Raw genomic sequence first — 115,343 nt, 5'->3', positions numbered from 1 at the left:
AGAACAAAGACTTCTCACTAACGCACGGCATGATCCCTCTGGGAAGCTGTACGATGAAGCTGAACGCTGCTGCTGAGATGATTCCAGTAACATGGCCTGAGTTTGGTTCAATTCACCCATTCGCACCTCTAGAGCAAGCAGCTGGTTACACAGCGCTAGCGAAAGATCTTAAAGAGAAGCTATGTGAAATCACTGGTTACGACGATTTCTCACTACAGCCTAACTCTGGTGCATCTGGCGAATACGCAGGTCTAATCGCAATTCAACGTTACCACGCAAGCCGCGGTGAAGGTCACCGTAACGTTTGTTTGATTCCAAGCTCTGCGCACGGTACTAACCCTGCAACGGCATCTATGGTTTCAATGAAGGTAGTGGTTGTTAAGTGTGATGAAGATGGCAACATCGACATGACAGACCTAGCAGCGAAAATCGAGAAGCACAAAGAAAACCTATCAAGCATCATGATCACTTACCCTTCTACGCACGGCGTATACGAAGAGCAAGTGAAAGAAGTGTGTGAACAAGTACACGCAGCGGGCGGTCAGGTTTACCTAGACGGCGCGAACATGAACGCTCAAGTAGGTCTAACTTCACCTGGCTTCATCGGTTCAGACGTATCTCACTTGAACCTACACAAAACATTCTGTATCCCACACGGTGGTGGCGGTCCGGGTATGGGTCCTATCGGCGTTAAATCGCACCTAGCACCTTTCCTACCAGGTCATATCGAAAACGGTGTACAAGGTTCTGACTACGCGGTATCAGCAGCAGATTTAGGTAGTGCTTCAATCCTACCTATCTCTTGGGCTTACATCGCAATGATGGGCGAACCTGGCCTAACAGACGCGACTAAAGTTGCGATCCTGAACGCGAACTACGTGATGGAAAAACTACGTCCTCACTACCCTGTTCTTTACCGTGGCACTAACGGCCGCGTAGCGCACGAATGTATTATCGATATTCGTCCACTTAAAGAGGACACAGGCATCAGCGAAGAAGATATTGCTAAGCGTCTAATGGACTTCGGTTTCCACGCGCCTACTATGTCTTTCCCAGTAGCTGGCACACTAATGGTTGAGCCAACTGAGTCTGAAGATTTAGAAGAGCTAGACCGTTTCTGTGAAGCGATGATCGCAATCCGTCACGAAATGGCAGCAGTGAAAGCGGGTGAATGGCCACTAGACAACAACCCTCTAGTGAACGCACCGCACACACAAGTTGACCTATCAGGCGCAGAATGGGATCGCCCTTACTCTCGCGAACTGGCTTGCTTCCCATCGAAAGCAACCAAGAACTCGAAGTACTGGCCAACAGTTAACCGTGTAGACAACGTATACGGCGACCGTAACCTAATCTGTTCTTGCCCAAGCATCGATAACTACGAAGACTAATTCGTAGCGGCACTAAGCAGCGAAACATAACAAAAGGCGAACCAAACGGTTCGCCTTTTTGTTTTCTGAAATCTAAGGCTAACAAATGCATTGACCTTACCGTAAGGGAAAGGTTTAAGGTGAAAGGAATCCAATGATGAATGAGGACACAATTATGGGATGTTGCAATAAAGCGCCAAAAGGTGGAGCCCCTCTTGGCTTGCTTCTAAAAGTCACGCTTGGGATTGGTTATGCTGGCTTTGTGGCAGTAAGAGGTTGTATTAAGCCTCACAAAACTCACAACTACGAACCTTTCTAGTTACACAAAAAATATAATGTGGCGTTGTAAACCTGTTATATACAATTATTAAGGCATATGACTAAGCTGCGTAGCAATATCAGCAGCTGTAGGTGCAGTAATAGCGTAATACAAACTTACCGCACCGATAACAAAACTTACAATTGTAATTAAATACGCGATGGTTGCCTGCTTCTTAGTTTTTCTCTGTTCCTCTAAAAGCTCTTGATACTTTGTTAAAAGGTTAGTGACTGGTGTTAAAAGATGCTTATCCGTTTCAGAAGTAGTGTTCGATGTTAATTCCAAAATTCTAGACAGTGACGGTTTGACTTCATCGGGCATAGTGTCAAAAGGTTCTTCCTTGTGTATCTCACTGACTAATTTCTTTAGCTTTTCGAAGCTACCGCTATCAGAGATGTCTTTGTAAACACGGTAAAGAGCAAGCCTCGAATTCGACGGTGATAAATTATGCGCTCTTCCGATCAACACAATATCCTGGGATGTTAAATTAAAACCACTTTCTAATTTAGACTTCAAATCTGCTTGCAGACGCTTTCTATTTTCTTCTTGTTTTCTTACGCTCCAAATTATCAATCCAAAGAACACGATTAATACAATTGCATAAAGACCAAATACCACATATTTAAAAACATCACTCATGTCTTTGATTCTCCTCCAAATCACACGTGTTCCAAAATCATTCTTGAGGCTTTCTATGTCCGTTCTCCATAGACCCACTGCTGTTTAATATCGTATATTTTCCCACAGAGACAATTTATATGAGAAGGATCTTTCAACTTTAAGTAATTAATAAATGTAGTGTGTCCGCAATCGCACGGAACCTTAACTTGAAGTGGCTCAAATCTGATCTGAGTTCCTTGAACCTCAGTTACTACATACAACATCCCACATACAGAACTCAGGCATCGAACATGCTTTCCAACTTCTAAATTATGTGTTCTATGATAAATAGCATCACCGCATGACTCACATTTAAAGTTAACGACCTGGCCAATGTTGGTATCAAAACTCGATTCAACAATAGGAGTTAAGTCTTCTATTATTTCTGATAAATCAGAAGCCAACCTGGCACTTTTCTTATTGAAATCAGTCTGCTGCAATAGCGTAGGGGTATGTAGATAACTGCCTAGCTTATTGTATGTTTTCTTTAAATGTTTGGAAGTAAGTGTTCTATGGTTACCTGAAAAAACAGTTTCTCCAAGACTACTGTCTGACTTCTGCTCGAAAATGTGGAACGTGTAATCCTTTACCGATTTTGGTTCGATTTCTTCCAAAAAGTCGAATACACGTTTTGGCTGCCAGCGTGAAAATTCACTCTCCGGAACAAATTTCTTATACATTTTTAGCTTGTCATAAGCGATCGACTCAATACACTGCCTTAATTCAAGACATGCATATCGAAGTGATGCATCATCAGCTTTTTCGACTAAAATCATTGCCCTTTGAAGGCATTCATTTTTGTGAAAGTTATACATGTAAACCGTTATCCAAAGTCACTAGGAGCTATTAGGCAGAAAAGGAGCCTAATCTGTTATGCTACCAATTGTACTAGCCCCTCCCTTTTCATAACAACCACCTATACCGTGGTCTTAGTGATAAGCGTAGCAAATATAGAAATTACCTAACCAATGTAATCCCAGTTAGATCATAAGCTTATGAGCTTTATAACTTTGTATTAATCATCAGAACCTATCCCTATCTCATAGTAAGTTAAACTCGATAAATCCAATGCTTGACCCTATACGGTAAGGTGTTTATATTGTCGCCCGCCCAGCGGGGCACATCCTAAAATGCACACCGGCCATCCTGCCATCATTCGTGTATTTATATTGGTGTTGTGAACTTCCATGCTAACGAAATTTCGTCCTTTTACTCGTGAATCGGGTGCGCTTATGCATCTTTCGATTCCAATCATTTTGACTCAAATAGCGACCCAAGCGATGGGATTTGTCGATACGACAATGGCTGGCCAAGTAAGCCCTGCCGATCTCGCCGCTATTGCACTTGGCACCAGCCTTTGGATTCCTGTGTTGCTGCTACTGCGTGGGGTGATTATGGCGTTAACGCCTGTTGTCGCTTACCACCGCGGCGCACGCGACTTTCAAAGTATCTCTGTCGAGTTCTTCCAGATGGTTTGGTTGGCATTAATTGCTAGCGTACTGCTTATCGCTTACTTGGTGAGTGCGAAACCGATTTTAGAATGGATTGGCGTAGCCGCTGAGATCATTCCAATTGGCAGTGACTATGCGTTTGCCCTAGCCTTTGGTGTACCGGGTATTGCCCTGTTCTACACCTTGAACGGCTTCTGTGAAGGTATGAACAACACCAAAGTACCGATGATCATTTCGGTAATAGGTTTGCTGATTAATATTCCAGTCAACTACGTGCTTATTTACGGTAAGTTTGGCTTCCCTGAAATGGGCGCTGTGGGTTGTGGCTGGGCAACAAGCTTAGTGTATTGGTTAATGTCGGGAATGCTCTATTCCTACATTAAAGGTCATCACCACTACAAAACCATTATTAGTTTTGCAGACGCTAAACCAAAAGCAAAAGAGATGCTTCACCTTCTAAGATTAGGTTTACCTATCGGGATGAACATCGCGGTATGTGGCAGTATCTTTGCGGTAATCGCGTTGATGATTGGCCGTATTGGTGCAGAGAACGTGGCAGCCGCGCAAATTGCACTTAACATCTCGAGCCTGACTTACGTGATTCCTATGAGTATCTCATTTGGCATTACGATTCGTGTTGGACATGCACTAGGCGAGAAGGACGAACTAGGCGCAATTGAACGCAGCAAAGTCGGCATCTTGGTTGCGGCGTTGATTTCATTACTTTCAGTTGCGATGTTCCTTCTGTTCCCTGAGTGGATCATTAGGCTTTACACCACCGACCCTGCGATAAGCGCAACGGCAGCGGTATTGTTGACCTTTACAGCTATGTATCAATTCAGCGATGCATTGCAAACGTCTGCTAACGGCGCACTGCGTGGCTATAAAGACGCTAAGATCCCGATGATCTTAGCTATCGCTTCATATTGGGGCTTGGCACTACCACTGGGCATGGTGTTGGGCTTAACAGACCACATTGTACCTGCAATGGGTGAAGAAGGCTTTTGGATTGGTATCCTAACGGGATTGAGCGTTTCAGCGACGCTGATGTTAATTCGCTTGCGATACGTGATTAAGAAGCGTGACTTGCCGCCAGCAGATGCAGCAATAGCAAACTAAGATAGCTCATTAAGCTAATACAAAAAAGCGCGTTATTGCTACTCGGCAATAACGCGCTTTTTTATTGAATTTCTATAAGTCAGTTAATGTATTTGGGTTAACATTCGTCATTCACTACACGAACGGTGCATTCACAACCACCAGCAGGACATTCATTTCCGGTTACTCGCCCACCAAAAGAATCGTAAAGAACATAACAACCTTGGCGCGTTTCTAGATCCGCGTCAGTTATGTTCGTACTATCTAATTCAGCTTGAGTAAAATCGTAGTCATACCCGACCACAGTGTGTCGATTACCAAAATCAGAAGTTAAGCTGTCATCATCTGACAAAGTCATAAAGTCGATCATCGTCAATTTGTCGCCCGACTCTCCCCGGCTCTCTGGGCAAAGCGTTCCCCAATCAACCTCAACGCTACCGATACCAAAATCGATTACATAGTTACTCTGATCACCTGGGTTTGTTGCGTCAGGGTTAAGCCCTACAATAATCGCTTTAGAAGTCACCTGCGTGATAACGCCTTCCATTGCACCAGCAACCCCCTCTAGTACCGCTTCTCTTGCTGACTCTTGAATATTGAGGAACCTCGGGGCAGCGGTAACGGCCAATACTCCGAGTATCACGATCACAATGATTAATTCCATTAAAGTAAATCCGTTTTTCTTCATAACACCCACATCAACTGACAACTACAGATACAATTACTGAATGAATTATCAATAACTATACATCGTGATGAGATGCGGAACACCTTATGTGTCGCGTCAGAGTTGTTGTTTAGTCGATTTTTAGACCTTGCGCATGGGAGGATAAAAATTAGCGCCTTGTTGTCGCTGTCTTATTTGATCGCGTTGTTTTGAATGAGCTAAATTGTCACGATATTACACTGCAGGCACATTCTTCATTTCTGTTGCGCTCTATCGGAGTATCTGTGTCGGCATATCGCAAAAAAAATAGCGCTCATGCAAGACATAAGCGCTATTCAATAACTGGAGACTCAACACATCTCTTAAAGAGATATGTTGAGAAGTCTAGATTTTAAATGAACCGACATAACGATCGAGAACTTGTGACAACTCTGCCAGCTGCTGGCTTGATTGCTCTAACTTCTCACTTGCGCTCAAACCGTTTTTGACTGAGCTACTAACCGTATCCATGTTCATATTAATTTCATTCGCTACCGCTGATTGCTGCTCCGTTGCCGTTGCGACTTGCGTGTTAATATCGAGAATAGCCAATACTTGCGTGGAAATTTTTTCCAAAGCTTGGCGAGCCATTTCAGTTTCAGTCGTACCCTCTTCAATTAAGCTCTTACTATTACTCATCGAGCTAACAGCGTTCTTAGCTTCGGTTTGAAGTTGGTTGATCATAGTGTCAATTTCATCGGTAGATTGTGCTGTTTTTGTCGCTAGGTTACGAACTTCATCAGCAACGACAGCAAAGCCTCGGCCAGCTTCACCAGCACGTGCAGCTTCAATTGCAGCATTAAGTGCCAGCAAGTTCGTTTGCTCAGAGATACCTCGAATAACATCAAGAATAGTACCGATCGACTGGGTATTATCAGCAAGGCTCACGATGATGTCAGAAGCACTATTCATTTCGGCTTCAAGGTTCGAAATTGAAGTCGTGGTCTTCTCAATCGTCTTATGACCTTCTTGAGTTTCACTCGCTGCCATGTTTGCCGCGCTTGCAGCACCAGCTGCGCTAGATGCAATTTCATTAACCGTGGCAATCATTTCATTCATAGACGTCACGACCAACATAGTTTGTTCGTTCTGTTCTTGCCCTCTTTGCAATGCTTGCTGCGACTGTTCACGAAGCCCAATAGCGGTCTTATTTAATTCGACACCCGTATTCACTGTTTGCGTAATTATCTCGTGCACCTTGCCAACGAACACATTGAAAGCCGATGAGATTTGAGCAACTTCGTCATTCCCTTTGATTGGCAAACGTACTGATAGATCACCATCGCCTTCAGAAATATCATGCAATGTATTTTTCAATACCAAGAGAGGTTGCATCAGTTTGCTAAGAAGAAGTGATAGAACAACGAGACAAACAACAAAAATGAAAACCATTGAAGCGAGCTGGTAGCTGATAATGCCATTCGTTGCTTGGCTAACCTCTGTGATCGGGATACCGATATCAAAAGTACCGTACAGCTCACCGTTGACGTAGATAGGTGCCATGATGTCAAACACCCACACTTGTTGAACATCAGCGTACCATTTCGAATACTGCTGTACGCCTTTGGTCGCACCTTTAACGGTATAGCTATCTTCATAAACTTTATTCAGTTTATTTTTGTCGCTGTGAGCAATAGCACTTACGTTACTATCAATAACAATGGCATAAGTGACATCAGATCGCTGTTTCAGCTCGCCCACCAGCTTTTGTAAATCTTGAACTGGATTGTCCGAATTCTCTAAGATATACCCAGCATTCCCAGCCAAAAATTCAGCTTGAACTTGAGATTTGTTCAATATTATCTCATCAATTTTTTCGCTTGAAATGAAATAAGTTGACGCCATACTCGCAGCGACGGCAATGCCAAACATAATAAAAACGGCAAATAGGATTGTTTTCTTCATTTAGGTTGTCTCGACGCAAGTTTGTTAAAAGTTCTCTAAAGGTTTCAAAAAGCGAAACCAAAGCTCGCACGTTTTATCTCGTGTTAGAGCTCCCCACTAGTCCTTTATCTGTAAAAATCTCGATAACTTTAGCTAAATCATACGAAAAACATATGTTAATCACACTTACCTAACATATGAGTACATTCAACGCGAAACGAGCACTTGGAAATCTGATTAACAAATAACAGCCCTGCTTAAGAGGTATAGGTGAATAGCGAGTAGAAAATAGAGGATAGAAAATAAAGAGTAGGTTTCGCGTATTGACCCGCAGAACCAGTACCTTGAGAAATGTTGGAGGCTTGATGCAACCGTTCACTTGTGAGTACTTAATATTCTCGCCTCTAGTTGATGCGACAACAAAAAAGCGAACCTTTGGATTCGCTTTTTTAGTTAAATTAAGTCGTGTTTATCTGTTTATCGCGAGATAAGATCCAGCTGCAATCATTATCCCACCAGCACTTTGATTTAATCTTCTATGTGCGCGTGGTGTTTTAAGTAATGCAGACATTCTGCCCGCACCCAAAGCAATCAGCATTAAACCAGACATCAACGCAACAGACGCTAAAACGGACACCAAGACGATATCTTGTGAACGTAAAACAGTCAGATCCACGAAAGTCGGTAAGAACGAAATATAAAACAGAATCACTTTAGGATTTGATGCGGAGATCAAAAAGCCTTGTGCGAAACTTGTGAGTGCCGATTTCTGACTTTGTTTGGCAGCGAGCTCCGCTGAACCTTGCACTTCAGGCAGACTCTTAAACATCTTGTAGCCCAAGTAAATCAAATAAGCGGCACCAACGTAGCGAATCACCTCAAACGCAAAAGACCAATTGTCAGCAATCGTCGCTAGACCAAAACAGGCTAAAACAAGATAAATAAGGTCACTGCATATCATTCCTAAAGAAAGAGTGATGCATTTTCGCCATCCCTGAACCATGCCACGAGCTAAAATGGCAAAGACTCCAGGTCCTGGAGTGATACCAAATATAAACATGGCAATAAAGAATGTAACTGCACCTTCCAATGACATCGGCTTGTCCTTACTTATAACTCAGCATAATTGATCCAGAACGTACCATGCAACCTTGATTCTGGTAAAGAACGTTTTTGACTAACAACGATTCGCGCTGCGCATGTTTTGAATAAGTGTCACACGTAATTTACCCGCTAAGCATGCCTAGTACGCAAGAACCAAGGTATTTTTCGTTAAGACATAAAAAAGGCGAACCTAGTGGCTCGCCTTTACAAAATATTGACTACAAATCAGTGCGACAAGATTAGTTCGCTATTGGTGACAGCAGTTTAGGGTTTACGACTATATTTCTCACACCGTGTGCATGGTCTTCGTTAAAATCGTTTCCTTCACACCAGTTACCAACCGTCGCGATATTCACTTTTGCCACTTGTGGACGCACGCTCCAAGTCACTTGGAATGGCGAACCTTGTTCATTGTAACCTGGGCCCGTTGTAGAACCTGCGTATTGAATCGCTGAGCCAGTATCTTGTGGGATATTTGGTGCTTGGTGCAAACCGTTGACTTTAGAGTGCTTAGCCAGTGCTTCAAAGTCGAGTGCTTTGTCGTCATTCACCAATACGTAAACTTGGGTTTCTACACGCAATTGCGGGTTGGTAATCGCATCGTTGAAGCAAGCGCCAAGCGTTTCACCCGGTTCGACTTGTGCGGTTGAATACACGTAATGCACCTCGATGGTGTCGCCCGAATGTAAAGAACCATGATCGCTCGGACAAACCTTGCCCTCAAATGGTTTCAGCTCAGCAGAACTTAGCTTGCCTGTGTATTTAAAGCCACTCTGGAAACCTTTGCCATCACCGTTACCAGCGTATTGAGTAAACTCACCACCTTTGTGCTCTGCGTTCTTATGGAAGTGAATATTACATAAGTTCATGGCTGTTGAATCTGGCGCATCCGAAAACAGGCGAGCATTAGTACCCTCAAGTGAACCCAAGTCACGAGGAGCTTGTGGGCCAAAACCTTTCCCTTGAGTATTTTCAGATAGATTCGCTCTTTGTTCAGCGATAACACTGTCTGCTACAGCCTCATGGTTCCCCTCAGATGCGTTCGCTTGAGCAGCTAACATAACCATCGCGACGCTTAAAAATGCACTCTTATTCTTCATATCTCTTCCCTAGAATATTGATAACAAAACCTAAATAACGGATTTAACCGCAAACATACTACTATGCTCACAAGTGAATATCAGACATTGTCTTTGTAAGATTAGATTTCACGGCTTACTTTTGGGAGAGTATTAAAACCCTTGATGCATATAACAAGTCAAACACGGTAAATACGGCGAGTCCATTCCAGAACGAACAAATACCTACTTCGCTGACAGTCTCTTGACTCAGCCGACAAACAAGCAAACGACACGCTCTAACCAGAACTACAACCAGAGGTAACAGTAAGTTTTTGATATAAAAAAGGCGAACCGTTTGGCCCGCCTTATTGACTGATTCGATGTTATTCGTTCTGAGTTCTTCACTCAACCATGACCTGTGGCAAATATTCCAAAGGTCAAGATGTTCAATGTGTCTGTCACACCCTCTAACGATTTAATGACTTTCTTAGTCGGCTCATTGTTAAGTAATAGGTAACTTCCAAGCCCTTTCTCATTGTCGGTCTCGACTTTATCTTCAGTCACTTGTTTAGCCGTTACTTTAGAAACATGTACTTGAGATGCACTTCCTTGAGTAGCATTAGCTTGAGAAGCTTCAACTGGTTCAGTTTGTGTCTTACCGTTTATATTGGATTCTTTAACTAAATCAGCATTTGTCTCATCAGTAGACTCAGCAATGACGTTTAGATTCGTCTCTTCTTCGATAGTGTTAGACAGAGTGTCTTCGTTGCTCGATGTTTTTTCACCGATTTGCTCATTACTCGTTGTGGAGCAAGCGGTTAAGAAAAACAGACTAAAGATGAATGTGACTAGGTTTCGCACCATGACGATAAGGCTCGAATTAATAAAACATTGTTCAATTGTAATTTATTTGTCTTGCTACATCTAGATCAAGCGGCTTTGAGTGCGAAGTTATTTACTCGTAAACAAGCCAAAAATGAAGTTTGACTCTGAAACCTAGTAATTCGAAATCTCAATCAGATTGCCATCAGGGTCTCGAACATAAACGGAGACAATTTTCCCCGTCGCACCTGTTCGTTGTACTGGCCCCTCTTCTATTGTGACCCCTTGAGCTTCAATATGTTCTATCGCCTTTGCCATTGGTGTATTGGTGATAAAACAAAGGTCAGCACTACCCGCTTGCACGTGCTGCGCTTTTGGTTCGAACTCATTACCTCGTTGATGAAGGTTTATCTTTTGGCTGCCAAATGATAACGCTAAGCGACCTTCTCCAAATTGGATAGGCTTCATACCTAACACGCTCTGATAGAAATCCACCGTCACGGTTAAGTCTTTAACGGTTAACACCAAGTGATCTAAATGACTGATTTCCAATTTATTCATCCTTGTTTCGTCGTTACTAGATATTGCATGCTGAATAAGCCTAAGGCACATATTCTAATGTTGGACGTGCTCACACAAGATCAGCATACATCTTCACCTCTCACTTTGAACGAATAAAGGGAGCACAGACTGTGCTCCCTTCTCATCGGTTTTAGCTCACTTAAATCACTTTATGTCGTTTTAACTAGTAACAAGAACCTTCAAATACCCAATACCAATAGTTATTGAACGGGTCTGCTCCCCAGTTATCCGCAGACGCTGAGAATCTGTTGCCATAGTATTGAACTGCCGTACCTGCTGGATAATAGTAGTTTGGGTTCCACTCTTGAAGATTATCGCACAAACCTTGTGGCTCAGGTTTAGGCGCTTCTAAGTCAGCACTGACCGCAACATACGCATCCATCGAGCCTTTAGAGCCAGAAGCCATCACATATATATCAGCACCCTGCACGCCATTTAGACCACAATATTCACGATTACCTTGATTGGTAGAGGCGCAATCGTAATCATTTAGTGATGCTGGTCGACCGACTGCAACGTACATGTCTACATCACCGTATCCATTGTAAGTTTGAACCCAAACTTCATCGGCCGGTGCGTTCTTAAGTACAAACTGTTGCTGATCATCACCTTCTGCCTGAATAGGTGTCGGCATGTTTATCTCTAGATCCACGACGCCAGGTGTTGGTGTTGGTGTTGGTGGATTAGGATTCGGGTTTGGCTGACCAGAACCACAGTTTTGTACATCAATGCCCACTTCGTTAAATGCAGACTTCACCGCAGAGGTCTCATAACCTAGCTTTTCTGCTGCTTTGCACACCCCATTGGCACCTTGTTGGAAATCCGAGTTTGGTGTCCAGTAAAGTTGGTTCGCGGTTGCGTAAGCCTTAAACGCTTTTTTGATGTCCCAACTGTTGCTTGTTGCTAGGTGGTAGAACGCTTTATTAAAGATCCCTGAACTATGGTGAACATCAATGCCATTGTAATACTGGTTGATGTGACCGATAGACATACCATCTTGGCTCGGCTTAATGAAATAACGCATTGCATCGCTATGCTTCATTACATGTTCACCCATCTTCCAATTGAAACTACCGTGCACATATTCACTTAACGCTGCTGCTGCCACGTCCGAGAAAGATTCATTCATTCCGCCCGACATGCCACGATATTCAAGACCCGAGTTTTGCTCAGTAAAGCCATGACTCACCTCATGAGCAATCACGTCCCACGTCGCTAATGGATACATGGATTGGTTGCCATCACCAAACGTCATTTGGCGACCATCCCAAAATGCGTTTCCATAGTTCGAGCCATAGTGAACACGCATCTTTAGCTTTTGTTGAATGGGACGAGTGTTCAACCAATCTTGGTACATGTCGAACACACGTTGACCAAAGTAATGTGCATCGTTCATTGGCGCATACGCACCGTTGACGGCACGATAATTATTAACGTTGCTCCCACCATTATCGTTACAACTAAATTGATGTACTTGACCTGAGCTCTGTTGGTTGTTCATGTTAAGCGTTATTACGTCTTGGCTGTCCATCTGGCAATACGAGTTGACTTTGAATCCGCCAAACTGTGTATTGGAGCCAAAATAATAACGGCCACTTTTCTGGTTTCCGCCCGGTCCTTCTGCCTCAATGAATGCAATCCCTTCCCACTGGTCGAGCAACTCGCCAGATTTCGCGTCAACGAGTGTAATCGGTCGTGACGGCGCCATACCTTTCGTTTGTAGGAAATCAATCTTATAAATAAGGCGTGCTTGTTGCTGTTCATCAAGCCAAATTCCAAGTTCAGTATTTGGACTGTGAATGGTCGCTGCCGCTACACCTTGATATTGTGATTTAGCAATAGCGAGTGCTTGCTGAGCGTTGATCATTGGCAATGTTGAGCCGATATCAGCTTCGATATCCGTTAACACTTGTCCATCTACTGCTTTAGCAATGCCCTTCTGGGAAAGATCAACCACTACCGATTGACCGTAAACCGGAATCCCATAGTGGAGTTGTTTCTTACGGAGGAGTGTTGTTGTACCAGTATCCACACGACTTGCATCTTGGTAAGCAAGTGGTTGGCTTACAGCGGTAAAACCCTGTGTTGTTTGATTGAGTACTGTAGATAAATCGACTTGCGAGTAGTCGACAACATTGGCAGCTTGAGAAGTAAACGCTATCGGAAATAGCATTAGTAAATGTGCACCACGCATACGTCACCTTTATAATTATGTTTTTATAAATTCACCCACCGGATGAGCGCGCATCTTAACGATAGAAACTCCATATAAGTTAATACACCTAATTGCATATGTGATATCGATTCAGAACATAACTCCTAGTACAATTAAAAATGAGAATGGCAGTCAAAAATCAATAATTTCTTATACTTATCAACAACTCAACAAATAAACCTAAAATATGAAGGGGTATCTGATTTTCGATGATATGCACAAATTTCATGCTTCAAATCGTTACGAGATTCAGTATCGATATCGATTGTTAAATAACAGCACCAACTCACCCTCACAAGGTTCAACTCCCGCAATTACACAAGATGGTATCGAGTAGAATAATGATGAGGGTGTGTTGGCGGTGGTTGGGACTTAGTGTTTGGTTTTGTTGAGCGTGTAAGTGACCAAGCTATCGTCCGCTATCTTAAACATCCAAGTATTATCGTTGTCGGTAAACAGATACTCATCCTTGGACGGGGTTTGCGTCAGCTTAGCGATGAACTCGGATAACTGAGGCTCGTATATACGAAAACTCCCCTCAGAGGTGTTGATATCTAAGTCGTTATTCACTTCAATTTGCAAAGTTGAGCTAGGCAAGATGTCGGGCAACCAACCTCTATCAAACAAACGATCTTGTTGAGCCAATTCGTAAGTTGCGTACTCGTCAGTGACCACGTCAGAACAGCCCGAGGCTAGAAGTAAGATTGGGAGTAATAATTTGGTTTTCATTTAGTTCCATCATTTGAAGAAAAGGCCTCGTTCACTCGCCCAGCCATAAAAGCATGAAAAAATCAGCAAGCGAGTGACAAGTGCCGTTACAAAAGCGATGTTATAAATTAATCATTATTCCCATTCAACGTAATTGACTTTATTTACATATAACCCACACTTAAACCATTGATAATATTAATGTTAGGCACCAGCATTTGTGTGCTATAAATAGCCTTGCAATCAGAGTATATTCAGCCCAAACACGCCCTTTACATCAAATAATACATTTGTTGTTCTTTCTCTCGATACCTGCGTGCCTTTGCGTAAGATATCAATGAGCTGAGCCTTGTCGTCTAACAGTTCAGTTCGGCGCTTTCTAATCGGTCGAATCATATCCTGTAGGCATTCTTCCAACACCTTCTTAGTTTGACCATCGCCCAGCCCACCTTTTTGATAATGCTCTTTTAGTTGACTGACATAATTAGCGTCTGCGTGAAAAGCATCAAGATAAGTGAACACGATATTCCCTTCTACCTTGCCAGGGTCTTCAATTCGTAGGTGATTTGGGTCGGTATACATGGATTTAACAGCAGCTCTGATCTCTTTCTCTGTCGCACCCAAATTAATGGCGTTGCCCATCGATTTAGACATCTTACTTTTTCCGTCAGTACTCGGAAGTCGTGAAGCATTGCTAAGCAGTGGTTTACACTCATTTAAGATGGGCTTGCCCGCGAGTGAGTTTACTTTTCTCACGATCTCGTTGGTCTGTTCTAGCATTGGCAATTGATCATCGCCAACAGGAATCAAGGTTGCGTTAAACGCCGTGATATCAGCCGCTTGTGAGATGGGGTAAGTCAGAAAGCCAGCCGGGATTGAGCGGCCAAATTCCTTGTTCTGAATTTCACTTTTGACCGTTGGATTGCGTTCCAAGCGAGCGATAGAAACAAGATTGCTGTAGAACATGGTGAGCTCAGCTAACACCGGCAACTGTGATTGCAGACAAATCGTGGTCTTGGTCGGGTCGATACCCACCGCAAGATAGTCAGCGACTACATTGAGAATGTTGGAAGAAACCTTCGAAGGATTATGGGCGTTGTCGGTAAGCCCTTGCATGTCGGCAACCAATATCGTTTGGTCGTGAATATGCTGCAAAGAGACTCTTTGTTTAAGTGAACCGACGTAATGACCCAAATGCAAAGGCCCAGTAGCTCTATCGCCAGTCAGAATGATTTCAGGTTTGTTGGTATTGTTCTTACTGCCAATATTATTGCTGTCGATATGGCTGTTTGAGTTGGTATTCATGGTGTATCTCCAAGTTAGAAAGGCTACTGGAGATAAAAAGAGGCGACATTTTTGATGACATTCTTAGCTACCGTCCAGCAGCTAAAGAATGTGAGTATTCCGTGCTGCTCTGTTAAGAGCACCACCAAAAGAAAATTGAAGTTGAAGCGGAAGTAAATTTCATCCTAAAAACGTATCAATAATGGCCGTGAGTCACAACCATTATTTACACATTGTCTTGCTACAGCCAAACAAAGCGTTGATATGACCCCCACTGTCAATTAAAACGTAGAAGTTTCTGCTCCCACATTTCAGAGCCTTTTGTTTATTTTGAGATAGTGTTAACGCATAGATGAAGCAAGTAATTTCGTCGGTTCTCATGCTGATATACGTGGATTACTCATCGCGAGATGAGCAGCGCCTACCTTACTTATTTCGTCGTGGCACCTGTCTTCAGTCTATGCTCGTGGTTCAATAAAGCGCGAGCTTTATTGCCATCCTAACGCCGTCGGTGTTTGTGCCACACCCGATGCTCTATCCAATGCGTTAACACTAATTCTTTTCTCATACAGGCAGCCTTGCAATCCGTGTTTTTGGTTCGACTGCGCTAACGACCACCTCTCTTGCGATAGCCCAGATATACGCGATCATTTCTCTTGCGATAGCGGCGACGACAACGTTTCGATGTTTGCCTTTTTGTAGTAATCGTTGATAGCGGCGACATAATCGTTGCTGAGCATGCCAAGCAATATCGACAATTTCTTTGGGCAGTCCTTCTTGTCGCAGTTGCAGTTCGACGGAGATATTAGCTTTGTGCTTATAAGTATGTGCGCCCTCAATAAGCAACCGTCGTGCTCGACTGTTTCCGCATTTGGTGAGGCTCCCTCGCTTCGTTTTACCGCCACTGGAGCTTTCAGTCGGTACGAGGCCAACATAAGCCATAAGTTTTCTGGGATGGTCGAAGCGACGTAGGTCGCCGAGCTCGGCAATGGTGCCGAGAGCAACAAGGAGTCGCACCCCCCGCATAGCTTGAATGGCTTTGACAACAGGGTAGTAACGCCAGTTTTTGACTTGGTGTAATAACTCGTTATCTAACCGTTGTAATCTTTGCATCCGCTCACTGATGGTGATGATCATTTCTTGCAATACAATCTGTTGGCTGTGATGGGGAAGAATGAGGTCGGTTAGCCACCGTAGATGCTTTTTAGACCAGTTATCATTCACCGTCGCTTGTACATTATTACGTAGAAGAAAGCCTTTGAGTTGGAATTTTGCATCTTTAAGATCTTTCATCGCGGTTTCTCGAGCCCTTGATAAATCTCTTATCGCCTCGTCTTCAGATTCAGGCACATAAATAGGCGTAAGCTCTTCAGCCTTAAAAAGCTTGGCAAGTTTTGCAGCATTCCTCTTATCTGTTTTGACTCTATCCCCTGATTTCTTTGGAATAAGGGAAGGAGCGATGACACAGCAGCAGTGGCCAAGGCTGATGAGCAATCGGTATGTCCAGTATCCACATGGCCCAGCCTCGTAGACAAAATGGAGGGTGGCTTTTGGATATTTAGATTGCAGTTGTTGTGTGAGTTTAATGAGGGCGGACTTGTTAGACTTTATCCGTCCCAAATGTTCAGGTGTAGCCCCGCGTTGCTCTTGCAAGACGGCGACTTGGATAAATGACTTATGCGTATCTAAGCCAATGAAAATTATGCTATCGTTATTCATGCTAGCCTCCAAATTTAGTTGTTTGAACACACTAATTATGGCTCTGGCTTTACGCTAACCCACGAAATTGGAGGCTAGCACCTCGTGGGGGTCATTATGTCTATTTACACAGAGTCGTAATTCTAGCGAACATGGCTTGGTTGATTGAAAAGTGCGTATTCAAAAACGCCAATTGCGCGAGTGCCGATTCAGCCGTTCTGTCATAGCCTTGTGTGAACGTTGGCAATAACTTAGCAAATTGAGGGAAACGCGCCTCTAGCCTTCTATCCGACATAAACTCATCAACGAATTCAGGCTCAGACTGTTCAGTTTGATCCACAAGATCAATCAAACGATCGAGTGCGTAAGATTGAACGAACCGACTGCCCGACAGCTTTTCGCCTCGGTTATAACGAGACATACCCACATAAAGATTGGTTAGAGCCTCACCAATGATCCACTCTTGGGAATTAGTGTCTGTCTCCCCTTTTATTGGTGGAACACAACACTGCGTATCAAATTCATGTTGCTGCCAAACAATACGCCCTTCAGCAAACGGAATGTGCGCTAACTCGTGGGGTTCAAACACTGCAAACTCACAAAAGATTCCGTCAGCGTACAGGACTTTATAGCCATCGACGTTGTTTCTCACCGCGTAGTCGATTGGGTGAATATCAGATAGCCAATGCAAACTGTCTAAGAAATACTGCTTGTGCCCTGTTTGCACTATTGCGAAAAAATCGACATCTGAGTACTCATCCAATCGCTCCGTTTCAATGCCAACAGAACCGAGCCCCAATAAGGCATGTGCCTTACCCGAAGCTTTCATAGATTCCCCAATGGCATCTAGGCGCTGTAAGAGTTTTTCTGGTGTATTTGACTGTTGTGCTTGCATCTCTCTATCCCTATCAAGTTGAATGCCACTCAACCTAACTGATAGTTAGAACATCTATGAAGCCTAATTTATAAAATATGTGTTTGGGATAACGATCTGCGCAACTTATTACTTCCGTTTAAACCCATAAATCATCAACCGGCGTCCGATTTTCTATCTGATTTACACCGAAGACTTAGCTAAATACGCGGCCATTTCTTGCTCTGGCACCATGCCGCCGCCTGTCGCCCACACAAGATGTGTCGCGTTGGTTAACGTAGAGTCATCAATGCCTAACCTTTCCAGAAACTCACTATTTTGCTCAACATGAATCGCACCCGGCATACCCGCTAGCGCTGAAGGCTCAAGTTTGATGGTGCCGTTTTCAAATCTAACCTTATTTACGATCACGGGTTGGCAATTAGCACTGTTAATGAACCTAATATTCCCAATATTAGCTTTGATGATCTGGTTGCCTAAAATCAGAAAACGCTCATCTTCAGCCAACAATAACAAGCAACAAGACAAACCTCTGCCGATGAAACAGATGATTAAAAGCGGCGTAGCGTGGCAAGTAACGTTAGCGCTTGGGCTTAACTCATTTACCTTCTACTCTTTGGCTGGCTGGTTGCCACAGATATTGAACGATCTTGGCTACAGCGAAATCGACGCGGGCTACATCTACGGTTTCCTTCAATTTTCGACTATGGTTCCGGGGCTGCTGTTACTGCCGTTATTAGCCAAAAGTGACAATCAACAATGGCTCATCACTCTGTGTGCATCGAGTGTATTTGTTGGATTGATTGGTCTTCTGTATTTGCCTGAGTTTGCGCTCTTTTGGGTGGGACTGTTTGGATTAACCAACTGCTCGACGTTTATTATCGCTCTCTCTTTTGTTGGCTTGCGTACATCGAATAGCAGCCAAGCCGCATCATTGTCGGGTATGGCTCAGGGAATCGGTTATGCATTGGCAGCCACTGGTCCTACGTTGGTGGGTAAGCTTCATGCTCAAACCGATTCTTGGAGTGTTCCTATTCTGTTGATCGCATCTGGTGCCTTTGCGTGCACGATTTTCGCGGCACTGGCAGCACGAGATAAGAAAGTGAGCGTTTAGGCAAACAGAATGATTATGGTATCGCGACTTTATTTGCTCTCGACTCTATGGCTGACGACGGTTTTGATGTATTCACTTGGCGACAAACCAAATTTGCCTTTAAAGCGCTGACTAAAACGCCCTTCCGATTGGTAACCGCAAGACTGAGCCAACATCGCCACGTTCTGTTGTCCGTTTTGCATCAGATAAAGCGCGTGACTCAAGCGAACTTCAGCCAGTACCTCTCGATATTGCATACCCTCAAGTTTGAGCTTTCGAATCAGTGTCGCTCGGCTCATCGCAAAACGCTCCGCAACCGACTCTAGCGGATGCTTCTCATCTGGTGAATGTGAAAGATAGTGGCTGAGCTTTTGGCTAAACGAGACGTTGGCACTGGCAAACAATTGATGCAACACCCCTTTTTCGGCCAATTGCTGGTACAAGCCCTGTAACCAAAACTGTTGAGTCTCTTTGCTCATGCTCTGTGTATCAAACGAAAACAGAGCATTGAGTGAGTCTTGTAAGTTTCGATCCGCTTTTACTGTAGGCAGTCCCAGATCATTCGAACGTTCCTCACTAAAATCAAGCATCGCCTGAGAAGGTTGGAATTGAAAGCTGAACACTCGCGACAAGAAGCGCCCTTTGTGGGGCATGTTCTCAAAGCTTAGTGAAGCTGATGCCTCACACAACAGCAGCTCAGAGTGTGAGAGTTCGGCCGCTGAACCTTTCCAAAACAGGCGCTTACTGCCTGTAATGATCTGAATGATACTAGGGGATAGAATCCTCACATTACGCAGCTTTTGTAACTGCTCTGCACGAAAGATCGTCACTTGATATTGATGATTCATCTCACCCCCCTTATTTACTTATTATGTACGTGTATAAGCTTTAACGTACATAAGCTATTAACGTGTATAAGTTGCGGTCAGTTTAGCTTTGTCTAAAGCCATGCTGTTCAACGTGAATCCAACCACAGCCGACGGCGTATTTTCGTCGAGGTTAAGTTTGTCCGTTGGTAATGCCCAAACCGTGAACTGGTAACGGTGCATACCATCTTTTTCTGGAGGACAAACGCCACCGTAGCCAACTGTACCGTAATCAATGCGACCTTCTTTGCCACCGACTTTAGAGATGTCGACACCACGAGGTAGCTCGCTCACTGTTGCTGGAATATCAAACGCGACCCAGTGCCAGAAACCACTTTCAGTTGGTGCATCTGGATCATAAGCCGTGATTGCAAAGCTTTTGGTTCCTGCTGGAGCATCTTTCCACATCAACTGCGGTGACAAGTTCTCGCCATCACAGCCCCAACTTGAATATTCAAACGTCTTCGCCATTGGGTGACCTTCTTGAATATCATTACTCGTTAATTCGAATGCCTGAGCCGAGCCCGCTGTTAAGATACTAAGTGCCAATACTGATTTAATGAGTGTTTTCATGGTGGTTCCTCTGATTAGGTATGAACCCAGTATAGTCCCCTCCATTCGTTCAATAATGACAATAAGTACACAATTATCTAGTTTAATCCATTCGAATGATACTTACTGTATTTTTGATTTATTATTTTAAAACATGACCCACTCGACAATTTGTTGTTAAAGGAACACTTGTTGACATTCAGGTTACAAATCACGTCCAAAACTCTTTAGACTCGCCCCACGACTTTTAACGAGAATGATTGGATGCGCAGGTTTACCTTAGCCCTTGGCTTGATCTTTTGGCTCCCAACTCTAGCCAATGCCCAAAGTTTGCAAGACAAGTGGCAAACCCTGTATCAACTGAGCTGGCAATCATCCCCAATCCTAGTATCTCAACAAGAGTTGGCTCAGTATCCGAAAGTTCTGCTTCATGAACGTAGCCGCTATCCTGATTTCAACCAATTCAGTTGGGACGACATCGCAGCGTTAGCGTCAATACAAGATCACTGCCGAGCGATTGAAAGCAATAACCCTTCATTACATAACGCCATCGAGTTTGAGCTCGCTTTGTGTCAGCAACAAGCATTGGATTCCATTTGGTTTGCTGCACACTCCAAACGACACCCTGCAGGTGGTAGTTTTGCTGATCGTTATTTGGCAGTTTACCCCGACGTAAGCGAGCAAATACGCCCGTTTTTGAGTATTACCAACCCACAGCACCCTCTATATACAAAGCTAGAAGCGCTAACTGTTCAAGGCAGAGAGGCATTGCTCAATGGATACCGCGCTTGGCAACAAGATGATGTGCTTTGGTTAAGTGGCGAACAAGGCTGGAAAGCCATTCCCTTAAATGTTTGGCAACCTATTGCAGAGCAGCAAGAGGTGTCTTTGACGGGTGAAACCTGCACTTTTCGTTACAGCAACGTGTGCTTAAGTGAGCCTAGCAATGACAACCTGATCATGAAAACCTTGATCTTTTTATTACTGTTTACGTTGCTTTCTGGGCTCGCTAGAGTCTTATATCTAAGAACAAAACAACGAAAAGAGAGGCAGTTCGTTTTACAGCTTCTTACTCATGAACTGCGCACGCCCATTACTAGCCTAGGCTTAACCGTCGAAATGTTTAGGAATCGCTACGATGACTTTTCTGATGAAACTCAAAGTGCGGTTTGGCGTTTAATATCTGACTATCAAAGGCTCTCTCAACTCACCGAAAACAGCAAAGTGTACCTAAGTTCGGATCAGTCAGAGCCTTTGTTGAAGCAAAACGCTTCATTAGAAGAGTGGCTCGATCATGTCTGTGAAAAGCACAATATTTCTTATCAATGTGAAGCGCGTGAAGTCGAACTTAACCTGCCTTATTACTGGCTAACCATCTGCTTGGATAATCTAATCAAGAATGCCAAACAACACGGTAAAGGTAAGGTTTTGGTAAAGGTCGAACTCGGAGACAAGCTGACGATTGAGGTACAAGACGAGGGGCACTTCCCTTCTTTTCTGCAACGGTTTGTATCTCGAGCAACACCGAATATCAATCACAGACAAGACAACATGGGCATTGGCCTCACTATTGTCGAACACTTGATGAAACAAGCGAATGGCCATCTCATTATTCTTCGTAACCCAACCCGATGTATTTTGGAAATAGCTTATGAACACCCTACTGCTGATTGAAGACGACCATCTACTTGGACAAGGCCTCGTCAGCTTCTTTGAGTCCAATGGTTACCCATGCCTTTGGGCGAAGGATTCAGAGAGTGCCAGTAAACAATGGTTCCGCGCCGATCTAGTGATACTGGATCGACAACTCGAAGACGGTGACAGCTTGCGACACCTGCCTAATTGGCTACTCCTCAAAGCGCTTCCTGTGATTGTGTTAACGGCTAAAGTGGAAGTCCAGCAACGCGTAGAAGGCTTAATGGCTGGTGCCAAAGATTACGTGACTAAACCATTTTCGAACGACGAATTGCTCGCTCGAGTCATTACCCAACTTCATCCGTTAGGGGTGAGCCAACTAAATTACGCCAACATTGAAGTCCGCTTGTCTGAACGAATCGCTTATTTGGATGAAAGCCCGATCACGTTAAAACCTAAAGAGTTCCAGTTATTGGTCTTGTTTGTTCAGAACCAAAGTCGTGTGTTTCACCGAGATGAGTTACTCAACAAAATTTGGGGTTATCAGGCTTTCCCTAGCACTCGAACTATTGATAATCACATACTGCGCTTACGCCAGAAGCTGCCCACATTGAATATAGAAACACATCGCGGCGTTGGTTACCGCTTGGCTGGGGAATCATAATGAAAGTTACTTCGTTAACCGCACTGCTCTGCACATTGCCGCTCGCAAGTCATGCGGCTTGGTTTACTGACACGCCATTGCAGCACACCTATCAATCGTTGCTTGATGGTCAACCTCAAGTTGCATGGCAAGAGCTACAAATCGCACTCGTTCAACAAACACTCGATAGTGAGCTTTGGCTGCCAGTCAAACAAGAGATATTAAGCCAGACTCAATGTGGCACCTCACTAAAACAAAGTGCTGAGCCAAAACACCACATTCAAGTCAGCTTCATTCGACGCTATGGCCTGTCATCGCACGGTTATCAAATTAAAGTCTCTGCCGAGCAACTCAACAAAGGCTTAGAAACCCAAACTCTTTCTTTGGTATCGCCTAAAGGTAAAATCCTTCTCGATGGGCAACTCACTTCCAACAATGAGTACCAGGAGATTGAAACCAATGAAATGTTCATCAAACCCGAATCTGGTGTTTATCAACTAAGGATAGGTTCAAACCACTACCCTATTATTGTCGCTTTAAATGACAGTAATCGATGGCTGACGCTCGAAAGTAAACTCAGCGAACCACATATCGTGCTCTCGCCTCCAAAGGTGATCGACAACTGCCCTGACGCTAATGTGAACTGGCAATGGTTTGATGAAAACTACAACCTGTTAGGTTACAAATTGCCAATCAAAACAGCGCAAGCACCCGTTCCCTCAGAAGGTCCACTTGGAACCAAAGCCAAGCACCTGAGTGCTTCGGTTGAAATGTTTGAATACCAAGGCGCTATTGAAGTCCAATATGTGCAACGCGTCGCCGTGCCTTTCTAATGGAACACCACTAAAGCCAAACAGAAAATAGAGACATATAGGTGACAAAGCACTAGCACTACTTAGGTGTAATAACCGTACTTACCCTTTTCGGAATCTAAATATGCTCAGCGTACGTCACCCACTCAATCTTTTTACTTTTGCCATTGTGGCTCTAACAACAGCTTGTCTGTTTTCATCCAATGCACAAGCGAGCCAAATAACGCTCACCAGTAACAACAATACCGTCTCTATTTCATCGAATACTTTAGAGATAGATTGGAACGGCTTAAGCGTTAACAGCGGCGTTCTCACTGTTGATAGCCAACCACAGAAAGCGACCAATCTGGTCATTGGCTTTTCCGATAAAGCTTACTCAGAAAAAATCGCCACTTGGACCTTAGTACCCAGTGGGATAAAAGTTGAGGCAGAACTAAATCAAGAACAACTCACTTTTCAGTTCAGTTTCCCTTCAAATATACAGGTGAAACGTAACCAGCCCGTAGAGTTGGCGTGGTTTGATCTAGCAGAACAACAAACTCAGACCCTATTTCTTCCTTTTAGCGAAGGCATGCGTGTACCTACAAATAACAAGCTTTGGGGTAGTTATCTAGTCGACAACCATTCTGGAAGCAACACCACTCAAGACCTAAAGATGCCTTTTTGGACAGCACAACAGAACGACCACTTCATTAGCTATCAGATGATTAATGCGACCAACAATCAACTGCTCTTTTCAGATGCATCCTCTAATGCCTCCTCAAATACAAAGACCAAAATTGATATGAAGGCATCACACCAATTTACGATGCTCAATCAGTCACAGCCTTTTATTGTTCGTATTACCCTCGGAGACTCGTGGTTAGATGGTGCCAAACAATACCGAGATTGGCGCATCAATAATGACCAGTCTGAAACACTTGTAGCAAAGCAAAAGCGCAATCCAGATGTAAGTAAGTTGATCGGCGCGAGCCACGTTTATTTGTTTGGCAAAGATCCACTAAGCGTCCAAGATGTAAGCGACTGGTGGGGATTGAAAAGCTGGTATCTAAAGGGCTCTAAACTCAACGTTTCCAAGGAAGCAAAAAGAGAGCTTTCATCACTCTCCAAGGGTAAAGATTGGTTCAGTCAGTACCACAAACAGTTATTGTTGGACTCTATTAGCCAGTCGTTGCAGGTGTTATTTCCAATCGGTAATCCGACACTCGAAAGCAATACGATCAAAGCTCAATACGTGGCAGCGCAGAACAAGAAAAATTGGTTGGTTGAACACGCCTCCCCCTACCTAAACTCGTCAGACACTTGGGGACAAGCGTTGTCTTCAGATATGGTCGCCAATCTAAATAAGGCAGGCTTAAGCAAACTTTGGCTCGGATTTGATAATTGGATGCCAGCATTCTATCAACCTAACGCTGTGAGTCTGGCAAAACAGTCAGGATATCTGGTCGGCACCTATGACTCCTACAACACAGCCATTCCTGCTAAGCTGAACGACAACTGGCTAACCGCTCAATTACCAGAGCCAATGCGTCAAAGTTGTGCCATTGAACTAGCGGATGGCAGCCTAAAAAAAGGGTTTCGAGGTAACGGATTCTATCTTAATCCGAATTGCCATTTAGATTACGTAAAGCAGCGCGCTCAAGACATTATGAAATTCGGCAACTTCAACAGCTTGTTCTTAGATGTTGATGCAACCGCCATGGCACGTGAAGATTACAGCGGCTCTATAAACAGTCATAGCAAGAGTCATAGCAACAGCAATGTCAATGGCGATACAAACGAATCGGATATGCTTTCTGCCTTCAACAACCGAATGCAGTGGCTAAGCGAGCAACCATCGTTAGTATTAGGGTCTGAAGACGGCAACAGCCTAACAACAAAAGGCATCGTGTTTGCACACGGCTTAGAAACGGTTGGTTTTGGTTGGACAGATAAAGACATGAAAGAGAATCGCCGATCTCCCTATTACTTAGGTCGTTGGTACCCAGACCACAAGCCTGACTTCTTCTTTAAACCCGCCGAGGTTAAAGAGCCCTACAAGTCGCTACTGTTTTCGCCACAATATCGAATTCCGTTATACCAAGCCGTTTTCCATGATGAAGTAATCAATACGCACCATTGGCACTCAGACAGCCTTAAGTTCACTAATGTACAAGCAGAACGTGACTTAACCGCGATGCTGTACAACACACCACCGATGGTTCACTTGACCAGAGATGAAGCTTTATCAAGTCCAAGGATCAAAGCACTCAAACGCTATCAAGATGGCTTTGAACCGATGCACGAACAGTTATGGGATAAAGAGTTGGTCGATTTCGACTGGTTAGATAAGAACGGCGATGTTCAACAAACCGAGTTCAGTGACGGGAGTAAGATCATAGCCAACTTCTCCAACAAGGCATTTCGTCACAACGGTATCGATATTGCAGCCCTGTCGGTCAAAGCTATATTAGTGAATGGACAAGTCGTCGACTGGCAGCCCAATCATAGTTAGCTTCAATACGGTTTAGACAAAAATGAATAATAGGAAGCTTAAGCACTTATTTAACCGCTAATGTTCAGCCCGTTACTTGTGCTTCCTATTTTGAAAGGCAGTCAGTAGATAGTCGATAAAGACCTTTTTACGTTTCGGCATCAACTGCCTGTCTGCATACACTAGGCTTACTGAAACTTCTGGCATCTCATACTCAGGTAACAAACGAATCAGCTTCCCTGTCTTGAAGTGCTCACGACAAATGAATTCAGGAAGCACCGCCAAGCCGAGCCCATCCACACACGCTGTTAGGCATGCCGTGATGGTATTCACTCGCAACTGACACGGCAGATCGATCAAAATCGACTCACCGCCTTCTAATTGCAAATGCCACTTAGGTAGACGTGCCGCCTTGTTCACCACTTCAATCATCCTAAATGGAGGCTTAAGGTCATCGGGTGAAGAGATTTCACCGAACTGTTCTAAATACTCAGAGCTGGCTACCAATACACGCTTCGATGTTGTGAGGTAACGAGAAACCAAGCTCGAGTCCACTAGCTCACTAATTTGTGCGTAAAGATCGATCCCCTCCGCAATGATGTCGACTTCTCGATTTGACAGTTCTAAGTTCAAAGTCACGTTTGGGTGCTCTTTTAGGAAACTGTGGATGTATGTGGCTAATACTTGATGTCCCAATTCGACAGGCAACACAACATTCAACTGCCCTCGGATCAAATCCTGATTGGCAGAAACCTCTAACTCAGCTTGGTTCATGATCTCTTGCATCTGCATGCTCGACTGATAAAAGCGCTCACCCTCTGGCGTTAAAACTAAACTTCGTGTCGAACGAGTGATCAACCTCACACCTAGGTGCTGCTCCAGCTCGTCAAGCTTTCGGCTGACGGTCGACTTGGTCATGTTCAATGCTTCAGCTGCGTGCGTGAAACTCCCACAATCAACAACTTGTGTAAAAACAGTCACAGCATTTAAGTCCATCGTACTTCTCCCAAAGCCCTATTAGTAAGATTATTGCAACAGTGTTTCCCTTTTTTCCTATCTTATCAATCAATCGAATTCATTTACAATTCGTTACATCTAAATAAAAACAAAATGAGAAATAAAAAATGACAGAGAACAACAACGCTTCGCAATCAGTAAGCACAAAAAAACGTAAAAAAGCCCCGCTTATTGCTACTGCGATCATGCTGTCATTAGGTCTAGCTGGCGCCGGATATTGGTACGGCTATGGCCAATACTTCGAATCTACCGACAATGCCTACCTACAAGGCGACATCACGAATATAAGCCCGAAGGTGTCGGGTTATATTGTTAAGTCTTACGTGAGTGATAACCAATCGGTTAAACAAGGTGACTTGTTGGTTCAAATCGATGATCGTGATTACCAATCTGCACTTGCTCAGGCGAATGCGCATTTAAGCGTCGTTCAATCAAGCGTACACAACCTGATCGCTCAACAAACGTTACAACGTAGCCAAATAAATCAAGCCGAGAGCCGTGTTGATTCCGCACAAGCTGAATACGAGCGTGCAATCCAACAAGTCGTGCGTTCTCGTAGCTTATTAAAGCGTAACTATGCTTCGCAAGATGAAGTAGACAGCATGGTCGCACAACAAAAAGTCACCCAAGCAGAACTTGAAGAAGCAAAAGCAAACCTCGTCGCAAGTAATGATCAACTAATCGTGATTGCGAGTGAAATCGAACAAGCAAACGCATCCGTGACTGAAGCTCAAGCACAAAGAGATCAAGCACAACTTAACCTTGATTACACCAAAGTTTACGCGCCAGCGGATGGCGTGATTGGTAAACGTAGCGTCCGTGAAGGCTTGCTGATTCAAGCTGGCGCACCACTTATGAGCTTGGTACCAAACAACCAAGTGTGGATTGAAGCCAACTTCAAAGAAACTCAATTAAGCGGCATTCACAAAGGCCAAACCGTAGAAGTCGAACTGGATGCCTTTCCGGGTCAGCCACTTGAAGGCGTGGTAGACAGTTTCTCCCCTGCAACTGGCGCCAAGTTTGCGCTCCTACCACCAGAAAACGCGACAGGTAACTTTACTAAAATCGTTCAACGTGTACCGGTGAAAATTACCATTCCAGATCAGCAAGAATTGAAAGGTAGACTGCTTCCTGGTTTGTCTGTGGTAGCGACCATCGATAAACGAGGCTAGACCATGAGTAACGCTGGTGTTGTCACCCAAACTAATGATGATGGAGTGGTTTCTAGGCGCCATTGGATCGCCCTATTTGGCGGTTTGATTGGTGCGTTTATGGCGATCTTGGATATTCAAATCACCAACTCGTCTCTCAAAGATATTCAAGGTGCGCTGTCTGCCACCTTAGATGAAAGTTCGTGGATCTCTACGTCTTATCTAGTCGCAGAGATGATCGCTATCCCACTCAGTGGTTGGCTTTCTAAAGCACTCGGTAAACGCCGCTATATCACGTGGACGACGGTCATTTTCACCCTTTCATCTTTGTTGTGTTCGTTCTCTTGGAACATGACCTCGATGATCGTATTCCGTGCGATGCAAGGCTTCAGTGGTGGTGCTTTAATCCCACTAGCTTTCTCGTTAGTGATTCAGTTATTGCCTGTTAACAAACGGGCTGTGGGTATGGCACTGTTTGGCGTAACCGCGACCTTTGCTCCATCGATCGGCCCAACATTTGGTGGTTGGCTGACGGAGAACTTTTCATGGCACTATATTTTCTACATCAATATTCCGCCTGCTTTGCTTGTGATCACCATGATCCGATATGGCTTGGATGATGAAAAGCTCGACCTTGGCACGCTGAAAAAAGCGGACTGGTTTGGTATTGCCACCATGGCGTTAGGGCTAGGTTGTTTGGAAGTGGTGCTAGAAGAAGGTAACCGTGAAGAGTGGTTCAGTTCGAGCTTTATTATTGGCTTGAGTATCGTGTCGGCGGTGAGTTTGGTTTATTTCGTGATAAACGAACTCCAACACAAAAAGCCATTGGTTAACCTGCGGCTATTGCGGGATGGGCAATTTGCTATGTCTTGTATCGCCTATTTGATTTTGGGGATGGCGTTGCTTGGCTCTATCTATGTGCTGCCGATGTATCTCACTCAAATTCAGCAATATAACGCGATGGAAATTGGTGAAGTGCTAATGTGGATGGGTTTCCCACAACTTCTGATATTCCCAATTGTGCCCAAGCTAACACAGATAATTAAGCCTAAGTACTTGGTGACCTTTGGCTTCGCAATGTTCGGTTTCAGTTGTTACGTGAATACGCACATGACAATCGATTTTGGTGGCCAGCAGCTGATTTTGTCTATGGTCCTACGTGCTATTGGTAGTCCGTTTATCATGGTTCCGCTGTCTTTGGTTGCCATGAAGAACATCAGTAAAATGGACACGCCAGACGCATCAACTTTAACCAACGTGATGCGAAACCTAGGTGGTGCTTTCAGCATCGCGATTATCGCTACGCTATTGGATAACAAAACCCGTGAGCACTTGGCACACATCAAGGAGTCGTTACCTTCTGTGAGTCAACTTGGCTGGCAGACGCTTCAGCAACAACAAGCGTTTTTCATTCAGTCAGGAAGTGATGCTGCAACGGCGATGCAGCAAGCGCAAGCAAGCTTACTTGGTACAATGCAACGTGACGCTGCCATCATGGCTTACAACGATGTGTTCTTAATGATGACGGCGTTCTTGGCTCTAGCGGCAGTATTGATTTTGAACATGCATGATTAGCGCTAGTTTTTTAGTAAGAAAACAGAGAGGTAAGCTTATCGGCTTACCTCTTTTTTATTTCTAAAACACGGATAACCCCACAAAAATAAGGTAAACGCAGCCTGCGTTTGAAGGCTTTCATAAATGTTATCGAATACTCTTTAATTACCAATAGTTTATTGAGTGTTTGTATGTGATATAGGCACCTTGACAATGTGCAACCTGACACCTAAATTAAACATAACATTTGGTATTGAGGAAAATGGATTTGACCTTACCAACAGACCTGCGGGTTTTGATTGTCGACGACTCTAAGAGCGCAACAATACTTATTAAGCAGCAACTCTCGAGCTTGGGCATTTCACATGATTGCATCTTTATTGCGACCGATTATCGACAAGCCATCAAGGCGGTCGAGACGCACTCATTTCATGTACTCCTCATCGATTACCACTTAGAACAATCCTTCACGGGGTTTGAGCTTTTGGGGATCCTCTATCGAAACAGGCTCATCGATCATACAGTCGCCACGATTCTTGTTTCTGGGGATATGCGTCAGGAAACCGTATTGACGGCCCTTTCTGGCGAAGCACATCACTTTGTTTCTAAACCGATCAATACTCAATCTTTAGGCAAGAAGATTCAAAGTGCTGTGTCCGTTTCGAAGAAACTCACCCAACTGAATGACTTATATCCGATCACTAATTTGGAGCGATTGACACAAGCGTTAGCGATCTCCCCTAATGGCAATAGCGTTCAGTTTGAAGCGACATTGATTGAACACTTAATTGGAGGCAAAGAATGGGATTTGCTTTCAAGCACAATCGACAACTCGAACACGAAAATGCACCCGACCAAATTAGTCGCAGAGGCATTAATTCTAGACAGCTTGGGTAAACCGAACCTAGCCATAGAAAAGCTCCACAATTACCTGATTGCTCAGCCGTTGTCATTAAACGTTATTGATTGTTTAAGCTGCATTTATGAAAAACATAATATGTTACTGCCCGCGCTTAAACTGGCCATAAGAGCGTTTGAAATGACGCCTAGCATCAGTCACCGTGCGATAAGAGCAATCGACTTGGCAGAAAACGTCGACAACACCCTGATGCTTATCAAGCTTGGTGAGATGTACGCGACGCATATATCGTCTGCCGACATTGATATTATTCATTCCATTAGCGCTCACTTCAGTTCACTAAAGGCGACCTACCAACGTGAGACACAATTAAAGTACAAACGCATTCTGCTGGAACATGCTAATCAATTCACAGAGTTGGTAAACCTCAAACTTCCGGTAAAACAACAGCAACAAGTTCTGGCCAGCCTTGCCCTATTTCAAAGTAATATTTTACTCATTGAGAACAGCCCTCAAGTTGCTCACAAGAAAGTGATTCGAGCCTCGACACTGTTAGCAAATAACTTTTACAACCAACCCACTCACTTATTGCTTCAATTGCTGCCTCTTTTAACTCACTTTGGCGAGTACTCCCTGTACCACTTAGTTGCAGAGTGCTTAAAAGCTCGAGGGGAGACAATAAACCATCAACTCGAATCACAAGATGTAGACCCTTCTACTTGTGTAAATATCGAAAATTCCGATTCCATCCAAGAACTAAAGGACTACATTCACAATTACCCATATTCAATTGCGGCGAAACTTGACTATATATATGCCGTCCATAAAGCTCATATAGAAGAAAACCTTAGACACGAATACTTGAAACAGCTCGCACAGCTAGAGCTTCCACCAAGATGGAGCCAATGGCTCAGTGATTCATTAAGATCTGGTTTTTCTACTAGGCCGCCCAGCCCATTTTCAACATACAGCCGACAGGAGTCTATATGCTAGATTTTGATGCCCTAAATGCCTACTTAGATAATGACAAAGAAGTGATTTTCGCTGTGTTGTCTGTGTATCAAGAAGACCATGGCAATTCATTAGAAGAGATACAAGAACTGGTACAGCAACAGGATTGGGGCAAGCTTCATTTTACCGTACACACATTAAAAGGCATATTAGCCAGCTTCGGCGAAGAAACCGCCACCGTGGCCTTAGAAAGAGTCGAGCAAAACACACTTAATAAGCTTGCACCTCAAGATGATGATCTTTCTGTTATCTACAGCGAAATGAAGATCATCAACAAACAAATCGATGAGGTGCTAAGCACTTATTAGTCAATTCACTGAGCTTTTAGTAATAACTTTTAGTCTTCAGTAATAGCTTTTAGTATTCCGTAACAGCTTTTAGTCTTCACTAATAGTTTTTATAGTTTTACGCAGCAAACAATGTCAGCTGAACAGGTTAAAGAGCTGAGGTGCTTTGGCAACATGGAACCTCGACTCTTGCCACGTTCTCCTCATTTCCCCTATCAATTATATGCCGCCCGCTCCTATAAATTCACTCGATTTATCTACATGCACCAATGCATAATACATAATACATAATACATAATACATAATACATAATACATAATACATAATACATACTTTATAAACCATGCATGTCCATGTTTCCTATGAAAAACCGACACGTTCGATGAGATGTAAAACGGTTAAATACTTGTAGATCTTTTTGTGACGTAAGTATACGAAATTGCATTTTATTTATTGGTAAAGAAGAAACTGTTATCTACACTCTAATGAAACCAAGCGTTAATCACTTGGTGGCATAATAATAAAATGAAAAAATAAAACGTTCAGTCGGCTAAAAAAGGACAAGGAAATGAACAATGACAGTTTTGCTGCGTTTCAGGTGCTCACGGATGAAACACCCATTAAAGAATCATTTTCTACCACTGCAGAACCTTATGCTCACTATCTAAAGGATATTGTGGGGATTGATTTGCTGTCGCGTGAAGATGAGGTGTATTACGCAAAATTGAATCGCGCGGGTGACAAGCAAGCACGTGACATCATGATCGAATCAAACCTGCGACTTGTTGTAAAAATCGCAAAGAGTTACCTAAAACGTAAAGGCAACAACTTCACGCTGCTCGACCTGATCGAGGAAGGTAACATCGGCTTAATCAAAGCAATCGATAAATACGACCCCGAACCCGGTTATCGCTTTTCGACTTACGCCGTATGGTGGATTCGAGAGAATATTGAAGCGGCATTGATGAACAAAGGTCGTACTGTCCGATTGCCCGCCCACGTATGCAAAGAAATAAACAGCCTCGCGTCCAAGAAGCTCGATGTAAGTAAAAAAATGAGTAAAGAGATTTCGATTTCAGAGTTGTCAGACAGCTCTGGCGTAAAGGCAAAACGTGTCGACCAACTCGTGGCGCTTAGCGGGTTTATTGACGTGACAACAACGGTTGGTTTCAGCCACGCACCGATAGTACTTGAACAGTGTGAAAGTGAGTATATCCCTGACCCACAAAAAGATTGTGAAGATCAGTCTTTTACCCAAGCTCTAGAACAAATCATCCATACACTTCCTCCAAAATTACAAAAGGTGCTAATCCACCGTTTTGGTTTCTTTGATAACAACGTGAAAACGCTGTCTGAAGTCGGACAAATGTTGGATGTGAATGTTTCTAACGAGCGTGTTAGACAAATGCAGAAAGAAGCAGTCGAGAGAATTCAAAAACGACTCAAATTTGATGGTTGGGTGTAAGTGGCTTTGTTGCGTAATTCAATGGAACTAAATCAAGAGCCTACGATCTGATCAGCTACGTTCACTCCTTCTCGTAGCTCTATGCCTAAACCTCGTTACAAAACAACCAACTGGAAGAAATACAACCAATCACTTATTAACCGTGGCTCTCTGACCTTTTGGATTGATGAAGAGGCAATAAACGGGTGGGCGCAAAGCAAACAGAGTAAGCGCGGGAGGCCACGTCGGTTCAGCGATTTAGCTATCACGACAGCGCTCATGGTGAAACGAGTTTTTTCTATGCCACTGAGAGCTCTGCAAGGGTTTATCGACTCAATATTTAGGCTTGCCCATGTTCCATTAAGTTGTCCGCATTACACCTGCATCAGTCGTAGAGCAAAGCAAGTTGAGGTCTCATTTAAGACTAAAGCGAGAGGAGCAATACAGCACCTGGCCATTGATGCAACTGGCCTAAAGGTTTATGGCGAAGGTGAATGGAAAGTCAAAAAACACGGGACAGATGGCAAGCGTAGAGTTTGGCGAAAGCTGCATATTGCCGTTGATACAAGCACTCATGAAATTATCGCAGCCGAGCTAAGTTTATCGACGGTTACAGATGGAGAAGTCCTCCCGAACTTACTGAAACAAACACGCCGAAGTATCCTTGAGGTGTCTGGTGATGGAGCTTACGACACGAGATTGTGTCATGCTGCTATTAAGATTAAGGGAGCCATTGCGCTTATTCCCCCAAGAGAAGGGGCAGCCTTCTGGGAGCGTGGTCATCCTCGAAACCTCGCCGTGGGTTGCCAGAAGTTATACGGCTCAAATAAGTATTGGAAAGAGCGGTATGGGTACCACAGACGTTCACTATCAGAAACAGCGATGTATCGAGTTAAACAGTTACTAGGAGGACGATTGAGCTTAAGACATTACAATGCGCAGGTGGGTGAGACTTACGCGATGATAAAAGCGTTGAACAAGCTTACTGGGTTAGGTATGCCTGAAACTTGTCGTATTGACTAAGAAACACACGAAATGGGGTAGCTCTATCTATAAATTTAATTACGCAACAAAGCCGGTGTAAGTCGTAACCCCGTTGAGAATTAGTTGAAAATAACGTAAGTAAAACAAAGATCCTTTAGGGTGAGCCTCCAAGCTTGCCCTTTTTGTTTGCCTGATTCGCTAGAAAAACAAAAAGATCTTAAGCACACGAACCCTAAGTCGCTAATAGCTAATAGCTAATGGATAATGACAAGTGCCACAGCATTAACTTACCTTAGAGAAGTGACTCGCTCACTGCGCAAAATGAGATAATTGATATAAGTGGTTTCAAGGCAATCTTGTTCCCACACAGATAAAATCCGTTTGGCCGCAAAATAATAATCTTTGTTTCTCAACAGCATCCCAACGGTGCCGCTGAGCTTTTCAAATCGAACGTGATCGCTCGCAGAGATGTAGTCATCTTCACTTTCAATAATGGGTGCTAAACCATCAGCAAACCAATTATTCAATATTTCTCGCATCTCTAATTCGGACTCAGGCACATCCACACTCGACAACTCACGATGTTGAGGTGGTGGCACGATGTACTTCGACGCTTGCGGTGAACTGACATAACGATACATGTCGTCCCTCCTTTCTAACTAACTCGTCTAATAATTAAGGACATTTTTATCTGTTCTCAAGTTTATTTAGCGAAAAAACAATATTATTTAGAAGAACAAGCAATAAAAAAGCCATGCATCAATGACCCCACATGGCTTTAGTGAGGGCAACTTTACGCTGCCCTATCTACTTGTTGGTTTAGACTAAATGTCGGTTCAGACTAAAACCAAGTTCTCTCGATTAAATCGAGCTTTGGTCGAAGTCGTTGCCTTGATCGGTACCAGTTTGAGAATCTGAATCGAAGCTTCCAGAGTCGTCCGTGAAGTCAACACCTTGGTCTTGACCTCCTGAACTTGTCCAGTCGCTGCCTCCAGATTCCATACCCGCCATGTCCGGTTGCTGCTCTTGGGTAGAACCTTGCATGGTGTATTGATCATCGACCTCAACTTCAACAGAACCGCTAGCACCGTCTATTGAACTACCCAATTCGTCGTAACCTTGGAATTGGATCTCGCTAGTACCTTCATAACCTTCTGGAAGTTCAACGGATACAGGCTGCTCTAGGTTGCCACTGATTGTGAAGCTACCATCACCGTTATCCAGTGCGTTGCTCACAGTAGCGCCCTCAGGTAGACCAGACATATCAGCGTAATCAACCGATTCGTTACCACTTACCTCATCTGGAATCGAGATAGAGATGGTATCACCCGGTGCCGCGGTTACATCTGCTGTACTGTCTTCAGTTTCAGCATCTTGAGCTTGGTCATCAGCTTGTTGAGCCACTTCCACTTGTTGCTCTTCTGTTGCTTGAGCAGCTTGGACTTGTGGTTCATCACTTTGTACTGAATCATCTTCAACTTGGATGCTTAAGCTATGACTTGATACTTCACCGCCGTCGTTAACTTCAACATTCATCGCTAAGTTGCCATCGAAGTCTTCGTTCGGCCAGTAAGTCCACTCACCTTCACCTGATTCGGCAAAGAAGCCAGCATCGTTCGCGTCTGCAACATCAACAACTTGTGCAGAATCACTCACGCCCAACTCATCCACCAGCTGTGCATCCGTGATAATTAGTGAACCATCATCAGCTAAGGCATAACCTTCACTCGCCGCTGCTTCATCTCCGCCTTGGATATCCACATTGAAGAAGCTTTCGATGCGATTTTCGCCATCGGTCGCTATAAATCCAACTTGAACATCACCGGTGTAGTCTTCAGCAGGTGTGAATTGATAGTTACCTTGGTTATCGCTCTCAATTACGCCCTGACCTTCCATCAAGCTTACTGACTCAATGCTCATGCTATCGCCTTCTGCATCGCTCAGGTTCGCTAACATGTCTTCATCAGTGAACGACAAGGTTGCATCAGCTGCGATTTCCGTCGTTGTGATGCTGTTAACTTCTGGTGCTGCATTCTCTTGTGAGTCGCCTTCTTTCACGACTACGCCAGTTTGCTCATCATGAAGCACGCCATCTTTATCAACTACGTACGCAATGTCTGCTTCGCCCGTGAAGCCTGGTGCTGGTGTGAACGTCCAAGTGCCATCGCCATTATCGACAATCTCACCTTGGCTGCGGTCGGCAAGATGAACCAGTTTCACTTCATCATCGCTGTCAGCATCCACATTCTCAGCCAAACCAATTAGGTCGTCCGCCGTTAGGATGATGGAATCACCCGCTACAGTTTCGAAATCACCTGAATCGATACCATCATCAAACGCTTCCGGCTCATCTCCGTAATCAACCGTTGTTGCACTTACGGTTACGAAGAACTCACCATGGAAGTCTTCAGGAGGCGTCATTTGAATGTTTGAGATATCCCAGTCGAACAGGTCGATGTATTGACCCGGTTCGGTAATCATCACGGTATTCACACCATCGGTTACCTCGAATCCAACAGGGAAACCTGTCATCACCAAGTTACTTAGTGTTTCTGAGTCATCGACTAGGCCAACGTTCAGTCCCAAGTGACCCGTTTCATCTTCACCGAAGACTAATGGACCGTCATGGTCGGTGGTAATTACCGCACCATCTGCAACTGGACGTACGAACACAGGAACATCAAGAACCGTTTCGAACTCACCATCACTCACGACAACTTGTAGGTCAGAAACACCCGCAAAGTCGCCTGTTGGGGTGAATGTCCAAGTACCATCACCGTTGTCTGTTACTTCTCCGCCATCTTCACCGTCTGCGGTGATAATGCGAGAAACAACCAGGTCAGCGGTATCAATGTCACCGAACAAGTTCATCAAGTCGCCAGCATCGAAGGTGAACGCGCCATCTTCGTCTGTGGTCATCATTGCGTTGCCGACATTGAATGGTGCGTCGTTAACCGGAATGACATCCACATTCAGCGACCCATCAACCACCTCTTCACCGTCAGTAGCTTGATAACCCAGTTCTACTAAGCCATTAAAGTCTTGAGTAGTCACTAAGTGATACATGCCGTCTGGTTGCTGAGTTAAGGTCGCGTTCGCTGGTGCTCGAACAGTGATGCTCTCGATGCTGATCTCGTCGCCATCAAGGTCTGTTACTTGACCCGCGATGTATGCTGGGTCAATCACCATGACCACATCTTCTTCGCCTTGCATCTCAATGGTTGGCGCTTCAGGTGCATCATTGACTGGCGTGACATCGATGTTGCCGTCGACTGAAATTGTCTCTTGGCCATCGCTAACGTTAAACGTCATTGGCACATCGCCATTGAAGTTCTCGTTTGGTGTGAATGACCAAGTACCATCTTCGTTATCTAGCAACTCACCTAAGCTAGGGTCGATTTGTAGACCAGAAGCTGACAGCTCGTCTGCGGTGTTATCGATGTCGGTAGCTTGAGCTAACAACATGTCTTGTGTGATAAGAATGGTGCTGTCTTCGGCTGTAGTTAGTTTCACATCCTCAGATTCAGGTCCATCGTTCACAGCCAGAACTTCGATTCCTGCCGTTGTTGTTGCAGTTGCACCGTCATCATCGGTCACAACCACATCTAGGCTGATATCACCATTAAAGTTCTCGTTTGGCGTGAAGGTCACAGACCCATTATCGTTTTGAACCAAGGTGCCGTCAGAGCCTGAGTAAGTAACGCTTTCAAGCGACACTTCACCATCAACGTCAGAACTGTTAGCAATCAACTGTTCAGGGCTGATTGTGATGGTGCCATCTTCGTTCATTTGGTAAGACGTAGAACCCGCTACTGGCGCATCGTTAACATCCGTTACCGTCACACCAATATTGGCATCGACTGTCTCAGTGCCATCAGTCACTGTGAAGCCAAGGTTTACATCGCCATTGAAGTTCTCGTTCGGAGCAAAGCTATAAGTGCCGTCACCGTTATCCGTGAACACACCCTCTGCGCCCGTGTAAGACACATCAGTGATAGACAGGTCATCACCATCAATATCCGCAGTGCCTGCTAATAGGTCAGCGTCAGTGAAGGTTAACGTACCATCTTCCTCAACGGTAAAGCTCTGGTCAGCAGCCGTTGGTAAGTCATTTACTGGGTTAACGGTTAGGTCTACGCCAGCTAGGACTGTCTCGATACCATCTGAAACATCGAAGCTTAGATCTATGTCGCCGTTGAAGTCAGCATCCGGAGTGATCGTAAATGAACCATCATCGTTCGCTGTTACGGTCGCATTGTCACCTGCAGATAGGTTGCTTGCGGTTAGTGCATCACCATCAACATCGGATGCGTTAGCCAGCAACTGCTCTTGAGATAGCGTAATTGAACCGTCTTCATCAACCGAGTAAGCCACGTTTCCGGCCACTGGTGCGTCGTTAACTGCAATAACTTCAATACCAGCGGTGGTTTGAGCCGTTGCACCGTCGTCATCAATAACGGTCACATCAAGGTTGATGTCTCCGTTAAAGTTTTCGTTTGGTGCGAACGTTACCGAACCATCTTCATTTTGAACCAAGATACCGTCTGCACCTGAGTAGCTCACGCTATCAAGCGACACTTCACCGTCCACATCGGAGCTATTGGCAATTAACTGCTCAGGGCTCAATGTAATGGTGCCGTCTTCGTTCATCTGGTAAGACGTTGCACCCGCCACTGGTGCATCGTTAACGTCTGTTACCGTTACGTCGATGTTTGCATCAACCGTCTCTGTACCGTCAGATACTGAGAAGTCCAGACTTACTTCGCCATTGAAGTTTTCATTTGGAGCGAAGGTGTAAGTACCATCACCATTATCAGTGAACACACCCTCTGCGCCTGTGTAAGACACATCAGCAACTGAAAGCTCATCACCATCAATATCAGAAGCACCCGCTAGCAGTTGCTCGTCTGTAAAGGTAAGTGAACCATCTTCTTCAATGGTGTAAGCGACATCTTCTACAACCGCGATGTCATTCACTGGATTCACAGTAAGGTCGGCCGTTGCAACAACCGTTTCAGTACCATCAGAAAGGTCGAAGCTAAGGTCAATATCACCATTAAAGTCGGCATCCGGTGTAATAGTAAATGAACCATCATCGTTTGCCGTAACGGTAGCGTTATCACCCGCGGTTAGATTAGCCGCGGTAAGATCATCGCCGTCCACATCCGATGCTTGAGCCAGCAGTTGCTCTTGGCTTAGCGTGATTGAACCATCTTCATCCACTGAGTAAGCCAAGTCACCTGACACTGGTGCATCGTTAACCGCGATAACTTCAATACCCGCAGTGGTTTCAGCCGTTGCACCCTCTTCATCAGCAACGGTGACATCTAGGCTGACATTGCCGTTAAAGTTTTCATTTGGAGCGAAGCTGTAAGTACCATCACCATTGTCAGTAAAGATACCGTCTGCGCCTGAGTAGGAAACGTCGCTAACGGATACATCACCTTCAATGTCTGAGCTGTTCGCAAGAAGCTGCGCTTCAGAAATGGTAATCACGTTATCTTCGTCAACGCTGTAGGTCGTTGAACCTGCAACCGGCAAGTCATTAACAGCAATGACGTCGATACCTGCGGTTGTTTCAGCGGTTGCGCCATCTTCATCCATAACAGAGACATCAAGACTGATGTCACCGTTAAAGTTTTCGTTTGGAGCAAAGGTGTAAGTACCATCACCATTATCAGTGAATACACCATCAGTGCCGCTGTAGCTTACATCGCTGACAAACACTTCCCCTTCAACATCCGAGCTATTCGCCAGAAGTTGTGCATCGCTTAGCGTGATACTGCCGTCTTCTTCAACGCTGTAAGCGGTGGTTCCAGCAACCGGTACGTCATTAATTGGGACAACTTGCACATCAATGTTTGCCGATACAACATCGGTACCGTCACTGACATCGTAAGTTAGGTCGACATTACCATTGAAGTTCTCGTTTGGAGCGAAGGTGTAAGTGCCATCGCCATTATCCGTGAACACACCGTCGGTGCCTTCGTAATTAACCAACTCGACAGAAAGGTCATCGCCATCAATATCGGTTGCACCAGCCAATAGCTGTTCATCAGTGAAGGTTAACGAGCCATCTTCATTAATGGTGTAGTCATGGTCGTAAATAACCGAAAGGTCATTAACTGCTGTTACGGTAACGTCAAGTTCCGCAGGCGTAACCCCTCCGTTGCCATCGTCCACGTTGTAGCTAATGGAGAATTCACCGTTGAAGTTCTCTTCCGGAGTAATGGTGTAAGTGCCGTCACCATTGTCAGTGATAAGAGCGTTTTCAATTGAAACATCTCCAACACTTGGTTCGTTACCACCCGTCTCACCAGAACCATCACCTTCATCGCCGGTTAGCAATTCAGAGATATCAATGCCGTTTTCATTCGCGAGCGCTTCTTCTGCCGTTGGCAAGTCGAATGCATTTTGAGTGCCTACATCTTGGCTTGGAACAATAACACCGTTCACGATATCGAATACATGCCAGTGGTCACCCGATGGGTTTTCAGATAAGTCAGGACTAAAGGTTTCAACCAATGTATCGCCAACAAACACCTGAACCTGTACATCTTCAACACCATCCACATCCCAACTTCTGCTGGTGTAGTTGTGTACTGAATAGTGCATATCAGCATCTTGATAATTTGGAATGGTGATGGTTTCAGGACCACCGCCATTCGTGTCATCCACATCTTGCTGAACGACATTACCTTCGCCCAAATCGTGGCTCATGTCGCGATAGTAAATGTGGTCTAGCTCATTGCCATTTTCTGTATCGTAGAGCCATAAATGGTTGTCCATATCACGTGGGCTTTCACCCCATGTGACCACGATACGCATATCTGTTTCTTCAAGTACTTCAGATATTGCAGTTACGCCACCGTTGGTATCTTCACCAGCTGGAACTAGGAAACTACTGGTAATAGAGCCGTCTTGTTCAATAGTAACGGTACCTTGGTCAACGACTGAACCTGTAACAGAGTAGTTTCCTGAGTCATCCGTTACTGTGGTGTAGCTATTGCCAGCGCTGTCGGTCAGGGTGACTTCTGCACCAGACACTGGATTACTGGTTTCAGCATCCAACACTGTACCGGTTACGGTTGTTTCATCGCCCTGCTCTCCAATAATTGCGGTCATGTCATCGTCTTCGATGTCAGTCGCGAATTGTAGGAGCTCTTCTTGAGTAATGGTGTATGAACCATCTTCTTCAATGGTTATCGCCACATCAGCAGAAACAATTGGCGCGTCGTTAACTGGGTCAACGGTTAAGCCTAAGTTAGCTGCAATTGGTGTGTCGCCATCACTGATGCTGTAGGCAACGTCGATGTAGCCATTGAAGTTTTCGCTTGGAGTGATAGAGAACGTACCATCGCCATTATCGACAATCGTTGCATCGTCACCCACTAAGGTTAAGTCGGAAGCGACAAGGTCATCTCCCTCTATATCAGCGGCATTCGCAAGTAGCTGTTCCTGCGTGATAGTGATGACATTATCTTCATCAACGTTCGCGTAAACATCAGATGTCGTTGGCAAGTCATTGACTGGGTTTACCGTCAGATCGGCGTTCGCCACAATTGACTCAGTGCCGTCCGAAATATCAAAGCTTAGGTCGATATCACCATTGAAGTTAGCATCCGGCGTTACCGTAAAGGTGCCATCGCCATTATCAACAACGGTTGCATTATCGCCTGCACTTAGGTTGCTTGCGGTCAGGTCATCGCCATCCACATCAGAGGCTTGAGATAGCAACTGCTCTTGAGTCAGAGTAATCGAACCATCTTCATCAATGCTGTATGCCAAGTCACCCGATACTGGTGGATCGTTAATTGGAAGAACATCAATACTTGCGCTGGTGGCTACTGTCGCACCGTCTTCATCTGTCACCACTACATCGAGGCTAACATCGCCATCGAAGTTTGCGTTCGGTGCAAAGCTGAATGTGCCGTTACCGTTGTCAGTAAAGATACCGTCAGCGCCTGTGTAAGTAACGCTATCAATCGCCACTTCGCCTTCAATATCCGAAGAGTTCGCCAACAGTTGCTCTGCACTGATGGTGATAACTTCATCTTCGTTGACTGAGTAACTGGTTGAGCCTGCGATTGGCGGATCGTTAACCTCAAGTACGGTGATTCCCGCGGTGGTCGCTTCTGTTGCCCCTTCTTCATCGGTAACAACAACCGCTAAACTCACATCACCATTGAAGTTCTCGTTTGGAGAGAAAGTGTAAGTACCGTCACCGTTGTCTTCGAACACACCGTCACTGCCAGTGTAAGTCACGCTATCAATCGCAACCTCACCTTCAATATCTGAAGAGTTGGCTAATAGCTGTTCGTTACTGATCGTGATTGAGTTGTCTTCATGCACAGTGTAAGACGTGCTGCCCGCCACTGGTGGATCGTTCTCAGGCGTCACGCTCACATCAATGTTGGCATCAACCGTATCTGTACCATCAGAGACTGTGAAGCCAATATTCACATCACCATTGAAGTTCTCATTTGGAGCGAAGCTGTATGTACCGTCACCATTGTCAGTAAACACACCTTCTGCGCCTGTGTAAGACACATCAACGATGGATAGGTCATCTCCATCAATGTCCGCAGCGCCAGCAAGTAGATCTGCATCCGTGAAGGTTAGTGAGCCGTCTTCTTCAATGGTGTAACTCACATCATCAGCAGTCGGTAGGTCGTTAACAGGGTTAACCGTCAAGTCACCCGTTGCTTGAATGGTGTCAGTGCCATCAGTGATATCGAACTGCATGTCGATATCGCCGTTGAAGTTCGCATCTGGCGTGATGGTGAATGAACCATCTTCATTCGCTTCAACCGTCGCATTACCATCAACAGTCAGATTCGAGGCTGTTAGGTCATCTCCTTCAACATCACTTGAGCCCGCTAGAAGCTGCTCTTGGCTGATGGTAATCGAACCATCTTCGTTCACCGTGTACGCTTGCTCACCTTGAACCGGAGCATCGTTCACCGCAATCACGTCAATGCCTGCAGATGTTTCTGCCGTTGCACCGTCGTCATCGATAACAGTTACATCTAGGCTGATGTCGCCATTAAAGTTCTCGTTCGGTGCGAACGTGACTGAGCCATCTTCGTTCTGAGTTAGGATGCCATCGGTACCCGAGTAGCTCACGCTATCGAGTGACACTTCACCATCCACGTCTGAGCTATTCGCAATCAACTGCTCTGGGCTTAGCGTGATGGTGCCATCTTCGTTCATTTGGTAAGACGTTGAACCTGCCACTGGTGCATCGTTCACATCTGTGACTGTCACATCGATATTGGCATCTACTGTGTCTGTACCATCAGAGACTGTGAAGCCAATATTCACATCACCATTGAAGTTCTCATTTGGAGCGAAGCTGTATGTACCGTCACCATTGTCAGTAAACACACCTTCTGCGCCTGTGTAAGACACATCAGCGATGGATAAGTCATCACCATCAATGTCGGTCGCACCTGTCAGCAAGTCTTCATCAGTGAAGTTCAAGGTGCCGTCTTCGCCAATGCTGAACGTTTGATCTTGTGGTTGTGGAAGGTCATTAACTGGGTTAACGGTTAGGTCAGCCGTCGCAACCAGCGTATCTGTACCGTCGCTAATGTCGAACGTTAGGTCAATGTCACCATTGAAGTTCGCATCTGGCGTAATGGTAAAGCTGCCGTCATCGTTAGCAACAACCGTCGCATTACCATCAACAGTCAGATTCGAGGCTGTTAGGTCATCCCCTTCAACATCACTTGAGCCCGCTAGAAGCTGCTCTTGGCTGATGGTAATCGAGCCATCTTCATTGACTGTATACGCCTGCTCGCCTTGAACCGGAGCATCGTTCACAGGCAGAACATCTATGCTTGCGTTGGTCGCTACGGTTGCGCCTTCTTCATCAGTAATGACAACATCAAGGCTTACATCGCCATCAAAGTTAGCGTTAGGTGCGAAGCTGAATGTTCCGTCACCATTGTCGGTAAAGATACCGTCTGAACCTGTGTAGTTAACGCTATCAATCGCCACTTCACCTTCGATATCAGAAGCGTTCGCCAACAGTTGCTCTGAACTGATGGTGATAACTTCGTCCTCGTTGACTGAGTAGCTGGTTGACCCTGCGATTGGCGGATCGTTCACCTCTAGTACGGTGATTCCCGCTGTGGTCGCTTCAGTTGCGCCCTCTTCATCGGTAACGACAACATCAAGGCTAACTTCGCCGTTGAAGTTTTCGTTTGGTGAGAAGGTGTAAGTACCGTCACCGTTGTCTTCAAAGACACCGTCAGCGCCAGTGTAAGTCACACTATCAACGGCCACATCACCTTCAATGTCTGAAGAATTAACAAGTAACTGTTCGTCACTGATGGTAATGGAGTTGTCTTCATGAACAGTGTAAGACGTGCTACCTGCAACTGGTGGATCGTTCTCTGGTGTCACGCTGACATCAATGTTGGCTTGAACCGTATCCGTGCCATCTGACACATCAAAACTGAAGTTCACATCACCATTGAAGTTTTCGTTTGGCGCAAAGCTGTAGCTTCCGTCGCCATTATCAGTAAGAACACCGTCCGCACCTGTGTAAGTAACGCCTTCAACCGATAGGTCATCTCCATCAATGTCGGTCGCACCTGTCAGCAAGTCTTCATCAGTGAAGTTCAAGGTGCCGTCTTCGCCAATGCTGAACGTTTGATCTTGTGGTTGTGGAAGGTCATTAACTGGGTTAACGGTTAGGTCAGCCGTCGCAACCAGCGTATCTGTACCGTCGCTAATGTCGAACGTTAGGTCAATGTCGCCATTGAAGTTCGCATCTGGCGTAATGGTATAGCTACCATCATCGTTAGCAACAACTGTCGCGTCTCCATCAACCATTAAGTTAGAAGCAGTAAGGTCGTCTCCGTCTACATCGCTAGCTTGAGAAAGAAGTTGATCTTGGCTCAAGGTAATAGAACCGTCTTCCTCTACGCTGTATGCCAAGTCTCCTGATACTGGAACATCATTGATTGGTAAGACATCAACCGTAATATGAGTATCAACTTGAGCGCCGTCTTCATCTTGAATGGTCACATCCAACTGTACTTGGCCGTTGAAGTTTTCATTCGGTGCAAAGCTACATGTGCCGTCACCATTGATTGAGAAGATTCCGTCTGGGCCGTCGTAGTTGATCTCAACAAGTTGTACGTCACCTTCAATATCAGAGGCGTTCAGCAGAACTTGAGACTCATTAAAGGTCAGTACCGAGTCTTCATCGATAGTGTAAGACGTTGGGCCAGCAACTGGCGGATCGTTCACTTCTAGAACCGTAATGCCCGCAGTCGTCGATACGGCTGCATCGTCTTCATCCACAACAACAACGTCTAGGCTAACTTCGCCATTAAAGTTTTCGTTTGGAGAGAAGGTGTATGTGCCGTTACCGTTGATTTCTAGAACACCGTCACTGCCACTATAGGTAACACTATCAATCGCTACTTCCCCTTCAATATCTGAAGAGTTCGCTAGCAATTGTTCGTTACTGATCGTAATGGAGTTGTCTTCATGAACGGTGTAAGACGTGCTACCCGCAACCGGTGGATCATTCTCTGGTGTCACGCTCACATCAATGTTAGCGGTTACCGTATCGGTACCATCTGATACATTGAACGAGAAGTTCACATCGCCATTGAAGTTTTCATTTGGTGCGAAGCTGTATGTGCCGTCGCCATTATCGCTAAGAACACCATCTGCACCTGTGTAGAGCACGTTTTCAATCGACAGTTCATCACCATCAATATCCGACGCGCCGGCAAGCAGGTCAGCATCGGTGAAGAGTAACGTACCGTCTTCTTCAATCGTGAACTGTTGATCTTGCGCTTGTGGCAAGTCATTAACCGGATTCACGGTAATGTCTAGGCCAACTTGAACTGAACCACCATCGTTATCGATGATATCGAAGTTCAGGTCTAGGTCACCGTTGTAGTCGGCGTTAGGCGTAATGGTGTAGCTGCCATCATCATTGTGTTGGATGGTCGCATTTTCATCAGTAGATAGATTGATAGCTTCTAAGTTGTCGCTATCGATATCACCTGCTCGTGCTAGCAATTGCTCTTGGCTTAGCGTGATGGAGCTATCTTCATTGATGGTGTAAGCCAAATCGCCCGATACTGGCGCATCATTGATTGGCAATACATCAACGTTAATGTGTGTTTCAACCGTTGCGCCATCTTCATCTTGAATGGTCACACCCAGTTGAACCTGACCATTGAAGTTTTCGTTGGGCGCAAAGCTGCATGTACCATCACCATTTACAGTGAAGATACCGTCAGAGCCATCGTAGTTAATGCCAACAAGTTCTACATCGCCTTCGATATCCGAAGCATTCACAAGAATCTGAGATTCACTGAACGTCAGAACCGAATCTTCGTCAATGGTGTATGACGTTGGACCCGCAACCGGTGGATCGTTCACTTCAAGAACGGTAATACCTGCTGTGGTTTCATCAATTGCACCCTCTTCATCTGCAACAATCACATCAAGGCTAATATCACCGCTGAAGTTTTCGTTAGGAAGGAAGGTATAGCTGCCATCGCCGTTATCTTGGAACACACCATCAGTGCCACTGTAAGTCACAGTATCAACCGACACGGCACCTTCAATATCCGAAGAGTTAGCTAACAACTGTTCATCAGAAATTGTGATGGCGTTGTCTTCATTGACCATGTATGAGGTTGAACCCGCAACTGGCGAATCGTTTTCAGGAGTCACACTCACATCAATGTTAGCGCTGACGGTTTCTGTGCCATCAGACACATCGAAACTGAAGTTCACATCGCCATTGAAGTTTTCATTTGGCGCAAAGGTATAAGTACCATCACCGTGGTCGGTCAGTACGCCATCACCACCTGTGTAGCTAATACCTTCAACGGTTAAGTCGTCGCCATCAATATCGGTGGCACCGGTGAGTAGGTCGGCGTCTGTAAATTGAAGCGTACCGTCTTCTGCGATACTGAATTGTTGGTCTTGAGGAACCGGCAAGTCATTAACTGGGTTAACAGTAAGATCGGCGGTTGCTTGAACCGTGTCAGTACCGTCAGTGATGTTGAATTGAATATCAATGTCACCATTGAAGTTCGCATCAGGTGTGATGGTGAAACTGCCGTCATCGTTAGCTACAACCGTCGCATCACCACCAACTGTTAAGTCGCTTGCGGTTAGATCTTCGCCTTCTACATCGGACGCTTGAGACAGCAGCTGATCTTGGCTTAGTGTGATTGAACCATCTTCATTAACGTTGTAAGCCAAATCACCAGACACTGGCGCATCATTGATTGGTAATACGTCAACATTGATGACGGTTTCCACTTCTGCACCGTCTTCATCACGAATGGTGACATCAAGCTGTACTTGGCCATTAAAGTTCTCATTCGGAGCGAAGCTACAAGTGCCATCACCATTTACTGAGAAGATACCTTCAGGGCCATCGTAGCTAATACCAACAAGCTCAACATCCCCTTCTACATCTGAGGCATTAAGCAACACTTGAGACTCACTGAAGGTCAGGACTGAGTCTTCATCAATGGTGTAAGACGTTGGGCCTGCAACCGGCGGATCGTTCACTTCAAGAACATTGATACCCGCAGTCGTCGCATCGGTCGCACCATCTTCATCAGCAACAACCACATCCAGTGCAATTTCACCGCTGAAGTTCTCATTTGGCGAGAAGGTATAAGTGCCGTTACCATTGATTTCGAGGACACCGTCACTACCAGAGTAAGTCACGCTGTCTATGGATACATCACCTTCAATATCTGAAGATGTTGCCAATAGTTGTGCATCAGAAATGGTAATCGAGTTATCTTCATTTACGGTGTAAGAAGTAGAACCCGCAACTGGAGGATCATTTTCCGGAGTCACGCTAACGTCAATGTTTGCAGACACGGTATCTGTACCGTCTGACACATCGAAGCTAAAGCTCACATCACCATTGAAGTTTTCGTTTGGCGCAAAGCTATATGATCCCTCACCCAAGTCAGTCAGTACGCCATCAGTGCCTTCATAAGTGATGCCCTCAACCGTCAGGTTATCACCTTCAACGTCTGTCGCGCCTGTAAGCAGATCCGCGTCTGTGAACAGTAAAGTACCGTCTTCTGCAATACTGAACTGTTGATCTTGAGGGACAGGCAGGTCATTAACTGGGTTAACGGTTAGATCCGCAGAAGCCTGAACGGTGTTAGTGCCATCTGAGATATCAAAGCTGATATCGATATCGCCATTGAAGTTCTCATCTGGCGTGATGGTAAAACTGCCATCGTCGTTTTGAGTAACTGTCGCATCACCACCAACCGTTAGGCCAGTAGCAGTTAGATCATCGCCTTCGACATCAAATGCTTGAGACAGTAATTGCTCTTGGCTTAAACGAATCGAACCGTCTTCATCGACTGAGTATGCAAGGTCGCCAGACACTGGCGCATCATCAACCGCTGTTACGCTTACATCAATGTTTGCAGCAACCGTGTCTGTACCGTCTGATACATCGAAGCCGAAGTTTACATCACCATTGAAGTTTTCATTCGGAGCAAAGGTATATGTGCCGTTACCGTTATCAGTAAGGATACCGTCGCCACCATCGTAGGTAACGCCTTCAACGGTTAGGTTGTCGCCTTCAATGTCCGTCGCACCGGTTAACAAGTCGGCATCAGTGAAGATAAGTGTGCCGTCTTCTTCAACACTGAACTGTTGATCTTGAGGAACTGGCAAGTCATTGATTGGGTTAACGGTTAAGTCAGCAGAAGCTTGAACCGTGTTGGTGCCATCAGAGATATCGAAACTGATATCTATGTCACCGTTGAAGTTCTCATCTGGCGTAATCGTGAAGCTGCCATCATCATTAGCTACAACCGTTGCATCGCCATCAACTGTTAGGCTGCTGGCTGTCAGGTCATCGCCTTCAACATCTGACGCTTGCGATAGCAGTTGCTCTTGGCTCAAACGAATCGAACCGTCTTCATCGATTGAGTAAGCTAGGTCGCCAGACACTGGCGCATCATCAACCGCTGTTACGCTTACGTCGATGTTCGCTGACACCGTATCGGTACCGTCAGAGACATCGAAGCCGAAGTTTACATCGCCATTGAAGTTTTCATTCGGAGCAAAGGTGTACGTTCCATTACCGTTATCAGTAAGAATACCGTCGCCACCATCGTAGGTCACACCTTCAACCGTTAGGTTGTCACCTTCAATATCGGTGGCGCCTGTTAATAGGTCAGCGTCCGTAAAGATTAACGTGCCGTCTTCTTCAACAGAGAACTGTTGATCTTGAGGAACTGGTAAGTCATTTACTGGATTAACCGTTAGGTCTGCAGAAGCTTGAACCGTGTTAGTACCATCAGAGATATCAAAACTGATATCGATGTCACCGTTGAAGTTCTCATCTGGCGTGATCGTGAAACTACCATCATCGTTAGCTACGACTGTTGCATCACCGCCAACCGAGAGGCCGCTAGCCGTAAGGTCATCGCCTTCCACATCGGATGCTTGCGATAGAAGTTGCTCTTGGCTTAAACGAATCGAACCGTCTTCATCGACTGAGTATGCAAGGTCGCCAGACACTGGCGCATCATCAACCGCTGTTACGCTTACATCAATGTTTGCAGCAACCGTGTCTGTACCGTCTGATACATCGAAGCCGAAGTTTACATCACCATTGAAGTTTTCATTCGGAGCAAAGGTATATGTGCCGTTACCGTTATCAGTAAGGATACCGTCGCCACCATCGTAGGTAACGCCTTCAACGGTTAGGTTGTCGCCTTCAATGTCCGTCGCACCGGTTAACAAGTCGGCATCAGTGAAGATAAGTGTGCCGTCTTCTTCAACACTGAACTGTTGATCTTGAGGAACTGGCAAGTCATTGATTGGGTTAACGGTTAAGTCAGCAAAAGCTTGAACCGTGTTGGTGCCATCAGAGATATCAAAACTGATATCGATGTCACCGTTGAAGTTCTCATCTGGCGTGATCGTGAAACTACCATCATCGTTAGCTACGACTGTTGCATCACCGCCAACCGAGAGGCCGCTAGCCGTAAGGTCATCGCCTTCCACATCGGATGCTTGCGATAGAAGTTGCTCTTGGCTTAAACGAATCGAACCGTCTTCATCAATTGAGTACGCTAGGTCACCTGATACCGGAGCATCATCAACCGCAGTAACACTCACATCGATGTTTGCAGATACCGTATCGGTGCCATCTGATACATCGAAGCCGAAGTTTACATCACCATTGAAGTTTTCATTCGGAGCAAAGGTATATGTGCCGTTACCGTTATCAGTAAGGATACCGTCGCCACCATCGTAGGTCACACCTTCAACCGTTAGGTTGTCACCTTCGATGTCAGTCGCACCAGTTAACAGGTCGGCATCAGTGAAGATTAACGTGCCATCTTCTTCAACGCTGAACTGTTGATCTTGAGGAATTGGCAAGTCATTGATTGGGTTAACGGTTAAGTCAGCAGAAGCTTGAACCGTGTTAGTGCCATCTGAGATATCAAAGCTGATATCGATATCGCCATTGAAGTTCTCATCTGGCGTGATGGTAAAGCTGCCATCGTCGTTTTGAGTAACTGTCGCATCGCCACCAACCGTTAGGCCACTAGCAGTTAGGTCATCGCCTTCTACATCTGATGCTTGAGACAGCAATTGCTCTTGGCTTAGACGAATCGAACCGTCTTCATCGACTGAGTAAGCTAAGTCACCAGATACTGGTGCATCATCAACTGCTGTTACGCTTACATCAATGTTTGCAGCAACCGTGTCTGTACCGTCTGATACATCGAAGCCGAAGTTTACATCACCATTGAAGTTTTCATTCGGAGCAAAGGTATATGTGCCGTTACCGTTATCAGTAAGGATACCGTCGCCACCATCGTAGGTAACGCCTTCAACCGTTAAGTTGTCACCTTCGATGTCCGTTGCACCTGTTAACAGGTCAGCATCTGTGAAGATTAACGTGCCGTCTTCTTCAACGCTGAACTGTTGACCTTGAGGCACTGGCAGGTCGTTAACTGGGTTAACGGTTAGGTCTGCAGAAGCTTGAACCGTGTTTGTGCCATCTGAGATATCGAAGTTGATATCGATGTCACCATTGAAGTTCTCATCTGGCGTAATCGTGAAACTGCCGTCATCGTTGGCTACAACCGTTGCATCACCGCCAACCGTTAGGCCGCTAGCTGTCAGGTCATCGCCTTCCACGTCAGAAGCTTGTGATAAAAGCTGCTCTTGGCTTAGACGAATCGAACCGTCTTCATCGATTGAGTATGCTAGGTCACCCGATACTGGCGCATCATCAACTGCAGTTACGCTTACGTCGATGTTCGCTGATACCGTATCGGTTCCGTCTGATACATCAAAACCGAAGTTTACGTCACCATTGAAGTTCTCGTTTGGCGCAAAGGTGTACGTACCATTACCGTTGTCGGTAAGAATACCGTCACCGCCATCGTAGGTCACACCTTCAACCGTTAGGTTGTCGCCTTCAATGTCCGTTGCACCTGTTAACAGGTCAGCATCTGTGAAGATTAACGTACCGTCTTCTTCCACGCTGAACTGTTGATCTTGAGGCACTGGCAGGTCATTAACTGGGTTAACGGTTAGGTCAGCTGAAGCTTGAACGGTATTGGTGCCATCTGAGATATCGAAGCTGATATCGATGTCACCATTGAAGTTCTCATCTGGCGTGATCGTGAAACTGCCGTCCTCGTTTTGAGTAACGGTTGCATCACCACCAACTGTTAGGCCGCTAGCAGTAAGGTCATCGCCTTCAACATCTGACGCTTGCGATAGCAGTTGCTCTTGGCTCAAACGAATCGAACCGTCTTCATCGATTGAGTAAGCTAGGTCGCCAGACACTGGCGCATCATCAACCGCTGTTACGCTTACGTCGATGTTCGCTGACACCGTATCGGTACCGTCAGAGACATCGAAGCCGAAGTTTACATCGCCATTGAAGTTTTCATTCGGAGCAAAGGTGTACGTTCCATTACCGTTATCAGTAAGAATACCGTCGCCACCATCGTAGGTCACACCTTCAACGGTTAAGTCGTCGCCATCAATATCGGTGGCACCGGTGAGTAGGTCGGCGTCTGTAAATTGAAGCGTACCGTCTTCTGCGATACTGAATTGTTGGTCTTGAGGAACCGGCAAGTCATTAACTGGGTTAACAGTAAGATCGGCGGTTGCTTGAACCGTGTCAGTACCGTCAGTGATGTTGAATTTAATATCAATGTCACCATTGAAGTTCGCATCAGGTGTGATGGTGAAACTGCCGTCATCGTTAGCTACAACCGTCGCATCACCACCAACTGTTAAGTCGCTTGCGGTTAGATCTTCGCCTTCTACATCGGACGCTTGAGACAGCAGCTGATCTTGGCTCAGTGTGATTGAACCATCTTCATTAACGTTGTAAGCCAAATCACCAGACACTGGCGCATCATTGATTGGTAATACGTCAACATTGATGACGGTTTCCACTTCTGCACCGTCTTCATCACGAATGGTGACATCAAGCTGTACTTGGCCATTAAAGTTCTCATTCGGAGCGAAGCTACAAGTGCCATCACCATTTACTGAGAAGATACCTTCAGGGCCATCGTAGCTAATACCAACAAGCTCAACATCCCCTTCTACATCTGAGGCATTAAGCAACACTTGAGACTCACTGAAGGTCAGGACTGAGTCTTCATCAATGGTGTAAGACGTTGGGCCTGCAACCGGCGGATCGTTCACTTCAAGAACATTGATACCCGCAGTCGTCGCATCGGTCGCACCATCTTCATCAGCAACAACCACATCCAGTGCAATTTCACCGCTGAAGTTCTCATTTGGCGAGAAGGTATAAGTGCCGTTACCATTGATTTCGAGGACACCGTCACTACCAGAGTAAGTCACGCTGTCTATGGATACATCACCTTCAATATCTGAAGATGTTGCCAATAGTTGTGCATCAGAAATGGTAATCGAGTTATCTTCATTTACGGTGTAAGAAGTAGAACCCGCAACTGGAGGATCATTTTCCGGAGTCACGCTAACGTCAATGTTTGCAGACACGGTATCTGTACCGTCTGACACATCGAAGCTAAAGCTCACATCACCATTGAAGTTTTCGTTTGGCGCAAAGCTATATGATCCCTCACCCAAGTCAGTCAGTACGCCATCAGTGCCTTCATAAGTGATGCCCTCAACCGTCAGGTTATCACCTTCAACGTCTGTCGCGCCTGTAAGCAGATCCGCGTCTGTGAACAGTAAAGTACCGTCTTCTGCAATACTGAACTGTTGATCTTGAGGCACTGGCAGGTCATTAACTGGGTTAACGGTTAGGTCAGCTGAAGCTTGAACGGTATTGGTGCCATCTGAGATATCGAAGCTGATATCGATGTCACCATTGAAGTTCTCATCTGGCGTGATCGTGAAACTGCCGTCCTCGTTTTGAGTAACGGTTGCATCACCACCAACTGTTAGGCCGCTAGCAGTAAGGTCATCGCCTTCAACATCTGACGCTTGCGATAGCAGTTGCTCTTGGCTCAAACGAATCGAACCGTCTTCATCGACTGAGTAAGCTAAGTCACCAGATACTGGTGCATCATCAACTGCTGTTACGCTTACATCAATGTTTGCAGCAACCGTGTCTGTACCGTCTGATACATCGAAGCCGAAGTTTACATCACCATTGAAGTTTTCATTCGGAGCAAAGGTATATGTGCCGTTACCGTTATCAGTAAGGATACCGTCGCCACCATCGTAGGTAACGCCTTCAACCGTTAAGTTGTCACCTTCGATGTCCGTTGCACCTGTTAACAGGTCAGCATCTGTGAAGATTAACGTGCCGTCTTCTTCAACGCTGAACTGTTGACCTTGAGGCACTGGCAGGTCGTTAACTGGGTTAACGGTTAGGTCTGCAGAAGCTTGAACCGTGTTGGTGCCATCTGAGATATCGAAACTGATATCTATGTCACCGTTGAAGTTCTCATCTGGCGTAATCGTGAAACTGCCGTCATCGTTGGCTACAACCGTTGCATCACCGCCAACCGTTAGGCCGCTGGCTGTCAGGTCATCGCCTTCCACGTCAGAAGCTTGTGATAAAAGCTGCTCTTGGCTTAGACGAATCGAACCGTCTTCATCGATTGAGTATGCTAGGTCACCCGATACTGGCGCATCATCAACTGCAGTTACGCTTACGTCGATGTTCGCTGATACCGTATCGGTTCCGTCTGATACATCAAAACCGAAGTTTACGTCACCATTGAAGTTCTCGTTTGGCGCAAAGGTGTACGTACCATTACCGTTGTCGGTAAGAATACCGTCACCGCCATCGTAGGTCACACCTTCAACCGTTAGGTTGTCGCCTTCAATGTCCGTTGCACCTGTTAACAGGTCAGCATCTGTGAAGATTAACGTACCGTCTTCTTCCACGCTGAACTGTTGATCTTGAGGCACTGGCAGGTCATTAACTGGGTTAACGGTTAGGTCAGCTGAAGCTTGAACGGTATTGGTGCCATCTGAGATATCGAAGCTGATATCGATGTCACCATTGAAGTTCTCATCTGGCGTGATCGTGAAACTGCCGTCCTCGTTTTGAGTAACGGTTGCATCACCACCAACTGTTAGGCCGCTAGCAGTAAGGTCATCGCCTTCAACATCGGATGCTTGCGATAGCAGTTGCTCTTGGCTCAAACGAATCGAACCGTCTTCATCGATTGAGTATGCTAGGTCACCCGATACTGGCGCATCATCAACTGCAGTTACGCTTACGTCGATGTTCGCTGATACCGTATCGGTTCCGTCTGATACATCAAAACCGAAGTTTACGTCACCATTGAAGTTCTCGTTTGGCGCAAAGGTGTACGTACCATTACCGTTATCAGTAAGAATACCGTCACCGCCATCGTAGGTCACACCTTCAACCGTTAGGTTGTCGCCTTCAATGTCCGTTGCACCTGTTAACAGGTCAGCATCTGTGAAGATTAACGTACCGTCTTCTTCCACGCTGAACTGTTGATCTTGAGGCACTGGCAGGTCATTAACTGGGTTAACGGTTAGGTCAGCTGAAGCTTGAACGGTATTGGTGCCATCTGAGATATCGAAGCTGATATCGATGTCACCGTTGAAGTTCTCATCTGGCGTGATCGTGAAACTGCCGTCCTCGTTTTGAGTAACGGTTGCATCACCACCAACTGTTAGGCCGCTAGCAGTAAGGTCATCGCCTTCCACATCTGACGCTTGCGATAGCAGTTGCTCTTGGCTCAAACGAATCGAACCGTCTTCATCGATTGAGTAAGCTAGGTCGCCAGACACTGGCGCATCATCAACCGCTGTTACGCTTACGTCGATGTTCGCTGACACCGTATCGGTACCGTCAGAGACATCGAAGCCGAAGTTTACATCGCCATTGAAGTTTTCATTCGGAGCAAAGGTGTACGTTCCATTACCGTTATCAGTAAGAATACCGTCGCCACCATCGTAGGTCACACCTTCAACCGTTAGGTTGTCACCTTCGATGTCAGTCGCACCAGTTAACAGGTCGGCATCAGTGAAGATTAACGTGCCATCTTCTTCAACGCTGAACTGTTGATCTTGAGGTACTGGTAAGTCATTTACTGGATTAACGGTTAGGTCAGCAGAAGCTTGAACGGTATTGGTGCCATCGGAGATATCAAAGCTGATATCGATGTCGCCATTGAAGTTTTCATCTGGCGTAATGATGAAGCTGCCGTCCTCGTTTTGAGTAACGGTCGCATCGCCGCCAACTGTTAGGCCGCTGGCTGTTAGGTCATCACCTTCCACATCGGATGCTTGAGACAGCAGTTGCTCTTGGCTCAAACGGATAGAACCGTCTTCGTCTACTGAGTAAGCAAGGTCGCCTGATACAGGTGCATCATCAACCGCTGTTACGCTCACGTCGATGTTGGCTGATACGGTGTCGGTGCCATCTGACACATCGAAGCCGAAGTTTACGTCGCCATTGAAGTTTTCATTTGGTGCGAAGGTGTAAGTATCATTACCGTTGTCGGTCAGGATACCGTCGCCACCATCGTAGGTTACACCTTCAACAGTAAGGTTGTCGCCTTCAATATCGGTGGCGCCTGTTAATAGGTCAGCGTCCGTAAAGATTAACGTGCCGTCTTCTTCAACAGAGAACTGTTGATCTTGAGGAACTGGTAAGTCATTTACTGGATTAACCGTTAGGTCTGCAGAAGCTTGAACCGTGTTGGTACCATCAGAGATATCAAAACTGATATCGATGTCACCGTTGAAGTTTTCATCTGGCGTAATGATGAAGCTGCCGTCCTCGTTTTGAGTAACGGTCGCATCGCCGCCAACTGTTAGGCCGCTGGCTGTTAGGTCATCACCTTCCACATCGGATGCTTGAGACAGCAGTTGCTCTTGGCTCAAACGGATAGAACCGTCTTCGTCTACTGAGTAAGCAAGGTCGCCTGATACAGGTGCATCATCAACCGCTGTTACGCTCACGTCGATGTTGGCTGATACGGTGTCGGTGCCATCTGACACATCGAAGCCGAAGTTTACGTCGCCATTGAAGTTTTCATTTGGTGCGAAGGTGTAAGTACCATTACCGTTGTCGGTCAGGATACCGTCGCCACCATCGTAGGTTACACCGTCAACAGTAAGGTTGTCGCCTTCAATATCGGTGGCGCCTGTTAATAGGTCAGCGTCCGTAAAGATTAACGTGCCGTCTTCTTCAACAGAGAACTGTTGATCTTGAGGAACTGGTAAGTCATTTACTGGATTAACCGTTAGGTCTGCAGAAGCTTGAACCGTGTTAGTACCATCAGAGATATCAAAACTGATATCGATGTCACCGTTGAAGTTCTCATCTGGCGTGATCGTGAAACTACCATCATCGTTAGCTACGACTGTTGCATCACCGCCAACCGAGAGGCCGCTAGCCGTAAGGTCATCGCCTTCCACATCGGATGCTTGCGATAGAAGTTGCTCTTGGCTTAAACGAATCGAACCGTCTTCATCGACTGAGTATGCAAGGTCGCCAGACACTGGCGCATCATCAACCGCTGTTACGCTTACATCAATGTTTGCAGCAACCGTGTCTGTACCGTCTGATACATCGAAGCCGAAGTTTACATCACCATTGAAGTTTTCATTCGGAGCAAAGGTGTACGTTCCATTACCGTTATCAGTAAGAATACCGTCGCCACCATCGTAGGTCACACCTTCAACCGTTAGGTTGTCACCTTCGATGTCAGTCGCACCAGTTAACAGGTCGGCATCAGTGAAGATTAACGTGCCATCTTCTTCAACAGAGAACTGTTGATCTTGAGGAACTGGTAAGTCATTTACTGGATTAACCGTTAGGTCTGCAGAAGCTTGAACCGTGTTAGTACCATCAGAGATATCAAAACTGATATCGATGTCACCGTTGAAGTTCTCATCTGGCGTGATCGTGAAACTACCATCATCGTTAGCTACGACTGTTGCATCACCGCCAACCGAGAGGCCGCTAGCCGTAAGGTCATCGCCTTCCACATCGGATGCTTGCGATAGAAGTTGCTCTTGGCTCAAACGGATAGAACCGTCTTCGTCTACTGAGTAAGCAAGGTCGCCTGATACAGGTGCATCATCAACCGCTGTTACGCTCACGTCGATGTTGGCTGATACGGTGTCGGTGCCATCTGACACATCGAAGCCGAAGTTTACGTCGCCATTGAAGTTTTCATTTGGTGCGAAGGTGTAAGTACCATTACCGTTGTCGGTCAGGATACCGTCGCCACCATCGTAGGTTACACCTTCAACAGTAAGGTTGTCGCCTTCAATATCGGTGGCGCCTGTTAATAGGTCAGCGTCCGTAAAGATTAACGTGCCGTCTTCTTCAACAGAGAACTGTTGATCTTGAGGAACTGGTAAGTCATTTACTGGATTAACCGTTAGGTCTGCAGAAGCTTGAACCGTGTTAGTACCATCAGAGATATCAAAACTGATATCGATGTCACCGTTGAAGTTCTCATCTGGCGTGATCGTGAAACTACCATCATCGTTAGCTACGACTGTTGCATCACCGCCAACCGAGAGGCCGCTAGCCGTAAGGTCATCGCCTTCCACATCGGATGCTTGCGATAGAAGTTGCTCTTGGCTTAAGCGAATCGAACCGTCTTCATCAATTGAGTACGCTAGGTCACCTGATACCGGAGCATCATCAACCGCAGTAACACTCACATCGATGTTTGCAGATACCGTATCGGTGCCATCTGATACATCGAAGCCGAAGTTTACATCACCATTGAAGTTTTCATTCGGAGCAAAGGTATATGTGCCGTTACCGTTATCAGTAAGAATACCGTCACCGCCATCGTAGGTCACACCTTCAACAGTTAGGTTGTCGCCTTCAATGTCCGTCGCACCGGTTAACAAGTCGGCATCAGTGAAGATAAGTGTGCCGTCTTCTTCAACACTGAACTGTTGATCTTGAGGAACTGGCAAGTCATTGATTGGGTTAACGGTTAAGTCAGCAGAAGCTTGAACCGTGTTGGTGCCATCAGAGATATCGAAACTGATATCTATGTCACCGTTGAAGTTCTCATCTGGCGTAATCGTGAAGCTGCCATCATCATTAGCTACAACCGTTGCATCGCCATCAACTGTTAGGCTGCTGGCTGTCAGGTCATCGCCTTCAACATCTGACGCTTGCGATAGCAGTTGCTCTTGGCTCAAACGAATCGAACCGTCTTCATCGATTGAGTAAGCTAGGTCGCCAGACACTGGCGCATCATCAACCGCTGTTACGCTTACGTCGATGTTCGCTGACACCGTATCGGTACCGTCAGATACATCGAAGCCGAAGTTTACGTCGCCATTGAAGTTCTCGTTTGGCGCAAAGGTGTACGTACCATTACCGTTATCAGTAAGAATACCGTCACCGCCATCGTAGGTCACACCTTCAACAGTAAGGTTGTCACCTTCGATGTCAGTAGCACCTGTTAATAGGTCGGCATCGCTGAAGATGAGTGTGCCATCTTCTTCAACGCTGAACTGTTGGTCTTGAGGCACTGGCAGGTCGTTTACTGGGTTAACAGTTAAGTCTGCAGAGGCTTGAACTGTGTTGGTGCCATCTGAGATATCGAAGCTGATATCGATGTCACCGTTGAAGTTCTCATCTGGCGTGATCGTGAAGCTTCCGTCATCGTTAGCAACGACCGTTGCATCACCGCCAACTGTAAGACCACTAGCAGTTAGGTCATCGCCTTCTACGTCAGATGCTTGAGAAAGTAGCTGTTCTTGACTTAGGCGAATCGAACCATCTTCATCTACTGAATAAGCTAGGTCGCCAGACACTGGCGCATCATCAACCGCTGTCACGCTCACATCAATATTGGCAGATACTGTATCGGTGCCATCTGATACATCAAAACCAAAGTTTACATCGCCATTGAAGTTCTCGTTTGGTGCGAAGGTGTACGTGCCATTACCGTTATCAGTAAGGATACCGTCGCCGCCATCGTAGGTCACACCTTCAACAGTAAGGTTGTCACCTTCAATGTCGGTAGCACCTGTTAACAGGTCGGCATCAGTGAAGATTAACGTGCCATCTTCTGCAATACTGAACTGTTGATCTTGAGGAACTGGTAAGTCATTTACTGGATTAACCGTTAGGTCTGCAGAAGCTTGAACCGTGTTAGTACCATCAGAGATATCAAAACTGATATCGATGTCACCGTTGAAGTTCTCATCTGGCGTGATCGTGAAACTACCATCATCGTTAGCTACGACTGTTGCATCACCGCCAACCGAGAGGCCGCTAGCCGTAAGGTCATCGCCTTCCACATCGGATGCTTGCGATAGAAGTTGCTCTTGGCTCAAACGGATAGAACCGTCTTCGTCGATTGAGTAAGCTAGGTCGCCAGACACTGGCGCATCATCAACCGCTGTTACGCTTACGTCGATGTTCGCTGACACCGTATCGGTACCGTCAGAGACATCGAAGCCGAAGTTTACATCGCCATTGAAGTTTTCATTTGGTGCGAAGGTGTAAGTACCATTACCGTTGTCGGTCAGGATACCGTCGCCACCATCGTAGGTTACACCTTCAACAGTAAGGTTGTCGCCTTCAATATCGGTGGCGCCTGTTAATAGGTCAGCGTCCGTAAAGATTAACGTGCCGTCTTCTTCAACAGAGAACTGTTGATCTTGAGGAACTGGTAAGTCATTTACTGGATTAACCGTTAGGTCTGCAGAAGCTTGAACCGTGTTAGTACCATCAGAGATATCAAAACTGATATCGATGTCACCGTTGAAGTTCTCATCTGGCGTGATCGTGAAACTACCATCATCGTTAGCTACGACTGTTGCATCACCGCCAACCGAGAGGCCGCTAGCCGTAAGGTCATCGCCTTCCACATCGGATGCTTGCGATAGAAGTTGCTCTTGGCTTAAGCGAATCGAACCGTCTTCATCAATTGAGTACGCTAGGTCGCCAGACACTGGCGCATCATCAACCGCTGTTACGCTTACGTCGATGTTCGCTGACACCGTATCGGTACCGTCAGAGACATCGAAGCCGAAGTTTACATCGCCATTGAAGTTTTCATTCGGAGCAAAGGTGTACGTTCCATTACCGTTATCAGTAAGAATACCGTCGCCACCATCGTAGGTCACACCTTCAACCGTTAGGTTGTCACCTTCGATGTCCGTTGCACCAGTTAACAGGTCGGCATCAGTGAAGATTAACGTGCCATCTTCTGCAATACTGAACTGTTGATCTTGAGGAACTGGTAAGTCATTTACTGGATTAACCGTTAGGTCTGCAGAAGCTTGAACCGTGTTAGTACCATCAGATATATCAAAACTGATATCGATGTCACCGTTGAAGTTCTCATCTGGCGTGATCGTGAAACTACCATCATCGTTAGCTACGACTGTTGCATCACCGCCAACCGAGAGGCCGCTAGCCGTAAGGTCATCGCCTTCCACATCGGATGCTTGCGATAGAAGTTGCTCTTGGCTCAAACGGATAGAACCGTCTTCGTCGATTGAGTAAGCTAGGTCGCCAGACACTGGCGCATCATCAACCGCTGTTACGCTTACGTCGATGTTCGCTGACACCGTATCGGTACCGTCAGATACATCGAAGCCGAAGTTTACGTCGCCATTGAAGTTCTCGTTTGGCGCAAAGGTGTACGTACCATTACCGTTATCAGTAAGAATACCGTCACCGCCATCGTAGGTCACACCTTCAACAGTAAGGTTGTCACCTTCGATGTCAGTAGCACCTGTTAATAGGTCGGCATCGCTGAAGATGAGTGTGCCATCTTCTTCAACGCTGAACTGTTGGTCTTGAGGCACTGGCAGGTCGTTTACTGGGTTAACAGTTAAGTCTGCAGAGGCTTGAACTGTGTTGGTGCCATCTGAGATATCGAAGCTGATATCGATGTCACCGTTGAAGTTCTCATCTGGCGTGATCGTGAAGCTTCCGTCATCGTTAGCAACGACCGTTGCATCACCGCCAACTGTAAGACCACTAGCAGTTAGGTCATCGCCTTCTACGTCAGATGCTTGAGAAAGTAGCTGTTCTTGACTTAGGCGAATCGAACCATCTTCATCTACTGAATAAGCTAGGTCGCCAGACACTGGCGCATCATCAACCGCTGTCACGCTCACATCAATATTGGCAGATACTGTATCGGTGCCATCTGATACATCAAAACCAAAGTTTACATCGCCATTGAAGTTCTCGTTTGGTGCGAAGGTGTACGTGCCATTACCGTTATCAGTAAGGATACCGTCGCCGCCATCGTAGGTCACACCTTCAACAGTAAGGTTGTCACCTTCAATGTCGGTAGCACCTGTTAACAGGTCAGCGTCGGTAAAGACAAGAGTTCCGTCTTCCTCTATTTCAAACGTTTTATCTTCAGGAACCGGCGCGTCATTAATTGGACGTACCGTTAAATCAATTGCGCTGCTAATCGTTTCTTGGCCGTCACTGATGTCGAAAGTAAGGTCAAGTTCACCATTGAAGTCAGCTGAAGGAACTACTGTGAAAGTACCGTCACCATTGTCTTGAACGGTTGCATCAGCACCAACTTGAACGTTAGAGGCAATCAGTTCGTCCCCATCTACATCACTTGCGTATTCGAGTAATTGTTCTTGAGTGAATGTTATGGAGCCATCTTCATCCATGATGTAAGCTAGATCTTGCTCTGCTTCTGGCGCATCATTTTCACTTTCTACTTGGATTTTGAACGTTTCGCTTACTGTTTCAGAATCAAAGTCATCCTCTACTTCACTGATGGTCTCTTCATCTGAAGCTTGAACATCAACGGAAAATGTCTCTTCGACTGTCTGTGAATCGAGATCATCACCGACTTGTTGCTCACCCGATTCAGAAGATGTAGAACTCGGCGCTGCAGAGGTACGTGCAGCTTGGCCTTGTTCTTCATTACCTTCAGCGTCTGCTCCACCTGTCGCAGACTCTGCGTTATCGCCACCTACTGCTTGAGCGCCAGCACCCGCTCCGCCACCACTGCCAGCAGCATTGTCCGAGCCAGCTTCAGAAGCGGCCCCACCAACTACATTGGATTGTGCAGCGTCTGAATCTCCATCACTTTCTGGCGTCTCTTCTTGCACAGCCGCACCAGAAGTAGAGGCATCTTCAGCATTACCTGCACCACTCGGATTTTCGTCTAAAGCCTGGTTAACTTCGTCTGCCGCATCCGTATTTTCAGCACCCGTCGCTATTGTCGACGCAATCGTATTTTGTTGATTTTGTTGATTCTGTTGTTGGGAGGGCGTACCCGCGTCGTTCGTGTCCGTTTGTTCTACCGCGTCATTTAGATCTTCATTTTGGTTGTTTTGGTTATTTTCGCCTGCCATTACAGCCTCCGTTGCTACTAGCTAACTGATCGTATTTATAGAGGCATTAAAGGACATCATTTTGAAAAACCAATTTTTTATACAACATTTTTCATAATTTATTTTTAAAGAGAAAGAATCAAAAAAAATTTGAAAACTGCCTTTAAAGATCCTTAGTTATTGTGATTAAAGCAATTAAGGCAGTGGAGAGATGATAGACATGACGAATTTGTTGCGCTCGGTCGACAACAACCACAAAGGGCTGCAATTGCTATTAGGCGACTTTTACAATGACTTTTCTGACGCAGCCCTAAATATAGAAGCGCTTCATAAAGGTAATCGTTTTGATGAACTCAACAGTTACTCAAAAAAATTGAAGACCATCTTAACGTTGCTTTGCGACCAAGACCTCCCGCCCAAAATGGCCAAATTGGAACACTTGAGCAGACACGAGTTCCCTGCGCCGGAAGAGCTTATAGAGGATATAAAAACTGAATTGCACAACGTCAATCGACAAATCAACCACTTGTTGGATATTAAGGAAGTAATAGATGGCAAGTAACCGAGGTCAGTCATGAGCAATAACCAAATAGAACATCACCTCAGAAAAGCACTTGTTTCCAATAATGAGGCTTCTAAGGTCACAGCTGATGACACTATTGTGCTTGCTAGTGCCATGACCAGCGTTCACAAAACGTTGCTCATTATATTCTTGCTCGCTTTGGTCGCTATTGCGGTGGCGTCACAAGCACGTATCGACATTGTTGTTTCTGTACGTGGGGAACTGCTATTGGAATCGGATGTTGAGAAAGTTCAACATTTAGAAGGCGGGATATTAGAAGAATTGTTAGTCAGAAAAGGGGAAGTCGTTTATGAGGGCCAACCTATCGCTCGCATACGCTCACTCGACCGTAACACTCAACTTGATACCGTCAATACTGAAATTATTCAGATAGAGCTCGATAAGATTCGTTATGAAAGCTTACGCGACATGGAAGAACCTAACTTCGATGCCTTTATTGAGGAATACCCTGAGCAGGTTCAGGTCAACATGAATACCTGGAGGCAAGAGTTCTCTAAAAACCGTTCAAATGAAGAGCTCATTACTCACGATATTAAGCACAAAAACTCGTTAATCAGCTCAATGTTAAAGCGCCGAAAAAGTTCAGAGAATCAGCTATCTCTGATACGTAAGCAGCTCAACATCAAAAACACCCTCTATAAAGAAGAGATGGCGTCTTATGTCGACGTTCTTAACATGAAAGTACAAGAGTCTAATATGGTGCGTGAGATTGAGAACCTTGACGAATCGGTGATGAATGAGCGCTTCCAACTCGACAAGCTTGAAAAGCAACACCGTGACTTGGTTGAGAACCGAAACTCTGAGTATCAAGCGCAAATCATTCAAGCGAATAAAGACCTCAAGCTGAAGCGAATCTTACAACCACAGCATTCCGACAAGGTTGATCGCCTAGTCGTCTACTCTCCGGTGGATGGTGTGGTCGACAAACTGCACTTCAATTTCCGTTCTGCTGTGATTCCGCCAGGAGAAAGTATCGCCGATATTGCACCGATCAATAACTCCCTTCACGGTGAAGCGAAGATCCCACGTAAAGACATGGGATTTGTCGAAATTGGTCAGGCAGTGAAAGTGAAAATGGATACCTATAACTTTGCAAAATACGGATTTGTTGAGGGAACCATCGCCTCAATCAGCCGTTCATCATACGAAGAAGAAGACGCTGAATTCTATTTAGCAGAGATTGAAATTGACCGAAACTTTCTTGAGCGAGGAGGTACTCAATACAAGTTATCACCTTACATGGAGTTTACCGCCGATGTGAAAACAGGCTCGCGTCGCGTGATAGAATACGCTGCAAAACCTGTGATGTCAGCCATCGAGGATGCTTTCGATGAGAGATAATCGATGAGCGGAAAACCTTCGTACAATATTTCCGTACCCGCTCTGCGTCTAAGCATACTATTTAGCGGGGTATTGGCTGCGCTCGCTTTCTATTTATACTTTTCTTGGTCAAAAATAGACTCAGTCGCACAAGTACAAAGCGCCCCACTGCTCATACAAGCCCAGAAGCTTAATCAGACCATAGAACAAGATATTCAAACTCTGCAACAGTGTTTAAGTACCAACACTTGCGGTACTAACGAATTCAACCTAGTTAACTTAAAGCGTGAAATTGATGAGTTTCGCTCTTTAGCCTCGTTGAACAAAACCGAGTTCAGCTTGGTTGGAGCAACTGAATACACGCAACTGGAATTGGCGATTAATCGTTTCTCCGATAGCCCAAAAACACGTAACGACTTATTGGGCTTGTACCTTTCATTGACCAATAACTATCTGCAGATGGACGACAACTATCGCACCATGTTTAACAACCATGCGAATGACTTAATGTCTGAGAAAAACGAGTTCTTTATCTGGTTGTTTATGGTGGCCGTGATATTGGCTGTGATTACGATTCTATCCAACTCAGTTGCTATGTTGAAACTGAAGAAATCCAGCTCGAACGAACGCGAAATCGACTATGAATTCGATGCCCTGTATCAAGAGCTGAAGCAGCTAGATTTACAACGTCTTGAAGAGCTTCTTAATGAAGTTAGCATCAACCCCAAGCAGCGTCAGATTTACTCTCATCTCAAACTTATTTTCAGTAAATTAGAAGACCAAAAGCGCAATAACGATCTCTACAAACAGTTGTATGCGCTGATCGGTTATGAGATTCGCGGAATTACAAACACCATCAACGGTGGCGTCCAATATCTGGTTCAAGAAACCGATGAAAACGGCGTGTTGATGGCGAACGATATTACCTCTGCGTGTAGCACACTATCTGAGTTAGCAGAAAACTATAATCGCTTGATATCACAGGGTACGGAAAGCAAGTCGAAAGAGTTCTCTTTACTGAGCGTGTTATCTGAATTAATGATTCATATCAGTGCCAAAGTACAACGTAATGAAAGCCAACTTGACTGTTTTATCTCTGACAACTTACCGAATCGTGTTGCAGGCCAATCCACCAGCTTATTCTGGATACTGTTCCTTCAACTTTCTAACGCTATTCAACTCAAATCAAATAAGAAACTGTTTGTAACGATTGAATCGGGTGCGGCTTCAGACATGGAAAATACCCGTGTCACCATCAACCTCAACTTCTTATCAACACTGGATGTTTCTGTTGCCAAGCTCAACAAACTCCATTGGAGCGCACACAAAGACCATACAGCCAGCACAGATGACTTAGCGAAAAGTGTTCTGAAGGATTACGGATATTACGAGAGCCACTGGTTCCAGTCAGGGGCTCAGGAACGTTTTCAGATCGAGCTTGATCTTAAGGCTAAGAACTTCCACACAGAGAAAACTCGCTTCGACGGCAAGCGTTTACTGCTTTGCGCCAATACACAAGTTCGGATCGATGTAATGAAGAAAATGCTCAGTAACTTGGGGCTTGATATCACTGAAATCCGCACTGCAAATGAGTTATTTTCAGCGGCGAAGACCTTTGGTGAGTACGATGCCATCATGCTGACCGATACATTTGAACCCAACAAGCTGCCATCACTGAGCAAAACGGTGAAATCTCAACTTAAGAATCATCCAAATACCAAGCTGTTGCTGTCTGTAACCAATACTCAGCATGCACAAGAGTGTCACAGCTTCGTCGATAAGATCATCAACTCCCCTGCGATTCCTTATGAGTTTATTCCGAACTTACTCACCATTATGGAAGCAGAAGCATCAGAAGAGCAGATGGAAAACAGTTCATTCCTTATCGTAGAGGATGACCGAGTTCAACAGATCTTACTTAAACGAATTTTGACCAAACAAGAGTATGAACCAGACACGGTTGGCGATGGTGCCGACGCAGTTGAGCACTTCATGAATAAACGTTCTGACATCATCTTCATGGACTGCATTATGCCGGGTATGGGCGGCATTGAAGCGACCAAACGCATTCGCCAGTTTGAACAAGAGAACGAGAAAAACCCTTGTACCATCATAGGGGCAACCGCATTGACCAGCAGTAACGAACACCAGGCTTGTATTGAAGCCGGAATGGATTACGTGATCAGCAAACCTTACAAAAGCGACCAAATCATCAAGGTGATCAACAAGTATGTGGCGGTACAGAAACTTAACTAGCAGCATTATGGCTGCGCTTGCATTCAGCACGATACCTTCAGCATCGGCGACGACCCTGCTTGAGGCGGTAGAACTCGGCCTGCAAAACAGCCTATCCCTTCGCGCCAGTGATAAAGGTGTGGAAGAGAACGAATACAACATTGGGATAAGCCGCTCTAAGTTTCTTCCTTCACTCAATGGTGCAGCTGATACTACATGGAATGAGAATGAAACCTTGTTATCGAGCGTGCCCGATGAAACCTCTATCTATAACTCAAACAGCTACAGCCTTTCCCTTTCTCAGTCGATATTCAATCTTGGTGATATTTTCAAATATGGCACGGCAAAACTCGACTTCAATATTGAAGAAATCAAACACGAGAACAAAATCCAAAGCACCATCTCTGAAATCGGCTCTCAATACTTCGAGTATTTGAAAAACAACGCGCAGATAAAAGCGACCAAGGTCGAGCTTAAATCGTCTGAGACTCGTGAGCATCAGATGAGACGCAATGTGGAGCTCGGCAATACAGCCGCAAGCGAGCTGTACGAAGTTATCGCTCAGAAAGAAGGCGTGTCGAATCGATTAAGAACCTTGCAGAAAGATCGCCGTGTCATTCTCAACGGGCTATCCATTCAGATTCAGTACCCTATCACTCCATCACAAGATATATACGAAAGTGTGCCTTTAAAAGAGATAAACGAAAGCGAACAACACTCAATCATGGATCAAGCATTAAAGCTCAACAACGACTTGTTAGTGGCGAAGAAAAACGTCGAGAGAAGCCGTAGAAGCTTAAAAGAGAGCGGTACAAACTTCTTACCTACCGTGTCGCTTTCAGCCAATTATCGTCACGATGACGCCAATAACTACGATAAAACCGACATCACTGCGACAGGCGAAAGCAACTCAACTAGCGTTGGCTTGAATCTAGCCTTGCCTATTTTGTCTGGTGGTTCTGATTACTATGGATATCAAAAATCATCGACGGCAATTGAACGTACCGAGCTGCTTTATCAAGATTCGCTTTACACCACCCGTAACAGCGTGAACACCTCTGTGCTCAACATTAACGATTTTTCGCAATCGATAAGCAGTTACGAGAACATCATTCGCGCCAACTATGCGTCTTACAAAGGTATTCAAAGGGCATACCAGTTAGGCACCCGTACAATCACCGATTTACTTGCCGCAGAAAGTAAGCTTTTCAGCGCCTTAAGAGATTATGAAAGCGCACGATACGACTACATCATCGAAACCATCAAGCTTGAGCAAGTTAAGGGCGTGCTCTCGATTCAATCGATAGAAAGCATCATGCAATTGATGAGTGATATCGAAGGACGAAACAATCAAGAATTAGTGCCTAAACACCTTCTCTCAACTGAGTCGTTGAAAACAGGAGGTCGCAATGCAAACTGAGCAGTTTTCTCAAAAAATCAATATGGCAGATAAGTGTTATCTGACTTTCTCTACGATAATTTCCACTCTATTTGGCTTGGTACTGCCCTTCTCTATTCTGATCATTTTCGACCGAGTATTACCCAACCAAGCACAGGATACTCTGTTCTTATTATTCGCGATTATCTTGATTTCCATCTTCCTCGACTATCACTTAAAAAATCAGGAGGAAAAGATATCTTCCGTCATCATGAGGCAGTTTGAGACCAACTTAACCAACAAGGTCTTCCAATCCATCTGTTTGGCTGAGATCTCCAAATTCCGCCGTTTAGAACCGGGGGAATACCTAGAACGGATCTCAACCATTCCTGAGCTGAAAACCTTCTTTGGTGGCGAGTCGGTTCGAGCGCTGATCAACCTTGCCGTCAGCGTAATAACCATCCTTATTATTGGCCTCATCAACATATGGGCTGGCGTGACGCTTCTGATTGCCTCGCTCATTTTAGCTATTTTCGCTTGGAGCCTTTCTAAACAAAAGATTGGCAGCCTACAAAATAAGTCAGACATAGAAGGCTTAACGACTTCTAAAATCATCGAGATCATTTCTAGCCCGCTGGATATCAAAGCGCGAAACATGGAATACCGCGTTGAAAGCCTGATGACACAAATGGTCGAGGAACGTGAAGTTGAAAACATCAAATACGAACAGATTGAATCGAACTTCGGCTTGATCTTGGCGCTCATCCAACAGCTTTCAATTGCTTGCGTTGTTGTAGTACTAGCAACCGCTGTTATCAACATGGAATCAAGCCAAGGCATCATGGCAGCGATCATTATGCTGACCAACCGTTACTTCGCGCCTTACCAACAAGTAATGCGTACTGCGAGCCGCTGGGAATTAAATAAGCTCCATATCCAACGTATCGCGGAACTGCTTGAACTGGCAGCGTCTGTTGAACATCAACATGAGACAACGGAAGTAGAACGTATTTCTGTTAAATATTCTGAAAAGCAGCGTATTGAATTCGAACTCGGACAAGCTTATTTACTGACCGGTAAAAGTGGCACAGGCAAGACCCATCTCGCCAACTGTATTACGCGGCAGAACAGCGATAACAAACTGGATATAATGATTAATGACACGCCTCTCGATGATGTTAACTATAACGTTTGGCGTAACAGTGTACTGATGGTTGATAAGACCAGCTCGTTCGTAGAAGGGACGATTATCGATAACCTCACCTGTTTCCGCCCAAGCTTGAACAATACGGCTTTCGCCTTATGTGAAACCATGAAAATCAAGGCTCAAATTGATGGGTTGCCTGCAGGTTTCTATACCGAACTCAAAGGTCACATGCGTAACCCATTCTCACGCCAAGTAGGTTACGCCTTATTATTGGTTCGCGCCCTGCTCGCCAGTAAGCGTGTATTGATATTTGATGATATCGATTGTGTCTATGATGAGGAATTTGCACGAGTGGTGCTGACCAGTACCGCCTATCGTGCCAATGACAAAATCCTAATCATCGCCAGTAATAAGATGGACAAACTAAACCACCGCCTCAAACGCGTAAAACTTACCGGAGGTGATCAATGAGCATCCTAGTTGACTTCAACAATGTTCCGCAGCGGGTGTTGGACTTTGAAGCAAGTGGTTATGATGAACGCTACAGTCAGTCACCGCTGATTCGTGGCTTAGCTTACACCCTGATAGCACTGGAATGGGAAGGCACACCGTCTATTCTCAGTGACGCTTTTATTCCTAAACAAAAAGACAGCAACAGTTTTACTGCGACTATAGAGCGTCTTGGATACCGTTGTGATGTGACCAAGCTAAAAACTCTCGAGAATATCGATCAGTACCCTCACCCATGCTTTATTGAGATAGAGAACCTTAGCGCCATTTTCTTAGGTACTAAGGATGGAAAGTTGCTCCTGTTTGATTACACGAACAACAACACCATTGAATACCCAATGTGTAAAAAGCCCTGTTTGCTGATTTCGATTAGCGAATATTCTCGTCTATTCCGCGAACCACCGCCGGAATCGCAAGACAGAAGCAATTGGATAAAATACGCTTTCTATCGTTATAACAACGAACTTAAAAGCTTGATCATACTGAGCTTCGTCATCAGTATACTGGGCGCGTTACAGCCCTTCTTTATTATGAGTGTGTATAACTTCGCGCTAACTTCGAGTTCTCAAGCAACACTCTATTGGCTAACTTTATTTGCCATCATTGTTGGCTTCTCTGAATACTTTTTTAAGAAAATGCGCGTCAACATTATTGCGACCTCCGGTAAAGATCTCGCGGTGCACATCTCACAAGCCGTAATATCGAAACTTCTATGGCTGCCCTACGCGATGACATCAACCGCTGGGGTTTCGTCTCAGTTGGCTCGTTTGAAAGATATCGACACCTTCCGACGCTTAGTGACCGCAGAATCAACGCTTAGCTATTTTGATATGCCGTTTGTAATTGTATTTATCATCGCCATTGCCCTTATGTCGGGTACGGCAGCGCTTGTAGTGATGGGTGGCTTAATCTTGATGTTGGTGTTCTGTGTGTATTCTCGCTATATCTACTCGCAAGCCACATCCAAAAGCTCGCGCGCCAATGCGATGGTCTCGTATCAATGGAATGAAATCCTTCGTGGTATCAAAACTATCCAAGGCCTTCCTTTACTTCGTGTCGTTCAATCTCGTTTCAGTGCTTCACATATGCAAAGCACCAGTGATGCCGAGAACGTTGCCGTGACTAACAGTAAGATTCAGGCTGCTGGCGGCAGTTTGATCCAGGTGATTGGTACTGCAAGTATCGTGACCGCAGTAATCGGAGTAATGGAAGGGACTTCTGATGCTGGTGCGATGCTCGCGACAGTGATATTGGTTTGGAAGGCGTTAGGTCCGATCATGGGTATCTACAACTCAATTTCTAAATTCCAGTCGATTAAGGCTTCATCAGCACAGATCAATAACTTAATGTCGATGAATGACGACAAATTAACCTTAGAGAAAAGCCCGCCTATTCGCCTGTTCCAAGGCAGCATTGTAGGCAGCGGAGTCAGTCACCGATACGCAGGAGCCGCGACGGGTTTAACTAACTTGGGGTTCAAAATCCCACCCAGTGCAAAAGTGGTCATTTGTGGCCCAACAGGCTGCGGAAAAACCACCTTAATTTCAATCATTGCTGGGTTAGAAGACCGCTATCAAGGCGCAGTTTCTGTCGATGGTTACAACATTAAACAGTTCAATAGCTACCGTTATCGTACCTCGATTAACTACATCCCTTTTAATTTGCATATTTTTGAAGGCTCACTCGAGACCAACTTCATTCTACATAACGGGCTGATTCCAACAGACAAGATGCAAGAGATGGTGAGCTTCTTCGAGTTAGATGAATGGCTTCCGGAAGGCTTGGCTACTCAGTTAAGTGTCGACAAATGCAAAAGTCTTCCGAATGGAATTCAACAAAAGTTGCGGCTGGCGCTTGGCCTAGGTAACTGTGAGCAATCTCTGATTATCATTGATGAACCGTTCAACGGTGCAGAGCAAGAAAACGCTCAATACTTTAATCGCCTGTTCTCCGATAAATTGTTGAATAAGACCGTGATTTTTTCGACTAACGACCCTGGTTTGATCGCAACATCAAACATGAGTTTAGTGTTAGAGCCGGATGGGAATTTGAAATATTTTGGCTTAACAGACAAATACTTAAACAGCTTAAGCTAAAACCTCAACGCTTAATCACAATTCGCTATTTAGGGAAATGGATATAATTGACAAATTCATAAGCGAGAGGGATGATTCGCCCCAATACCACAGGTAACAAGGAAGAATATGTACACATTCGTTGCAGACAAGCTTGATGTAGCTTACTTATCCGCAATCCCTGAAAACCACCAACTTCAGGAGTGCGATGTACCTGAAGAAGAGATGGAGCTTCGAGAGATCGTTGAGGTTTGGTATGAGTCTGCCTTCCTACCCGCTTGCAATCTTCAGAAAATAGACATTGAGAACAAAGCAGAGCTCACCGTCGTACAAATGCACGTATTCAGCAATGATACGAGCACACTCGCCTTCCTACTCAAAAACAGAGTGTATCGCGCCGCACTTAATAGAATGCTCGGTATTTGGACATTAGAACCCTCTGCAAAAACCGTATTAGAGCAACTTCTTTTCGAATTAAGCCTCGATAGCAATCGTCCTCATTAATAAGCTTTTTAAGTAATTCATCAATAAGCATAAAATTAAACAAACTGCCAAACGCTATAAATTACTAATAAAAGAACGCATTTCAAAATAAGCTCTGGAATCACAAGAACTTATACCCCTCCCACACTTGCGTAAAATTTACCGTTTCAAAGTTTCCATATCGGCATTTTTATTCTACTGTTTTTATATAACGACAGTTGGATGGATCCTTATATGGCGATTACGGTCTGGAATAACCTTTCAGTCAAACATAAACTCTTTGGCTTAGTTCTACTTCCCATTTCATTATTACTCTTCCTAGCAGGTAGACAGGCTTATATATTAACGACTCAGTTAACCGATTTTGAACGAACCAATCAGTTATCTGTCTATCTTCAAGATATTTCTATTTTGTACAGAAGTACCTTAGCCTCTAGCCCTGAAGAGTTTGCTACTCAAAGCAACCAAGTAAAGGCAGAACTTAAAAACCTGTCTCCCATCATTTTTTTAGACGCATCTGATGAAATGAATCAACTTGTTGCCGATTTCAGCGAAGCGACCTTATCGACGATGCAAGCGACTGACACTTACGATAAATTGGATGCCCTCGAATGGCAGAGCGATTTATACAAGCAACTGTTACTTGAAGTAGAGAAAGTCCCTTTTGAAAACACTAAACGTGAAATTCAACAGCACCTCACTGCCCTTCAACAACTTGAGTGGTTGATGTTTTGGTCGAACGAAGAGTTCAAGCTTGGTAGTTCACTGATTGAGATCTTCCAAATCAGCCAAGAGTACGACCCAGAACTCGCCGAACAGATCAAAACCTTGAGTGAAAGACAGCAATTGTTCTTAGAGCGCTTTGTTTCATTGAACGCCAACGAACATCAAGTTTCTTTGATGGTTGAAGTGTTTCGAAATGATGTGTTTGCTCAAAGCCAAGAGATAAGAAGCGCGCTACTCGACCTAAATACAATCAGCCAACTGACGCCACAAGAAGTGTCTGTCGGCTTAGAAGCGATGAGCGCACGGCTCAACTTATTACAAAGCCTTGGCGGCGTAATCAAGCAAGAGTTCCAACAAGAAGTTGAGCAAGCCATCTATGACGCACAAATACAACGAACCCTGTTTATTTCAATCGTCGCTTTGCTGGCAGCGATTGTTATGGGTTTAACTCTTAGCTTGGCGAGACAAGTCACTAACAACCTTAATTTGGTGTTAGCTTTCTTAAAAAGCGAAAATGATGACACGCGCCCTTCTCTAGATAAATTAATCCAAGGTAAAGATGAACTCAGTCTGTTTGCTCAGCAAGTTGAACGATTGACCATCGAACGAGAGCTCGCGAAAGAGAGATTGACGGTAGCAAAAGAAGACGCAGAGAGAGCCAAAGAGGATGCCGAACTCGCGAAAGACCACGCAATACAAGCCAGCAAAGCAAAAAGTAGCTTCTTGGCCAACATGTCTCATGAAATTCGCACCCCGCTCAATGGTGTTATTGGTATTTCGGAAATCCTCGCAGATACGCCGCTTACACCGACACAACGTGACTATGTTGATACGATCGAAACTTCATCCCAACTGCTACTTAGCTTAATCAACGATATCTTAGACTTCTCTAAGATTGAGTCTGGCATGCTATTAATCAGTCCGCACTCTGCATCGATTAGAGAGTCGATATACGACATCGCCTCTATTGTGGCACCAAAAGCGAAAGAACAAAGAATATCGATTAACGTTGATATCAGCCCAGATACACCAGCACGCGTGATGATAGACGATCACCGTTTAAGACAGATCTTGATGAACTTTATGTCGAATGCGGTGAAGTTTACGGCTGAAGGTGGCGTCACATTATCAATTCAAACGCTCAACAAAGCAGATAACAATGCCACCATTCGATTTGCTGTACGAGACTCGGGTATTGGTATCGATTCAAAGCAACAAAAACAGATATTTGAACCCTTCGCTCAAGAAGACGATTCAACCACACGTCAATTTGGTGGTACTGGTCTTGGTCTAGCCATCAGTACACAGTTAGTTGAACTGATGGGAGGCCAAATTCAACTCGACTCCGTCAAAGGTGAAGGGAGTTGTTTCTACTTCGACTTGGAATTGCCTGTTGACTTGATACTGCCAAAACCAAGTTCAGCAACAGCTGATATTTATGTACTGAGTAACGAAAACATGTTCTCCGAGCGAATCGAGTCCGACCTTAACCTTTATGGTTTGAAGGTTACCGATAAAACGAATGATATAACGGCAATTACAGAGCAGCTCTCCACTCAAAAACACACTAAACCTATCACTGTCGTTTTCGCCGAAGATGACGCATTCCTAGCTAACACCCACGCAGATAACTTAGCTAAGCTGCACCAAAACGGCATCACAATCTGTTTGATACGTTCCTTTTTAAGTGAGCCAGCGGATCTTGGTGATAGCGTTACAGCACAAGTCGCACAGCCCCTACTCGGCTTGCGTTTAATTAAAGCTATTGAGCTTTGTGATACACGAGGTTTGGCGGAACTAACAGAGGCAAGCCAGCCACAAGTTGAGATCCAACATAAAATCCTTATCGTTGAAGACAACAAGATCAACCAAAAGATTGCGGGGCTTCATGTAGGAAAGAGTGGTTTTGAATTCGAGTTCGCTAATAATGGTCAAGAAGCTGTGGACATGTTCACCGCTAATCCTCATTACGCGGCGATACTCATGGACTGCATGATGCCGGTTATGGATGGCTTTGATGCAACAAGCAACATCCGAAGAATTGAAAAAGAAACGGAAGCGACGCGACGCATCCCTATCATTGCATTGACCGCCAGTGTCATCGATGACGATATTCAGAAGTGTTTCGACGTTGGTATGGATGACTATGTACCAAAACCATTCAAGTTCGAAATGCTTAAAGAGAAAGTGCTCACCGCGGTAGAAGCTATGCCACTACCAGCTTCCTATAAAGCTCAACCGAAGAAACAACCTGCAACTGTCACTCCGATTATCAACGGGGCTGCGACCAAACGTACTTTGCCTGAAGAAGCGGAACAAAACGCAATTCCGAGCAAATCAGAGAGAATCTTGCTAGTCGAAGACAACCGCGTCAATCAAAAAGTAGCTTCTATCATGCTGAAGAAGGCCGGCTACGCCTTTGAAATAGCAGACAACGGACAAATTGCCGTTGATATGTACCAGAACGACAGTAGCTTCGACATTATTTTGATGGATTGCATGATGCCTGTTATGGACGGTTTCACCGCAACTAAGGAGATTCGAGAACACGAGAAAAACCAAGGCTTAAGCAAAACTCCTATTATCGCGTTAACCGCCAGTGTTATCGATGATGATATTCAAAAGTGCTTTGATTCCGGAATGGATGGGTACGTAGCGAAGCCCGTAAGAAAAGAAAAACTGTTCCACCAAATAGAAAGTGCGACTTGTTAGGAGAAACCAATGGATTGGATCAAAACAATTAAAACACTCTCGTGCAGAGCGCTGCTACCCGCAGTGATAGCGTTGTTGGGAAGCTTACTCCTTCTCAGCCCCGCTCATGCCGCAGAAGATTACGCCATATTCTCTTTAGACTCTGGGTTTGAAGAGATATCGGTAAACAAAGCGAGAAAGCTATACCGAGGAAAAACCAAGCGCCTCAATGGCAAACGTGTAGAACTATCAGACTGGCCTGAGAACAGCGCCGAGAGAGAACAATTTTATCAGCTTTTACTTGGAAAAAATGCTGCTCAAATGAATGCACATTGGGCTGGGTTATCTTTTTCAGGCAAAGCGCGTTATCCAAGAGAAATCAAAACGGCATCAACCGACAGCTTAGTGGACTGGCTTGATGACAAACCAAACCGTATTGGTTACTCCCCACTCTCTTCGGTTCCTCAAAATGCCAACGTTCTCTACGTTATAAGTTCGGAGAAATAATATGAAAAGAATAATTACGTCAGTGTTATGTGCCTCAATGGCCTCTCCGGCTTTTGCGAATATCGAACTTACCGATAATTTATCCTTGAGTGGCTTTGGCTCAACGTCTTGGGCAACATCGGATAACGATAATCCATTAATCATCAACCGCGGTTTTACTGATGAGAGCTGTTACGACTGTGATACCACATTTGGTGTTCAACTCGATTACTTCTACAATTCATTCAAAGCTTCCGTGCAAGTTGTCAAGCCACCCCAATATGATTGGAGTGAGCCTCAGCTAGAGTGGGCTTACTTAGGTTATGAATTTAATGACTTTGATGTCAGCGTTGGTCGATTACGACTACCATTATTCCTTGCCTCTGAGTACTACTATGTGGGCCAAGCCTATATGACAGCAAGGCCACCGACAGAGGTATACAATTCCGTCTTAGGCATTACTGCGTTCAATGGTATTAAAGTGAGTTGGACTCATGATGTCAGTGACGAAGCAACGCTATTACTCTCCCCCTTCTTCGGTATAAAAGACAAAAACGAAGTCGACTTTAATTCGAGTACTGAGCTGGAATTTGAAACCAATCGAATGTTCGGTGCCAACCTTCAATTGAGTGGTGAAAATTATCGTTGGAATTTATCTTTCCTAGATTCAAATTTTGACCAAACAGTAAAGATTAAAAACGTTGGTACCCTCCCAACAGCAGACAACCAACACATTCAACTTTGGTCGTTAGGTGCTGAGTATGAATTAGGTCAAGCGGTGCTTGCAAGTGAAGGACAGATCAGTGACTTCTCGTCCTCGATGTACGCGAGTTTGGGCTATAGACTAGATTTATTCACTCCATACGTCGTTTACGGAGCAGAGTTTGATTCTCACGAACACCTAACAGGAAACAGCTACCTAATTGGTGTGGATTACGATGTGTTACCAAACGTGTCTATCAATGGTGAAGTGCAATACTTCGAAGCTCGCAAGTCAAACGGTGCGTTTGTCGAAGATTTTAACGCGCTCACTGGCTTTGATGACAAAGATGCCGTCCTTTACACAATCATGTTGAGTTTCGTTTTCTAATCATGAGTAAAAATCATCGTCAATAGAAATAAAAGCCCAAGCTAATCAAACAGTCTGGGCTTTTTTATGTCTTTGAATTGTCATGCTTAACAAGCCATAACATTGATCTTAACTATCCTTTAATTCAGAAGCATTTAGGTGATTTAGTCACTAATGTCAGAGCCGTCAGCATTGTGTAAGAAGGCTGTAAAGTCACGAACTTCACTACCTTAAATTGGTCAACCTAAAAGCGAATAACAGATACCTTAAACGGAGAACGCATGCGAATAGCTACTTTATCTTTAAGTTTGGTTTCAGCGGTCGGTTTCGCGGCTGAGCCAAATCCTTTTCCAATTACGCCAGACGAAACTGGCGAAGAGTTTATGGTAAGTACAACGAATCCATACGTAAGCAGCACTGGGTACTCGATACTCAAAAAAGGCGGTAATGCAGTCGACGCAATGGTGGCGATGCAGATGACCATGTCGGTGGTAGAACCAGATATGACAGGGATCGGTGGCGGTACTTTTGCGCTGTTTTATCAAAAAGACAAAGACCAATTTCTTGCTCTCGATGGACGTGATGAAGCGCCCTCAAGTGCGACTCCAGATATGTTCATGGAAGGTGGAAAAGCACTCAGTCGAAATGAGATTTTAGGACCAAGATCTGTCGCAGTTCCCGGCACGCTCCGTTTGCTCTATAGCACTCATCAAGAATACGGAAAACTGCCATGGTCAGAGCTTGTTCAGCCTGCCATTGAGCTTGCCAGTAAAGGTTATGCAATGAACAGCTACACCTATGACATCGTGGTTCGTGAGCAAGAACGATTGATTGAAGATCCAGAAATCAAAGCACTCTATTGGAATAACGGCGAGATTAAACCAACAGGCACTTTGATGACCAATTCAGAGCTTGCCAACACACTGACCAATATTGCTCAACAAGGCGATAAGTACCTTTATGGTGGCGAGTTTGGTAAGCACATCGTTGAAACGGTCAACAGCCGTATCGACTCAGACCACGCTAAGCTCTCTATCGAAGATTTTAAACAGTACCAAGTCAAACAACGCGAGGTTATCGAAAGCGACTATCGAGGCAATAAAATTGTCTCGTTTGGCTACCCTGCCTCTGGTGGCGTGATGGTTGCTCAAAGTCTTGAAATGCTAGAGGCCTACGACTTGGCAGACATGTCCAAAACCGATGTGGAACCTTGGCGCTTAATGACGGAAGCAATGCGAATCGCAAAAGCCGATCGAATCGCTTATGCGGGCGATCCTGATTACGTTGAAGCCCCTGTGAATGCCCTGCTCGACAAATCCTACATCGATGAACGACGCAAACTGATCCCTGAAAGTGGCATTGCGAAAACAAACCCGGAAGCAGGCAAGCTATCCGATACTGATTACGCTCAGTATCAAGGGTTTGAGAGCCAAGATACCGGGCACATATCCATTATCGACAAAGACGGTAATGCCATTGCTATGACTAGCACCGTCGGCACAGGTATGGGTTCAGGAGTAATGGTCGATGGTGTAATTCTTAACGCTCAAATGGCGAACTTCTCCACCAAACCCACTATAAACGGTAAACCGACTCAAAATGCCATCGAAGCAGGTAAGCGACCTCGTTCCGCCATCACACCGTTAATGGTTATGGATAAAAAAGACGACCTGCGTTTAGTTGTCGGCTCACCAGGCAGTTCGCAAATTCCGGGTTACGTGTTGAAAGCCGTGGTAGGAGTTCTAGATTGGGATCTGTCTGCGCAAGAAGCCATTGACCTTCCAAACATCCAATACGGCACCAAGATTGATCGCACCAAACCTTATGACCCAACGGGTTTACTCGTCGAAAAGAAAACCTACGCTGAAATGCTAGTACCAGAGTTCATGCAGCTCGGTTATCCGGTGCATGTCATTCCAGTCGTTAGTGGCTTGAATGCCATTGAAGTCAAAGATGGCAAGATCTATGGCGCGACCGACAGACGCCGTGCATCAAGCTCTATGGGTGAATAATAAAACGAAATGGGCAAGTAACAGGCTTGCCCTTATTTGGTCTTTAGTTGCTTGAACCTTATCTAAGCAGTTCATGGATGCGAAAAAGCCAGTCGAACGTGTCGACTGGCTTTTCATTATAAGCTTCGCTATTTACTCATTAGGATATTATGAGCTTGGCGCTACTCGTTTCTCTTTCAACTGATCAATAACATAGTCAGGAGCCACTTTACCTAGCTCACCCAAGCAATCATCGGTCTTTTGATTGCCGTAGCGCACATAGATATCGCATACCGCATATAACTGCTCTGGAGAACCAGAGATCAAATATGCTTTCTCGAACGATTTAGTCGACTTGTCGATATCCAACTCTTCTTGTAATACCCCATTTAGGTACCAGTAGTAGCTGTTATCTTTCGCTAGCTTCGCAGCCACTTCAATCTCTTTGGCTGCCGCAGTTTTGTCTTCAAGGCGAACCAGAGTCAACGATTTCGAATAATGCAGCGCGGCGTTGTTTGGCACGCTCTCCAAACCACGATCTAATACTTCGACTGCTTGCTTATCTTTGTTCTGAGCTCGAAAATTATCTGCGTAGCTCAACCAAACTTGCGCTTCTTTTGGATGCGTATTGATCAGCTCTAGATAAACCGTTTCCGCCTTATCCCAATCGTTGTGCCATCGAAGCACATCAGCAAACAGTAATTGGTACTTTTCAGATTCTTGCGTTTCCAAGAAGCTAATAAGCTCTGTGACTGGTGGTTCAATTTGTGCTTTCTGCTCGTCATCCAATGCATTGAAGTCACGGACTAGGTTTGACGTTGCCGTGTGGCGAACCATGGTATCGCTGTCTTTTAGCAGAGGTGAAACTAACGCCCAGCGATGTTCAAGTTGGTAAGGTTCAGAACCGATAACCGCCGCTTCACGCACTTCAGGGTTTTGATCTTTTAAGCCTCTTGCCACCGCCACCAGCGCATTTTGGCTTGGGTATGAAGCAAGCTCTTGCAGTGCACCAGTACGATTTTCAACAGATTGGTTCTGATCTTGTGCCATGTAAGACAACTGCTGAATACGGGTTTGAGTGTCCGTCATTTCAAGCACTTGATTGATATTTTGTGCCGGCGCGTCAACCGTTTGTTGAACGCTATTCGCAGCCATCGCAGACGTTGAAATCAATGCGGACGTTGAAACCAATAAAGCAACAGCCGTCGCTAAACTCTTCTTCATCATAGTATTACCTTAAACTGGAGAACTTAGCCTGTCCTTAGACACGTATTTAATTAAAATTCGTTAGGCTCTATAAACCTAGACACTGAGTTAGAACTTGGTCTCGAACGTAGCTTGTTGCGTCCGTTTTGCACGATGCGCCATCAATACTGAGTCACTGAATTTGCCATGAGCCACAGGGTGCCCCATTGCACGTGCAACATAAGCCATAGACTTATCAACGTGGGAAAAGAATTTGTGCCAACCTGCACACAAATAGTTCAGACCCGGCTCACCAGCACGAGTTTTGATAAAACGGTTCTTAGGACACTCGCCATGACACGCAAACTTGTAGTCACACTGCTGACATTGACTGGTCAGCGTGCGTGATTTAGCGAAACCAAATTTCTGTTGTGGTGCGCTGTATGCGAGGTCATCAAGCTTCTCGTGGTGGATGTTCCCAATTTTATATTCAGGGTAAACGTAGTGGTCACAAGAAAACACGTCGCCGTTTGGCTCCATCGCTAAGCCTTTACCGCAAATCTCATTCAAGGTGCAAAGCGGGTTCGGACGACCAATCCACGTTTCTAAACTCGCTTCAAAATACTGAACGAACACTTTACCGATGTCATTCTTTGCCCACTCGTCAAACACAGCAATCAGGAAGTTACCCCAAGCCAAATCAGACACACACCAAGATTCCATGATCGAATCTTTATGGCCAGGGATCAAACGCTTGTCACCTTGCTTAAGTTGCTCACTCACTTGAGACGTTTGTGGCGCAACGGTTCTAAAGGTTTTCTGCTCAACGATAGGAATAAACTGCATTTGTGGAGACTTCACCACATCGCGAAGGAAACGATACACTTCTAATGCATTTTGGCTGGTGAGGTTGTTCACGCAAGTCAGGGTAGCGAATTTCACTTGATGTTTGTGCAGCAACTCAACAGCCGCCATTACTTGTTTGAAGGTGCCACGCCCGGCTCTGTTAACACGATACGCATTGTGCAGCATTTCAGGGCCATCAATACTCAAACCAATCAGGAAGTTATTCTTTGCTAAGAAACGACCCCAATCGTCATTGAGCAGTGTGCCGTTAGTTTGTAGGTCGTTTGAAATCAATACACCCTCAGGTTGATACTTTTTCTGTAGCTCAACCACACGTTCGAAATACGCTAACCCCAGCATGGTCGGTTCACCGCCCTGCCATGAGAAGATGATTTCTGGTGTGTTTTGACCTTCGATGTATTGTCGGATGTAGGTTTCTAACGTCTCATCATCCATTCTTGGAGAGCTGCCTTTCTTGTACTCCAACAAATCTTGCTTACTTAGGTAGTAACAATATTTACAGTCAATGTTGCACGCTGCGCCAATCGGCTTAGCCATGACATGCAAGCGCTTAGACGCTTTACCGTTATATTGGGGACCTTGAGTAATATGCATGATTTACCTACCTATTTTAGTATTCTGGACCCATCATAATTCCTATTCGATCAGGTGACATGTTATACCCTTTATAACCAATAGGAATGACCTTAAACGTTAGAATTAGACCCTATTTCGAACATCTGAGGCACGTGATGAAATTTCTTAATTACAAACAGTTAGCAACAATTAGCAGCGTCACCATGACTATTCTTCTGAGTGGCTGTGCAAGCGTGCCTACACACCCCATCGCCCAACAAATTGACCAAGAGATGGTGTTGGTTGAAGGCGGCACATTCACCATGGGGTCGAACGATCCAGAAGCGACCAAAGCAGAGCGTCCTGCACGTAATGTAACTGTAGATAGTTTCTATATTGCGAAGTTTGAGGTGACTCAAGAATTGTTCGAATCGGTAATGGGTTCATCTCTCAGTTATTTCCAAAACCCACAAGTTCCAGTCAATAACCTTAGCTGGCAACAAGCGAACTACTTCGTCGAGCAATTGAACGAACTTACAGGCGAAGAATACCGTCTACCAACTGAAGCTGAATGGGAATTTGCAGCCAAAGGTGGCAACAAAAGTAAAGGCTATACTTACAGTGGTTCCAATAACTTAGATGATGTTGCGTGGTACTCAGCAAATTCTAAAAATAGCGCACATCCAGTCGGGCTAAAGAAACCAAATGAACTAGGCTTATATGACATGACAGGAAACGTGGGCGAGTTTGTTATCGATGCCTTCGATGACACCTTCTACCGATTCGGTCCAACAGACAACCCTAACAACGCAAAACACAGCGACGTTGGTTTATCACACAAATCGGTTCGCGGTGGCAGCTTTGCTTATGACGAAAATGAATCTGAAAGTTACCGTCGTGACTTCGCAAGCCAATCGATCACTATGTCAGATATGGGGCTGCGTTTAGTTAAGGATGTGAACTAGCTAACGAAGCGAACTAACTAAAGATGCCGAAGGTTATGGTTCACTAATCGTCACCAACAATACTAAAAATACGATTCGCACTGCATACACGTTAGAAATCTGGCCAAACATTAGAACTCAGCGGCAACAGTGAATAAGGAAACTCTATGCAATACACCAAGCTTTCAGGACTAACCCTCGCGTTACTCTGCGCTCTCCCAGCTTCAGCTGAGGAAAAGCCAAATCTAGTCCTTCAAATCACGGTAGATGGCCTGCGCGCAGATCTAATCGAACGATATAAGCACAACTTCGGTGAAGGCGGTTTCCGGTACTTAATGGATGATGGTACCTACTACACCAACGCAAACTACCAACATGGCAACACGGAAACAATCGTGGGCCATGTGTCGCTTGCAACAGGTGCTCCACCAAGCGTACACGGCATGGTAGGTAATGTTTGGTATGACCGTAGCGAAGAACGTTTGGTGTATAACGTAGAAGACGGTAACTACCAAATGCTGACCTCTGGTGCAGGTGTCGATAAAGCAACAGAGATCGACCCAACGCAGAAGACAGCACAAGGCGATGGCCGCTCTCCAGAGCCAATACTCTCCACCACGTTTGGTGACGAACTGACGATTTCCAATAGTGGAAAATCAAAAGTGTTCGGTGTTTCAGTGAAAGACCGTGGCGCAATTTCATTGGCAGGACACAGCGGTAAAGCCTTCTGGTTCTCCAAAGCACAATCTGAGTTTGTCACCAGTAACTATTACTACGACGAGTATCCAGATTGGGTATCGCGCTGGAACGAGAAAGCGATTGCTGCTCAGTATTCCAAACAGAAATGGGAGCTCTCATTACCGCGTGATAAGTACACGTTGCAAGAACACGATACCGAACACAAAGTGAAACTCGGTGACTTCCAACGCACCTTCCCTCATCCTTATGGCCCGGCAAGCTACAAATACTACAGCACCACCCTAACCGTGAGCCCTGCTGGTGACGAGATCACGGAAAACTTCGCTAGCACCTTGTTGATGCAAGAGAAGCTTGGTCAAGGCGACGTGACTGATTATCTGTCAGTGAGTTTCTCTTCAAACGACTACGTGGTGCACCTTTACGGCCCTGAAAGCCTAGAAACAGAAGACAACCTTATCCGACTTGATAAAACTCTCGCTAAGCTTTTCAAAACCGTGGATAACCAAGTCGGGCTAGAAAACACATTGATTGTGCTGTCTGCCGACCACGGTGTACCTGAATCTTCACCTGCGGCAAATGCGCTTGGCTTCAATCAAGCTCAATACTTCAATAAAGACACACTACTCTCGAGTGGTGTTGAGAAACGGTTGAAGGATGAATTTGGTTTAACCAAAGACGCGATTCGCTTGTACGCACAACCTTATATCTATCTGAATCATGATCTGATCGCTGAGAAGAAGCTTGATCTAGCTAAGGTACAAGAAGCCATTGCTGATGAGATTGCAAAAGTGAAAGGTGTTGCGTTTGCTGTATCAAGTAGTGACATTGCGGCTAACCGAGTACCGGATACGCATGTGATGCAGCTAATTAAAAACAACTACCACCCTGCTCGTTCTGGCGACGTGTACGTAGTATTTGCACCGCGCAGCTACATTAACGACATGGAAGGCCTTCAAATTGCCTCTACCCATGGCTCTCCGTGGAAGTACGACACGCACGTGCCGGTGATCTTTGCAGGTTACGATGTTGAAGCCAAGAAGGTATCGCGAGCAGTGACACCATATGATATTGCGCCAACGCTTTCGAACAAACTGGGAATCACCCAACCAAGCGGGTCAATCGGAGAAGTGCTACAAGAGATCACTGAGTAGACTCAATCTCTACGGTTTCGTGAGCTAGATGTCGAATCCGGAACCCACTCAATAAAAGAGCCGTTTATCTATTTCTGACTCACTGGGTCGAAACAGATAAGCGGCTCTTTTTGATTGATAACGGATAGAATGAATCGAACCTAATTCTTGCCCGAGTAACGAAACGCTTCTCTGGTTAGCTGATTTAATTGATCGTCATTCATCTTGTTGTGCACAACGGTGATACGACCTAAGTAAACCAACGGGACTTCTGCCTCTCGCTTTTCCAAGTGAAACTTAATCGCTTCGGCCGTTGCCACACCAAGGTCATCACTCATTCGCATAGGCGTCGCGTCTAATTCATCTGAACGAATCTTTTCTATCTCTTTTGCAGTACCGCCCCAACCCGTTACATAGATTTCAGACAACATGTCAGCCTTGTTTAAAGCATCCACCGCTCCCATGGTCATCGCAGTATTGGCATTGTGAACCATGGTCACCTCAGGGAAGTTACCAAGCACTAAACGAATCCCATCGGCGCCACCTATCTTCTGGTATTGCCCGAAGTGCTCATACACCGTTAACCAATCACCTTTTTTCTCTACACAATCAATGAAACCTTGTGAACGTTGAGTATCTGTTATTCCCGGGATCCCTCGATTTGCTGAAAACTCGACTTCATTTCCCAGCTCTTTCACCACATGGTCACAAAGCACCTCAGCCCCCATAGCGCTTGAGAAATCAAACCAGCTGTCTGGTTGATGTTTCCATTGCTCATTCGGTGTGTGAAACGCCCAAATAAAGGTTTTGAAATCTTTTGAAGCGGAAAGTTTTTGAATGTTACCTGCTTGGATACCCAATTCAGAAGGACCAAAAATGACGAAGTCATAAGGCGTCTCAGAATTCAGGACTTGCTCGGTGTATTGGGTTTGTAATGAGTGCTCAATTTGCCTTGAGGTAAACTCACTGATCTCAAAAGGCAGTTCCAAAGCGATGAGCCTTTCCTTCAATGCGGTGTAATTTCTTGTCCAAAAGTCAGAAATATCTGCACTTGGATAAATCAGCGCAATTCTTACCGGTTTTTCTACCGAAATCGGAGCTAATGAAATTGGCTCGCCACTTACAGTCTCTTGAAATTTTTCAAGTTTCTTTACATCAGCCTCCGACCTTACCCCGTCAGCATTGACGTACAAAGGGAGGCAAAAACACGCTGTCAGTAGGGTTGGTAAAATATTTTTATAAAGTTGACCCGGCATAACTGTTACCAAATGTTTGAATGTTTATTAACAATATTATTAATATAGAGCGATTATAAGTTAAAGAGTTTTATAAACCATATGAATAAGAGATTAAATTTTGCGAGTTTGTTGCTCGCTACTACTTGCTACTCTCAGAGTTTTGCGGGTAATCATGAAGACGATTTCTTCCAATATGCTGAAGAAAAAGTGATGCGAGCGGTTTCCAACCAGAGAACTTGGGATGGCCCAATGCAAGGCCCTGCAGTGCGTCATGAAAAAAACGTTATTTTTGTCGCGTCTGATTTACGTAACGGTGGCGTTTACGGGGTTGGTAAAGGTATCTCCGAGGCCATTTCAAACATCAATTGGCATCTGAGGTTCATTGATGGCTTAGGCTCAGAAGTACGCCAAGGTGCAGCTATCCGAAAAGCGATTGGCTTTGAACCCGATGCCATTGTTCTTGGCGGCATTGATGCTGTTCGACACAAAACCATTTTGAAACAAGCGGAAGACCTCGGAATCGTTGTTATTGGCTGGCACGCGACTGAGCTGGTCGGTGGCAACCCAGAAATCGGCTTATACACCAACATCACCACCGACCCTCTCGATGTGGCGGAAGTGGCCGCGCTACTCGCGATTGTAAACTCAAACGGGCGAGCAAAAACCGTAGTGTTTACCGACCCGAACTATGAAATTGCGATGATCAAAGCCAACGCGATGGTCAACACCATCAAGCGTTGCGGTACCTGTGATGTACTTGAACTGAACTACTTACCACTCGATAAAATTGCCGAACAGATGCCTGCAACATTGAAGAACCTTGATGATAAATATGACGAGAAAATAACGCATATCTTAGCCATCAACGACCTCTACATTGATTACGCGATCCCTTCTTTGGAGTCTAATCTCGAAGAGTATCGGTTAATACCACAAAACATTTCAGCGGGCGATGGCAGCAAAGCCGCGTACAAAAGAATCAATAGCGGTCAATTCCAACTGGCGACTGTACCTGAGCCCTTATATCTACAAGGTTGGCAAATTGTCGACGAACTCAACCGAGCATTTAACCAAATGCCTCCAAGTGGCTACTCAGCCCCTGTGCATCTCGTCACGCCTGATAATGTTGAAGAACTCATCAGCCAGTCAGACAAAGGCATCTACGACCCTAAAAATGGCTACCGTGAAGCGTATCTGAAAATTTGGAAGCCACAATGAAACTACCTCAGATAAACATCACCCAACGGCTCATTATTTCGAATCTGGTTTCGCTTTTGATTGTGAGCCTTGCGGTCATCATGGTGATCCGCTCGCTCTATTACGTCGAGTCGACGCTCAAAACGGAAACCTCGACACACGTGTCAGATTTGATTGTTAACTCTGAAATCAGCCGACGAGTGTTTACGCTCACCTCTCGAGTTAAGCTGCTGGAACAAACGTTTCTGTTTAGCGAAACCACGCTGTCTGAAGAAGCGTTCAATGTTGATTTCCAACTGCAACGACTGAGAGATCTCTCGACCAACGAAGGTTTCTCGCAAAAGATCGATGCCTTTATCGATAACTTCCACCGCTTTCTGGGCAGTTCGCTAGCACTGAATCGAATTCTTAAGCAGACTAATCAAATCGACGCAGCATTAGCCGAGCAACTTGATCAACTCGAATTTGCTATCGCCGACAGCAAGCTAAGGCACTTAGACCAACCTAATTTCATCCGTTATAACAATGAATTAGATCTCATCAACATGCTACGAGAGTCGTTCCTCACCTCGGGTAAAATGGTCGGTGACATTCACAGCCGTATCACGCCAGAAACGGAGAAAGTCCTGCTTATTGAGGTCGAGAAAGAACTCGATATATTTTTGCTCCATTTAGAAAACGTCGATATCGAAACCTCAGCGGTGATTGCTGAGAAGAAAAAAATTCATCGAACGGTAAAACGATACAACGCGGCTTTAAAACGCATTAGAGCGAATCTGGAACAGCGTTGGTTGGTGATGGCATCACTGTTAGTTGCCCAAAGTGACTTGTTGGAGATGGTAGAACAAACCGAATCACGCGTACAAAACCAAGCCTTAGAACTGACAGACCAGCTTGAACAAGAGATTGGTCTATCAAGGCTCAATGCGATTGTTATCAGCATTTCAGCCGTCGTGCTATCGATGTTGCTGGTTAGCCACGTTGTTAGACACCACATTCGAAAGCCACTCAATGCACTTAGACATGGCTTCGACCGTTTAGAATCCGGTAGCCTCAAAAACCCGATCAACTTGGGCAGAAGTGACGAATGGTCTCACTTAGAGAAAGCCTATAACAACATGGCTTCAAGGCTGTCTGAGGCCTATCTCGACCTCACTGAAGAGAAGAAGAACTTCGACTTTCTTGCTCACCACGATCCGTTGACCAACTTAGCGAATAGATTGTTAGCCACCAAACAGTTAGATAAAGAAATTAAGCTTTCGAGCGAGAACAATGCGCCCTTTTTACTGTTTTATCTCGATATTGATGAATTTAAGACCATTAACGACTCCTTAGGCCATGCGCCCGGAGACAACTTATTAGTCAATGTCTCTGACATCTTGAGTGGCCTAGTCGGCGATAAAGGCTTTGTTGCTCGAATGGGTGGCGACGAGTTCTTGGTGGTGTATTCCAACATTGGTTTAGAAGAAGGTGAGCCGATTGCCGATCGCTTGAATCAAGCATTAAGAAAGCCGTATTACATCGATGATAATTCTATCTTCGTCTCCGCGAGTATTGGTGTTTGTGAGTACCCTACTCATGGTTTGGATCGTGAAACCTTAATTCGCAACGCGGATACCGCCATGTATCACGCCAAACGTAATGGTAGAGATCAATACAAAGTCTACGCGGATAAAATGACCCATGAAGTGAACGACTTAATCGAAACCAACATCGGACTTCATCAAGCGATTGCTAACGACGAGCTTGAAGTGTTCTTCCAACCTAAGGTCGACTTAGACTCACAGGGCATTATTGGCGCCGAAGCACTTATTCGTTGGCGACATCCTAAATTGGGCTTACTGCCACCGATTGATTTCCTTGAGGTTGCGGAGAAAAGTGACCTCATTATCGACATAGATAAATGGGTGTTTAAGAAAGTGGCAAACTTGATCACTGAATGGCAACGAACGGGAATAGACCTACAAGGCGCGATCTTCTCAATCAATTTCTCAGCGAGAATGTTCTATATGACAGACCTCGCCGAGCAGCTACAAGTGATATTGGATGAAACGGATTGCCAACCTCATCAATTGCTGCTTGAGATTACCGAAAGAGACATGATGCGTGATTTTGAAACCTGTTCGAGAACCATTGAGGTACTTCATTCTAAAGGTTACAAGATCGCTATCGATGATTTTGGAACGGGTTATTCTTCGTTGTCGGTGTTGAAGAATCTTTCCGCCGATTGCGTAAAATTAGATCGAAGCTTTATTGAAGATATTAACTCGTCAAAAGTAGATTATGAGATTACTTGCGCGGTTCTCAAGCTCGCACAAATACTCGACTTTTCAGTGATTGCAGAAGGCCTTGAAACCCAGAGCCATGTGAAGACACTGCGCCAGATCGGTTGTAAATACGCTCAAGGCTATTTCTTTGCGCGTCCTCTGCCAATTGATGACTGGTTATCTTACTTCTTGCTTAATTCAGAGCAAACGCAAAAAGAGGCATAACAAATCTTAGCGGAGGGAATGACCCTATCGGTCGATCACTCCGTTTGCCCAACCGAAGTGGTTTACCGGTTTTTCACCAAACAAGGACTGTTTTCTGGCAACACCAAACAAATGCTGGATGGCATGACTTCAAAACGTATTTGGTTGGAACGATAAGGTTCACCATCAAGGTTAATGGGCAGTGACTGAGGAAAATCGATCTCTAACCAACGAGCTTGAGTATGGACAATGTACTTGCCATCGTCCGCCGGATGTTTGAGCTCTTCGATGACTTTTGGCAAATCAGAAGCCACAAAGGTTTTGACCAAAGTAAGATCCATCAAGCCGTCATCAATCAATGCTTTGGGTGCTAACTCTTGTCCTCCACCCGCTAAGCGACCATTACAAAAAGCACCAACCAGGATCTCCCCAGTAAAGCTGCCTTTGTCTATGGTCAACGTGCCACTGTAAGGCTTAAAGCCGAGTGCTTTCACCACACCTGTTAACGTATACGCGCCACCACCAAGAAAATCTTTAAGCTCGACTGGCGTTTCAGCTGTGACTTCAGCACCAAAACCCGCCGCAGCGACATTCATAAAGTAGCGGTCATTCGCACGCACGCTATCAACCGCAAACGCCTTGCCTTCCAGCGCTAACTCAAAGGCCCCCTGAATATCATTAGGTATTCCCGTTGCGGTAGCAAAATCATTCGCAGTACCCATCGGGATAATCGCCAATTGTGGTCTCTCACTGACACGGAACTGGTTGAGCGCGTTAACGGCTTCATTCACCGTTCCATCGCCACCCGCCACAATCAGGCGCTTAACACCATCGCATATTGCCTCGCTTACCAAACGGAACATATCCGACGATTCCCAAGTCACTCTAACTTGCAGGTCAATATCATTGTCCCTCACCGCAAAGATGGCTTGCCTTAATTCCGGGATATTGGCTTTCTTTCCGTTTAAAATCGCGCGAATGCTTTCCATGGCTATGTCCTTGTATAGGCTAACTTGATAACTCTTTTGCTGCCGCTTTGATCTTAGCTCGTAACCACTTATGGCTTGGTTCATTAGTGCGGCTTGGATGCCAAATCATACACATATCGAGGTCTTCCAACTCGAAGGGTAATGGCAGTGTTTTAACCGAATACTTTTCAGCAAAACAACGCACCGATGAAATAGGCATTACACCGATGTACTCAGAGCCTTCGATAACAGGCAGCATCTCTACAACGCCCGCTGCACGATACACGATTCTACGTTTCTCAAGGTCACTGTAGTGCTCAGAGCTCAATAAGCTTTTGCGCGCATGCCACCTTGATACAACCACATGTTCGAGCGCTAAGAACTGTTCCATATCGATGGTATCGCCAACCGTAGGATGATCACTACTACACACCACGACCAACTCTTCTGTAGAAATCACCTCGTGCTTAAGCATGGTTCTTCCTTTAGGCGTCATATCAACAATCACGTCATGTCTTTGAAGCCTTAAATCAGACTCATAGTCTTCGGTAAACAGAGGATGAACCTCTAACGCGATACCTGGCGCAACTTGGCTGATTAACTGCATGACTTTTGGCATCATTTCGTAGCTCGCCGCCGAGACGCAGGCAATGGAAAACACACGGCCAGACGTTTTAGGATCGAAGTCTCTTGATGCAGATAAAGTAGAAGTAAAATTTTTAAGTGCAGCGGCCATTGCAGGATAGATATCAATCGCGAATGTGGTTGGCTCTACGCCTGATGTGGTGCGATGAAACAGTGGCTCATCATAGATATCTCTCAACCTTGCAAGTGCTTTACTCACTGCTGGTTGGCTTATATCCATGCGATTAGCAGCTCTAGATAAGTTCTGCTCTTCATAGATAGCAACAAATATAGGAATTAGATTTAGTTCGGTACTTTTCATACAGTTCCATATTAAAGAAGCAGGTTCCCCATAGTAGAGAACCTGCCGATTATGTTCGATGCGAATGACTAAAGTTTGCTACTTAGTTCTATCTTTTAAGTCTGGCAAGGCTTTAGGGATTTTCAAGCGGTCAAAAATTGAACGAGAATTGCTTGAGTTTGATTTGTCATTAGGTAAGTTACGTAACCCTCTCCACAAACGAGTAAATACGTTTTTGTCTTCACGCCCTTGTTGGAGGGATTCACTGTCTTCTAGCCAACGCTTTTGTCCATTCAATTTACCAAGTTGTGCTTTATCCAGCTCTAGCTGAGAGGTTTCGTTTCGCAATTGACGATAGATAAAGGTTCTTAATGCAGGCCAATTACCTTGCTTAAGTAAACGACGTAGTACCAACCAACCTGGTGTTGGGCGGTTCGCATAATAACGTTTAACAGAAACAAAGCACGCCACACTGAACAACAGTGCCAGACCAACGCTAATAAACACTGACATGTAAGCCTTGATGAAAGATTGGACTGTGTGTTTGGCTTCAAACACATTCCCTTTTATCACCACGGTTTCAAGGCGTTGATTCTTGCTGTCCCACCACTGAAATGAAAACTCTGGCAACGTAAATTCACCGCCCTGCTGAATAACATAAACCGTCTCCTCAATTCGACTGGAACGGTAGTTACCACGATCTTGAGTATCATCTAAACGATTAGGCTGCGGATAAGCTTGGTACTGCTGGGTCGATTCATTGTTCAACACATCCGGCAGTAATACAGACAAACTGTCTTTGGCCTTGATGGTTACCGTTCGAGTAATGGCATCGCCTACTTTTAAGTTTTCACTCGAGCGTAGCCATTGTTGCTCTGTATCTACTTCTGTTGCAGAAAACCAAGGCGATTCATTATCAAGTAAACCTGAAGGTAACGAAGCTTCAAACTTAATTGGCTGCGTGTAAAGCGTGCCGCCAACGTTAGAACCATCAGGTGCAGAAACTTGGACGCGAACCGGCACGGTTGGAATGACAAACTCGCCAGAAGTCATCGGATAAAGTGTCACTTCCCATCGTTGACGCGACCATGTAGTGCCATTGACCCGTTCCGTGTAGTTAGTTGCGAGTTGGTTACGTTGCTTAGCAATCACGTTAGGGATTTCGATACTGCCGATTCGAGTCCCTCCTGTTAACCAGCGCGGCGTCGCCACCTCAATATTTAGAATTACCTGCTCATTAATGCTCACTTTAGTCTGCGTTATCTTATCGCCTGACTTTGGTTTTTCCCCTACCCAAGCGATAAGCTCCACATCACCACTTTCTTGGAGATCGAAGATATCGGCAGCAGAAGCAACCGCAGGAAAAAACCAACTCAACATAAGAGTCATCGACAGTAACCACTTATGGGCTCTGAATCGCACTCTCTTTGATTGAATGGCTTCAAGAGCTAAATCATATCGACTCATTGGGTTTGCTCCTGTTTTGATGCCTGTTCCTGTTTTGACGCTTGTTCGATAGAAGGCGCAGGATCTCTTAACTGAATTTGGAATTTGGATTTCAAGAAGAACTTAGGATCGGCTTCTACTCGCTTCAACCACTTGTCGGCAAGCTCTTGGCTGCCCAAAATCTCATTGGCGTTAAGTGTTTCCTTAAGCATCAATTCTGCGACCGTTTCCTCTTCAGCGCCATCACCCGTTCGTGGCTGATCGTCTTCGAGTTCTAAAGACTCTTCAGGGCCATCAGTTGTGCCTGATTGGCTTTCACTGGTGCGGTTTACCTCTTCGACAATCCCGCTAAGCACAGCAAGGTTATTTTCCACATCCGTTCTTAGTTCAGGTGAAAGATCCTCTTTCTCGCTTAGTGACTTCAAAAGGTCTCGCGCCGCAAGGTATTCACGCTGCCTAGCTAACGCACTGGCTGCATTGTACAAACCAAGGTCAGTTTTGGTTTGCAAGAACGCACTGTGAGCGAGCTTAAAATCACGAGCATAGTAATAAGCCGCGCCCTTTCGCATTGGGTCAGTAAAATGTTTTGCTGCTTGAAGGTACTCCTTCTGATTCAACAAACGTTGACCTTGTTGGTCGGGCGTTAACCATAAATCCCACCACCATTGAGCGGTCTTATCCCAAGCTGTAAGCGACTCCACCACAACGGGTTTCTCAGCAGTTAAGTTGACTGTTTTCGCCAAAGTGCTTGGTGAATAAATGCTGCCCGAAATCACTAAACCAACGACACACCACTGTACCAACCATCCTTTTCTGAACCACAACAACATGATGATCGCCATTGGAATAAGCAGGCCATAGCCCATGTCTTTCCATGGCATAGAAGATTCACCGTTAAGTTGCATGTTTCTTTCAACCGCTCTGTTCAGTTGTTGGATATCCGAATCATCAACGGTCACTTCGATCAGTCGTCCACCCGTCTTACTCGCTAAGTTACGCAGTGAATCTAGGTCGACAGGATTATCGCTCACCACATTACTGTTCCCTGCGGCTAGAATGAGCAACTGATACGCATTGTCGTTAAAGAAGCTCTCGAACGCTCTGATGGTACTTGGGTTTACACCATCCGACACCAACAACACTGACGAACCTAGCTCACCAGACAATTGCTGATTTATGAGTGGCAGAGCTTCTTCTGCTGACTTACCTGATACCGGCATGATGTCAGGTGTGATAGCCGCAAGAAACGGTTCGAATACCTTGCTGTCTTGAGTCACAGGCATTGCAACGTGTGCGCTGCCTGCGTAAACCACTAAGCCCGTATTACCGCCCTTGCGAGCTGCTAATAAGTCTCTAATTTTCTGTTTAGAGCGTTCCAAGCGACTCGGTGGTAAGTCTTTAGCGAGCATGGATTCACTATTATCAAGCACAACCAACATCGACGCTTTGTCTTCACCAAAAGGCGAAGCCTCACGCTGCCATGTTGGGCCAGAACAGATGATGATGGCGATAGTTACAATCACCACCAATAGCTTCAATGGCAGCTGCTTACGCCAGCCTGTTTCGCCAATCGTCAATGCATCACGTAAATGTGCCGGTAGAATGTCTTTCCACGTTGGTTTTGTCTCTTCTCTCCAACGAACCCATAGCAGGAAGAACATCGGAATAAAGGCTGACAACCACAAAGGTCGGATAAAATGAAACTGGGTAAAGAACTGTTGTATCGTGAGAGAATCAGGCATCACTCTCTCCTTTCAAGTTCTTAGTCGAAGAAGTGGTCAGCGATCTTCGGCGTATCGTTGCTAAGCTGAATGCGGTCAAATACATCACTACAACAATCGCCATCAAATAGTGGTGCAGCCCCTGTTTAGGGCGATAAGTGGTACTTTCATATAACTGAGGTTCTAGCTCACCAATCTGAGCGTAGGCTTTGGTAAGTTCGTCGCGGTTAAGCGCTTCAAAGGCTTCGCCACCAGACTCTTGAGCCACTCGTATGATGGTTTCCATATCCAAAGCCACTTCACCAACGGTTTGTGGGTCACCCATGGCGATCACGTGAATACGAACGCCTTTCGCCTTCGCCACTTTGGCGGCATCAATCGGTTCAACAAAGCTTCCTGTATCATTACCGTCTGTTAATACGATCACGACTTTCTCTTTTTCGTTGGTATCAACGTTTGAATCTTGAACGGCAGCACTTTGCTTTTCACTCTGTTCAAACACCTTGATCGCCAAGCCAATTGCATCGCCTAAGTGCGTACTTTGCCCTGCCATCGCCACGTCGGTTTGATTAAGCAGTTCAAGCCATACCTCTTGGTCTGCGGTAAACGGCGTTTGTACGAACGCTGCATCACCAAACAAGATCAAACCGAGTCGGTCTCCTTTTCTGGTTTTTGCAAAGTCGGCTAACACCTCTTTGGTCGCATCTAAGCGAGAGATTTTATCGCCTTGTTTAGAGGTAAAATCTTGCTCCGCCATTGAGCCGGATAAATCGACCACCACCATCACATCACGACCCAATTGTTCGCGTACCTGTGGCTCACCAAGAATGGTTGGTTTCGCTAACGCGCACATGACCAATACCCAAGTAATAATGAGCGTGGTTCGTTGCCACCAGCTTGGTGTTAACTGGCTTGCACCTTCTGACGGCGCTTCCCCAATCGCTTCAACCAATTCTCGGAAAAATGGCACTTTAATCGCCATTTGTTTAGTTCGATAAGCAGGCACGGCAAAGTAGACCAACAACGGCAGAGGCAGCGCGATAAACCATAGCGGGTGCGCAAATTCAAAGCTGGAAGATAAAACATCAAACATTGTCTTGCCCCTCAACCGTTACCTGTACATTCGGTTTCGCTTGTAGATCTGGTTTATGAAGTTTTAGCCACATCATCGCGGTTTGAATCACCTCTAAACGCTGTTCAAAGCTCAAACGGACACTAGGGTCAATTAAGCTCTGCATCCATAATTCTGAGATTTCACCGGCAAAGAACGCATTACTGTTTTCACTCGTGTTGGCGCTAACAGGCAGATAAGCGTTCAGACGATTCACATAGGCTTGGCCAAACAGCTTGGCATTGCTGCTGTCTAGGTAACGAAGCACCACTTTCAGTACCTTGAAAGTTCGCTCGGTTGAGTTCTTGTCTCTTGCATCCAACACCATGAGCTCTTGAAGCGCTTCTTTACGATAACGGTTATTCCACCATCTCTGCGCCAAACGATAAGCCAGATAGATGGCGACCAATAACAGAATAACGCCGAGGATCTTCCAACCAATGGTTTGCGGCATCCAGCTCACACTGTCAGGAATCGCTACATCGTGCAGTTCGCGCAGGATATAGGTACTTGGAGGAGTATGTTCAACAGCCATTTAGCGCCCTCCCACTAGCTTCTGCAGCTGTGATATGTGATTGCCCGACGTGTCTAATTCTATATAAGGGAGGTTTTTCATCGCCATCAATTTAGCAAGGGACTGTTTCTGAAGTGCCGCTTTCTGAGCAAGACTTTCACTCGCGAGGTTTACCTTAGATTGGCTATCCAGATTAAGTTGAAAACGACCATCACCCACCACCCAGTTTGCGCTTGCAAGATCTTGAGGCAATGAGTGTTCTAATGGGTCGGTGACCATAATGGCCAAGATATCGTTGTGTTGCTGTAACTGCTTTAGTCGATCGAGATGTTGTTCTCGGCAGTCTCGCCAGTCACTAATGAATATCAAGGTTGATTGCTTGAGTCTCATTCGTTTGATCAGTTCAATCCACTGGCTAAAACCAACACCCTCGCTGTCACTCACACTCACGTCTAAGCTTTGATTAGCCTTGGTAAGATGCTTTAACTGAGCCAGTAAATCAGACTGTGAACGCTGCGCTTTGGTATGAAACAGTTTTTGATGTGAGGCTAAAACGAAGCCGACACGGTCACCATCTTTTAGCACTCGCCACCCACACAGTGCCGCCACTTCGGCAGCCACAACGGATTTCATGGTGTTTTGAGAAGCAAAAAACATCGAACTGCGCTGATCGACACAGATCATCACATTACGGTCTTTCTCTTCGGTGTAACTGCGAACATGCGGCTTCCCCGTTCGCATGGTGACTTTCCAATCGAGATTACGGATATCATCACCCAATTGGTAATGACGTAATTCTTCGAAGTTCAAACCACGACCACGGAACAAAGAGTTATGTCTGCCCGAAAGTACGCTGCCCGCTTTTAAATGAGGTAACAGTGAAAATGACTCAGCTTGAGCCTGAATTCGCACTAACCTTGAATAGTCACAGTACAGTCGAGGATCAAGGCCTTGTGGTTTGGGAGCTTGTGTTGGCTTCGCCATGACGCCCCCTAGTTATCCGATCTCAACATTATCAAGCAGTTCTTCAACCACTCTTTGATGGTCAACACCATCGGCCAATGCATCGTAAGACAATGAGAATCGGTGACCTAATACGGTTGGCAACATGGCACGCACATCGTCTAATGTGACGTGGTCACGCCCTTGCAGCCACGCATAAGCGCGAGCACATTTATCCAATGAAATAGATGCACGAGGGCTTGAACCAATTTCAATCCATTTCGATAAGTCTGATTCTGGATAACGCTCAGGTTTTCGTGTAGCCATTACCAAAGCCACGATGTAGTTCTCAACTAAATCGGAAACGGCAATGTCTGGAAGTTGGCGGCGCGCTTCAAGCACCAATTCAGGTTCAATATGCTGTGGAGTTACAAGTTCCGAACTTGTCTCGCTACCGAGTTCCTCACTGCGCACAAGTCGAATGATGTCGCGTTCAGCTTCATCTTCTGGATAGTCGACCGTCACTTTCATGATAAAACGGTCCATCTGTGCTTCAGGCAGTGGATACGTACCTTCTTGCTCTACTGGGTTTTGCGTAGCGAGCACCATGAATAGATCAGGTAGGATATGAGTTTGACCACCCACCGTAATCGTCCCTTCCGCCATGGCTTCAAGCAGAGCCGCTTGTACCTTTGCAGGAGCACGGTTCACTTCATCGGCTAAAACAATACTGTTGAAAATAGGACCCGGTTGAAAGTGCAACTGAGGCTTTCCATCAAGCTCTTGATACACTTCTGTACCGGTTACATCTGATGGCAGCAGGTCAGGCGTAAACTGAATTCGACCAAAACTGGTGTTCAGTAGGTTCGCCAGCGATTTCACTGAACGAGTTTTCGCTGTACCGGGAAGTCCCTCTAAAAGCACATGCCCATTAGTCAATAACCCTATCACCAGAGCCCGAACGACGTGGCTCTGACCGATAACACTTTTCTCTGTTTGTTCAATCAGTTGGTTTATTGCTTGTTGCGCATGGTTCATAGGTCTTCCCTTAATTAAATCTGGCTGCGTACATCCTACTCACAAGCCCCATAACTATTAGTTATACACGTGATAATTGTTCATCAGCGCGATAAGTTATAAACGTGATAATTGCTCATAAGCGCGATAATTGGTTACAAGCGGAATAAGCAGCAAGCACCATAGCTAAGCTCACCTCATCGCTTTATTTAAACTTAGCTTTCAATTGGTTAATGGCCTCCGGCGGTGCCACTTTGCTCAGTGATGAAATACATTGCTCAAACGCCTTTGGTACGCCCGGTATATGGCTGTTTCGCGCCAACACTTCACACTGGGCATACAAGTGCTGTGGGTTGCGGCTAAATTGGTAAGCCTTGTGCAGTGATTGACTTGCCGCAAGCACATCCGATTTCTCCAAAGCCAATCCGTACACATACCAATATTGTGGGTCGGTTTGTGCAGTTTCAGCAGCTTGTTTAAGGTAGTCCGTTGCTTGTTCGTAATCTTTCACACGAAGCAGAGATAATCCCGTGCTGTATGGTAATACACTCGATTTCGGCTGAGCTTCAATACCTTGCTTCAAGGTCGATAACGCTTTTTCCTCGTTACCTTGCGCGCGATACAGATCCGCCAAGTTGGCGTAGCTGTTTTCGAAGTAAGGCTCAATCTCGATAGCACCTAAATAAAATTCAATTGCTTTATCGTGCTGACCTAAATCTCGGTAAACATTTCCTAGATTAGTGCGTCCAAACCCTCTGTCGGCATTAAATTGCTGTATCTCAATGTACTTTTCCAGTGCAGGTTTGATTTGGTCTTTCTGCAGAGGATTCATTTCTCCCCAGTAACGTACCAATGCACCTGCGGTTTCTGAACGAATCGACAATACAGGATCTTTCAGCAGCGGTTCTAGAATCTGCCAACGGTCAGTAAATGGGAAACCAGACGAGCCTTGCACCACACCCAAACGGATCATCTCGTCATCATGTTTCACCGCTCTTGCCAGCGAGATCAGCGTATTCTTACCCGTATTACCGCCCAAACGTTCTAAGCTCGATGCTCGAATGATATTGCTTAAGCTGGAATCCTGAGCCGAATACGCCAACGCATCCTCTGCCCCTCGGTGTCCTATTGAGTCAGCATAAAAGGCCACGGCAAAATGCTGCTGATTACGATACTTAGAATCTGGGAACCACTCACCGATTTGCTTATCTGCCCACTGGTCGGTTTGGTCTTCATGACAGCTAGTACACACGTTTGGCGTTTTAATGTGTTGGCTAATATCAGGACGTGGGATATGCCAACTGTGGTCACGCCTTGGATCGACCTCCATGTAAGTCGTCTCTGGCATGTGACAAGTGGTACATTGTGATGCTTCGGTATTGGCTTCGTGGAATGTGTGCTTTTCAGGCGTGTATTCTGATGCAATGTGACATTGGCTACACACGGCTTCTTCCGCAATTTTTAGTTCAGCGGTATGGGGATCGTGGCAGTTAGTACATGTAACGCCTTTTTCCGCCATCACTGATTGAAGGAAAGATCCGTAAACGTAATCTTCATCGTAGATTTGACCATCGTTGTGGTAAAGCTCAGGAGTAATTAAGCTCAGGCGATACTTATCAAAGAATGACCCATTCACGTGGTCGCCTGTTTCATTCAACTGAGTACGTCGGCTGTGGCATTGAGCACAGGTTTGAACTTGATTGGTATGGATGATGTCTTTTGGTTGCAGTGTTGAGTTGCCCTCTTGATAGATCCACTCTTTGACCGACTTCGACAAGTCGCGATCAAAACCATAATGCGCCGAGACTGGAGCATCCTTTCCACCGTTAGCTTTTGCTAGCTGAGCCTTTTCAACGTGCTCACTCGCAGGGCCATGACACGCTTCACAACCGACATTAATCTCGGACCAAGTAGTGTTGTAGGTATTACTCGCGCTGTCGTAGTTTTTCTCTAGATTCGTAGAGTGGCAATCAGCACACATGAAGTTCCAGTTTTGACCGCTATTGGTCCAGTAGAATTCATCGGTGTTGGTGGTATCCGGATAGAGGTGAAACCAGCGTTGACCGCCTTCGCCTTCAGTGCGAGAGTCCCAAGCGAAGGGAATTAGCTGTACACGACCATCTTCAAATTCAACCATGTATTGTTGTAGTGGTTCAAAGGCAAAGGTATAGCTGATTTTGTAATCTTTGAATTGGCCGTCTGGCCCTTCGATGTTTACCCAGAACTCTTCGCCCTTGCGGAAAAATCGGTTGGGTCTACCTTCATGAGTGACTGTTTGATCGTTGAAATCGCCTAATACAGATTCGTCTGTAGCGTGCTTCATCGCCATATCATGATGAGAGCCCTCCCACGCTTCGACTTCTTCACTATGACAATCAACACACGCTTCCGAACCGACATACGTGGCTTTAGAACCGATAGGTAAAGCGTCAGAGCTAACGTGTGAAGCTACAGAGTTGGCCTTTGAAATATCAGAGTTGATATTAGGATCTTGCTCGTTGGCATAGGCGTTCAGACTGAACAGCGACAACATCAGTGAAGACAAGATTGCGGATAATACTGCGACTCGCTGGTGTTTCAATCCGTTTACCAGTGAGCACAACCATGCAGACATAACATTCCTTGTTTTTATACATCCTTATGCTTAATAAGGTAGACGTAAAAACAACGAATTTACAATTATTTAGTGGCAATGAGCTTGATAGTTGTGACTCATATTCACGACTGGTATTTACTCATCGATATGCGCATTAAAAAAGAGCTCCGAAGAGCTCTTTCGTGTTAGCAGTTTCATCAAACTGTCAGTTTCAATAAACCAAAGCTTACTTGTTATGGTTCTCTTGAAGTTTTTCCATAACCTGATCCAAGCTAAAGCTTGCTGCTTTTTGGCGTGGCGGGTATTCAGCAAATGTTTCTAAGAATTTGCCAACATACGCTTGAGCAGGAACAAACATATAAGCATGGTCTAACAACCAGTCGTAGTATGTGTTCGATGTAATATCTGCATTTTCGTATGGGTCCATACGCAGGTTAAATAGCTTAGGAAGACGTAACGTCACGAACGGTTCTGACCAAATCTGCATGGTACCCGTTGCACGCTGCTCCATGAACACCGCTTTCCATTGGTTGTAACGAAGCGCCGCTAAATCACCATCATCGGTAAAGTAGAAGACCTCATGACGACGACCTTTCTCTTCTTCACCGGTTAAGTAAGGAAGGAAGTTATAACCATCTAGGTGAACCTTAAACGTTTTGTCACCCGCAGTATGACCTTTCAGCAGTTTCTCTTTGATTTGATCATCACCAGCGGCTGCAACGAAGGTTGGCATCCAGTCCATGTGGTGCATAATTTCGTTAGAAACGCTGCCCGGTTCAATCTTACCAGGCCAACGAACCATTGCTGGTACACGATATGCACCTTCCCAGTTGGTGTTTTTCTCACCCCGGAACGGTGTTGTACCCGCATCAGGCCAAGAGTTCATGTGTGGACCATTATCCGTTGAGTAGAAAACAATCGTGTTGTCTTTAATACCCAATTCGTCGACTTGTTTCAGTAATTGTCCAACGTGGCGATCGTGCTCAACCATACCATCAGCGTAGTTACCAACGCCTGTCACACCTTTACTGTCCGCTTTCACGTGCGTTCTGAAGTGCATACGTGTTGCGTTCCACCAAACGAAGAATGGCTTGTCGGCTTTCACTGCGCGGTCCATGAAATCAAGTGCGGCATCGAGCGTTTCTTCATCGACCGTTTCCATACGCTTACGTGTTAATGGACCCGTATCTTCAATCTTGCCGTCAGCAAATGATTTGATAACACCACGCGGACCAAACTTCTTACGAAACTCTGGGTCGGTTGGGTAATCTTCATTTTCGGGTTCTTCTTCAGCATTTAGGTGATAAAGGTTGCCAAAAAATTCGTCAAACCCGTGTGCTGTTGGAAGGAATTCATCTTTGTCGCCAAGGTGGTTTTTACCAAATTGACCTGTCATGTAACCCAGAGGTTTAAGCAGTTCAGCAATGGTTGCATCTTCTGCTTGAAGGCCAATATCGGCACCCGGCAAGCCTACTTTACTTAAGCCTGTTCTCAGTACACTTTGACCTGTAATGAACGTAGAGCGACCTGCGGTACAAGATTGCTCTGCGTAGTAATCGGTAAACATCATGCCTTCTTTGGCGATGCTATCAATGTTCGGAGTTTGATACCCCATTAAGCCAAAGGTGTACGCACTGACATTAGATTGACCAATGTCGTCACCCCAAATGACGAGAATATTCGGTTTTTCTGCCGCGAATGTGGAGGTGGAAGCCGCCATCATCGCAGTACCCAAAATCGCTAATCGACGTTTGACGCCATATTTCGCTGTCATAGAAACCTCTTCGTTAGTTATTTGCATCCTGCCCTACAACGTATAGTCCATTTTTTGAACGATCGCGAGATTCGCTAAACTATTAATCTATTTGTCATTTTTCTTCACAGCGACGCGCACAACTGGACGATGGAAATTACGTATATAAACATGATAAGGATCACACATGACGTTAGAGGCTAAAATGAGTAAATAACGCCAAAACCCTAAAAATCAAAAGGTTATAATAACCCCATAACAATTAGTTATAACCACTATAAAAAGACACGACCGATTTTAGAGATTAATGTTTGCCCAACGATGTGTTGCTCTAACGCATTAATCTTAAAAGTAAACCGGAGTCCTTATGGGTACTAAAATTAATAAACTAGCATTAGGTGTTGGCTTATTAGCCGCTTCTTCCGCGGTGACAGCAGCAGAGAAACCAAACATTCTTGCCATTTGGGGCGATGATGTTGGTATTTTCAACATTGGAGCATACAACAATGGCATGATGGGTTACGACACGCCAAATATCGACCGAATCGCAAACGAAGGTGCTTTATTTACTGACCACTACGGTCAACAATCGTGTACTGCGGGTCGTGCTGCATTCTTAACGGGTCAAGAACCTTTCCGTACTGGTCTTTTGACTATCGGCATGCCAGGTTCTGATCACGGTATTCCTGATTGGGCTCCAACTATTGCTGATTTACTAAAAGAGCAAGGCTACATGACGGCTCAGTTTGGTAAGAACCACATGGGTGACCAAGATAAGCACCTCCCAACAGCACACGGTTTTGACGAATTTTTCGGTAACCTTTACCACCTAAATGCTGAAGAAGAGCCTGAAACATACTACTACCCTAAAGACCCTGAGTTCCGCGCTAAATACGCGCCTCGTGGTGTAATCAAATCGACTGCTGATGGCAAGATTGAAGATACGGGCCCTATGACGCGTAAGCGTATGGAACACGCGGATGAAGAGTTCCTAGAAGAATCTCTAGCGTTCATGGAAAAAGCGGTGAAAGCTGACAAGCCATTCTTTATTTGGCATAACACCACTCGTATGCACGTTTGGACTCGTTTACAAGAGAAATACCAAGGTGTTTCTGGTATCAGCATCTACGCAGACGGCATGATGGAACACGATGACCACGTTGGTGTTCTACTAGATAAGCTTGATGAACTGAAAATCGCTGACAACACTATCGTTATCTACTCTACCGATAATGGCGCTGAGACAGCAACATGGCCTGATGGCGGTGCGACTTTCTTCCATGGTGAAAAAGGCACAACATGGGAAGGTGGTTTCCGCGTACCTCAGCTTGTTCGTTGGCCTGGCACTATCGACCCAGGTACTAAAATCAATGACATGATGAGCCATAAAGACTGGATCCCAACACTTCTTGCAGCCGCAGGTGATGATAAAGTGGTTGATAAACTGGCTTCTGAAAAAGGTGCAACTTACAACGGTAAAAACTGGCGTGTACACCTAGATGGCCACAACTTCTTACCTTTCTTCCAAGGTAAAGAAGAGCAAGGCCCGCGTGACTCTCTGATGTACTTCTCTGCAAACGCTGAGCTAGATGCTGTTCGTACTGGCGACTTTAAAGTTCAGTTTGCCCATATGGAAGGTAATATTTCTGATGGTGTTCGCTTCCAAACGAACTGGCCTTCAATTGTTCACCTTCGTGCAGACCCATTCGAAAAAGCACCACACGAATCTGGTTTGTACATGCGTTGGATGGCAGACAACATGTGGCTATTTGTACCAGTAGGCAATGAAGTTCAATCTTTCTTGTCAACGATTTCTGACTACCCAATGCAGCAAAGCCAAGCATTGAACCCTGGTAACTTCAACCAGAACGTTCTAATGCTGCAAGGTAGACTTCAACGACTAGAAGCTGCTGCAGCGCAAGCTAAATAAGCCCCTCTAGACTATGTAATTCAAGTAGTTTAGAAAGTACATGATGTAATACCAAAGCCGTGGTCACTCTATGCAGTTACCACGGCTTTTCTACGTCTGGCACTTGTTATCTGTATCTGTATCTGTATCTGTATCTGTATCTGTATATTAAAATTCAAATTCTATACAACAAGGTCTTTTCGAATTCACCGTTAAGTCACTAACTTGCCCTACGTAACGCGTTGTTCCTAACGCCCCCTGCTCCTTGTCATTCAACGATTCAATGACTTCATCTTGCTCCTCTCCTCTTGTTACACCATCTTCTTGCAACATCACCACTATAAAACTAAGTTCATAACTATACACCTCTCATCCACAGGGTGAATAAGGTTTAAATCAGAAGGATTCTGACTTGCCCAAATTATCTAAACTAGATGGAACTAATACTATGAAAACGCCATATTTAGCAGTAATAAGCATAACTGTCATTTGGGTTTCAATAGGCCTACTGGTTTATGACGCCGCTTCTCTAAAGATGCACGCCTCATTTGAACACCAAGAAAATCACTCTCATACAAACGACCATGATGATTCATACTCTTCAGAACACGACTCAAACACAGACTCACAAGATGCCCAACAAGCGGCATTTCCAGATCAACAAATCTTCTCAATTCCAGATTCGACCGAGATTAACAATGAACTTGCCAAGATAGGTTGGGCGCTATTCAAAGACCCTAACTTATCATCGAACCGAAGTGTCAGCTGTGAAAGTTGTCATAGCCTACAAACCAATGGCGCTGAAGTGATTCCTGTTTCCATTGGCGTAAATGGAGCAGGAATGCGAAATTCACTCACCGTTTTTAACGCTGCCTTTAACTACCGATTTTTTTGGGTTGGTCGGGTGAATAACCTTGGCGATCAAATCGATGGTCCAGTACACAACGTCGACGAAATGGATTCAAACTGGAAACACATTACGGACTATGTATCTCAATCGGAGACTCACATCAGCCTATTCAAAGAACAATCGACAACCATCAACGAAGCTTCGATTAAGGCTGCACTTATTGAGTTCATGCAAGGGCTAACCACGCCTGATTCTCCTTTCGACCAGTACTTGCGAGGCGATCATTCAGCGTTGTCTGATAAGGCCAAGCGAGGCTGGGAGGCCTTTCAAGAACAAGGGTGCATTCGTTGTCACCAAGGTACCAATATTGGTGGAGGCATGGTGATGCGATTTGGCTATTTTGGGTTATCAAAAACGGGCTCAGAACGAAGTGAAGACCAAGGTAGATTTATGTTTACAGGACAACCACAAGACAAGCACCTCTTCCGTGTCGCCAGTTTAAGAAACGTGGCGATCACTGCCCCCTATTTTCATGATGGTCAAACTGAAACGTTAGAGGAAGCCATCAAAATCATGGGTGAAAGCCAACTCAGTAAAACGTTTGAAAAGCAAACTATTAGTGAGATTAAAACATTTCTAGAAACCTTAACGGGCAGCCGCCCTCAGATATTAGTGGAGTTTGAAAATGAATAAAATCAGACTCATCTTTTTGCTGTTTTTCTCGCTATTCTTGGCTTTGGTTAGCTTAATCATATTGACCTATTCTGAGCACGGGAAAGTATCGGAATATGGAGAATCTGTTCGAGAGCTGGGGCATGAAGTTTTAGAGATGCGCGATCAGATAACCAGCGCTGCTCTCGCTGATATTTCGAACCCTTACCAAATATCGGCTGATTTAGTCAGACTAGAAATAGAATTGCAAGAGCTAAAGGATAGCTATAAGGGGGAAAGCATCCACTCAACGTTCTTTCAAAATTTACAAACCACCCAATTACTTGAACGTTTCCACAAGGCCTCGATATCCAATGTCGATACGCTCGACAAGCTCGTCGGGTTGAGTGTCGCTCGTCAGTTCATACTGCAATCCCTAACGCTGCAACTCATTAATAGTCATTCAGCAAACCATCGAGAAGCAGCAAGGGGACATGATTCAGAAAAACTAAATGCTCTCTCTACACCGGAGCTCAACATTCAAAGTGAGGTACTTGCTAGCGTGTTATTTTCAGGGAGCCAAATTCAACATCAAGAGATTAGCTCAGAGTTGGCGGACCTGTCTGAAACGTTCGCTGAACTCAATCAGCAACAAAATGTACTGTTATCTCAAGTTCTTTCGGTGCATAACATGGAGTATCTTGAACAAATTGAACATCAATTCACCGACCTTCAAGACCAATTAGAAGGCGTGATTGTCAAACTTATCATCACACTCGCGCTATTAACCTTTGCTTTCTCGTTCGCCATCTTTATCTTCCGAGTCTTTGAATTAAAACGAAACAACCTTGCCTATCAAGAAGCCGCAAACAAAGCAGAAAAAGCCAACGAAGCGAAGTCCTTATTCCTTGCCACCATGAGTCACGAGTTAAGAACGCCGATGAATGGCGTACTAGGAATAGCTCAAATAATCAAAGAGGATTCGCAAAGTGCCGATACCCGCCAACAAGCACAGATCATCATCGATTCAGGCCAGCATCTTGTCACCATATTAAATGATATTCTTGACTTTTCTAAGGTTGAGCAAGGAAAAATGGAGTTGGAATATAGCCCTTTCTCAATGGCAGATGTGGTGACACATCTTGATAAAACCTTGACGCCTCTTGCAGATGACAAAGGCCTCGCTTTTACCATTAAAGATAACATCCCTCCCCATATTCAGTTGATTGGTGACTCTGCACGTACACGTCAGATCTTATTTAATTTAGCAGGCAATGCCGTCAAATTTACTGAGTCAGGAAAGGTTGAAGTGGAATTCTTGATTACACCAACCACCCCACCAAGCGTGAATATCTTAGTGACTGATACAGGTATTGGCATCGCAGAAGACAAGATCGACCATATATTCACGGCATTTGAACAAGCCGAGCTCTCAACGACCCGTAAGTTTGGTGGGACAGGATTAGGGCTTTCCATTGTTAAGCAGTTAGTCGAATTGATGGGTGGCACCATCACGGTTACCAGCCAGCTTAATTTCGGCTCTCGATTTACTATCTCGCTTCCGCTTGAAATGCACGAACTTGAAGAACAAGTCATCGTTCAAACGCCAACCAAAACCAATAGGACTCTCGATGACTTCTCAGTATTGTTAGTCGAAGACAACAAGATCAACGCAATGGTGATTAGGAAGTTCTGTGAATCTATCAACTTAACGGTTGAGAACGCTTACGACGGTTTACAAGCCTTAGATAAGTTGGCGTCAAACCAATATGACCTGATCATCATGGATAATCACATGCCGAACATGAGCGGCATTGAAGCGATTCAAAAAATTCGTAACGAACTCAAGCTGACTACCGTAATTTTCGCATGCACAGCCGACGTATTTAAAGAAGCACACGATGAATTTATCATGTCAGGGGCTGATTTTGTTCTCACCAAACCATTACAGAAAAACAGCTTACAAAACGCCATCAATGAGTTTCATGACCAATTTGAGGGTAACCGACATAACTTGGCTAACGAACATAACCTTTTAACCAAAGGTGCAAGCAACATCACCATGTTAACGCGTCATCCCCAAAATAAACTGCCACTCACTGAGGAAGAACTGTCGCGTAGCCAAGTATTGGCACAAGATGGTCTTAAATCAGACGAGAAGCTCAAATGCTTAACTTCTCTCGTTGATGAGCTAGAAAACGAAATCGATGAGTTGATAGAGCTATTTTCGGACGCTAAACAGGATGACCTACCCAGAACATTGAAGGCGGTTAAAGAGATTGCAGCAAGGTTTGAAATGAACGAAGTGCTTGAACTCGCGAGCTCAGCCGAACAGATAGCCGATCAACACATCATGCCCGAAGCAGAATTGCTTCAACAACTGATCAATCGATTGATGGTCAATAGTCATCAAGCCACTCGATTGATACACAAACTCCACCAGCAACGAAAAACGGGGTAAAGAAAGGTATCACATGATATGTACCTAGTACCGGCCCACACTTGTTCTTGGCGCTTGGTGCAACCATCATTTTTGTGGTCGACTATCATGTACCTTTGGGCATTGCTATGGCCGTTCCCTACGTTACGATAGTATTGCTGGCGGCAACAACGAAAGATCCAACCTCCACAGTCATGTGGGCTATCACCTGCACCTTGCTTACGCTCATTGGCTACTACCTATCTAGTACGGGCAGTGAAACCTGGTTCGTCGCCTTCAACCGAGTGATTACGATTTATGCCATTTGGGTATCTGCTCTCGTTCCTATGTATATCACTCTGCAGTCGCTTCGAAGCGCTCAAGAGAGCGATTTAGATAATCCAGAAGAGAAAACGTTTAGGCCACACCATAATACGAACGAAAAAAACACGTTTCGTACGTTCAAGAATTAGGCTTAGGTTAAGTTTCGGTGAATTTTACCAAATCGAGACAAGGTAACTTGAAATATTTCGTTCTGCATGAGATTGTAATTTAACTATCCATAAACAACTGTATGATTATGAAAACATTACAATCCATCGCGCTGCTTTCCACAATTATCGTAGCACCAAACGTGTTAGCTGACGTGACAATTGAAGTTCCTTCTAGCGCAGATGCGTTAGTCGAAGTCTTAGCTGTAAATGAGGCTAAGCCTGATCTTGACGGTGGCTTTTTCTCTTCGAGCAAAACGATCACCGTTCCAGATGGTGTGAACCAAATCGTTTTCAAATATCAACTCGCTTTTAGCCAAGGTAACGACCGCGAGTTTGTCGATAGCGACACCATTATTGCTACTTTTGACGCGACAGACACCGTATTAACGTTCGACATGCCGAAGTTCCGCAACACCAACGAAGCGAAAAAAGGCCTTCAAAACTTAGATTGGAAACTGGTTGATGAAAACCAAAATGCAATCAGTGTTAAGCAAGATAAGCTAATCAAAGATGGCATGCAGATTGGTCGTAAGTACCCGCAAGAAGCGAAGGAATACAACCAAAAAGGCGGCATCGCTGTACTTACACTAGGTGCTAGCGCGGGCGCAGCAGCAGCAGTAGCACAACCCGTAACGCTTCCAGCAAAGATTGACGGAAATTCAGCGAATACAGCTGAAGAAATGTTGTATTTCTGGTACGAAAAAGCGGATGCTGAAACGAAGCAGAAATTCAAAGACTACGTGAACAAGTAGCTCAATGGTCTTAATTTAAAAATGAAAGAAGCTGGCACACTGCCAGCTTCTTTTTTGTCTTCACCTAGATGATTTAGGCTTATATTGATTAAGCCGACTCAGTCGATAACACTTTTCCATCTACTTTTGTTGGCCATCCTAGCGCTTTGTATTCTGCGGCCAGTAAGTGCGCACAGCGGCTAGAAACTCTTGTTTTAATCCAATCACCAAGCCCCAATACTTTATATTCCAATACAGCCATTTTCATAACAATTCTATTCCGCTCTAATTCAATTTATAAATCTAGAGTGAACATTATAGATGTTCTCTTGTAATGTATGTTCCTAAAAGAACACTGTGCATAATTTTTTGAAATATCTAATAAACACTGAAAATCTAGTAATCCAAACGTTAGCTCGTGGTGTTAAAGATTCATGCCTTAATTTCAGCAACAGGATCTCGTATCATCAAATTCATCGGTGAAATATGCTCATACAAGCCCTTAACATCGGTGATAAACACCTTTCCTCTTTGTATCTTAACCAAGCCTTGTTGCTCTATCCCTTTAAGAACTTCGTTTAGCCTAGGTCTTGATATGCCTGTTATCGAACTCAGTTGAATTTGTGAAATATTAATGCTGACGGTTGCCCCCGCGATATTGGTCTGGCGTGCCGCAAGTTCCAACAAGACGTAAATAGTTTTCTGCTCTTTTTCATGAATCGAGGATAAGTAAGCCTGCATCCAAATAGATTGCGCTTTGGTTCCACAGTGAAGTAGCCATTTGTAAACCATGCACTTCCGTTCTGCGAGCTCTAATACCTTACTTGCAGGAAAAAGTACCATAGTGATAGGCTCGACTTCTTCTGCCACTGCAAAGAGGTTGTAGTCAGCATGTATAGACAAAGCACCCATCCAATCTCCCCTTCCAATAACACCACCAGATAAGCTTTTCATGTTTTCTGTAGAAAAACAGATTCCAGCGGAGCCACTTAAAATATAAAAGACGCCGGGCAAATTCTGAAACTTTTTTGTAATCTCAAAGCTGTCGACACCCGATTTAAAAACGGCAATATCAAGCAAGCTTTCTATCAAGTCCGCAGACAATTCACACGGCCATTGTATTTGTTCACTGATTGTTGGATCTAACAACAGTTTGTTCCTCCTCAGACAATCTCTGTGTCTGCTTTTATATGCTTATGCTTAAGTTGATCTCTATATCAATACAGCGTGACACTGTATATCTACACCTCGTTTAAATGTAGTTCATTAAAGCTTAAGGCAAGATGTTTTTACCTAAATAAAATCATATTTCTTAATGTCTTAAGCCACTTATCTAGCTTAAAACCCGCTTGAGAACCAAAATAAAAACGACCAACACTTGTTGGCCGTTTAAGCTTTCTAAATCGCAGAATGCCGAGAGTTCGTTCGCACTCACCTATATCCTAAACTCCGCCTGTAGTTTCAGACTGAAACTTTTAACTTTTAATTTTTGGCTTAAGTGAGATATGCCAAAACAACATCACGATATTGCTGTTTCAATGATTCTTCAATAAAGCTCGCTTCTATTGCATTTAAAGTAAATTGAGCAAGCTCTTGCTCAGCCATCTCATGAGCTTGGCTCACCGCGTTAAAGTTATCCGACATATAACCACCAAAGTATGCGGGGTCGTCCGAGTTAATCGTCACCGCTACGCCTCGTCTTAACAGCTCAACAATATTGTGGTCTTCCATCTCATCAAATACACGCAATTTAATATTAGACAGTGGGCACACGGTCAGCGGCATTTTGGTTTCAATCAATTCGGCTATCAGAGCTTCGTCGGTCATGCACTGTACACCATGATCCACTCGGCTCACGCTGAGCATTTCAATCGCATCCACAATGTTTTGAGCAGGCCCTTCTTCTCCTGCATGGGCAACCGTTAAGAAGCCTGCTTGTTTTGCTTGCTGGAATACACGCTTGAACTTCTCTGGTGGGTGCCCTAATTCAGAAGAGTCTAGGCCAACTCCGATGATCTTGTCTTGATGCTTCAACACATCGGCGAACGTTTGAATGGCGCTCTCTTCAGATAAATGGCGCAGAAAACATGCGATGATTTGAGATGTGATGCACAACTCTTTATGACCCTGTTCAAGCGCACGATGAATGCCGTTAATAGCGGTGTCGAATGCAATGCCACGATCGGTATGTGTCTGAGGGTCAAAGAAAATTTCAGTATGGATAACATTGTCGGCTTTACAACGTTCTAAATACGCCCAGGTTAAATCATAGAAGTCTTGTTCAGTGCGCAATGCATCCGCACCTTGATAATAGATATCAAGAAATGACTGCAGGTCATCAAATTCGTATGCGCGTCTTAGCTGCTCTGGGGATGAATAAGGCAGATCAATGCCGTTGCGTTGAGCAAGTTGGAAAAGTAACTCAGGTTCGAGCGAACCTTCAATGTGTAAATGCAACTCTACTTTTGGAAGCCCTTGAATAAATGCGTTCATATTTCACCTACTATGGATTTTAGGTGTGCACTTACTCTGAATAATAGACAGGAGGTTTTCTTGAGCGCCATTACAAAGAGTAAGAACACAATTGTGATCTAAACCCTTCGTAATCAGCACTTTGCGGGAGCTGGTAGAGACCCCCAAACCATATCATTGGGGTTATACGAAGCAAACGGTTGCCACTATACAGAGTTCAGTGTGAATTTCACTAATCAATTACTCATTAACATAGTAAAAACCGATTTATATAGCAGGAACCCGTTTAGCTCGATATCAACGATAATCCGGTCGAATTCTCGACATCAGCAACATATCGATATATTTACCCGCTTTGAATGTACTCAGCCTTTTGGTGCCTTCTAACTGAAAACCCACTCGTTCATATAAAGCAATCGCGGAGTGGTTATCTGCATGAACCTCAAGCTCAAGACGAACTAGATTTAGCCAATTATCGGCCTGATTAACCACCTCTTGCATCAAAGCCTTTCCTATCCCCTTCCCTTGAGCTTCAGGGTGAATCGCAATACCAAGCCCAGCACAGTGCCTGTCTCTTACCTTTGTGGTCATGAATAGCGTAATGTGTCCTACGACTTTCTCTGATAATTCGGCGACCAATGTGAAATGATCAGAATGGCCAAACAGTCGCTCCACTTGGTCAGAACTAAGATAAGGCTTTTGTGAGGTATTTTCTGAAACTGAAGGGTGGCGATAAATATCAAAAATATCGTGGCTATCCGTTGCTTCTAAATGTCTAATTTGTATATCCAAAACGTTTCCTTATCATATTATTTTTGTCCATAAGCTAATTTTCATATTACGGATAGCAACGGGCACCTACAACCTTTGAAAGTGTAAGTGCCCGAAATAATTAAACAAATAGAAAGACTGAGCTTCTGCTTTGATTAGTATTGTTTACGCAGTGTGAATATCAGAATTTGTAGTCAACACCAACACTCGCTAATGCTTGTTCAGAGCTGTAAAAGTCAATCTTAGAGTCAATCGACCTTACACCGAGTAATGAAATAAACGACCAATCTTCATAACCCATTAAGCCACCAAACTCATAAGCTAAGAATGCACCGAATTCATTCTCTTCACGTACTTGCCCGTAAATTGGATTCGACTCATCATATTCACGATCACTTGCATCTAGGGTAACAACAAAACCATGACGACCGATTCTCTTCGCGTAGTTTAATTCAATACCATAACTATCGAAGCTGAGTGCTCCTCCTTCTGCGTCTGAGTGGAAATACACCATTGAAGGAACAAATAGACCTGCTTGGTTTGGCAAGATAAAGCGGTACCCTGCTTTGGCGTACACATAGGTTCTTTCCCTATCCAGCAGCACAGCATTTTCCGGAGATAAGCCTTGGCTACCAGATAGCTCTTCATCAACATCAGATTGCCCAAATGCGAGATCCGTTCGAAAACCAGTTCCACCGATATTAGTGAGCTGCAGTCGTCCTACATTACCTTTCACATCCGTTTCATTTCGATTAACGCCAACAGCATACGGATCCGTCCAAGCCTTGCCCGAGATAAGCGTAGGAAGAACAGAAAAATCCAATATTGTGCCTCCAGATAGCTGATGTCGATAACCAATCTCAAAAGCAATGGTACCTGTTGCTATATCCTCTCGAGTGGTACCCGCATACACTTGATGAGCCAGTGACTCGCCAAAGGTATATTGAACCGTACCCAAAAAGCCGAGTAGCCCTTGCTTTTCGCTGTCCCCTTCCTGGGTGTTAGTTGCTTGATTCGCGTCTTGCTCGGTGCTCAAGTTACTGCTGTCAGAAGATACACCCGTCAAGACACTGAAGTTACCACTGAAACCTTCCGTTGGTGCAAGGCCACTATAAGCTGGCATTGAAGCGAATGCCGAAAATACAACTGGTAAAACAAACCTCATATTCACATCCATTAATTGAATAATCACCCGTTAACTATATGTATTAAATTAAAATTATAACAACTATTTAACGGAGACATTCATTCAGCTGACGAATTGGGTGTCTAAAAAATAGGTTCAAAGGTGCAATAAGTTGATCTATCGCTTTTAAGCTTTCGTAGAACTTCTCGAAAATAACGGACAAAACTCAAAGGAAGACAATATGTTTAACAAATTAATCAAAACCACATCAGTGCTAGTTGCGACGCTTCTTTTTACGGCTTTTGCTCACGCTAACCACCACGAGATGAAGAAAGACATCGTTGATGTTGCGGCTGAAAACGGCTCTTTCAATACTTTAGTGGCTGCAGTAAAAGCAGCGGACTTAGTTGACACATTGAAAGGTGAAGGCCCTTTCACTGTATTAGCTCCCACTGATGAGGCATTTGCTGCGTTACCAGAAGGAACGGTCGACATGTTGTTGAAGCCAGAAAACAAAGACAAATTAGTTGCAGTGCTCACATACCATGTAATACCAGGTAAAATCATGGCCGCTGAAGTTATGACGTTAAATAGCGCAGTGACGGTTCAAGGCGGTGCGGTAATGATAGCGATAGATGACGGCAACGTAATGATAAACAACGCCAAAGTTATTATGCCAGACGTTGAGGCTAGCAATGGTGTTATCCATGTGATTGACGCTGTGCTGTTGCCTAAATAAGAAATACAATATCGGTCAAAGCCTTTTAAGAGGGTGTGACAGATCACGCCCTTTTCATCTTTTAACTAAAAAGTTAATAACGGTCTCAAGACAACCGAGGCTGCCTTTATATCATCAAGAACTATATCAACAAGAACCCGAGTTACACAAACAAGCGGCCGAATATTAGAAATACCGCC

70 protein-coding genes, 2 pseudogenes and 1 riboswitch (2 of these 73 running past the window's edge) are annotated in these 115,343 nt (G+C 45.0%); of the genes and pseudogenes, 34 read left to right on the top strand and 38 right to left on the bottom strand.

Annotation, left to right across the window (positions count from 1 at the left end):
* Nucleotides 1–1,391: the 3' end of an aminomethyl-transferring glycine dehydrogenase gene (gene gcvP / locus AC3CH3_RS22105; protein ID WP_488538458.1), read on the top strand. The gene continues 1,489 nt to the left of window position 1, outside the view; only the last 1,391 of its 2,880 coding nucleotides appear in the window; the start codon falls outside the window, past its left edge; its stop codon occupies nucleotides 1,389–1,391.
* Between the two features lie 346 nt (nucleotides 1,392–1,737).
* Here the strand turns inward: gcvP and AC3CH3_RS22100 are convergent, their stop codons facing one another.
* Nucleotides 1,738–2,328, bottom strand: coding sequence for a heme exporter protein CcmD (locus AC3CH3_RS22100; protein WP_488538457.1), 591 nt, complete (start codon nucleotides 2,326–2,328; stop codon nucleotides 1,738–1,740).
* Nucleotides 2,329–2,381: 53 nt separating this feature from the next.
* A complete protein-coding gene (locus tag AC3CH3_RS22095; protein ID WP_488538456.1) occupies nucleotides 2,382–3,164 on the bottom strand; it encodes a hypothetical protein in 783 nt (260 codons plus the stop codon).
* Between the two features lie 372 nt (nucleotides 3,165–3,536).
* Here AC3CH3_RS22095 and AC3CH3_RS22090 point away from each other — a divergent pair, with 372 nt between their 5' ends.
* Nucleotides 3,537–4,919, top strand: a complete 1,383-nt coding sequence (locus AC3CH3_RS22090) for an MATE family efflux transporter (protein ID WP_488538455.1) — start codon at nucleotides 3,537–3,539, stop codon at nucleotides 4,917–4,919.
* A gap of 97 nt (nucleotides 4,920–5,016) precedes the next feature.
* Here AC3CH3_RS22090 and AC3CH3_RS22085 read toward each other — a convergent pair whose 3' ends face one another.
* The 12 genes and pseudogenes from AC3CH3_RS22085 to AC3CH3_RS22030 all read right to left on the bottom strand — a co-directional run.
* A complete protein-coding gene (locus AC3CH3_RS22085; protein WP_488538454.1) occupies nucleotides 5,017–5,562 on the bottom strand; it encodes a type II secretion system protein in 546 nt (181 codons plus the stop codon).
* Between the two features lie 387 nt (nucleotides 5,563–5,949).
* Nucleotides 5,950–7,476: a methyl-accepting chemotaxis protein gene (locus AC3CH3_RS22080; RefSeq protein WP_488539086.1), complete on the bottom strand. Its 1,527-nt coding sequence runs from the start codon at nucleotides 7,474–7,476 to the stop codon at nucleotides 5,950–5,952.
* Nucleotides 7,477–7,957: 481 nt separating this feature from the next.
* Complete coding sequence (locus AC3CH3_RS22075) at nucleotides 7,958–8,584, bottom strand: LysE family translocator (RefSeq protein WP_488538453.1); 627 nt, start codon at nucleotides 8,582–8,584, stop codon at nucleotides 7,958–7,960.
* Nucleotides 8,585–8,831: 247 nt separating this feature from the next.
* Complete coding sequence (locus AC3CH3_RS22070) at nucleotides 8,832–9,692, bottom strand: delta-class carbonic anhydrase (RefSeq protein WP_488538452.1); 861 nt, start codon at nucleotides 9,690–9,692, stop codon at nucleotides 8,832–8,834.
* A 366-nt stretch (nucleotides 9,693–10,058) separates the two neighbouring features.
* Nucleotides 10,059–10,517, bottom strand: a complete 459-nt coding sequence (locus tag AC3CH3_RS22065) for a hypothetical protein (protein ID WP_488538451.1) — start codon at nucleotides 10,515–10,517, stop codon at nucleotides 10,059–10,061.
* Nucleotides 10,518–10,649: 132 nt separating this feature from the next.
* Entirely contained in the window at nucleotides 10,650–11,027 is a 378-nt protein-coding gene (locus AC3CH3_RS22060; RefSeq protein ID WP_488539085.1) for a VOC family protein, read from the bottom strand.
* A 193-nt stretch (nucleotides 11,028–11,220) separates the two neighbouring features.
* On the bottom strand, nucleotides 11,221–13,251 hold the full coding sequence (locus tag AC3CH3_RS22055; protein WP_488538450.1) for a M4 family metallopeptidase: 2,031 nt from the start codon (nucleotides 13,249–13,251) through the stop codon (nucleotides 11,221–11,223).
* 393 nt (nucleotides 13,252–13,644) lie between these two features.
* Nucleotides 13,645–14,001 carry a YbbD-related protein gene (locus AC3CH3_RS22050; protein WP_488538449.1) on the bottom strand — a complete coding sequence of 119 codons (357 nt, stop codon included), beginning with the start codon at nucleotides 13,999–14,001 and terminating at the stop codon, nucleotides 13,645–13,647.
* A gap of 222 nt (nucleotides 14,002–14,223) precedes the next feature.
* Nucleotides 14,224–15,285 (bottom strand): tryptophan--tRNA ligase, encoded by a 1,062-nt coding sequence (gene trpS, locus AC3CH3_RS22045; RefSeq protein ID WP_488538448.1) that lies wholly within the window; start codon nucleotides 15,283–15,285, stop codon nucleotides 14,224–14,226.
* A gap of 543 nt (nucleotides 15,286–15,828) precedes the next feature.
* Entirely contained in the window at nucleotides 15,829–16,983 is a 1,155-nt protein-coding gene (locus AC3CH3_RS22040) for an IS110 family RNA-guided transposase (RefSeq protein ID WP_488538447.1), read from the bottom strand.
* A gap of 100 nt (nucleotides 16,984–17,083) precedes the next feature.
* Nucleotides 17,084–17,857, bottom strand: a complete 774-nt coding sequence (locus tag AC3CH3_RS22035) for a hypothetical protein (protein ID WP_488538446.1) — start codon at nucleotides 17,855–17,857, stop codon at nucleotides 17,084–17,086.
* Nucleotides 17,858–18,019: 162 nt separating this feature from the next.
* Nucleotides 18,020–18,211: pseudogene (locus tag AC3CH3_RS22030) on the bottom strand (D-serine ammonia-lyase); the annotation flags it as partial.
* Between AC3CH3_RS22030 and AC3CH3_RS22025 the strand changes: the two are divergent.
* A pseudogene (locus AC3CH3_RS22025) lies at nucleotides 18,189–18,950 on the top strand (MFS transporter); the annotation flags it as partial. The pseudogenes AC3CH3_RS22030 and AC3CH3_RS22025 overlap by 23 nt on opposite strands.
* Nucleotides 18,951–18,979: 29 nt before the next feature.
* Here AC3CH3_RS22025 and AC3CH3_RS22020 read toward each other — a convergent pair.
* Nucleotides 18,980–19,777: a helix-turn-helix transcriptional regulator gene (locus AC3CH3_RS22020; RefSeq protein ID WP_488538445.1), complete on the bottom strand. Its 798-nt coding sequence runs from the start codon at nucleotides 19,775–19,777 to the stop codon at nucleotides 18,980–18,982.
* Between the two features lie 57 nt (nucleotides 19,778–19,834).
* On the bottom strand, nucleotides 19,835–20,368 hold the full coding sequence (locus tag AC3CH3_RS22015; protein WP_488538444.1) for a YbhB/YbcL family Raf kinase inhibitor-like protein: 534 nt from the start codon (nucleotides 20,366–20,368) through the stop codon (nucleotides 19,835–19,837).
* Nucleotides 20,369–20,611: 243 nt separating this feature from the next.
* Between AC3CH3_RS22015 and AC3CH3_RS22010 the strand changes: the two genes are divergently transcribed.
* The 4 genes from AC3CH3_RS22010 to AC3CH3_RS21995 all read left to right on the top strand — a co-directional run bounded on the left by AC3CH3_RS22010 (nucleotide 20,612) and on the right by AC3CH3_RS21995 (nucleotide 25,931).
* A complete protein-coding gene (locus tag AC3CH3_RS22010; RefSeq protein WP_488538443.1) occupies nucleotides 20,612–22,021 on the top strand; it encodes an ATP-binding protein in 1,410 nt (469 codons plus the stop codon).
* The gene (locus tag AC3CH3_RS22005) at nucleotides 21,999–22,646 is read left to right on the top strand and encodes a response regulator transcription factor (RefSeq protein ID WP_488538442.1); all 648 of its coding nucleotides are present in this window, start codon (nucleotides 21,999–22,001) and stop codon (nucleotides 22,644–22,646) included. Before AC3CH3_RS22010 ends, AC3CH3_RS22005 begins: the two co-directional genes overlap by 23 nt.
* Nucleotides 22,646–23,458, top strand: coding sequence for a DUF2861 family protein (locus tag AC3CH3_RS22000; RefSeq protein ID WP_488538441.1), 813 nt, complete (start codon nucleotides 22,646–22,648; stop codon nucleotides 23,456–23,458). Before AC3CH3_RS22005 ends, AC3CH3_RS22000 begins: the two co-directional genes overlap by 1 nt.
* Nucleotides 23,459–23,561: 103 nt before the next feature.
* Nucleotides 23,562–25,931, top strand: coding sequence for a glycoside hydrolase (locus AC3CH3_RS21995; RefSeq protein WP_488538440.1), 2,370 nt, complete (start codon nucleotides 23,562–23,564; stop codon nucleotides 25,929–25,931).
* Between the two features lie 72 nt (nucleotides 25,932–26,003).
* Here AC3CH3_RS21995 and AC3CH3_RS21990 read toward each other — a convergent pair whose 3' ends face one another.
* Nucleotides 26,004–26,906 carry a LysR family transcriptional regulator gene (locus AC3CH3_RS21990; RefSeq protein WP_488538439.1) on the bottom strand — a complete coding sequence of 301 codons (903 nt, stop codon included), beginning with the start codon at nucleotides 26,904–26,906 and terminating at the stop codon, nucleotides 26,004–26,006.
* A gap of 128 nt (nucleotides 26,907–27,034) precedes the next feature.
* Here AC3CH3_RS21990 and AC3CH3_RS21985 point away from each other — a divergent pair, with 128 nt between their 5' ends.
* The 6 genes from AC3CH3_RS21985 to AC3CH3_RS21960 all read left to right on the top strand — a co-directional run bounded on the left by AC3CH3_RS21985 (nucleotide 27,035) and on the right by AC3CH3_RS21960 (nucleotide 34,256).
* Nucleotides 27,035–28,099 (top strand): HlyD family secretion protein, encoded by a 1,065-nt coding sequence (locus tag AC3CH3_RS21985; RefSeq protein ID WP_009844998.1) that lies wholly within the window; start codon nucleotides 27,035–27,037, stop codon nucleotides 28,097–28,099.
* 3 nt (nucleotides 28,100–28,102) lie between these two features.
* Complete coding sequence (locus AC3CH3_RS21980; protein ID WP_488538438.1) at nucleotides 28,103–29,653, top strand: DHA2 family efflux MFS transporter permease subunit; 1,551 nt, start codon at nucleotides 28,103–28,105, stop codon at nucleotides 29,651–29,653.
* A gap of 241 nt (nucleotides 29,654–29,894) precedes the next feature.
* Entirely contained in the window at nucleotides 29,895–31,484 is a 1,590-nt protein-coding gene (locus AC3CH3_RS21975) for a response regulator (protein ID WP_488538437.1), read from the top strand.
* Entirely contained in the window at nucleotides 31,478–31,810 is a 333-nt protein-coding gene (locus AC3CH3_RS21970; RefSeq protein WP_017079133.1) for an Hpt domain-containing protein, read from the top strand. The genes AC3CH3_RS21975 and AC3CH3_RS21970 overlap by 7 nt, the downstream gene beginning before the upstream one ends.
* Before the next feature lie 547 nt (nucleotides 31,811–32,357).
* The gene (locus tag AC3CH3_RS21965; protein WP_488538436.1) at nucleotides 32,358–33,254 is read left to right on the top strand and encodes a sigma-70 family RNA polymerase sigma factor; all 897 of its coding nucleotides are present in this window, start codon (nucleotides 32,358–32,360) and stop codon (nucleotides 33,252–33,254) included.
* Between the two features lie 81 nt (nucleotides 33,255–33,335).
* The gene (locus AC3CH3_RS21960; RefSeq protein ID WP_488538121.1) at nucleotides 33,336–34,256 is read left to right on the top strand and encodes an IS5 family transposase; all 921 of its coding nucleotides are present in this window, start codon (nucleotides 33,336–33,338) and stop codon (nucleotides 34,254–34,256) included.
* A 248-nt stretch (nucleotides 34,257–34,504) separates the two neighbouring features.
* Here the strand turns inward: AC3CH3_RS21960 and AC3CH3_RS21955 are convergent, their stop codons facing one another.
* Both AC3CH3_RS21955 and AC3CH3_RS21950 read right to left on the bottom strand, forming a co-directional pair.
* Nucleotides 34,505–34,858 (bottom strand): hypothetical protein, encoded by a 354-nt coding sequence (locus tag AC3CH3_RS21955; RefSeq protein ID WP_017079131.1) that lies wholly within the window; start codon nucleotides 34,856–34,858, stop codon nucleotides 34,505–34,507.
* A gap of 220 nt (nucleotides 34,859–35,078) precedes the next feature.
* Nucleotides 35,079–63,050, bottom strand: a complete 27,972-nt coding sequence (locus tag AC3CH3_RS21950) for a tandem-95 repeat protein (protein ID WP_488538435.1) — start codon at nucleotides 63,048–63,050, stop codon at nucleotides 35,079–35,081.
* A gap of 190 nt (nucleotides 63,051–63,240) precedes the next feature.
* On the opposite strand from AC3CH3_RS21950, the gene AC3CH3_RS21945 reads away from it, so the two are divergent.
* From AC3CH3_RS21945 to ggt, 11 genes are all read left to right on the top strand, one after another.
* On the top strand, nucleotides 63,241–63,591 hold the full coding sequence (locus AC3CH3_RS21945) for a hypothetical protein (RefSeq protein ID WP_488538434.1): 351 nt from the start codon (nucleotides 63,241–63,243) through the stop codon (nucleotides 63,589–63,591).
* Nucleotides 63,592–63,603: 12 nt separating this feature from the next.
* Nucleotides 63,604–64,953: an HlyD family type I secretion periplasmic adaptor subunit gene (locus AC3CH3_RS21940; RefSeq protein WP_048611151.1), complete on the top strand. Its 1,350-nt coding sequence runs from the start codon at nucleotides 63,604–63,606 to the stop codon at nucleotides 64,951–64,953.
* Nucleotides 64,954–64,956: 3 nt separating this feature from the next.
* The gene (locus AC3CH3_RS21935; protein WP_488538433.1) at nucleotides 64,957–67,188 is read left to right on the top strand and encodes an ATP-binding response regulator; all 2,232 of its coding nucleotides are present in this window, start codon (nucleotides 64,957–64,959) and stop codon (nucleotides 67,186–67,188) included.
* The gene (locus tag AC3CH3_RS21930) at nucleotides 67,163–68,587 is read left to right on the top strand and encodes a TolC family protein (RefSeq protein WP_488538432.1); all 1,425 of its coding nucleotides are present in this window, start codon (nucleotides 67,163–67,165) and stop codon (nucleotides 68,585–68,587) included. The genes AC3CH3_RS21935 and AC3CH3_RS21930 overlap by 26 nt, the downstream gene beginning before the upstream one ends.
* Nucleotides 68,577–70,163 carry an ABC transporter transmembrane domain-containing protein gene (locus AC3CH3_RS21925; RefSeq protein ID WP_488538431.1) on the top strand — a complete coding sequence of 529 codons (1,587 nt, stop codon included), beginning with the start codon at nucleotides 68,577–68,579 and terminating at the stop codon, nucleotides 70,161–70,163. The genes AC3CH3_RS21930 and AC3CH3_RS21925 overlap by 11 nt, the downstream gene beginning before the upstream one ends.
* Nucleotides 70,160–72,298, top strand: coding sequence for an ATP-binding cassette domain-containing protein (locus AC3CH3_RS21920; RefSeq protein ID WP_488538430.1), 2,139 nt, complete (start codon nucleotides 70,160–70,162; stop codon nucleotides 72,296–72,298). Before AC3CH3_RS21925 ends, AC3CH3_RS21920 begins: the two co-directional genes overlap by 4 nt.
* A 108-nt stretch (nucleotides 72,299–72,406) precedes the next feature.
* Nucleotides 72,407–72,781 carry a hypothetical protein gene (locus tag AC3CH3_RS21915; protein ID WP_488538429.1) on the top strand — a complete coding sequence of 125 codons (375 nt, stop codon included), beginning with the start codon at nucleotides 72,407–72,409 and terminating at the stop codon, nucleotides 72,779–72,781.
* Nucleotides 72,782–72,994: 213 nt separating this feature from the next.
* Nucleotides 72,995–76,198 (top strand): response regulator, encoded by a 3,204-nt coding sequence (locus tag AC3CH3_RS21910; RefSeq protein ID WP_488538428.1) that lies wholly within the window; start codon nucleotides 72,995–72,997, stop codon nucleotides 76,196–76,198.
* Between the two features lie 9 nt (nucleotides 76,199–76,207).
* Nucleotides 76,208–76,684 (top strand): hypothetical protein, encoded by a 477-nt coding sequence (locus AC3CH3_RS21905; RefSeq protein WP_488538427.1) that lies wholly within the window; start codon nucleotides 76,208–76,210, stop codon nucleotides 76,682–76,684.
* A gap of 1 nt (nucleotide 76,685) precedes the next feature.
* Nucleotides 76,686–77,753, top strand: a complete 1,068-nt coding sequence (locus AC3CH3_RS21900) for a sulfate ABC transporter permease (RefSeq protein ID WP_248641626.1) — start codon at nucleotides 76,686–76,688, stop codon at nucleotides 77,751–77,753.
* 260 nt (nucleotides 77,754–78,013) lie between these two features.
* The gene (gene ggt, locus AC3CH3_RS21895) at nucleotides 78,014–79,744 is read left to right on the top strand and encodes a gamma-glutamyltransferase (protein ID WP_488538426.1); all 1,731 of its coding nucleotides are present in this window, start codon (nucleotides 78,014–78,016) and stop codon (nucleotides 79,742–79,744) included.
* A gap of 147 nt (nucleotides 79,745–79,891) precedes the next feature.
* Here the strand turns inward: ggt and AC3CH3_RS21890 are convergent, their stop codons facing one another.
* Together AC3CH3_RS21890 and AC3CH3_RS21885 are read right to left on the bottom strand one after the other, a co-directional pair.
* Nucleotides 79,892–80,950: a hypothetical protein gene (locus tag AC3CH3_RS21890; protein WP_488538425.1), complete on the bottom strand. Its 1,059-nt coding sequence runs from the start codon at nucleotides 80,948–80,950 to the stop codon at nucleotides 79,892–79,894.
* Nucleotides 80,951–81,037: 87 nt separating this feature from the next.
* Entirely contained in the window at nucleotides 81,038–82,369 is a 1,332-nt protein-coding gene (locus AC3CH3_RS21885; protein ID WP_102383215.1) for an anaerobic sulfatase maturase, read from the bottom strand.
* A 137-nt stretch (nucleotides 82,370–82,506) separates the two neighbouring features.
* On the opposite strand from AC3CH3_RS21885, the gene AC3CH3_RS21880 reads away from it, so the two are divergent.
* Both AC3CH3_RS21880 and AC3CH3_RS21875 read left to right on the top strand, forming a co-directional pair.
* Nucleotides 82,507–83,295: a formylglycine-generating enzyme family protein gene (locus AC3CH3_RS21880; protein ID WP_122080857.1), complete on the top strand. Its 789-nt coding sequence runs from the start codon at nucleotides 82,507–82,509 to the stop codon at nucleotides 83,293–83,295.
* A 146-nt stretch (nucleotides 83,296–83,441) separates the two neighbouring features.
* Nucleotides 83,442–85,124, top strand: coding sequence for an alkaline phosphatase family protein (locus AC3CH3_RS21875; RefSeq protein WP_102332856.1), 1,683 nt, complete (start codon nucleotides 83,442–83,444; stop codon nucleotides 85,122–85,124).
* Between the two features lie 140 nt (nucleotides 85,125–85,264).
* Here AC3CH3_RS21875 and AC3CH3_RS21870 read toward each other — a convergent pair whose 3' ends face one another.
* Nucleotides 85,265–86,359, bottom strand: a complete 1,095-nt coding sequence (locus AC3CH3_RS21870; RefSeq protein ID WP_488538424.1) for a substrate-binding domain-containing protein — start codon at nucleotides 86,357–86,359, stop codon at nucleotides 85,265–85,267.
* Between the two features lie 81 nt (nucleotides 86,360–86,440).
* Between AC3CH3_RS21870 and AC3CH3_RS21865 the strand changes: the two genes are divergently transcribed.
* Both AC3CH3_RS21865 and AC3CH3_RS21860 read left to right on the top strand, forming a co-directional pair.
* Nucleotides 86,441–87,559, top strand: a complete 1,119-nt coding sequence (locus AC3CH3_RS21865) for a substrate-binding domain-containing protein (protein ID WP_050653662.1) — start codon at nucleotides 86,441–86,443, stop codon at nucleotides 87,557–87,559.
* Complete coding sequence (locus AC3CH3_RS21860) at nucleotides 87,556–90,030, top strand: EAL domain-containing protein (RefSeq protein ID WP_488538423.1); 2,475 nt, start codon at nucleotides 87,556–87,558, stop codon at nucleotides 90,028–90,030. The genes AC3CH3_RS21865 and AC3CH3_RS21860 overlap by 4 nt, the downstream gene beginning before the upstream one ends.
* 62 nt (nucleotides 90,031–90,092) lie before the next feature.
* Here AC3CH3_RS21860 and yegS read toward each other — a convergent pair whose 3' ends face one another.
* The 10 genes from yegS to AC3CH3_RS21810 form a co-directional block, all read right to left on the bottom strand.
* Nucleotides 90,093–90,998 (bottom strand): lipid kinase YegS, encoded by a 906-nt coding sequence (yegS, locus tag AC3CH3_RS21855; RefSeq protein WP_488538422.1) that lies wholly within the window; start codon nucleotides 90,996–90,998, stop codon nucleotides 90,093–90,095.
* A gap of 19 nt (nucleotides 90,999–91,017) precedes the next feature.
* Nucleotides 91,018–91,923: a LysR family transcriptional regulator gene (locus AC3CH3_RS21850; protein ID WP_065677125.1), complete on the bottom strand. Its 906-nt coding sequence runs from the start codon at nucleotides 91,921–91,923 to the stop codon at nucleotides 91,018–91,020.
* Between the two features lie 78 nt (nucleotides 91,924–92,001).
* On the bottom strand, nucleotides 92,002–93,369 hold the full coding sequence (locus AC3CH3_RS21845; RefSeq protein WP_488538421.1) for a BatD family protein: 1,368 nt from the start codon (nucleotides 93,367–93,369) through the stop codon (nucleotides 92,002–92,004).
* Nucleotides 93,366–95,090, bottom strand: coding sequence for a vWA domain-containing protein (locus tag AC3CH3_RS21840; protein WP_488538420.1), 1,725 nt, complete (start codon nucleotides 95,088–95,090; stop codon nucleotides 93,366–93,368). The genes AC3CH3_RS21845 and AC3CH3_RS21840 overlap by 4 nt, the downstream gene beginning before the upstream one ends.
* A complete protein-coding gene (locus AC3CH3_RS21835) occupies nucleotides 95,083–96,162 on the bottom strand; it encodes a vWA domain-containing protein (protein WP_488538419.1) in 1,080 nt (359 codons plus the stop codon). The genes AC3CH3_RS21840 and AC3CH3_RS21835 overlap by 8 nt, the downstream gene beginning before the upstream one ends.
* Nucleotides 96,155–96,715, bottom strand: coding sequence for a DUF4381 domain-containing protein (locus tag AC3CH3_RS21830; RefSeq protein ID WP_488538418.1), 561 nt, complete (start codon nucleotides 96,713–96,715; stop codon nucleotides 96,155–96,157). The genes AC3CH3_RS21835 and AC3CH3_RS21830 overlap by 8 nt, the downstream gene beginning before the upstream one ends.
* Complete coding sequence (locus AC3CH3_RS21825) at nucleotides 96,716–97,678, bottom strand: DUF58 domain-containing protein (RefSeq protein ID WP_488538417.1); 963 nt, start codon at nucleotides 97,676–97,678, stop codon at nucleotides 96,716–96,718. It abuts the gene before it with no gap.
* A 12-nt stretch (nucleotides 97,679–97,690) separates the two neighbouring features.
* Nucleotides 97,691–98,674 carry an AAA family ATPase gene (locus tag AC3CH3_RS21820; protein ID WP_004730485.1) on the bottom strand — a complete coding sequence of 328 codons (984 nt, stop codon included), beginning with the start codon at nucleotides 98,672–98,674 and terminating at the stop codon, nucleotides 97,691–97,693.
* Between the two features lie 184 nt (nucleotides 98,675–98,858).
* Entirely contained in the window at nucleotides 98,859–101,267 is a 2,409-nt protein-coding gene (locus tag AC3CH3_RS21815) for a tetratricopeptide repeat protein (protein ID WP_488538416.1), read from the bottom strand.
* Nucleotides 101,268–101,475: 208 nt separating this feature from the next.
* Complete coding sequence (locus AC3CH3_RS21810; protein WP_488539084.1) at nucleotides 101,476–103,023, bottom strand: arylsulfatase; 1,548 nt, start codon at nucleotides 103,021–103,023, stop codon at nucleotides 101,476–101,478.
* Nucleotides 103,024–103,369: 346 nt separating this feature from the next.
* Between AC3CH3_RS21810 and AC3CH3_RS21805 the strand changes: the two genes are divergently transcribed.
* The 5 genes from AC3CH3_RS21805 (at nucleotide 103,370) to AC3CH3_RS21785 (ending at nucleotide 110,077) form a co-directional block, all read left to right on the top strand.
* Complete coding sequence (locus AC3CH3_RS21805) at nucleotides 103,370–104,932, top strand: arylsulfatase (protein WP_488538415.1); 1,563 nt, start codon at nucleotides 103,370–103,372, stop codon at nucleotides 104,930–104,932.
* A gap of 427 nt (nucleotides 104,933–105,359) precedes the next feature.
* Nucleotides 105,360–106,454 (top strand): cytochrome-c peroxidase, encoded by a 1,095-nt coding sequence (locus AC3CH3_RS21800; RefSeq protein ID WP_488538414.1) that lies wholly within the window; start codon nucleotides 105,360–105,362, stop codon nucleotides 106,452–106,454.
* Nucleotides 106,447–108,873 carry an ATP-binding protein gene (locus AC3CH3_RS21795; RefSeq protein WP_488538413.1) on the top strand — a complete coding sequence of 809 codons (2,427 nt, stop codon included), beginning with the start codon at nucleotides 106,447–106,449 and terminating at the stop codon, nucleotides 108,871–108,873. The genes AC3CH3_RS21800 and AC3CH3_RS21795 overlap by 8 nt, the downstream gene beginning before the upstream one ends.
* A 41-nt stretch (nucleotides 108,874–108,914) precedes the next feature.
* Nucleotides 108,915–109,304 carry a hypothetical protein gene (locus tag AC3CH3_RS21790; RefSeq protein WP_488538412.1) on the top strand — a complete coding sequence of 130 codons (390 nt, stop codon included), beginning with the start codon at nucleotides 108,915–108,917 and terminating at the stop codon, nucleotides 109,302–109,304.
* 107 nt (nucleotides 109,305–109,411) lie between these two features.
* The gene (locus tag AC3CH3_RS21785) at nucleotides 109,412–110,077 is read left to right on the top strand and encodes a DUF2057 family protein (RefSeq protein ID WP_488538411.1); all 666 of its coding nucleotides are present in this window, start codon (nucleotides 109,412–109,414) and stop codon (nucleotides 110,075–110,077) included.
* 88 nt (nucleotides 110,078–110,165) lie between these two features.
* Here the strand turns inward: AC3CH3_RS21785 and AC3CH3_RS21780 are convergent, their stop codons facing one another.
* From AC3CH3_RS21780 to AC3CH3_RS21760, 5 genes are all read right to left on the bottom strand, one after another.
* Nucleotides 110,166–110,324, bottom strand: a complete 159-nt coding sequence (locus tag AC3CH3_RS21780) for a hypothetical protein (RefSeq protein ID WP_017070406.1) — start codon at nucleotides 110,322–110,324, stop codon at nucleotides 110,166–110,168.
* Nucleotides 110,325–110,488: 164 nt separating this feature from the next.
* Nucleotides 110,489–111,205 (bottom strand): Crp/Fnr family transcriptional regulator, encoded by a 717-nt coding sequence (locus tag AC3CH3_RS21775; protein ID WP_017081172.1) that lies wholly within the window; start codon nucleotides 111,203–111,205, stop codon nucleotides 110,489–110,491.
* 345 nt (nucleotides 111,206–111,550) lie between these two features.
* The gene (locus tag AC3CH3_RS21770) at nucleotides 111,551–112,549 is read right to left on the bottom strand and encodes an adenosine deaminase (RefSeq protein WP_488538410.1); all 999 of its coding nucleotides are present in this window, start codon (nucleotides 112,547–112,549) and stop codon (nucleotides 111,551–111,553) included.
* Nucleotides 112,550–112,639: 90 nt separating this feature from the next.
* Nucleotides 112,640–112,739: riboswitch (purine riboswitch) on the bottom strand.
* Between the two features lie 86 nt (nucleotides 112,740–112,825).
* The gene (locus AC3CH3_RS21765; RefSeq protein ID WP_054546973.1) at nucleotides 112,826–113,320 is read right to left on the bottom strand and encodes a GNAT family N-acetyltransferase; all 495 of its coding nucleotides are present in this window, start codon (nucleotides 113,318–113,320) and stop codon (nucleotides 112,826–112,828) included.
* Between the two features lie 160 nt (nucleotides 113,321–113,480).
* Nucleotides 113,481–114,464: a DUF2860 family protein gene (locus AC3CH3_RS21760; protein ID WP_488538409.1), complete on the bottom strand. Its 984-nt coding sequence runs from the start codon at nucleotides 114,462–114,464 to the stop codon at nucleotides 113,481–113,483.
* Between the two features lie 202 nt (nucleotides 114,465–114,666).
* Between AC3CH3_RS21760 and AC3CH3_RS21755 the strand changes: the two genes are divergently transcribed.
* Nucleotides 114,667–115,164 carry a fasciclin domain-containing protein gene (locus AC3CH3_RS21755; RefSeq protein WP_488538408.1) on the top strand — a complete coding sequence of 166 codons (498 nt, stop codon included), beginning with the start codon at nucleotides 114,667–114,669 and terminating at the stop codon, nucleotides 115,162–115,164.
* Between the two features lie 142 nt (nucleotides 115,165–115,306).
* Here AC3CH3_RS21755 and AC3CH3_RS21750 read toward each other — a convergent pair whose 3' ends face one another.
* Nucleotides 115,307–115,343: the final stretch of a hypothetical protein gene (locus AC3CH3_RS21750; RefSeq protein WP_488538407.1), read on the bottom strand. The gene runs 260 nt beyond the window's last position; only the last 37 of its 297 coding nucleotides appear in the window; its start codon lies beyond the right edge, outside the window; it ends in the stop codon at nucleotides 115,307–115,309.

Source organism: Vibrio sp. QJM3NY_35, assembly GCF_057785915.1.
This window is presented reverse-complemented; position numbering and strand designations above follow the sequence as displayed.

Bases quoted from the DNA above. Each gene is read 5' to 3' on its own strand.
- AC3CH3_RS21805 (WP_488538415.1), top strand. From the start codon at position 103,370: ATGGGTACTAAAATTAATAAACTAGCATTAGGTGTTGGCTTATTAGCC.
- AC3CH3_RS21870 (WP_488538424.1), bottom strand. From the start codon at position 86,359: ATGCCGGGTCAACTTTATAAAAATATTTTACCAACCCTACTGACAGCG.
- AC3CH3_RS21830 (WP_488538418.1), bottom strand. From the start codon at position 96,715: ATGGCTGTTGAACATACTCCTCCAAGTACCTATATCCTGCGCGAACTG.
- AC3CH3_RS21760 (WP_488538409.1), bottom strand. From the start codon at position 114,464: ATGAGGTTTGTTTTACCAGTTGTATTTTCGGCATTCGCTTCAATGCCA.
- AC3CH3_RS21975 (WP_488538437.1), top strand. From the start codon at position 29,895: ATGGATTTGACCTTACCAACAGACCTGCGGGTTTTGATTGTCGACGAC.
- AC3CH3_RS22075 (WP_488538453.1), bottom strand. From the start codon at position 8,584: ATGTCATTGGAAGGTGCAGTTACATTCTTTATTGCCATGTTTATATTT.
- AC3CH3_RS21875 (WP_102332856.1), top strand. From the start codon at position 83,442: ATGCAATACACCAAGCTTTCAGGACTAACCCTCGCGTTACTCTGCGCT.
- AC3CH3_RS22065 (WP_488538451.1), bottom strand. From the start codon at position 10,517: ATGGTGCGAAACCTAGTCACATTCATCTTTAGTCTGTTTTTCTTAACC.
- AC3CH3_RS22000 (WP_488538441.1), top strand. From the start codon at position 22,646: ATGAAAGTTACTTCGTTAACCGCACTGCTCTGCACATTGCCGCTCGCA.
- AC3CH3_RS21940 (WP_048611151.1), top strand. From the start codon at position 63,604: ATGAGCAATAACCAAATAGAACATCACCTCAGAAAAGCACTTGTTTCC.
- AC3CH3_RS21945 (WP_488538434.1), top strand. From the start codon at position 63,241: ATGATAGACATGACGAATTTGTTGCGCTCGGTCGACAACAACCACAAA.
- AC3CH3_RS22050 (WP_488538449.1), bottom strand. From the start codon at position 14,001: ATGAAAACCAAATTATTACTCCCAATCTTACTTCTAGCCTCGGGCTGT.
- AC3CH3_RS21795 (WP_488538413.1), top strand. From the start codon at position 106,447: ATGAATAAAATCAGACTCATCTTTTTGCTGTTTTTCTCGCTATTCTTG.
- AC3CH3_RS22055 (WP_488538450.1), bottom strand. From the start codon at position 13,251: ATGCGTGGTGCACATTTACTAATGCTATTTCCGATAGCGTTTACTTCT.
- AC3CH3_RS21935 (WP_488538433.1), top strand. From the start codon at position 64,957: ATGAGCGGAAAACCTTCGTACAATATTTCCGTACCCGCTCTGCGTCTA.
- AC3CH3_RS21850 (WP_065677125.1), bottom strand. From the start codon at position 91,923: ATGAAAAGTACCGAACTAAATCTAATTCCTATATTTGTTGCTATCTAT.
- AC3CH3_RS21920 (WP_488538430.1), top strand. From the start codon at position 70,160: ATGAGCATCCTAGTTGACTTCAACAATGTTCCGCAGCGGGTGTTGGAC.
- AC3CH3_RS21815 (WP_488538416.1), bottom strand. From the start codon at position 101,267: ATGTCTGCATGGTTGTGCTCACTGGTAAACGGATTGAAACACCAGCGA.
- AC3CH3_RS21930 (WP_488538432.1), top strand. From the start codon at position 67,163: ATGTGGCGGTACAGAAACTTAACTAGCAGCATTATGGCTGCGCTTGCA.
- AC3CH3_RS21880 (WP_122080857.1), top strand. From the start codon at position 82,507: ATGAAATTTCTTAATTACAAACAGTTAGCAACAATTAGCAGCGTCACC.
- AC3CH3_RS21985 (WP_009844998.1), top strand. From the start codon at position 27,035: ATGACAGAGAACAACAACGCTTCGCAATCAGTAAGCACAAAAAAACGT.
- AC3CH3_RS21825 (WP_488538417.1), bottom strand. From the start codon at position 97,678: ATGGCGAAGCCAACACAAGCTCCCAAACCACAAGGCCTTGATCCTCGA.
- AC3CH3_RS21860 (WP_488538423.1), top strand. From the start codon at position 87,556: ATGAAACTACCTCAGATAAACATCACCCAACGGCTCATTATTTCGAAT.
- AC3CH3_RS21995 (WP_488538440.1), top strand. From the start codon at position 23,562: ATGCTCAGCGTACGTCACCCACTCAATCTTTTTACTTTTGCCATTGTG.
- trpS (WP_488538448.1), bottom strand. From the start codon at position 15,285: ATGAATACCAACTCAAACAGCCATATCGACAGCAATAATATTGGCAGT.
- AC3CH3_RS21785 (WP_488538411.1), top strand. From the start codon at position 109,412: ATGAAAACATTACAATCCATCGCGCTGCTTTCCACAATTATCGTAGCA.
- AC3CH3_RS21820 (WP_004730485.1), bottom strand. From the start codon at position 98,674: ATGAACCATGCGCAACAAGCAATAAACCAACTGATTGAACAAACAGAG.
- AC3CH3_RS21885 (WP_102383215.1), bottom strand. From the start codon at position 82,369: ATGCATATTACTCAAGGTCCCCAATATAACGGTAAAGCGTCTAAGCGC.
- AC3CH3_RS21905 (WP_488538427.1), top strand. From the start codon at position 76,208: ATGGATTGGATCAAAACAATTAAAACACTCTCGTGCAGAGCGCTGCTA.
- AC3CH3_RS21965 (WP_488538436.1), top strand. From the start codon at position 32,358: ATGAACAATGACAGTTTTGCTGCGTTTCAGGTGCTCACGGATGAAACA.
- AC3CH3_RS22005 (WP_488538442.1), top strand. From the start codon at position 21,999: ATGAACACCCTACTGCTGATTGAAGACGACCATCTACTTGGACAAGGC.
- AC3CH3_RS22085 (WP_488538454.1), bottom strand. From the start codon at position 5,562: ATGGAATTAATCATTGTGATCGTGATACTCGGAGTATTGGCCGTTACC.
- AC3CH3_RS22090 (WP_488538455.1), top strand. From the start codon at position 3,537: ATGCTAACGAAATTTCGTCCTTTTACTCGTGAATCGGGTGCGCTTATG.
- AC3CH3_RS21865 (WP_050653662.1), top strand. From the start codon at position 86,441: ATGAATAAGAGATTAAATTTTGCGAGTTTGTTGCTCGCTACTACTTGC.
- AC3CH3_RS21890 (WP_488538425.1), bottom strand. From the start codon at position 80,950: ATGATGAAGAAGAGTTTAGCGACGGCTGTTGCTTTATTGGTTTCAACG.
- AC3CH3_RS22015 (WP_488538444.1), bottom strand. From the start codon at position 20,368: ATGAAAACACTCATTAAATCAGTATTGGCACTTAGTATCTTAACAGCG.
- AC3CH3_RS21950 (WP_488538435.1), bottom strand. From the start codon at position 63,050: ATGGCAGGCGAAAATAACCAAAACAACCAAAATGAAGATCTAAATGAC.
- AC3CH3_RS22100 (WP_488538457.1), bottom strand. From the start codon at position 2,328: ATGAGTGATGTTTTTAAATATGTGGTATTTGGTCTTTATGCAATTGTA.
- AC3CH3_RS22020 (WP_488538445.1), bottom strand. From the start codon at position 19,777: ATGAATCATCAATATCAAGTGACGATCTTTCGTGCAGAGCAGTTACAA.
- AC3CH3_RS21845 (WP_488538421.1), bottom strand. From the start codon at position 93,369: ATGAGTCGATATGATTTAGCTCTTGAAGCCATTCAATCAAAGAGAGTG.
- AC3CH3_RS21960 (WP_488538121.1), top strand. From the start codon at position 33,336: ATGCCTAAACCTCGTTACAAAACAACCAACTGGAAGAAATACAACCAA.
- AC3CH3_RS21980 (WP_488538438.1), top strand. From the start codon at position 28,103: ATGAGTAACGCTGGTGTTGTCACCCAAACTAATGATGATGGAGTGGTT.
- AC3CH3_RS21970 (WP_017079133.1), top strand. From the start codon at position 31,478: ATGCTAGATTTTGATGCCCTAAATGCCTACTTAGATAATGACAAAGAA.
- AC3CH3_RS22040 (WP_488538447.1), bottom strand. From the start codon at position 16,983: ATGAATAACGATAGCATAATTTTCATTGGCTTAGATACGCATAAGTCA.
- AC3CH3_RS21925 (WP_488538431.1), top strand. From the start codon at position 68,577: ATGCAAACTGAGCAGTTTTCTCAAAAAATCAATATGGCAGATAAGTGT.
- AC3CH3_RS21910 (WP_488538428.1), top strand. From the start codon at position 72,995: ATGGCGATTACGGTCTGGAATAACCTTTCAGTCAAACATAAACTCTTT.
- AC3CH3_RS21915 (WP_488538429.1), top strand. From the start codon at position 72,407: ATGTACACATTCGTTGCAGACAAGCTTGATGTAGCTTACTTATCCGCA.
- AC3CH3_RS21755 (WP_488538408.1), top strand. From the start codon at position 114,667: ATGTTTAACAAATTAATCAAAACCACATCAGTGCTAGTTGCGACGCTT.
- AC3CH3_RS21770 (WP_488538410.1), bottom strand. From the start codon at position 112,549: ATGAACGCATTTATTCAAGGGCTTCCAAAAGTAGAGTTGCATTTACAC.
- ggt (WP_488538426.1), top strand. From the start codon at position 78,014: ATGCGAATAGCTACTTTATCTTTAAGTTTGGTTTCAGCGGTCGGTTTC.
- AC3CH3_RS21835 (WP_488538419.1), bottom strand. From the start codon at position 96,162: ATGTTTGATGTTTTATCTTCCAGCTTTGAATTTGCGCACCCGCTATGG.
- AC3CH3_RS21840 (WP_488538420.1), bottom strand. From the start codon at position 95,090: ATGCCTGATTCTCTCACGATACAACAGTTCTTTACCCAGTTTCATTTT.
- AC3CH3_RS22095 (WP_488538456.1), bottom strand. From the start codon at position 3,164: ATGTATAACTTTCACAAAAATGAATGCCTTCAAAGGGCAATGATTTTA.
- AC3CH3_RS22035 (WP_488538446.1), bottom strand. From the start codon at position 17,857: ATGCAAGCACAACAGTCAAATACACCAGAAAAACTCTTACAGCGCCTA.
- AC3CH3_RS22080 (WP_488539086.1), bottom strand. From the start codon at position 7,476: ATGTTTGGCATTGCCGTCGCTGCGAGTATGGCGTCAACTTATTTCATT.
- yegS (WP_488538422.1), bottom strand. From the start codon at position 90,998: ATGGAAAGCATTCGCGCGATTTTAAACGGAAAGAAAGCCAATATCCCG.
- AC3CH3_RS22070 (WP_488538452.1), bottom strand. From the start codon at position 9,692: ATGAAGAATAAGAGTGCATTTTTAAGCGTCGCGATGGTTATGTTAGCT.
- AC3CH3_RS21780 (WP_017070406.1), bottom strand. From the start codon at position 110,324: ATGAAAATGGCTGTATTGGAATATAAAGTATTGGGGCTTGGTGATTGG.
- AC3CH3_RS21990 (WP_488538439.1), bottom strand. From the start codon at position 26,906: ATGGACTTAAATGCTGTGACTGTTTTTACACAAGTTGTTGATTGTGGG.
- AC3CH3_RS21800 (WP_488538414.1), top strand. From the start codon at position 105,360: ATGAAAACGCCATATTTAGCAGTAATAAGCATAACTGTCATTTGGGTT.
- AC3CH3_RS21810 (WP_488539084.1), bottom strand. From the start codon at position 103,023: ATGACAGCGAAATATGGCGTCAAACGTCGATTAGCGATTTTGGGTACT.
- AC3CH3_RS21900 (WP_248641626.1), top strand. From the start codon at position 76,686: ATGAAAAGAATAATTACGTCAGTGTTATGTGCCTCAATGGCCTCTCCG.
- AC3CH3_RS22010 (WP_488538443.1), top strand. From the start codon at position 20,612: ATGCGCAGGTTTACCTTAGCCCTTGGCTTGATCTTTTGGCTCCCAACT.
- AC3CH3_RS21955 (WP_017079131.1), bottom strand. From the start codon at position 34,858: ATGTATCGTTATGTCAGTTCACCGCAAGCGTCGAAGTACATCGTGCCA.